The following is a 111,812-nucleotide window of genomic DNA, read 5'->3' as shown; positions in this document are numbered from 1 at the left end:
CCTGGTTCTTGTCGGGATTGCCCGTTCGCACAGCCACTCCGAGATCCTCTCAGCGTCACGGGGCGTAAGCAAGTCGCCGCAGCGGATTTCGTTGCAAAATGGGCGAATAGCTTCGGAATCCCTTGTCTAGATCAGTTCGGTTTGACAGTATCGCCCGCGACAGCAGTTCTCTAGGGGGTCCTATGAGTCCTCGTCACCAGCCAGTCATCGGGCGCCGGGCCGTTCTTCGCGGGATGTCGTTGTCCGCTCTCGGGCTGGCCGGCGGCGGCCTGCTGACCGGGTGCGGTATCCCCGCCGCGAAGCAGGAGGCCGGCAGTTGCGTCAGCACCGACCTGTCGGCCGAGCAGAAGACGCTGCTCTTCTCGAACTGGCCGGGCTACATCGACGAGGACGAGGAGAACAGCGACGCGGTGCCGCCTACGCTGGCCGCGTTCCAGGACGAGACCGGGATCGAGGTCACCTACACCGCCGACGTCAACGACAACGCGGAGTTCTACGGCAAGGTCCGCGACCAGCTCGGCACCTGCCAGCCGTGCGGCCGGGACCTGTTCGCGCTGACCGACTGGATGGCGGCCCGGATGATCGGGCTGGGCTGGATCCAGAAACTCGACCACACGAAGATCCCGAACGTCGACGCCAACCTGCTGAAGCAGCTGAAGGCGCCGAGCTGGGACCCGAACCGGGACTACAGCGCGCCCTGGCAGAGCGGACTGACCGGGATCGCCTACAACTCCAAGGTCACCAGCGCCGTGGGCAGCTTCACCGACCTGCTCAACCGCGAGGATCTCAAGGGCCGGATCACCATGCTGTCCGAGATGCCCGACACCATGGGAGTCATGCTGCGCCTGGTCGGCGCGGACCCGGGCAAGTTCAACGACGCGGAGTGGAGCAAGGCGCTCGAGCTGCTCCAGGACAAGGTCGCGTCCGGGCAGATCCGGCGCTTCACCGGCAACGACTACGTGCAGGATCTGAACGCCGGCAACATCGCCGCCTGTGAGGCATGGTCCGGCGACGTCATCGCGATGCAGGCCGACAACCCCGACATCAAGTTCGTCGTCCCCGAAGAGGGCATGAATCTGTGGTCGGACAACCTGATGGTGCCGAACAAGGCCGATCACAAGGCGAACGCCGAGGCACTGATGAACTACTACTACGACCCCGAGGTCGCGGCCACCCTGGCGGCCTGGGTCAACTACATCTGCCCGGTCGAGGGCGCGCAGCAGGCGATGGAGGCGATCGACCCGGAGCTGGTCGAGGACCCGCTGATCTTCCCCGACCAGGCGATGCTGGCCAAGACATTCGCCTTCATGCCACTCGACACGTCCCAGGCGAAGCTCTACGAAACCGACTTCAACCTCGCGATCGGGGGCTGACACATGGCCACACCGGATACCACCCCACCGCCCCGGTCGGACGACCTCGTCCTCAGCGGCATCAGCAAGCAGTACGGCGGCCAGCAGGCGGTGCACCAACTGGACCTGACCGTGCCGGCCGGCAGCTTCTTCGCGCTGCTCGGCCCGTCGGGCTGCGGTAAGACCACCACGCTGCGGATGGTCGCCGGGCTGGAGGAACCGAGCACCGGAACCGTCCGGCTGGGCGAGCAGGACATCACCGGACTGCGCCCGTACAAACGGCCGGTCAACACGGTGTTCCAGAACTACGCGCTGTTCCCGCACCTGAACATCTTCGAGAACGTCGCCTTCGGGCTGCGCCGCCGTGGGGTGAAGGACTTCAAGCCGAAGGTCGACGAGATGCTCGACCTGGTCGAGCTCGGTGCCTTCGGCAAGCGTCGGCCGACGCAGCTGTCCGGTGGCCAGCAGCAGCGGGTCGCGCTGGCCCGGGCGCTGATCAACCGGCCGCAGGTGCTGCTGCTGGACGAACCGCTCGGCGCGCTCGACCTGAAGCTGCGCCGGCAGATGCAGATCGAGCTGAAGCGGATCCAGACCGAGGTCGGCATCACCTTCGTCCATGTCACGCACGACCAGGAAGAGGCCATGACGATGGCCGACACCATCGCGGTGATGAACGGCGGCCTGATCGAACAACTGGGAACGCCGGCGGAGTTGTACGACCTGCCCGCCACCACCTTCGTAGCGAACTTCCTCGGCCAGTCCAACCTGATCCGCGCGACGATCATCGGCCAGAACGACGAGAACCTCGTGCTCGACGTCCACGGCCGCAAGGTGACCGTGCCGCTGCCACGGTGCCGGGTGACCGAGGGGGAGGTCTGGATGGGGATCAGGCCGGAGAAGGTGTTCCTGGCCCCGGGCGGTACGGAGCAGAGCAACGGCTTGAACCAGCTCCGCGGTGCGGTCGTGACCGACGTCAGTTACGTCGGCGTCAGCACGCAGTACCTGGCCAAACTGCCGTGGGACCAGGAGCTGACGATCTTCGAGCAGAACACCGGTGCCCGGAACACGTTCGCGGTCGGGGATCAGGTCGACCTGCACTGGCAGCCGTCGCACACCTTCGTGCTGGATGCGGCGCAGGACGCCCTCGCCGGGGTCGATGACGCGGGTGGTGCCGGGTGAGCGCGATCGGGCAGCTGGGATCGACCGTCCAGGCCCCGGGCCCGGCCGGGAAGCCCGAACGGTCGGGTCGACGGCGGACGGCGTACCTGTTGCTGCTTCCCGGCGGGCTCTTCCTGCTCCTGTTCTTCGTCGTACCGCTGGTGTCGCTGCTGGCCGCCAGCCTCTACGACCCGAACGGTTCGATCGAGACCGGGTTCGCGATGACCTGGCACTGGCAGAACTTCACCGACGCGATGGCGGACTACGCCCGTCCGTTCGGGCGGTCGCTCTGGTACGCGCTGCTCACCACCGCGTTCTGCCTGCTGCTCGGCTATCCGCTCGCCTACGCGATCGCGATCAAGGCCGGCCGGTGGCGGAACCTGATGCTGGCGCTGGTGATCGCGCCGTTCTTCACCAGCTTCCTGATCCGGACGCTGTCCTGGAAGCTGCTGCTCAGTGACAACGGCTGGGTGGTGGACTTCCTGCAGACCCTGCGCATCCTCGGCCCGGACGGGCGGTTGCTCGCCACCACGGCCGCGGTCGTCACCGGCCTGACCTACAACTTCCTGCCGTTCATGGTGCTGCCGCTCTACGCGAGTCTGGAGCGGATCGACCGCCGGTTGATCGAGGCCGGCGGGGACCTGTTCGCGGGGCCGTTCACCACCTTCCGCACCGTGACGCTGCCGCTGTCGATGCCGGGTGTGGTCGCGGGCACGCTGCTGACCTTCATTCCCGCGGCGGGTGACTACATCAACGCCCAGCTGCTCGGTACGCCGAAGCAGCGGATGATCGGCAACGACATCCAGCGCCTGTTCTCCGCCGGTGCCTATCCGACCGCCGCCGCGCTGTCGGTCACGCTGATGGCGGCGATCGTCGTCCTGGTGCTGTTCTACATCCGCCGGACCGGGACGGAGGACCTGGTATGACCAGAGTCGGTCGGTTCGTCGGACGGCACCTGATCATGGTGTTCGCGGTCCTCGTCCTGCTCTACCTGTTCGCGCCGATCTTCGTCGTGATGCTGATGTCCTTCAACGCGCCGAAGAGCAAGCTGTCCTACACGTTCGACGGTTTCACCTGGGACAACTGGCAGAACCCGTGCCAACCGCTGGGGCTGTGCGACGCGGTCAGCACCAGCCTGCGGATCGGCCTGCTGTCGACCGTCATCGCCACCGCCCTGGGCACCCTGATGGCGTTCGCGATGGTGCGGCACCGGTTCCGCGGCCGGTCCGCCACCAACCTCTTCATCTTCCTGCCGATGGCCTCACCGGAGATCGTGCTCGGCTCGTCCCTGCTCGCCCTGTTCGTGTCCAGCGGCTTCGGTGGTCAGCTCGGGTTCTGGACGATCCTGATCGCGCACGTGATGTTCTGCATGTCGTTCGTCGTCGTCACCGTGAAGGCCCGGCTGACCGGGATGGACTCCCGGCTGGAACAGGCCGCGATGGATCTGTACGCCGACGAGTGGCAGACGTTCTGGCGGATCACCTTCCCGCTGGTGTTCCCCGGCATCCTGGCCGCCGCGCTGCTCAGCTTCTCGCTGTCGTTCGACGACTTCATCATCACCAACCTGAACGCCGGGACCACGGTGACGTTCCCGATGTACGTCTGGGGTTCGGCGCAGCGCGACATCCCGCCGCAGATCAACGTCGTCGGTACGGCGATGTTCCTGCTCGCACTGATTCTCGTGGTCGGCGGCGAACTGACCCGGCGTCGAAGGACCCGATGAAACTGGCCGCGCTTGCGGACGCCGAACCCCGGGTGTTCTGGCTCGAGGACAAGGCGGCACCGGTTCCTGCGCCGGCGCTCCTCGGGCCGACCACGGCCGACCTGGTCGTGGTCGGCGGCGGGTACACCGGTCTGTGGACAGCACTGCGGGCGAAGGAGCGCTATCCGGAGCTCGACGTCGTACTGCTCGAGTCGGACACCTGTGGATCCGCGGCCAGCGGGCGCAACGGTGGCTTCTGCGACGCCAGCCTGACGCACGGGTACGGCAACGGCCTGGCCCGCTGGCCGGACGAGGTCGCTCAGCTCGAGCAGTTGGGCGCCGACAATCTCGACGCCATCGGTGACACCATCACCCGGTTCGGCATCGATTGCGATTGGCAACGAACCGGTGAGCTCACCGTTGCCACCGCACCGCACCACCTCGACGAACTGGCCGAAGAGGCTTCCGAGCGCCCCGCTGTCGCGCTCCTGGACCAGGAGGCGGCCCGCGCCGAGCTGAACTCACCGACCTACCTCGGTGCGCTCTCCGACCCGTACCGGACCGCGCTGGTCGAGCCGGCCCGCCTGGCCTGGGGACTACGCCGGGCTTGCCTGGCACTCGGCGTACGCATCCATGAACACAGCCGGGTGACCACGCTGCACAGCAAATCACTGCACACCGAAACTGGTTCCGTGCGCGCGGACCGGATCGCGCTGGCCACCAACGCCTTTCCTTCGCTGTTGCGGCGGTTGCGCCTGTACACCGTGCCCGTCTACGACCTGGTCCTGGTCACCGAACCCTTGTCGACCGCGCAACTGAAGAGCATCGGCTGGCGTCACCGCCAGGGCGTCGGCGACGCGTCGAACCTGTTCCACTACTACCGCCTCACCCGCGACGACCGGATCCTGTGGGGCGGCTACATGCCGCTGTACCACTTCGGCAGCCGCATCGACCCGGCGTTCGAGCAACGCAACTCGATCCACGCGATGCTCGCGCGCCACTTCTTCACCACGTTCCCCCAGTTGGACGGCCTGCACTTCACCCACCGCTGGGGCGGCGTGATCGACACCAGCACCAGGTTCTGCGCCTTCTTCGGCACAGCACACTCCGGCCACATCGGCTACGCCCTCGGCTACACCGGCCTAGGCGTCGGCGCCACCCGCTTCGGCGCCGACGTGATGCTCGACCTCCTGTACGCCGAGGACACCGAACGCACCCGCCTCCGCATGGTCCGCGAGCGCCCCCTGCCCTTCCCACCCGAGCCCCTCCGCGCAGCCGGCATCCACCTCACCCGCTGGTCCATGGCCCGAGCCGACACCCACAACGGCCACCGCGACCTCTGGCTACGAACCCTCGACCGGATGGGCCTGGGCTTCGACTTCTGAATGTGTGTTTCGACCCACGCGTGCTACGCGGGCACTCCTGCGTCGCACCCGCTCCGCGCGCTCCCGCCCACCCGATCTTCCTTACGGGCTTATCGCCCGTACCTGCGTGCTCCTTCGTCGCCCGCGATCGACTGCGAGGCCTGCGTCCGTCTGCAAGACGACTGTGCGTCACGCGGAAGCCCTGCGCCCACTCGGCATCGCCCGAGTTCTTCGAGCCGGATCCGCCTCACCCGCTGGTCCAGCCCAGGCACCTCTACGCAGGCCGCTTCTGCGTCGCGTCCGCGCGACGTCCTCAGCCGCCCGAGGAGCGTGTCCGCGCTGTGGTGCTCGCTGTGGGTCAGACCGCCAGCAGGTCGCCGCAGAAGGCGCGGATGGCGCGGTTGACCGTTTCGGGCTTCTCCCAGGGCATGAAGTGGCCGGCGCCCTTGACCCAGAACGGGCCGACTGCTTCGGGGAAGGCGAGTGCGCACCGCTGCTCGACGTGGTCGCCTATGGTCACCTGGTCGGCGCCGATCAGTACCAGGGCGCGCTGCTGGACCGGCCGGTCGAGCATTTCCGGGGCCGACAGGGGCCGGGTGCCCATGACGACCTCGTAGTCGGCGAAGGAGGCGCGCAGCCGGGCTGCGTCGCCGTACGGCTCGGTCAGGAAGGCCAAGTCCTCCTCGTCGAAGGCGTCGGGCGGACACCACATGCGATGCCCATAGAACTCACCGATGTAACGCCGCCGCTGCTCGGGCGTAGCCAGCTCGGCGACCAAGGCGTCGGCGTGGTGCCCCTGGCGGCGCTGGTAGTCGTAGACAGCGGGCTTGGGTCGGCTCGGCGGGATACCCGCCGCTGCGAACGCTTCGGCCAGGTCCGGCATGGAGTCGTCCAGGATGACCAGACGGTCCACCCGGTCGGGGTGGCGGTTGGCCATGTCGACGGCGATCATCGCGCCCAGATCGTGCCCGGCGACGACTGCGCGCTCCCAGCCGAGTTTGTCGAACAGGCCGGTCAGGTCGGTGTTGAACGCGTTGAGGTCGTAGAAGTCATCCGGCGCGAAATCGGAGTCGCCGTACCCGCGCAGGTCCGGCGCGACAACGTCGAACCCCGCCTCGGCCAGCGGTACGAGGTTGTGCGACCAGATGCGGCTCGTGCAGGGGAACCCGTGGATGAGCAGCAGCGGTACGCCACCGTTCCCACGACGCCGCACCGCCAGGCTGTGTCCCTCGCGGACTTCGATCCTCACAGGCGCAATGACTTCAGTGGGAAGAGCCATGCACCTGGTTTACACGATCACCCGGTCGCGGTTGCCTCGGTCTGGGCGCTGCCGGGCTACCGGTAGCCGCGCTTGAGTAGGTACTTGGCTCCTGCGTCGAAGCCCTCGGAGGTGAGCAGTTCGAAGCCGAAGGCGTCGGCGAGGCGGTTGGTGGTGTTGAAGGTGGCGCAGACCGCCAGTGCGTCCTTGACTTGCTGGGATGAGACGCCGGTGGCCAGCACGTCCCGCATGTCCTCGGCGCCGACCTTTCCCTCCCGGGTCAGCTTGCCGAGCATCCGCAGCGTTGCCCGCAGTGGCTCCTCGACGGGAGCCGACTCCAGGTCGGCCAGCACCGCGGCGACCCTTGGCCCGTCCTGGTACGACTGACGCGCGGTCGCGGTGTGCGCGCCGACGCAGAACGCGGACTCGTTCACCTTGGACACGTACGCCGCCATCAGCTCCCGATCGCCGATCGACCATTCGGACGGGCCGCGCATCGCCTCGTGGGTGAACTCCTTGGCACGGGCGCCGTAGAAGTCGGGCCGGTAGAAGACCAGCTTGGCCGCATCCGGCACCGGGTGCCCGGAGAACAACCGGATGACCGCGAAGAGCAGCTTGGTTCCGGGGCTGTAACCGTGATTGAGGATGTCAAGCCGCATGATCAGGCCTCCCCTTGCCCGGTCGCCTCGGCCAGGGCAGCCAGCCCGGCTTCATACAGCCGGTCGGACTGGCCGACCGCGGCGCACACCACCAGCTCGAAAACCTGGTCCTCGGTGCACCCCGCCGCCTTCGCCGCAGCCAAGTCCTCCGAGGTGACCTCCGCCGGCCTGTCGACGACCTTGCCGACCAGCGCATCCAACGGCGGAGAGAGCCCGTCGTTCCTGAAGGCACGCGCTCGCTGCTCCGCCGATGCCTTGCCTTCGCCGTTCAGGACCCGATCCACCAAGGCCCGCTGCGCTGCTCGCTTCTTGTCCTCATCCGCCACAGCACCCTCCGCCTCCTGTGCACTCCGGGGCCATCTGCCCTCATGCATATGACGATCGGCACCCCACCGAATACGACACACAGCCGAAAATCACCGATCAGTAGCACGGCCAGTCGGAGATCGCTGCAGCCGTTCCCAGCAGAATTGGTACCTCGTCAGGCAGACACTCGGTAGCCAGGGCCATCGCTGTGAGTCTGGCGTGCCCCTCGAACACCACCAGCGGGCGACCTGCGCCGCTGCGCACGCACATCATCGGTTCGCAGGTGAGCCCTGCCTGGAGGGATTCTGCGGCCGTGAGGAAATGTCCAGTGGGCATGCGGCCGAAGACCAGGCCGCCGCGGCGGATGAATCGGGCGGCGTCCGTCGGTCGCCGGGTTCCGGCGGTCAGCGCGGTCCAGTAGCTGTAGTCGATGTAGCGCACGCTCAGTAGTTCGGATGGCGACAGCAGCACGTGCTGCCAGCTGACGTTGTCGGGGAAGCCCTCGAACAGTTCGCGATTCTGACGGTAGCCCCGGAACTCGCCCAGTAGTTGACGTCGCTGCTCGTTCTCCTGTGGGTCAGACAGGTTCGCGTTGGTCAGAAGCGTCGTCGAGTGGCCGCTCCGTGCCAGCACGAGCGCGAGGGTCGACCCAAACCGCTCAGACGCCAGTTCGCCGACGAGAAAGCTCGCAACCATCTCAGCCTCTGAGGCCGCCCCGACGATCCGCATGCCCCCATCCTGCCGACCCACCCGGTCCGGCGCCCGGCCGCCGATGATGGGTGGGTCGACGGGTCACCTGCTGACACGAGCACTGCGGGATCGTCTGTGGACGCGTCTCCACGGACAACAGCCCCTGTGCGGACGGGCGCCGACGCGGGTGGTGGTCACGGGCGACGCAGGAGCACGCAGACCGGGCGATAGCCCGGCAACGCGGGCGGCAGCCCGCAGGGAGAGTCGGGTGGGTGGGAGCGCGCGGAGCGGGCGCGACGAAGGAGTGCCTGCGTAGCACGCGTGGGTTAGACCCCAGGACCTCTACAGCTTGGACTCGGCTTCGATCAGGACTGCGCGGATGATTTGTTCCATCTCGTCGAAGTGGGTCTGGTCGCAGATCAGGGGTGGGGAGAGCTGGATGACCGGGTCGCCGCGGTCGTCGGCTCGGCAGTAGAGGCCGGCGTCGAAGAGGGCCTTGGACAGGAAGCCGCGGAGGAGCCGCTCCGACTCCTCGTCGTCGAAGGTTTCCTTGGTCGCCTTGTCTTTGACCAGTTCGATCCCGTAGAAGTACCCCGCACCGCGGACGTCGCCGACCAAGGGCAGATCGAGTAGCTGTTCGAGCGTCGCCCGGAAATCCCCCTCCCGGCTCCGGACGTGCTCGGTGATGCCTTCGCTCTCGAAGATGTCCAGATTGGTCAGCGCGACCGCGGCGGATACGGGGTGGCCACCGAAGGTGTAGCCATGGGCGAACGTTGTATCGCCCTTCAGGAACGGCTCGTACAGCCGGTCGGTCGCGATCATCGCGCCGAGCGGTGCGTAGCCGGAGGTGATGCCTTTCGCGCAGGTGATGATGTCCGGTTGGTAGCCGTAGCGCTCGGACCCGAACATGTGCCCGAGCCGGCCGAACGCACAGATCACCTCGTCGCTGACGAGCAGTACGTCGTACTGGTCGCAGATCTCGCGGACGCGGTCGAAGTAGCCGGGTGGCGGCGGGAAGCACCCGCCTGCGTTCTGTACCGGTTCGAGGAAGACGGCGGCGACGGTGTCGGCGCCCTCGTTCTCGATCGCGACCGCGATCTGGTCGGCGGCCCAGCGGCCGAACGCGGCCGGGTCGTCGCCGTGGATCGGGGCCCGGTAGATATTGGTGTTCGGGACCCGGAACGTGCTCGGCACCAACGGCTCGAACGGTGCCTTCAGCTCCGGCAGCCCGGTGATGGACAGGGCGCCCTGGGTGGTGCCGTGGTAGGCGATCGCACGACTGATCACCTTGTGCTTACCGGGTTTGCCGGTGAGCTTGAAGTACTGCTTGGCGAGTTTCCAGGCGGACTCGACCGCCTCGCCCCCGCCGCTGGTGAAGAAGACCCGGTTGAGGTCGCCCGGTGCGTAGCCGGCGACGCGCTCGGCCAGCTCGATCGACTTGGGGTGCGCGTAGGACCAGAGCGGGAAGAAGGCCAGCTCCGCGGCCTGCTTGGCCGCCGCCTCGGCGAGCTCGGTGCGGCCGTGGCCGAGCTGGCTGACGAACAGGCCGGCCAGACCGTCCAGGTAGCGCTTGCCGTGCGCGTCGTAGATGTACACGCCGTCGCCGCGGACGATGACCGGGACCTCGGCCTGCTGGTAGCTCGACATCCTGGTGAAGTGCATCCACAGGTGGTCGCGCGCCGACTGCTGCAGGTGGGCGAAGTCGGTGGCGTCGAGCGTGTCGGACGGCATCGTGGTTCCTCCGTCTCAGGCGGGCCGTTGCTCGCCATCCTGCCTGCGAATATGCACACTGGCAAGTGATTTCGTGCCCAGGTAGCCGATATTCTATCGATACCATCAGTCCACGGCGAGATCTGATTCGGAATCCGTACAGCGGGAGGTCACGGGGTGGACACCCTGTTCGTCAACGGCTCGGTCTTCGACGGCCGTCGCCACCGGCCCGGTCTGGCGGTGGGCGTCCGGGCGGGCCGGATTGCCGCGGTCGCCGCGGACCCGAGCGAGCTCCGTGGTCCGCGGACCGAGGTGGTGGACCTGGCGGGTGGTCTGGTGCTGCCCGGCTTCGTGGACGCCCACATCCACCCGGTGCAGGGCGGCCTCGAACGGGCCCGCTGCGACCTTTCGCCGGCGTCGGGGCTGGCGGCGTACCAGGAGAAGATCGCGAGGTACGCCGGGGAGCACCCGGAGCTGCCGTGGATCCTCGGCGGCGGCTGGCACCAGCCCGACTTCCCCGGTGGCGCACCGGCGGCGGCCGACCTGGACACGGTGGTCGCCGACCGGCCGGTGTTCCTGGTGAACGCGGACCACCACGGAGCCTGGGTGAACTCGCGGGCCCTCGAGTTGGCCGGCGTCGACGCGCGGACGCCGGATCCGCCGGACGGACGGATCGAGCGTGGTCCGGACGGGGCGCCGACCGGGACCCTGCACGAAGGAGCGATGGATCTCGTCGGCCGGCTCGCCCCGCCGACGACCCAGGCCGAGTTGGTCGCCGCGCTGCTCGACGCGCAGGCGCACCTGCACTCGCTGGGCATCACCGGCTGGCAGGACGCCATCCTCGGCGACTACGCGAACATCGGCGACGCGACCCCGGCATACGTCGAACTCGCCCGGGACGGCCGGCTGACAGCGCGGGTGGTCGGGGCGCTGTGGTGGGAGCGCGACCGCGGCGCCGATCAGATCCCGGAGCTCGTCGTACGACGGGACGCTCTGAGCTACCCGCGGTTCCGGGCCGGCGCCGTGAAGATCATGCAGGACGGCGTCGCCGAGAACTTCACCGCCGGGATGCTCGAGCCCTATTTCGACGGCTGCGGTTGTCGCACCGCCAACGCGGGGATCTCGTTCGTGGACCCGGTCGCGCTGGGACGACATGTCACCCAACTCGACGCTGAGGGCTTCCAAATCCACGTGCATGCCATCGGAGACCGAGCAGTTCGAGAGGCGCTGGATGCGTTCGAGGCCGCGCTCAAAGAGAACGGCGACAGCGACCTGCGGCACCACATCGCGCATGTGCAGGTGATTCATCCCGACGACCTGGACCGGTTCGCCAAGCTCGGTGTCACCGCCAACCTGCAGGCGCTGTGGGCCGTGTACGAGCCGCAGATGGTCGACCTGACCATCCCGTTCCTCGGTCCGGAGCGCACGGGTTGGCAGTACCCGTTCGGGACGCTGGCCCGGTCGGGCGCGCGGCTCGCGGCCGGCTCGGACTGGCCGGTGTCGAGTCCGGACCCGCTGGCCGCCGTACATGTGGCGGTGAACCGCAAGGCGCCGGGCGATCGGGACGCCTTCCTGCCCGAGCAGGCGCTGGACCTGGCGACCGCGCTGGCGGCGTACACATCGGGGAGTGCGTGGCTGAACCACGAGGACGAGACCGGCCGGATCGAGGTCGGGGCGCTCGCGGATCTGGCCGTCCTCGACCGGGACCCGTTCACCGGACCGCCGGAAGAGATCGCACAGGCACGAGTCCGGGCCACCTATGTCGAAGGCGTACGCGTCTTCGGTGATCAATCGACGAGATAGGGACTGTCATGGCTGAGCTGAAGAACCTCGTGGACGGCAAATCGGTGGGCGCGCTCAGCGGAGCGTCGTACGACGTGATCGCGCCGGCGACCGGTGAGGTCTACACCAAGGCGCCGCTGTCCGGACCCGAGGACGTCGACCAGGCGATGACCGCGGCCGCGCGGGCGTTCGAGACCTGGCGCGACTCCACCCCGGCCGAGCGGCAGCTCGCGCTGCTGAAGATCGCGGACGCGATGGAACGGCGGGCCGACGAGTTCGTCGAGGTCGAGAGCCGCAACACCGGGAAGCCGCTGGCCCTCACCGCGAGCGACGAGGTGCCGCCGTGTGTAGACCAGTTGCGGTTCTTCGCCGGTGCGGCCCGGGTGCTGGAAGGGCGGTCGGCGGGCGAGTACCTGGCCGGCCACACGTCGTTCATCCGGCGCGAACCGATCGGCGTCGTCGGTCAGGTGACGCCGTGGAACTATCCGCTGATGATGGCGATCTGGAAGATCGCACCTGCACTCGCTGCAGGCAACACGGTGGTGCTCAAGCCGAGCGACACCACCCCGGCATCGACGGTGCTGCTCGCCGAACTGTGCAACGAGTTCCTGCCGCCGGGCGTGTTCAACGTCGTCTGCGGTGACCGGGACACCGGCCGTGCCCTCGTCGACCACGAGATCCCGCAGCTGGTCGCGATCACCGGATCGGTTCGGGCCGGCATGGAGGTGGCTTCGGCCGCGGCCCGGCAGCTGAAGCGCACCCACCTCGAGCTCGGCGGCAAGGCGCCCGTGGTGGTCTTCGACGACGCGGACCTGGAGAAGGCGGCGGAGGCGATCGCCGACGCGGGGTACTTCAACGCCGGCCAGGACTGCACCGCGGCCACCCGCGTGCTGGCCGGCCCGCGCATCCACGACGACTTCGTCGACGCGATCACCGAGCGGGCGCGTGACACCAAGACCGGGCTGCCCGACGATCCCGACGTCGCGTACGGCGCTCTGAACAACGCGGCTCAACTGGAGCGGGTCGGCGGCTTCGTCAACCGGCTGCCCGACCACGCGTCGTTGCGGACAGGTGGTACCGCGGTAGGTGACCACGGCTACTTCTACGCGCCGACCGTGGTCTCCGGGCTGCGCCAGGACGACGAGGCGATCCAGCAGGAGATCTTCGGACCGGTCATCACGGTGCAGCAGTTCACCGACGAGGACGAGGCGCTGCGCTGGGCCAACGGAGTCGAGTACGGCCTCGCCTCATCGGTCTTCACCCGTGACCACGGCCGGGCGATGCGGATGGCCCGCCGCCTCGACTTCGGCTGCGTCTGGATCAACACCCACATCCCGATCGTCGCGGAGATGCCTCACGGCGGGTTCAAACACTCCGGCCACGGCAAGGACCTGTCCATGTACGGCCTGGAGGACTACACCCGGATCAAGCACGTCATGTCGAACATCGAGGCGTAGGTGGTCTAGTCGAGCCGCTTTACGTGACGCGGCCGGAGCGCCAGAGTAGGCCCCGACAGCACGTCCCCGACTCCTCCTGGAATCACTTGCATGAGCAGCATCGCCATCGACGGTGGGCAGTCTGCCCTGAGGCTTCGAGTCGTGCCCGGCGGACGGGTCGGAACTGGGCCTGGCTATGTGCACGGTCCGAGCAGCTCGGAGCACCTGCTGGGGGCGATCCGCACCGCTGCCGCCGCGGCAGAGTTTGCTGAGCCTGCAGAAGTCGTCGCGCTCGGGCTGACCGGGTTCCCGCCGGTGCGGGAGGTCGCGGACGAGCTTGCTGCGCGGATCGCCGACGTACTGGACGCCGACGAGGTGCGGATGACCCAGGACATGGTGACTGCGCACGCGGGTGCACTGGCCGACGGCTACGGCGTGGTGGTTGCTGCTGGCACCGGACTGGTCTGCCTGGCCGTGGACCGCGACGGCTCCTGGCACAAGGTCGACGGGCACGGCTACCTGTTCGGGGACGCGGGCAGCGCGTTCGCGATCGGTCGCGCCGGGCTGGTCGCCGTACAGCGGGCTCGGGACGGGCGTGGTCCGGCGACGAAGCTTGCGGAGACCACTCTGGAGCCGGTGACGCTCTACAAGTCGGCGACGCTGGTGGACGACGTCGCACGGTTCGCCCCGGAGGTACTGCGCTGTGCCGCCGAAGGCGACCCGGTCGCGGCGGAGCTCGTCGTACGGGCCGCTCATGACATCGCCGAGACGATCGGTGCGGCCGTGGCGACGCTGGCGGGCCGGAGTGCTGTGCCGGTCGCGTGTGTAGGCGGCCTGTTCGCGGGAGCCGGCGAACAGCTACTGGATCCGGTCCGTGCAGCCGTGTCACCCCGGGCCCAGCTCGTCGCGGCGGCCGGCACCTCCCTAGACGGCGCTGAGCGCTTGGCAACCAGTCCGCCCGGGCCGTATGCCGACCTGATCGTCACCCATCGCCGATCGTGATGCTGCTGCCGGCCGGCAGCCTGGTGGTGTCCTGCCAGTCCATCCCGGGGGACCCGTTCGACTCCGCCGAGCTGATGGCTCTGATGGCGCGTGCCGCCGAGCTGGGCGGAGCGGCCGCGATCCGCGCAAACGGGCCCTCGCATGTCGCCGCGATCCGGGCAGTGACGGCCTTGCCGATCATCGGCATCAACAAACTGGGTGACCCGTCGGGTGTGTTCATCACCCCGACTTTCGAGTCGGCCGTCGACGTCGTCACGGCCGGCGCCGACCTGATCGCGCTGGACGGCACGCTCCGACCGCGCCCCGACGGTCAGCCGCTACGCCGTCAGATCGAGCGGATCCACCACGAGCTGGGTGTACCAATTCTGGCTGATGTCGATACTCTGGATGCGGGTCTCGCCGCCCGCGACGCCGGAGCCGACTACGTGGCGACCACCCTCTCGGGTTACACCGGGGGCGGTACGCCGACCGGACCGGACGTCGAACTGGTGCGCCGACTTGCCGCCGCGGTGGATTGCCCGATCGTCGCCGAGGGCAGGATCAGTGCACCCGCAGACGTTCGCGCGGTCTGCGACGCCGGTGCCCACGCCGTCGTCGTCGGCTCCGCGATCACCAATCCGACCCACATCACCACCCGGCTGGCGAGCGCGATGTCCCCGAATTGGTCTACTCGATCTCGCCCCTGACCGCTCGACACCGGGGGCACCCCCCTCGATTCCGCCGGCGCCGGCGGGCTATCTTGACTGGACCGGAAAGTTTTCACCGGCACGACCGCTGGAGCGTGTAAGTAAGTGAGCAAACTCCTCCTGGCCGCGACCTCTCTGGACGTCACGCCACCGCCCGGCTACCGGCTGGACGGCTATGCCGCCCGCACCGGCCCCGCGACCGGAACCGCGGATCCATTGCGCGCCACCCTGATCTGGCTCAGTACGGCGGACGACCCCGGCGTGCTCTGGCTGACCCTCGACGCGATCGCCGTGGGCAAGGACCTCGTCGCCGAGCTGTCCGCCGCGGCCGGGTGCGCAGCCGGCATCTCGCCCTCACGCGTCGTGGTGTCCGCGTCGCACACCCATTCCGGACCGGCCGGGTGGACCGGTGAGATCCACCCGGTGATCCCGGCCGAGCGCGAACCCGCTCTCTACGAGCCGCTGATCCGGGCGGTCGCCAACGCCTCGCTGCCTCGCCGGCCGGTCACGGCGTCCTGGCGTTCGATCGAGGTGATCGGCGTCGGCGCCAACCGGCACCGCAAGAACGGCCCGCACGACAACACGGCCGGGATCCTGGCGCTGCACTCGCTGGAGGGCTCGCTCGAGGCGGTGTTGTTCGACTTCGCCTGCCACCCGACGACGTACGGCCCGGAGAACCTGCAGTGGTCCGCCGACTGGCCGGGAGCAGCCCGGGCCGAGCTGGCACCTGCAGTGGTCGGGTATCTCCAGGGCGCAGCGGGTGACGTGAGTCCACGCTTCACTCGCCAGGGCCGTGGTGCCGCGGAGGTGGCCCGGCTGGGCGGTCTGCTCGCGGCCCGGGTCCGTGAGGCGCTGGCCGGCCCCGGACTGGAGCTACCACAGTCAGCACCGGCCATCCGTCGTACGACGATCAACCTCGCTGTCCGGGACATGCCCCCGGCCGAGGAGGCGGCGTCGACTGTTGCGGCGGCGGCGAGCGCGGTCCGCAGCGGTGTGGACGACCCGTCAGGCCGGATCGCGCAGACCCGGCTGGACGGGGCGCGAGGCCAGTCGCTGATGGCGAAGGCCGCGTTACCGGAGGCGCTGGAGCTGCCGATCAGCGTGGTGACCATGGGCGACGTGTGCTGGGTCAACCTGCCGGTCGAGCTGTTCGCACTGCACGGCGCCTGCCTGCAGGCCGACAGCACGCACCCGATCACCCGGGTGGTCGGCTACACGGACGGGTACTACGGCTACATCGTCGACCCGTCCGCCGCCGAGTCCGGCGCCTACGAAGCCCTCATCACCTTCTTCGACCAGCCCACCACCAACCGCCTCCTCACCGAAACCGCAGCCTTCATGAACAGCTAGAGCGCGAGTTCCGGCGCCAGCCTCTTGGCGGGCCAGACGCGTTGGTTGCGGGCGGCCAAGGTGGAAGCGGCCAAGGCGGCGAGGAACCAGGCGGCGAGGACCAGGAGGTCGCGGCCGAGTGATGCAACGGGTCCGCCGTACATGAGGTGACGTACGCCGTCGATCGCGTAGCTCATCGGGAGCGCGTGGTGGAAGAAGTACAGCGGCTCGGGGATCGTCTGCCACGGGAACGTGCCGCCCGCGCTGACCAGCTGGATCACCATCAGCACCAGCCCGAGGAACTTGCCGACAGCGCCGAACCACGCGGACAGCGCGTGCAGGATCGCGACGAAGGTGAACGACGTCAGGATCAGGAAGCCGACGGTCAGCCACGGGTGCGCCGCGTCGATGCCGAGCCCGAGTGTCACCGCGGTGAACACCAGCGTCGCCTGGACCGCCCCGAAGAGGGCCGGCGGCAGCCAACCGCCGAGAGCGACCCGGAACGGCGACTGCAGTGCGGCCAGCGCGCGTGGTGACAGCGGCCGGACCAGCAGGAACAGGACGTACGCCCCGATCCAGCAGGCCAGGCAGAGGAAGAACGGAGCCAGACCGGCGCCGTAGCTGTCGGCTGTCGCCTGCGAGACGTTCTGAAGCGTCACGGGTGCGCCGAGGGTTTCGGCGACGGCTTTGCGCTGGTCGGCGGACGGGTTGGGGATCTGCTTGACGCCGTTGGCCAGTCCGGTGTTCAGCTGGGTCGCACCGGTCTTCAGCTGGGTGACTCCGGTGGCCATGCTGTTCATGCCGGTGAGCAACTGACCCTGTCCGGTGACTGCCTGCTTCTCACCAGCGGCGAGTTGCTGTGCGCCCGTCTGCAGGCTTGCCAGGCCGGTCTTGAGCTGGCCGGCGCCGGTGTCCAGTTGGTGTGCGCCGCTTGCCGCCGTACTGATTCCGTTCGTCAGTGCTGGCGTCGCTTTGGCCAGTGCGGCGGCGCCGTTGGAGACTTTGCGGGCGCCGGTCGCGAGCTGGTTGAGCTGCTTGGACGTCGACTGGACCTTCGTGTTCGCACGTACGACGGGTGCCCGCAGCTTGGCCGTCTCGGTCAGCACCTGGTTGATCTGCGTCTGGGTGAATCCCTGCGCCTTGAGTCGGGTGGCCAGACCGGCGTCGAGGGTGCTCAGGTCCTTCACCAGCGTGCTGGACGCGGTCGCGACCTCGCGGCCCGCGGTCGCGACCTTCTCGTTGCCGTCAGCAACTTGATCGGCGCCGGCCGCCAGGGTCTTGGTCTGCCGGGGGAGCGTTGCCGTCTTCTGCTGGAGAGTGCTCAGACCGTTGTCCAGCTTGTTGGCGCCGGCGGCCAACTCACTGGCGCCTTGCGATGCTGTCGTGGCACCGGTCGCAAGCTTGGTCGCCCCGGCGGAGAGCTGCTTCTGCGCGGTGTTGAGCTGAGTCGCACCGGTCTGGAGCTTGGCCGCACCGCTCGCCGCAGTCGTTAGACCACTCTGGAGTTGCGCTGCGCCAGAGGCTGCCTGACTGACCTGCGTGTGGATCGTGCTGTAGCCGGCCAGCAACTTGCTTGCCGCGGTCTCGCTCACCTGTGACGCGACCGTCTTGGTGACCTGGGCGACGACCTGGTTGGCGATCGTGTGGGCGATGTAGTTGTTGGCGTCGTTGGTGAGCAGCTCGAGATTCGCCTGCCGGGGCGTGAACTCCGCGCTCGACGCGAGGTCCGCGGAGAAGGACTTCGGCAGCACCAGGGCGAACTCGTACTTGCCGTCCGACACACCGGCCGTCGCCTCCGACCGGTCGACCTGATGCCAGTCGAAGCTCTTCGACTTCACCAGCTCCTCAGCCACCTGCGGGCCGACGTCCAGCTTCTCGCCGGTGGAGAGCGTCGTACCCGCGTCTTCGACCACGACCGCGGTGGGGATCTTGTCGAGCCGGCCGTAGGGGTCGTGGTTCGCGTAGAGGTAGAGGCCGCCGTACAGCACCGGCACGAGTAGTAATGCGACCACAGCAAGCTTCGGCAACCGCCCTGCGGTCAACCGCCGCAGTTCACTCAATGCCATCCGAACCGCGGTCACGCCGACTGCTCCTCTACAAGTTCTGCTGCCTCGATGGGGGTGATGGGCTCGGCTGCGGCTACCTGCACTGGATCCGGTTGGTCCTTCGAACCCAACTGGGCGGCCGGTACGCCGAGCAGCCTTGCTGACGCGTCTGCGCAGGTGATGATCACGCCGTACCCGCGGGACGCCAGGTCGCGGCCGACGGCGTACCACTCGTGTGGATCTCCGCCGTGCCGGTCCGGCATCGTCAGGATGACCACCTTGACGTCAGACCTCGCCACTGTGAGCTCAGCGAGCAGTCGGGTGCGTGCAGCGACCGGCAGGTGCTCGAACCGCTTCCCGGCGTGCGCAGCCGCCTCATGCTTCTCCAGCCACTCCAGCACCGCCTTGCGACCAGCCTTGCGGCCGGCAATCGCCAGCTCCTCGCCGACGACGGCCTGAACCGGTAGAGCGTCGTCCGGCTCGGTGATCCCGGGTGTGTCGACCACTGCGACCTGCCGACGAAGCAGACCGGCGTCTGCCTTCCCGTCCAGCCGGATCTGACCGGTGTCAGGGCGGAGACGACCAGACAGCCCGAGTGACGCGGCCACGTGCCCAGGACCCGGATAGCCCGCCAGCAACACCAGTTGATGATCAGCGACCCGCACCGACGTCGAGTCGAGCATCTGCGCGTGAGGTCCGCGCACGCTGATCCCGGTGGCCTCGAGCTCCATTCCAGTTCCCTGTTCAATACGGTTGTGTATTCAATACAGAACTGTATCCTACTGCTATGGAACCGCCCAAACGCCGCCGCTCCAACACCCGGGCCCGCCTGCTCGAAGGCGCCCTCGACGTCTTCGCCGAGCGCGGGTTCCACGGCGCGTCGGTGGAGGACATCTGCGACCGCGCCGGGTTCACCCGCGGCGCGTTCTACTCCAACTTCGCCTCCAAGGACGAGCTGGTCATCGCACTGTTCCAGGCGACCACGGACCGCCTGATCGAGCAGATCAGCGAGCTCTTGCCGGAGTTGGCCGATCAACCGGTGACACTGCTCGACGCCGTCCTCGGGCTGCTCGACGAGGCCGCGCCGGACCAGCGGCGCTGGCATCTCGTCTCGACCGAGTTCACCCTGCACGCGCTGCGCAACCCGGAGGCGGCGCGGGCGCTCAACGAGCAGCGGGCCTTGTTTCGGGCCAGGCTGACGCAGTTGGTGGAGGAGATCGGTCAGACCGGCGGACTGACCTTCAGCGTCCCGCCCGAGCAGTTCGTCCGGGTGGTGATCGCCCTGCACGAGGGCGCGCGCTCACAGAGCCTGCTGGAGCCTCGGAAGGTCCCGGCCGGGTCGCTCGAGCACACCTTCCTGCCGATGGTGCTGTCGGCAGTGACCAGCTAGTCGACCGGCACGTTCACCGTGTGCAGGCCGGTCGAGCCGTTCGGGGCCGGCGGTGCGGACGCCTCGATCTGCGGGTTGCCCTTGGCGTCGAACGCCCGTACCTGCAGGACGTGATTGCCCCGCGGCGCCTGCCAGGTCCAGTGCCACTGCCGCCAGGTGTCGATCGACGCGTCCGCGGCCAGCGTTGCCTGTTGCCAAGGGCCACCATCGACGCGGACCTCGACCTTCGACACCCCGACGTGCTGGTCCCACGCGACCCCGGCCACGGTCACCGGACCCGCGGTCACCTTCTTGCCGAACGGTACGTCGATCCGCGACGACAACTTGATCGGCCCGAGCTCGGACCAGCCACGCGGCGTCCAGTACGCGTCGAACTGGTCGAACCGAGTCACCTCGATATCCGTCAGCCACTTGGTCGCCGACACATACCCGTACAGCCCTGGTACGACGATCCGCACCGGGAACCCGTGTTCGACCGGCAGCGGCTGACCGTTCATCGCGAACGCGAGCATCGACTGCCGATCGTCGAGCAGCGTGCTGAGCGGCGTACCGGCGGTGAACCCGTCCTTGGACGTCGACTTGATCGCATCCGCGTCCGTGGACGGACCGGCCTCGGTGAGGAGGTCCTTGAGCAGGACGCCGGACCAGAGTGCGTTGCCGATCAGGTCGCCGCCGACCTCGTTGCTGACACAGGTGAGGGTGACCCACTTGTGCATGACCTCACGCTTCAGCAGGTCGTCGTAGGTCAGCTCGAGTTCGCGATCGACCATGCCGTGGATGCGCAGCTTCCAGTCCGACGGCAGGATCTGCGGTACCGAGAGAGCGGTGTCGATGCGGTAGAAGTCGTCGTTCGGCGTCACCCACGGCGTCGCGCCGTCGGCCTGGACTCCGGCCGGCGGATCCAGCGTCGGGGGCTTCGGGAGGTCGAGCGCCGCGCGGGCGTCGGCGACGGCGGCGCGATTGCCGCCGGCGATCCGTCCCAGTGCGCCGACTGCGGCGGTACCGATGGCGACGCCGGCCGACAGTTGCAGGAAGCCCCGGCGGCTGGTGCCGTCGTCAGGGAAGTCAAGGAGCGGCTCGAGTCGCCGCGAGAACAGTCTGAGGATGAGCAAGGCCGTGATCCCGGCGACCGCCGACGGGAGGAAGCCCGTCTGGCCGCTGTCCGGCCTCGTCGCGGCCGCGGCAACTGCCAGTCCGGCCAGTACGACGGTGATCAGCGCGCCGGCCCAGTAGCGTCGTACCGCGAGAACGCCGCCGATTGCGGCGAGCACGAGCAGGACGATCAGGATGCCGACCCGCAGGGCGGTCTTGTCATTGGTGCCGAACCAGGCGATCGCCAGATCCTTCAGCCACGGCGGCACCCGGTCGATGAACGCGGAGCCGATCGCGACCACAGGCGTCTGCCGCGTCCCGAGTAGGCCGGCGACCACACTCCCGGCCGCCAACCCGGCCAACGCGGCCAGCACTCCGCCGACAGCGCCTCGCCACCACGTCGGATCCCGCCGGGTCTCATTTGAGCCGTTCTCAGCGCGACCGGTGCCGTCCCCGCCGCGGCCTGCTTCGTCAACAGCTTGGCGGCGGGTGGTTCCGGGGACCTGATCGGCTTGGTTCACCTCTCAACGATTACGCGGCGGGGCGCCCGACACCAGTCGAGCGCCCCATCCGTTAGTCGCGGGTAATGCGAAGTGTTCAGTTGTCGGATTGATTCAGATCCGGTCGGGCGTGATCGGCCCCAGGTTCGGCCGGCCGTTCGGCCAGCGGCGAGCGTTGTCGCGAACCCGGCGAAGCTTGCCGAGCACGACCTCCCGCTCGTCGGCCAGTTGGGACATCCACAGGCTGTCGATCTCCAGGAGGTGATCCGGCAGTGCTTCGCGCAGCCGCCGCTTCCCCTCCTCGGTGAGAACCGCGAACGAACCGCGGGCATCGTCGGGACAGGGCTCCCGGCGTACCAGACCGAGGTTTTCGGCGCGGTCGACCAGCCGGGTGATGCCGCCGGTGGTGACGGTCAACTCCCGGGCAAGGGACGTAAGACGCTGTTTCTCGCCGTGGCTGCGGGCCAGCCGCAGCAACAGTTCGAACATTGCCATTTGCAGACCACTGCGCTTGAGGGAATGACGCATCAGGTGATCGAGTTCGGCCGCTGCTTCACGCAGCAGGCCGTACGCGCTGATCACGTCGCTTTCCCAGGGTTCGGCGGCGCGAGTGGGTTCTGCATCGGCGAGCGCTAGGGGCGAGCAAAGCGAAGGCGCGATGGTCATGCGCGGACTCTATTAGCTGACTAGGTCACTTCGCTACACGGGGTGACCTTTCGGCTACAGATCGATCCTCAAACGCAAACATCCCGAGCGTAACCCGGCCCCGCTCCGGCGGCCGACCAGGGCCCTGTGGATAACTTCCGCGGCGATCGGGCGGTCTTTGCCAGCCTTGTGCCGTGAGGTTTTCGACCAACGGATCGGGGAGCGCATGAACGAGAACGAGGACCAGTCACCCTTCGGCCGCGGTTTCATCGCCGCGTGCATCGTCATCGGCGCAGTCCTGCTCTGCGGCGCCCTGCTCCTCATCACCGGCCTGACCTCGGACCCCTCCGATGCCTCCGCTGGTACGACGCAGGTCGCGAACACCAGTGAACCGGCCCAGACCACTTCGCCTGCTCGGCCAGCGATCCCGGCCGCAGAGTCCAGTCCGGTCGCCGGCCGCGCGTGCGCTCTCCCTGCGGGCGACCAGACCATCCCGACGAAGCCGCCGTCCGTCGACGGCTGGGAGGTCAGCCGCCGGGTCGTCGTACCTCGCTCAACCGCCAACGGCCCGGCCAAGACCGACCCGGACGGCTTCCGCCACTGCTTCGCCCAGTCCCCGAGCGGTGCCGTCTTCGCCGCCTACAGCGCAGTCGCAGCCCTGGCCGACCAGCGCCAAGCCATCCCCACCGTCCAGAAGCTCATGCTGCCCGGCCCCAACACCGACGCGCTCATCCGCGAGCTACGCAAGGACGAGCCGTCGACCGACTCTGCGGTCACCCAACTGGCCGGGTACCGCGTCCTCGACGCCGGCCAGGACCGAGCCACGATCATGCTCGCGCTCCCGGTCGAGTCGGCGTACATGAGCATCACCCTCACCCTCGTCTGGCACCACGACGACTGGCAGCTCCAACCACCCCCGCCGGGTCAGCCCGTAGGCAGCCCCTTCGCCCAGCACCGCAACCTCAACGACTTCGTAGCTTGGAGTGGTGTCTGATGTGTTTACCGACGGATGTGGCCTGCCACGTCACCAACGGCTTCGATGCTGTCGCCACGAACGCCCTCAAGGAAGTCAGCGCGAGCATCGGTCAGGCGGCGATGGAGGGCATCAACGCCATCGCGACGTTCTGGATCGAGGAGCCCAGCCCGACGCTGGTGACCGACGCGGGTGGCTCCGGTCGGCAGAACAGCGAGATGGTCGATTTCCTGCAGGGCAACGTCCTGTGGATCTCCGGGGTCGTCTTCACCATCGCCGTGCTGATCGCGGGGATGCGGCTCGCGTGGGAGCAGCGCGCCCAACCACTGCAGGATCTGCTGAAGGCGGTGCTGGTGTTCGTCGCCGCGAGCGCGGCTGGTACGGCGACCATGCAGCTGCTGGTCGAGTGGTCTGACGAGCTCTCGCTGCACATCGTCCGATCGGCGCATCCCGACGACAAGACCTTGTCCAGCGCGCTCGGTGAGCTGGTGATGCAAGGCAGTCTGGGGATGGCGTCCGGCAACCACGTGGCGAGTCTCATCATGATGTTCGCCGGGGTGGCGGTGATCATGGCGGCGCTGATCCAGGTCGTGCTGATGGTGATCCGTTCGGCGATGCTGATTCTGCTGGCCGGGACGTTCCCACTCGCCGCCGCGGCGACCAACACCGAGATGGGCAAGGCCTGGTTCAAGAAGTACTGCGGCTGGGCGCTGGGATTCATCGCGTACAAGCCGGCCGCCGCCCTCATCTACGCGGCCGCGATCAAGATGAACGAGCTGGGTGTCGGGCAGTCCAGCAACAGCTTCGTGCAGACCACGACCGGTCTGATGATGCTGTTCCTCGCGATCTTCGCGTTGCCGGCGCTGCTTCGGTTCATGGTTCCGGTGACCGCCTCGGTCGCCGGTGGCAGTTCGGGGATGGGGAGTTCGGTCGCTGACCCGGGCGGGATGGCGACCGGCGCGATCAACATCGGCCGCTCGTCCCTCGGTCTCGGATCCCGCGGTTCGTCGGGTGGAGGCGGGGGTGCGTCAGGCGGGGGCGGTGCGTCGGGTGCCATCGGAGTCGGAGCTGCCGCCAGCGCGGGGCTCGTCGCCGCGGGAGCAGCCGTCAACGGAGCCCGAAAGGTCGCAGGTGGGGTGGCCGGTGCCGCGGCGCATTCAGCCGGCGAATCCGGAGGTGGCTCGATCACCCCGACCACGAAGTTCGGGCCGATGGCCCGTGGCGGTTCGCGCTCACGTCCGCCGAGATCTCAATCCACCTCCAGCTCGGCCGCCCAGGAACGCATCCCCGAGCCAGCCGGGCCCAGCGGCAGCCGATAGTCAGCAGGTCCTGCCGTCAGTCGCCCACCTGACGGTCGGCCGCGGTGAAAAGCGTTGTCGGTGGGGTGGGACAGGATGACAGCATGACGGCTATGGGGCTGGAGCGGATCGCACTGATTTCGGACGTTCATGGGAACCTGACCGCACTCGAGGCGGTGCTGGCGGATATCGAGAGGCGTGGGATCGAGCGGATCTTCAACCTGGGCGACTACGTCGGGAAGGGTCCGCGCGGTCAGGCGGCGGTGGATCGGTGCCGGGAGTTGTGTGAGGTCAACATCCTCGGCAACTGGGACGACTTCCTGCCGGACCCGGATCGCGAGCACGACTCCGAAGCGCTGCGCTGGTGGAAGAAGGAACTGCGCGAGGACCAGTGGACCTGGCTGCGCAACCTCCCGTTCTGCCACGACTTCCTGTTCAGCGGCCGGCAGATCCGCCTGTTCCACGCGTCGTCGACGAGCGTGCACCGGCGGGTGCGGTTCGACCACGACGAGGCCGAGTACGTCGAGCTGTTCGCGAACACCGAGGCCACCGGCGACGGCCCGATCCCCAACGTCGTTGGCTACGCCGACACCCACGACCCGTTCTACGAGGTCGATCTCGGCCGCACCCTGTTCAACATCGGCTCGGTCGGCAACAGCCTGGACGACCCGACCCCGGTCTACGTGATCCTCGAAGGCGTCCCGGACTCACCCGACCCGGCGCCGTTCTCGATCCAGTTCGTCCGCATCCCGTACGACGCCCAGGCCGAGCTCGAGATCGCCCGCGAACTCGGCATGCCCGAACTCGACGGCTACGAAGCCGAGATCATCCACGGCCTCTACCGGGGCAACCACTACGCCAACGAACCCCACACCTACCACCGCAGGTCCTGAACCGGCACGCAAACCTTTGCGACGCCGGTGTGAACACCCGCCATTCGCCCGAAGGGGCCGCAGGCAACTATCCCCAGGTTATCCACAGCTGTGGATTCTCGCCGGGCGTGCTCGTCATTGGATGCCTAGAGCAACGATCAGCTGGGAAACTGGTGGTGTCAGTCGACCAGGAGGGCTTCGGAGCCGACGGGTTTGTAGCCGGCCGCCAGGAAGGTGCGGAAGGACGCGGCGTTACCAGGCGTGACCTGGGCCCAGATGTGCGCATCCGGCGGGATCAGTGCGCGGGCGGCTCGGGCGAGGCGACGGCCGTGGCCCTTGCCCCGGGAGTCGTCGGGTACCTCGATCGCGCACTCGATGCGATCCGCCAACCCCCGTCCCGTCAGCACCAGGCCGCCGTACTCGTCGACGTACACCCGGACGTCGTCGCGATACCGCCACGCCCGTTCGACGCGTGGGTGGTCGTGGTCGGTGAGTTCGGTGAGACCGGCGGTTGCCGCGGCGCGTTCGCCTGGATCGGTCAGGGCCGGCGCGAGCAGCATCGCGTCGAGCGCGTTCACCCGTCGGCCGGTGACTTCCTCGAGCGCCGAGAGGAACGGCGGGTTCGTTGGGGCGGAGAGGTCGCCAGGCGGGACCCGCTCGGCGACCCAGGCCGGGTCGACATCCGCGGCGATCACGATGTGCCCGGTGAACGACACCACGCAGACCTCGCGCGGGGATGGTGCAGGTACGACGGTGATGCCGAGGTCCGGGGCGGGGAAGACCCCGCGTTCGATCCCGCGCAGAATGTCAGCCAAAGTTGTCATCACGAGCCATTGTGGAGGAGACCCCTGCGCAGGCTCGATCACGGACGCGACGGAGGCGACATACATGCGGAAGCCGCAGCTGGTGAGGACCGACGGGCTGCCCGAGCGGGTGACGATCTACGAGGTCGGTCCGCGCGACGGGTTGCAGAACGAGTCGGCGATCGTGGACGTCGCGGTCAAGGCGGAGTTCATCCACCGGCTGGTCGATACCGGGTTGACGACGGTCGAGACGACGAGTTTCGTGCACCCGAAGTGGGTGCCGCAGCTCGCCGACGCTGCCGAACTGCTGGCTGCGCTCGACCTTCCGGACGCCGTTCGCGCGCCTGTTCTGGTCCCGAACGAGCGCGGTCTCGATCGCGCTCTGGCCGCCGATGTCCGTGAGATCGCGATTTTCGCGAGTGCGACCGAGACGTTCGCCGCGAAGAACCTGAACTCGACGCTCGACGAGCAGTTCGCGATGTTCACGCCGACGGTCCAGCGGGCGCTGGGCGAAGGGCTGACCGTGCGCGGGTATGTCTCGATGTGTTACGGCGACCCTTGGGAGGGCGACGTACCGATCGATCAGGTGGTCAAGGTCGGTGCGCGCCTGGTCGACCTCGGCTGCCACGAGCTCTCTCTCGGCGACACGATCGGGGTGGCGACGCCGGGGCAGGTGACCGCGTTGATCGGGGCTTTCGGCGCGGCCGGAGTGGGTGTGAACAAGCTGGCTGTGCACTTCCACGACACCTACGGTCAGGCGCTCGCCAACACGCTGACCGCCCTCCGCGAAGGTGTCACCACCGTCGACAGCTCAGCCGGCGGTCTGGGCGGCTGCCCGTACGCCGAGAGCGCCACCGGAAACCTCGCCACCGAAGACCTCGTCTGGCAACTCGACGGTCTGGGCATCCAGACCGGCGTGGACCTCGAGAAGCTGGTCGCCACGAGCGTCTGGATGGCAGACCAACTAGGCAAGCCGTCCGCGAGCCGCGTAGTCCAAGCCGTAGCCGGCTGACTCGGCGCCTGGCTGACCCCAACGTCCGGCTGGCCAGTCGGGGCGCATCGGCCCCCCGGCTGAGCGTCGTACCCGAGGTGAACTGTCGGCAGTGGTGGGGTTGGTCCGCTACCGTCGGAGGACTGGGCCGGGGGTGCGATGAGCGTTGACGTGGTGTTCTGGGGCGTAGTCCTGGCGCGGTTCGCGCTGCCGCTGCTCATCCCGCGGTACCCGCTGCCCGCGATCGTGTGCTGCCTGGTGCTCGACGGTGTCGACCAGACGATCTTCCAGGCGTTCGGGTTCGACCCGCCGTTCTACCAGAGCTACGACAAGGCGATGGACGTGTTCTACCTGTCGGTGGCCTACCTGGCGAGCCTGCGCAACTGGACCAGCCAGGCGGCGGTCGGCATCAGCCGGTTCCTGTTCTTCTTCCGGCAGGTCGGTGTGGTGGCGTTCGAGCTGTCCGGCGCCCGGTTCCTGCTGCTGTTGTTCCCGAACACGTTCGAGTACTTCTTCATCGCCTACGAGGCGATCCGGTCCCGGTGGAACCCGGCGCGCTTCGGGTTCGCGTTCTGGGCGTTCCTCGCGGGCGCGATCTGGGTCGTCGTCAAACTGCCACAGGAGTACTGGATCCACATCGCCCAACTGGACGTCACCGACCTGATCGCGGACACGAGCTGGTTCGGTCCGTTGCTGGCGGTCGCCGTACTCGGGCTGATCGTGGTCGTGCTGTTCGTCGTCCGCCCGCGGTTGCCGCAGCCGGACTGGACCTGGAAGCTCAGCGCCGACCCGCTGCCGACCGCCATCGACGAGGCGCATGAGCGGGCGGCGTTCCAGGCCGCGCACCGCAAGGTCTTCGACCTGGCGGCGGTGGAGAAGATCTTCCTGATCGGGCTGATCAGCGTGATCTACGGCAACGTGCTGCCGGGGGTCCGGGCGAGCAGTCTGCAGATCTTCGTCAGCATCGCCTTCTTCGCGGTCATCAACTCCGCGATCGGGCTCTGGTCGGCCCGGCGCGGCCGGTCCTGGGACTCGGCGGCCATCTCGTTCGCCGTCGTGTTCGCGACCAACATCGTGCTCGTCACCGTCGCCGACCTGCTGTTGCGCCGCGGCGACCTGGCGCTGGTCGACACGCTGTTCTTCGTCTTCCTGTTCAGCATCCTGACGATGCTCTACGACCGCTACCGCCCCATCCACGACTACCGCGCCACCCATACGCCGAAGGGAGCGGACGCATGACCGACCTGATCGTCCTCGGATTCCCGAACCGCGACCGGGCGGAAGAGGCACTCCGCCGTACCACCGAGCTCGAAGCCCAAGGCGCCCTCGAACTCGGTGGCGCCGCGGTCGCCTACCGGCGCGACGACGGCGAGATCGAACTCGTCCAGCCGCTCCGACTGACCGCCGCCGGAGCTGTCGCCGGTGCGGCCAGCGGCGGCCTGATCGGGCTGATGCTGCTCATCCCGTTGCTCTCGGCCGCGGTCGGCGCGGCCGCGGGCGCCGTCGGCGGCAAGGTCTCGGCCGGCATCCTCAACGCCAAGTTCGTCCGCGACCTCAGAGACACCCTGACCCCCGGCCATGCGGCACTCCTGCTGGTGATCAGAACCGTGGTCGACGGCGACAAGGCCGTAGATCAACTGAAGTCCCTGACGCCCCAGATCCTTCGGACCACCTGGACCGACGAACAGGAGCGCCGCCTCATCGCCGCCCTCACCGACCCACCAACCTCGTGACGCCAGCCCACCTGCCCGCGGTGGTCAGATGCCGGCTGGGTCGAGGGTCCGGCGAGTGAGCGGCAGGCGCTCTCGGGTCTCCTGGTTGGCCGGCGTTTCGACGAACAGGAGGAGGTCGGGGTGGGCGGCGACGGCCAGTTCGGTGACGGTGAAGTGGAGGTCGCCGGCGATCGGGTGGCGGATGTGCCGCGGGCGTGGCGTGCAGGCGGCGACCTCGTGGCGGGACCAGAGGTGGCTGAACTCGGGGCTCAGCTTCCGCAGTCGCTCGAGGTCGGTCTCCCAGTCGGGGTCGCCGAGGTGTTCGCCGTACGCCGATCGCAGCCTGGCGACCAGATACGGCACTTCCTCGTCGTAGTTGAGTAGCTGCTGCCGGGCGCGTGGCTCGGTGATCAGGCACCAGAGCAGGTTCTTGTGGATACAGGGCAGCGTGTGCCAGTCGTGGAAGAGGTCGCTGAAGGCCTGGTTCGGCTGGACGATGTCGAACCGGGTGTTCGTGATCACCGCGGGCAGCGGGTCGAGTGCGGTGAGGATCTCGGTGAAGACGACCTCGTTCGCACAGGCGCTCGCGCGGGGTGGGCGCGCCGGGGTCGCCTCGGCCAGCCGGTACAGGTGTTCGCGCTCGATCGAGCTGAGCCGCAGCGTGGTCGCGACGGCGTCGAGAACCTGGCCACTGACGTTGATCGGCCGGCCCTGCTCGAGCCAGGTGTACCAAGTGACGCCGACACCCGCGAGCTGGGCGAGCTCCTCGCGGCGCAGTCCCGGCGTACGACGTCGCCCGCCCGCCGGCAGGCCGACTTCCTCGGGGGACACCCGGGCGCGCCGCGCCTTCAGGAACTCCCCGAGCTCAGCCCGGCGATCAGTCACGAACCCATCCTGACGGCCGCCACCGACAGTTTCCGACGCTCAGCGGGACTCAGCTGGACCAGCCGGGGTGCGCCAGGTGGTCAGGCAGAACGGACGGCCGGCCGGGTCGAGGAAGACGCGGAACACGGAAGGCTCCGGCTGTACGGCGGTTGGCGTCGCGCCGGCCGCGATGACGCGAGCCTGCTCGCCGTCGAGATCGGCCGTGCTGAAGTCGAGGTGACACTGCTGCGGGACCCGGGGATCCGGCCAGGTCGGCGCGCGATAGTTGAGATCTCGCTGGAAACCGATGCTGAAGCTGTCGAACCGCAGTTCCACGAAGCTCTCGTGGACGACGGCCAACTCGCCACCCGCGACGCGCTGGTAGAACTCCGCCAGCTTCAGCGGCTCCGGACAGTCAAGCGTCGGCCCCCAGAACGGCGCTACCACGTCGTTGTCACCACCCATGCCGAGGTGCGCGTCGTACTGCGCTCACGGCTCGATGGGGCGGCGGATGCGACGGACGAGGCTCTTGTCGGCGTATTCACCGATCCGGTACGTCACCCAGCCATCAACCCCGGCGCCGACCGCACCGCCGAGGAGTGGGATGCGACGGGTGACGGTGAGGGCCATCCGCTTGCCGCTGATCCGCGCGATCAACTCGCCGACCACCTCGCCGGAGACCTGGCGGTCCAGCTCCGGGTCGAAGACCGGTGCGGTCGCGATCGCGAGCGGGGACGTCGGCAGGCTCGACTTCTTCAGCCGGTCGGTGACGCCGTCCTCGCCGAGCATGCAGGTGATCACCGCGGTGCGGACGCGCGGGTCGCCCAGGTCGTACCCGCGCAGGTGCGCGATCGCGGCGACCATCCGGGCCTGGACGATGGCGAGGCCGGTCAGGTTCGCGGGCAGTGCGACCGGGAGCGTGACGAGTCCGCCGATGCTGGTGACGAAGCCCTGGACGCCGGCCAGCCGGATGTGCTGGTCGATCACCGCGTCGATCGCCAGCTGGGCGTCACCCGACGACTTGGCCAGCTTCGCCTCGGCGACCTGCTCGGCGCCGGGGAACCGCTGGTATCCGTCGATCGCGACCTCGAGAACCTGACGCAACACACCCGCCGCGGCCTGCGGGGCGAATCGCTGTGCGGCGGGCGCGAGACTGCTCGCGACGAACCTGGCTACTCCGGCCACGGTGCTCCTTCCCGCCCTCCCCCGCGTCGGAGCTGGGCGTGCTTCAACTCTACGTGGCCCCACGAACCCCGCCACTCGGGAGAAACCCCTGGTGTCCCCGGACCTGGTCGGGGTGGGCCGTCGTGCTGGGTGAGGAGGCGTGGTCCAGGATGGTGGTGTGCCTGTTGAGCCAGCTGCTTCTGTGTGGGACTTTCCGCCGGTGGCGGTTGCCGGGGCGAGTGACATCGTCGCGGGCGGGGCGGATCTCCAGCCGGGGACCGTGCTGGCGGCGTACCGGCGTGGGCTCTTCCCGATGCCCGACCACCGCGGTTCGCTGCTCTGGTGGTCACCGGTCGACCGCGGGGTGATCGAGGTGGCCGGCTACCGTCCGTCGCGGTCGATGCGGCGGGCACGGAACAAGTTCGAGATCCGGGTGAACACCGCCTTCGACCAGGTCATCCGCGCCTGCGCCGACCCGCGGCGCCCCGGCTCCTGGATCGACCGGGGCATCATCGCGTCGTACACCGAACTCCATCGGCTCGGCTGGGTGCACTCCGTCGAGGCGTGGGACGGTGACGAACTCGCGGGCGGTCTGTACGGCGTCGCGATCGGCGGACTGTTCGCCGGCGAGTCGATGTTCCACCACAAGACGGATGGCTCGAAAGCAGCCGTCGCCGGGCTGATCGAGCAACTGGACGATGACTACGCCGCCGAGCGCGTCCTGGACATCCAATGGGTCACCGACCACCTGGCCACCCTCGGCGCCGTCTCCATCCCGCGCGACACCTACGTCCACCGCGTGGAACACGCCGTGACCCTCCCGCTCCCCAAGGCCTTTACCTGAGGCCTATGTAGGCGGCCATTTGCTGGCTGGCCTCAGCGAAGAAGTCGTCGGCCGGATCCATCGTGCCGACCAGTTGGCCGAAGAGCTCGAAGCTGATCATCCCGAAGAGTTGCGTCCACACGATCGCGACCCGCAGCAGCACCTTCCGCGGTACCCCCGGCGCCAGTTCGGCCAGCACGTCCACCTGCTCGGCCAGTCGGCCGGTGGGCTCAGGAGCGTTGTCCAGCGACGCGAGCGACCCCTCGGCCTGTGCGCGACTGACGATCCCCAGCATGAGAATCGGCACCCGGCTGGCGGGTTGCACCGTCGTCTGCGGCGCCTTGTATCCGGTGACCGGCGACCCGTAGATCAGCGCGTACTCGTGCGGATGCGCCCGCGCCCACTCGCGGACGGCGCGACACACAGCCAGCCAGATGTCCGCCGGATGCGCGTCGTCCTTCGCGGCCGCTGCCGACTCCGCGGCCGCGCCGAGAGCGTCGTACGCGTCGATGATCAGCGCGGTCAGCAGGTCGTCCCGGCTCGGGAAGTACCGGTACAGCGCCGAGGACACCATGCCCAGCTCCCGGGAGATCGCGCGGAGCGACAGCCGCTCGGCTCCCTCGATCGCGAGCTGCCGCCGGGCGGCGACCTTGATCTCGTCGGTCAGCTCGGCCCGGGCTCTCTCTCGTGCGGTGCGTCCGGCGTTCATGACAGCAGTCTGCCATAAAACCGAGAGCAGTGCTCTTGACAGTGAGCACCGCTTCCGTGTTCACTGATCACAACAGAGAGCACCGCTCTCGCAATCGACGAAGGGTACGACGATGCCGGAGTACAAGCAGACCTACGACAACAAGCGCGTGATCACCGCCGGCGACGGCAGCATGCGGGTCTTCAACCGGATCGTGGCCCGCCTGACCAAGCTCGGGATCAGCCTGATGGGCAGCCGCGTCCTCTCCGTCCGGGGCCGCAAGAGCGGCGACTGGCGCAGCACCCCGGTCAACCTCCTGGTCCTCGACGGCCAGCGCTACCTGGTCGCCCCGCGCGGCCACACCCAGTGGGTCCGCAATCTCCGCGCGAACCCCGAGGGCCGCCTCCAACTCGGCCGCACCGTCGAGACCTTCCGCGCCGAAGAGGTCGCCGACCCCGACAAGACCGACGTCCTCCGCCTCTACCTGAAGAAGTGGTCCTGGGAAGTAGGCGCCTTCTTCAGCGGCGACGTCACCAAGAACTCCCCGGAGGAAACCCTCCACCACATCGCCCCCGGCGTCCCGGTCTTCAAAATCCACGCGGCCTGACGGCCTGAAGCCGGGAAGTCACCCGGTTGTGGGGGGTTGGCTGCGATTATGGCGGGATGATCACCCCGGAACAGCTGCACGCGGCGCCCAAGGTTCTTCTGCACGACCATCTGGATGGTGGGTTGCGGCCGGGGACGGTGGTGGAGCTGGCCCGGGAGATCGGGCACAAGCTGCCGCGGACTGATGCCGGTGAGTTGGGCGCGTGGTTCGTCGAGTCGGCGGACTCGGGGTCGCTGGAGCGGTATCTGGAGACGTTCGATCACACGGTGGCGGTGATGCAGAACGCTGAGGCGATCAAGCGGGTGGCCAGTGAATGCGTGCAGGATCTGGCCGCGGACGGGGTGGTGTACGCGGAGGTGCGGTACGCGCCCGAGCAGCACCTGACCGCCGGGTTGACGCTGGAGCAGGTGGTGGACGCGGTGGGCGAGGGGTTCGAGCACGGGATGGCGACCGCCGAGCGCCCGATCGTCGCCCGGCAGTTGCTGACCGCGATGCGGCACAAGGCGCGGTCGATGGAGATCGCGGAGCTCGCGGTGGCGTACCGCGATGCCGGGGTGGTCGGGTTCGACATCGCCGGCGCGGAGGCGGGGTATCCGCCCACCCGGCACCTGGACGCGTTCGAGTATCTGCAGCGGGAGAACGCCCACTTCACCATCCACGCCGGCGAGGCGTTCGGTCTGCCGTCGATCTGGCAGGCGATCCAGTGGTGCGGCGCGGACCGGCTCGGGCACGGCGTCCGGATCATCGACGACATCACGTACGACGAAGCCGGCGAGAAGGCCGAGCTCGGCCGGCTGGCGGCATACGTGCGGGACGGGCGGATTCCGCTGGAGATGTGCCCGAGCTCCAACCTGCAAACGGGCGCGGCTTCGTCGATCGCGGAGCACCCGATCGGCCTGCTTGCCAAGCTCCGGTTCCGGGTCACGGTGAACACCGACAACCGGTTGATGAGCGGTACGTCGATGAGCCGCGAACTGGCCCTGCTCGCCGAGGCGTTCGGCTACACCCTGGCCGACCTCCGCTGGTTCGCCATCAACGCGATGAAGTCCGCTTTCCTCCCCTTCGACGAACGTCTGGCCCTCATCGACAACACCATCAAGCCCTGGTACGCCGAGGCGCTGGCGAAGTAGAGCGGGCCCGCCGCAGGGCAGGCCCGCCGAGATCAGACGGAGCGTTGGTAGGTGCGGAAGGCCCGGGTGGAGAGCCAGGCTACGACGAGGGTGAAGGCCAGTAGTTGGAGGGAATGGCGGCCTACCGAGGACCAGTCCGGGGTGGCGGAGAGGGCCTGGCGGGCGGCGATGGCGGCCCAGTCGACGGGGTTGAAACGAGCCGCGACGTTGACCCAGTGGGGGGCGACCGCGGGGTCGATCATGATCGAGGACATGAACGTCAGCGGGAGCGACACGAACTGCGAGATGCCGATCAGCGCCTCCTGCTGGCGGGTCAGCAAGGCCACCGCGTTCGACAGGGAGCCGAAGGCCGTACCGACCAGCATGGAGGCCGCGATCGTGACGGCGTAGCCCGCGACGCCGCCGTCGTACCGGGCGCCCGCGGCCATGCCGATCGCGAACACCAGCAGCGTTTGGATCAGCGTGGTCGTCGCGTTGCTGATCAGTTGCCCGGCCATCAGCCCGCCGCGGCTGACCGGTGACGCGAGCATGCGGTCCATCACACCGCGTTCCATGTCCGCGATGAACGTCGTACCGCTCCAGCCGCTGGTCATCAGCGCGGTCATCATCACGATGCCGGGCGTGAGGAAGGCGATGTACGACGAGTCGCTGTAGCCCGGGATGTTCACCACACCCTGGAACAACTGCCCGAACAGCAGCAGCCAGATCGCCGGCTGGATCAACGTGAACGCGATCAATGCAGGCTGCCGGTACTGCGCGCGCAGCCAGCGTCCCGTGATGAATCGAGTGTGCCCGACGAACCCGGTACGACGCGGGGCCACAGCCAAGGTGGACATCACGCCGCCTCCCCTACAACAGAAGCTTCACGGAACGACCGGCCCGTGTACCGCAGATACACATCATCCAGCGACGGCCGCGAGACAGTCACCGCGGTGACCGGAATCGCCTTGTCCTCAAGGGTTCCCAGTACGGCGGGAACCGCGGTCGCACCGTGGTCCACCCGAGCCCGCAACGTGTTGCCCTCGACAACGATCTCCCCGACACCAGGCAGGGCACTCAGCAACCCCCGCACGTTTCCATCGGTGTCCGGCGAGACCAGTTCGACGTGGACCGAGTCGCCGCGCAGCTCGGCCTTCAGCGTCTCCGGGGTGCCCTCGGCAACGATCTTGCCGTGGTCGACGATGGCCAGCTGATCGGCCAGCCGATCAGCCTCCTCCAGGTAATGCGTGGTGAGCAGCACGGTCAGACCCTCGTGACCGGACAGCCGGCCGACCTCGTTCCACAGATCTGCCCGCGCCTCCGGATCCAGGCCGGTGGTCGGCTCGTCGAGGAACAACACCTGCGGCCGGTGGACCAGACCGAGGGCGACGTCGAGCTTGCGCTGCATCCCGCCGGAGTACGTCTTGACCTGGCGGCCGCCCGCATCGGTCAGATCGAATCGGTCGAGCAGTTCGGCGGCACGCCGTACTGCTTCCGAGTGGCTCAGGCCGTAGATCCGGCCGCTCAGGACGAGGTTCTCGACGCCGGTGGCTTGCGGGTCGGAGCTGGACTTCTGCGGTACGTAGCCGATCGCCCGTCGTACTTGGTCCTGCGACCGGTTGACGTCGTACCCGGCCACCCGGGCCGTGCCGGAGTCGGCGCGGGAGAGGGTGGTGAGGATCTTGACGGTGGTGGACTTGCCGGCGCCGTTCGGGCCGAGCAGACCCAGTACGACACCCTCCGGGACGCTGACGGTGAGACCGTCGAGCGCGCGCAGAGGTGGCTTCTTGCGACCGGCCGGGTACGTCTTGACCAGGTCGACCGCTTCGAGGGCAGGCGTAGCCATGATGTGGTGACTCCCTTGTGGTGACGGGAGCCGGTCCGCTGCTGGCTATCCTGTGGTTGCGCCTTGGGTGCCAGGTCTTCGGACCGACTCGAGGAACTGCGGCCCTTGACCCCTGGTGTTGCCGCACCGCGGGTCGAGGGCCGTCTACTAGGTGGCTTCCGGTGGCATCGCCCGCAGCCAGGTGAAGTCGGTGCCGAAGTACTTGACCGGGTCCTTCAGTTGGTCGGCCGGGCTGATGCCTTCCTCCAGGTAGTTCTTCCAGGCCGTCCGCCAGAACGCCGAGCCGTCCAGTGCGTCGGTCCGGATCTCCTCGGCGAGCTGGTGGATGTACGTCGACTCGGCCTTGAGCAGCGCCAGCCGGAACTCCGACTCGACCCAGAAGATGCGCGGGAACTCCATCGACGCCATGTGGTCGTGCATCGCGGTGACCTGCTCGATCTCCGCGTCGACCGCCTTGAGCCGCTGCTCCAGGAGCTCCGCCACCCGGTCGGGCGGGAGACCCGGCAGGTAGGCGAGACCGGCCTCGAGCGGGTGGAACTCGCGAGTCGGGGTGCCGATCAGCTCGGTCAGCCAGTCGGAGAACTCCTGCTGGCCGGTGTCGGTGATCTGGTAGACCGTGCGCTCGGGGCGGTTGCCCTCGCGGATGGTCTCGCGGGCCTCGATGAAGCCGTTCTTCTCCAGCGCCGCGACGACCGAGTAGAGCGAGCCGTAGTTGAGCTTGATGCTGTGGTCCTTGCCGCGGGCTCTGAGGATGGTCGAGATCTCGTACGGGTGCATCGGGCGCTCGCCCAGGCTCCCCAGCACCGCGAACGCGAGCGGGTTGCCGACCTTCCGTCGCGCCATCACACCCTCCTCGATCTCAAGTACTCGAAATCGAGTATTAGTTCATGGGTATCCGATGTCAAGTATTCAGCCAGGCGAACGCGCGGAACCCCAGCCGCTGCACCGGCCGTACGCGGGTGGCAGTCAGCACGCGGTACACCGGCTGTTCGACGTACTTCGTCAACAGCCAAGCCAGCGCGATCACCCCGGCCACCGCTCCGGCGATCTGCTCGACCCGACCGGCCCCCAGAGTCATCAGGTGGTACGAGATCAAGTACCCGACCTCCTGGTTGAGGAGGTAAATGCCGAAGGAGATCCGTGCCAGGAACTGGATCGGCCGGCGGATCGGTGCGAACAGCTGCCAGTCCGGGCCCCGGGCAGCCAGGGCGACGAATACCAGCAGGACCCCGATGCCCAACGACGACGGCAGGTCAGCGGTGTGCGCGTGCTGGGCGAAGACGGTCGCGGCGAGCAGCGAGCCCAGGTGCAGGACGCCGATCCGGTGCTGTGACCAGAGCCAGATCGCGATGCCGATCGCGAACAGTTGCAGTCGATGCAGTCCGAGGCCGTTCCACGCCTGCTGAACCCAGAACGGGCTGGCCAGGATCCGGTCATGCCACTGCACCACCACGGGTGCCACGGTCATGATCCACAGCAGTCCGGTGATCCATCGGCCGGAGCCGACGCCACGCGGCCAGAGCAGGGCAGCAGCGGCGAAGGCCATCAGCTGCAGCGGCAGTGTCCAGTAGGAGCCGTCGATGAGGCGCACGGTCGGGTCGAACGCGCTGGCCAGCGTCAGGTTGCCCCAGAGGTCGTGCTGGGTAGGCAGGTTCCAGTTGTCCGGCCCGAAGGCGATCAGAAGCGTGTAGGTGACCACCACAGCGGCCAGGTACGGCGGGAGCACCCGGCAGACCCGCTGCCACAACCACTGTGACGTGGATCCCCTCTTCCGGATCGTCACGCAGATGAAGTACGCGCTGATCACCAGCAGGACGCTGGCGCCGACCTGGAGCGGGAACCTACCCAGTGGTGAGCCGAGCTCGGGGTGGAGCACAGGGCCCTGGTACGTCGTATGGCAGAAAACCACTGCGAGGACTGCGAGGACGCGGACGACGTCCCAGCTCAGACGGCGTGAGGTGCTGGCCCGGGTCGGGACAGGCGTTGCCACAGTCGCTCCATCATCTCTCGGCTCGCCGATCTTCTTCGGCCGTTACCCCCCTGTGACACCCCGAAGGATCCTAGGGGGACCTGACGGGGGCACCGCAAATCGTGTGCAGTGCGTCACGCTGCTCGCGTGCGCCGTCAGGCAGATTTCGCGCGGAGGGCGTCAGACAGGTGCGCGGCGAAAGATCAGAGGGTGTGAATCCTCAGCAGCGGTGGCCCAGAACTGCAGCACGTCGTCGGCATCGGCTGCGACGGCGTTGCGGTAGTCGACCATCAGCTGGCGGTCTGGAAGGTACGGCGATAGTCCTGTGGTGGCACGCCCACCACCCTACGGAAGTGGTGCCGCAGCAACGCCGCCGTCCCGAATCCTGACTCGGCGGCGATCTGCTCGATCCCCATCCGGGTCTGCTCGAGCAGCGTCCGCGCCCGCAGAACCCGTTGGGTGGTGACCCATTTCAGCGGTGTCGTCCCGGTCTCCGCGACGAACCGTCGGGCGAACGTCCGCTCCGACATCTGCGCCCGCCGGGCCAGTGCCGGCACGGTGTGGTCGATGGTCAGATTGTCGACCATCCAGTCGAGCACCGGCTGCAGGCTCTCACTCGACGACTCCGGCACCGGCACCTCGACGTACTGCCGCTGACCGCCGTCGCGCTGGGGCGGGACCACCATCCGGCGCGCGATCCGCGTCGCGACCGCGCTGCCGAGCTCACGCCGGACCAGGTGCAGGGCCGCGTCGATCCCGGCCGCGGTGCCGGCGCTGGTGATGATGTTGCCGTCGTCGACGAACAGGACGTCCGCGTCCAGTTTCGCGGTCGGGAACGTCTCGTTGAACAGCTTCACGTAGCGCCAGTGCGTCGTACACGCCCGGCCGTCGAGCAGCCCGGCCGCACCGAGCACGAACGCGCCCGAGCAGACCGTCAGCAGGATCGCGCCGCGCGCCTCGGCCCGGCGCAGTGCGTCGAGGATGCGCTCGTCGTACTCGTCCCGCCAGGTGGTCGCCGGGATCCCGATCAGGTCGGCGTCCTCGAGCTCTTCCAGCCCGTACGGCGCGATGACCTGGGAGTGACTGCTGGTCTGCAGCGCCTCACCCGGGCGGGTCGAACACACCTTGAAGTCGAACGCGGGCACACCGTCATCGGTCCGGTCGATGCCGAACACCTCCGCCAGCACCCCGAACTCGAACAGGGCGACGTCCTCCATCAGGACGACAGCGATCTTCTGCAGCATGCCAACCAGTATGGCAGTAATTTGTGGATGTATGTCAATAGTGCCAATGGTGGCGGGATCTAGTAGGTAGCACAATTGGTGCCATGACCGGAATCATTGTTCTCGCAGTACTCGCACTGGCCGTCATCGCGGCTCTGGAACTCAGCAACAGGCGTCACTCGACCGGTCTCACCGCCGGCCCGAACGGCTCCTGGGTAACCGCTGACCGCGACGTGGCCCGGACCAAGCTCGACCTCCTCGCCCTCGGTGGCGCAGCCGAGCCCTTCAACCACAAGCCCGCAGCGACCGCAGGCACCGTGCACACCATTCGCCGGGCCCGCATCCTGACCCAGCACGGCCGGCACGCGGCCTGAGCAGTACTACGAGAAGACCGCCGGACTCCCCCGGCGGTCTTCGTTTGTCTCAGACCCTGCGCTGCCAAGTGGGAGCGGTCGCATTGGTGACGGCCCGCAGTACGCCTTCCACCGGCCCGTACCCGTACCGGCTCATCCACAGGTGACTGAGCACAACCTGTCCGGCGAAGATCGCAACCGCTATCCCCATCGTCTCCAGCGGCGACACCTGACCGACCAGACCCAGCCCGATGCCAGTGAAGATCAACATGGTCGCGACCGACTGGCCCAGATAGTTGGACAGCGCCATCTGCCCGGCCGGCGCGAGCACCCGGCGCACGTCCTGGCCTTTGACCGAGTGCATCACCCGCAGCAGCGTCGCGACGTACGCCGCCGTCAGGAAGGGCGCGGTCAGCACGCTCGCCAGTACGGCGCCCGTGTCGCCATTGCCGCCGCCCGACGCGTAGATCATCCCGCCGGTGATACCGGCGACGAACCCGACCAGCTGGATCAGCCGCAAGACGGCTTCCTTGCCGGTGATGTTCGCGAGCAGCCGACGCCGACCGGCGACCAGCCCGAGCAGGAAGGCAGCGAGCGTGGTCGGGCCCTGCACAGTCAGCAGGGACAGGCCGTACAGCGGCAGAGCCTTGACGTGCTCGCCGATGATGTCGCCGAACGAGCCGCCGAGGTTCGCAGTGGTCTCGTGGGCCGCGGCGACAGCGCCGGCCGGGTCGAGGAACGCCGACGTGTCCATGAAGAGTGCGGTCGAGCCCATCGAGACGAAGAGGTAGGCGTAGATCGAGCCGACGACGATCAGCGCCGTCCGGTCCTTCACCCGCCGCATCGCCAGCAGGACCAGGCCGATCAGCGCGTAGACGCTGAGGATGTCTCCGGTGATCAGGAAGATCGCATGCAGGCCGCCGATCACGAACAGACCGCCCAGCCGTCGCAGCATCCGCGGCTTGAACCCGGTGCCCGCCCGCTGCGCAGCCTCGATCTGCAACTGGAAGCTGTAGCCGAACAGGAACGAGAACAGCAGGTAGAACTTCATGTCGACGAAGGTCGCCGACACCCAGTGCACCGCCTGGTCGAGCCACGACTGGTACGCCGGATCGTCGGCCAGGTGGATCGGGAAACCCGAGGCGACGAAGGTGATGTTCACGACCAAGATGCCCAGCAGGGCGAATCCACGCAGCGCATCGATGTCCTGGATGCGGGTCCGGCTCAGAACCTGGCTCATGATCTCCAGCACACCAGCGGGCCGCACCCGGCACAGTCGTCCTGACCCTCCCGCCCGGGGTGGACTTTTCTCTACCTCGGCGGAACCTCCGCGCTCGCGGCGTCGTCGTACCCGGCACTGTGCCTGAAAGGGCTTACCCAACAAAGGAGTGTGTGGATGGAGCGGAGGACCTTCCTTCGGGGGCTGGCTGCGGCGGCGGTTGCGGGACCGGCGGTGACGGTGCTCGGGTCGCAGCAGGCGGAGGCGGCCGCTGCGGCCAACTACTACGTCGCGACCACCGAACAGACCAAGAACAAGATCCTCGTCTTCCCCAAGAACAAGGCGTTCTCGGATGCCAACGTGCACTGGAGTTTCAGTCCCGGCGGCGGTGGGTGGTCGAACCTGTCGGACGTGAAGATCCGGGAGACCGCGGCGCAGGGCTGGATCGCGCTGATGGTCGCGTCCGGCGGGAAGGCCGGCATCGTCGACATCGACAGCGAGAAGCACACCGAGCAGAACGACCTGGCCTGGCAGGCGACGCCGGGTGGCAACCCGCACGCGATCGAGCGGGTGCCTGGGAACGGCTCGGTGATCGTGGCGAGCTCGGACGGCAAGCTCACGCTGTACGCGCCGAGCAGTGTCGGCAACCTCGGCAGTCTGGCCAAGGTGCAGACGGTCGACTACCCCGGCGCGCACGGGGTGCTGTGGGACCCGACGTACGAACTGCTCTGGGTGGTCGGGAAGAACCGGTTCAGCCATTACGCGATGATGGGCAGCAAGCGAAGCACGCGGCTGAAGTACGGCCGTCACTTCAGCCTGGGCAGCGGGAACCTCGGTCACGACCTGCAGCCGGACTACACGAACAAGCAGAAGATGTTGATGACGGCAACCAAGGGTGTGTACGAGCTGCTCACCGACGGCGGGACGTTCCGGAGCCGGAAGATCTCGTCGGAGACGCGGGTGAAGTCGTACGTGAAGCACTCGTCCGGTGAGGTCGTCTCGATCCGCGGTGACGGCACCGACCCACGCGACTGGGCGAACAAGACGGTCCGCTTCTCTGCCTCACCGGACCGGACCCGGTCGGGTGCGCAGTTCTACAAGGCCCGGATCTGGACGCCGGCCTTCCAGTAATTCGGCGGCGTGGTCGCGGCCGGGTGTGACATCGTCTGGCCGTGACCGACTACCGGGAAGTGAATCGGGCCAACTGGGACGAGCGGGTGCCGGCGCATGTCGCGTCACCCAGCTACCACGTGGCCGAGTTCGAGGACCCGCAGTACCTCAGTGAGGTGGTCCGGTTCGACCGGCCGCGGCTGGGCGACATCTCCGGGCTGCGCGTGGTGCACCTGCAGTGCCACATCGGCACCGACACGGTGTCCCTCGCGCGGCTCGGCGCCCGGATGAGCGGGCTCGACTTCTCCGCGCCGGCGATCGATCAGGCGCGGTCGCTCGCGGACCGGCTCGGGTTGCCGGTGGACTTTCACGTCGCCGACGCGTACGACGCGATCGAGGTGCTCGGCGCGGCGTCGTACGACCTGGTCTACACCGGGATCGGCGCGATCTGCTGGCTGCCGGACATCGAGCGGTGGGCGCAGACCGTCGCGGGGCTGCTCAAGCCCGGCGGACGGCTGTTCATCCGCGAGGGACACCCGATGCTGTGGGCGCTGGACTCCGCGCCGGAGCATCCGGTGGTGAAGTACCCGTACTTCGAGACGCCCGAGCCGATCATCTGGGACGAGGGCGGCACGTACGTCGAGACCGACGTCGAGTTCACCACCACCGTCACGCACGAGTGGAACCACGGTCTGGGCGAGATCATCACCGCGCTTCAGCAGGCAGGGATGGTGTTCGACTCCCTCGTCGAGCACGACAGCGCGCCGTGGAACGCCCTGCCCGGCCTGATGGCCGTGGACGAGGCCGGCGAATGGCGCTTGACCCACCACCCGCGCCGGCTCGCCGCGACGTACACCCTGCAGGCGCACAGACCCGCCTGAAGGCACACTTCCGGCCCGGCTGTGCAAGGCGACCAGCCGGGCCGAAGTCCAGTGCGTGCCTAGTGCGCGCCGCCGCGGCGCTGCTGCACCTTCTGGAACGCGTCCTTGAGCTTGCGCTGGTTCTCAGGCTTGCTGAGCTCCCGCTGCGCGATCTGCGCCAGCTTGGCGACGACCGCACCCTTGACCAACGTCTTCACAAACCCCATCAGGGCCTCCCTACTCTCTTGCCCTCAGACGCTACCGCGCCGAACCAACAAACACCTGCGGGTTCACCCCACCACTTCCCTGTTCCCACCCTTAGCCCGTTCCAGGCAGGAAAAGTGTCCCCGGGGTAGGGCACACTGGGACGGTGCCTGAGTTGCCGGAGGTCGAGTCGCTGGCGGGGTTCCTGCGGGAGCGTGCCGTTGGGCGGGCGTTCGTGCGTGCCGACATCACCGCGATCAGTGCGCTGAAGACCTACGATCCGCCGATCTCGTCGCTGGTCGGGTTGCTCATCGACGACGTGCAGCGGCACGGGAAGTTCCTCGACCTCTCCGCGCAGGGCGTGCACCTGGTGATCCACCTGGCCCGGGCGGGCTGGCTGCGGTGGAAGGACGAGCAGTCGACCGCGCTGGTGCGGCCGGGCAAGGGTCCGATCGCGTTGCGCACGGTGCTGGACGACGGCTCCGGATTCGACCTCACCGAGGCCGGCACACAGAAGAAGCTCGCGGTGTACGTCGTCCGCGATCCGGCCGAGGTGCCGGGGATCGCGCGACTCGGCCCCGACCCGTTCACGCTGTCGCTGGACGACTTCAGCGCCATCCTGAAGCGCGAGGGCCGGGTCCAGCTCAAGGGCGTCTTGCGCAACCAGTCGGTCATCGCCGGCATCGGCAACGCGTACTCCGACGAGATCCTGCACGTGGCGAAGATGAGCCCGTTCAAACCGGCGTCGAACCTGTCCGACGACGAGCTGAAGGTCCTGTACGACGCCATGCGCGAAACCCTCCAGGACGCCGTCGACCGGTCCGCCGGCCTCGCCGTACAGGATCTGAAGTCGGAGAAGAAGTCCGGCCTCCGCGTCCACGGCCGCAAGGGTCAGAAGTGCCCGATCTGCGGCGACATCGTCCGCGAGGTCAGCTTCCACGACTCGTCCCTGCAGTACTGCGCCACCTGCCAGACCGGCGGCAAGCCGCTCGCCGACCGCCGCCTGTCCAAGCTGCTCAAGTAGTCAACCCGTCGCGGGCAGCCGGATGGTGTACGGCGACGAGGCCGAGCGCCGGCCGGCGTCGAGCCGGACCCGGAGCTCGTGCCGGCCGGACGGTCCGAGGATCGGCACCGGCCAGGCGACCGAAGCGCCGGGCTCGAGGCCCTCGAAGGTCCACTGGCAGCCCGATCCATCGGGCAACTTGAGGCCGGCCTCGCCGTGCGCGGTCGCCCGGCCGAAGTTGGTCACCACCACGGACAGTTCGCCATCGCCGGTCGGGTGGATCGACGCCAGCACCGTCCCGACCGGCGCGACCAGGATGCGTCGTATGGCGGTCGCCTCGACGCGCAGCGGGACCACCAGGCCGGCCGGCATCGGGAACGGGCCGATCGTCCGGCACGCATCGCCGGCGACCGACGACTGGTTGGCCAGGAAGACGCGTGGCCTGCTGTCGGCGAACACGCGAATCGCGACATCCGCGGAGCGGCGGGCGACCAGGTAGGACGTCGTACCGGTCGGGGTGAGGTCCCAGACGCCGTCGGCGTTGGCCGTGACCGTGTCCGGCGGGACGATGCGCAGCTTGCCCTCCAAGGCGACCCGGACGACCGGGGCTTCGCCGGTATCTGGCAGCCGGACGATCAGGTCGTCGCCGTCGAGTCGCCAGGTGAGCGCGCGGCCGGTGTGGTCCTCGACCACGTGCAGGGGTGTCGTCGCCAGGCCGGGCAGCCGGACCTCGTGATCGGCCGGCCGGCGAGTGATCCGGAGCAGCAGCAGTTCGGAGGTCCGCAGGATCGCCTCACCCCAGGGTTGCGGCCCGAACTCCCCGGGGATGCCCTGAATCAGTGCCATCGCGCCGCCTCCTCCGAAGAAGGTTCCGCAATCGCGTGGTCACGTGTCAACGCGCGATCCACGCTTCGGGCAACCGCATTCCTGCCGTCCTGGAGCACACCGATGACCAGACGCCTGAGATGATCAGGAGCATGTTCCAGAACCAGGAGATTCCCTCGGTCGTGGTGGCCGAGTTGGACGACGCCCTGCTCGCCGAGGCGTTCGTATTGGATGTGCGGGAGCCGGACGAATGGGACCGCGGGCACATCGAGGGCGCGAACCACATTCCGCTCGGAGAACTGCAGGAGCGGGTCGGCGAGGTGCCGCTGGACCAGAAGGTGCTGTGCGTCTGCGCGGTCGGCGGCCGGTCCGGGATGGCGACCCAGTTCCTGAACCAGCTGGGCCGTGAGGCGATCAACCTCGACGGCGGCATGCACGCCTGGCAGACCTCCGGCCGCCCGGTCAGCACCGTCTGAGTTAGGAGCAGTAGGGAAGAAAACCTTCCGGTCAGCCTCTGGAGACGTTACTTTGTCACCGGTCGGTTGACCGGCGTACACCTGTGCCTCATGTGGCGGTAGAGCGCACCGCGTCGGATGGCCGCGTCCGTCCACGTTGGGGAGGCTCCTGTGTCGCTCTTCCGTCCCTTGACCGCAGCGATCGGTGTGGGCGGCCTGCTGGCCGGTGCCGTCGTCGGTCCGGCCAGTGCGCAAACCCCGGCAGGCGGCATCCCGGATGCCGCCATCGCCGGCGACGGTGTGCTCACCACTCGCGACGACAGCCCGGTCGCGCCGGGCGTGAACTACACCTCGTTCGAGCGCCTCGACCCGAAGGGCTGGCTCCGCGGTGACATCCTCGCCGCCGACCTGGACAAGCGCGGCGTGACGGTCGACTACGTCAACACCGGCAAGGTCTCCGGCGGTACGCCGCTCAGCCAGCAGTTGGCCCGGAAGGGCGCGATCGCCGGTGTCAACGGCGACTTCTTCGACATCAACGACACCACCGCACCACTGGGCGTCGGGATCGAGGCCGGCGGCCGGCTGATCAACGCGCCGGCGGCCGGGCACAACGACACCGCGGTGATCGGCAAGGACGGCCTCGGCCGGATCGCCGAGCTGTTCCTCCAGGGCAGCGCGACCGACGACGACGCGACCAAGCTCGAGCTGACCAATCTCAACTCGCCGACCGTCAACTCCGGCGGTATCGGCCTCTACACACCGGAGTGGGGCGACGCGGCCCGCACCAGGACCGTCGACGGCCTACCGACCGTCCGCGAAGTGATCCTTCGCGACGGTGTGGTCGTCTCGTCGGCCGCCACTCCGGGCACCATCCCGCTGGCCGCGAACGAGCAGGCGCTGATCGGCCGCGAGGCCGGTGCCACCGCGCTCGACGCCTTCGAGGTCGGCGACAAGATCGAGGTGCAGTACGGCGTGCGCCCCGACGCGGCCGATGTCGCAGTCGGGATCAGCGGCAACTACCAGCTCGCCAAGGACGGCCAGGTCCCCGCCGACGTCCCGGACGCCGACCTGGCGCCGCGGACCGCGATCGGCTTCGACGCCGACGGCAGCCGGATGCTGCTGCTCACCGTCGACGGCCGCGCGACCGGTTCCCGCGGGCTGTCGCTGAAGGAGATGGGCCAGTTGATGATCGGCCTCGGAGCCGACGACGCGCTCAACCTGGACGGCGGCGGCTCGTCGACGATGCTGGCCCGCTCGCCCGGCGAGGCGGCGCCGCAGGTCGTGAACGACCCGTCCGACGGCGGCGAGCGGGTGATCCCGAACGGTCTCGGTCTGCTGCCGGTCAAGGGTTCCGGGAAGCTCACCGGTTTCCGCGTCGAGGCCGTCGGCACAGCTGACGCGGACGCGGATGCGGACGTCTCCCGCAGCTCCCGGGTCCTCACCGGCCTCAGCCGCGTCCTGGCCGCGACCGGCCACGACGAGACCTACGCTCCCGCGACAGGTACGCCGTACTGGTTCGCCGGCAGCAATGTCCGGGTCGACCAGAAGGGTGCGGTGACCGGACGGCGGGCCGGCGATGCGATCGTCACGGCAGCCCGCGCCAACGCGAACGGCAGGTTCCCGATGACCGTCCTCGGTACGCCGACCCGGCTGGCACCGTCGACCCGGCAGGTCTCGTTGTCCGACGCCTCGTCCAAGGGCTCCTTCGAGATCAACGGGTACGACGCCGACGGCTTCTCCACCTGGATCGAGCCGCGCGACATCAAGCTCTCGTACGACCCGGCACTGGTCACTGTGGTTGCGCGTGGCAACGGATACGAGGTGAATGCCCTCAGCAACGATGCGGTGTCGACCGTGATCACCGCCACGGTGGGCGACCTGACCACGCAGCTCAGTGTCACGTCAGGTCTGAGCAGCACGGTGATCGACGAGGTCGATGACCTGACCCGCTGGGCGGCGAACGCCGTACCGGCCGGCGCGGCGACGGCGTCGCGGTCGGCCGCCGAGGGGCACGACGGCGGGCAGGCGATCGCGCTCGACTACTCGTTGACCGGCTCGACGGCGACGCGAGCGGCGTACCTCTCGGTGACGCCGCAGCTGACGCTGCCCGGGCAGCCGCAGAAGCTGGGTGCGTGGGTCTACGGCGACGGCAAGGGGGCGTGGTTGCGGGCGAACGCCTACACCGCGGCCGGCGGGTCGCCGCAGACGCTGAACATCGCGGCGTCGGTGGACTGGACGGGGTGGAAGTACGTCGAGGCGGACATCCCGCCGGGGCTGGCGATGCCGCTGCGGTTCTGGCGGATCTACGTCGTCGAGACGGTGCCGACGCGGCAGTACTCGGGCCGGATCATCGTCGACGACCTGACCCTGCGCGGTGCGCCGCCGGTGGACATGGCGCCGCCGGCGAAGGTGGTCGACCCGATGGTGGTCACCGACGGGACCGTGACGACCAGCGGCCGGTGGCGGTTCGCGGTGATGTCGGACGCGCAGTTCACCGCCGACGACCCGAACTCCGACTTCGTCAAGCAGGCCCGGCGGACGATCCGCGAGGCGCTCGCGCAGAACCCGGACTTCCTGGTGATCAACGGCGACTTCGTCGACCGCGGTTTCGCGAATGACATCGCGCTGGCCAAGCAGATCATCGACGAGGAGGTCGCGGGCAAGGTGCCGGTGCACTACGTGCCGGGCAACCACGAGAGCTACGGACCGGGCGACCTGTCCGAGTGGAGCAAGGTGTTCGGGCCGCCGACCAGCACGTTCGACCACAAGGGGACGCGGTTCATCCTGCGTGACTCGTCGCTCGGGTCGCTGCGGGCCGGCGGGTTCGCGCAGATCCTCGACCTGCGCGCGCAGCTCGACGACGCCGCGGCGAACACCTCGATCCGCAACGTGGTGGTGATGGCGCACCACCCGATCGACGACCCGTCGCCGACGGCCAACTCGCAGCTCGGCGACCGCAAGGAGGCCCGGATGGTCGTCGACTGGCTGGCCGGCTTCCGGGCATCGACCGGCAAGGGCGCCGCGTACACGGCGGCGCACGCCGGGACGTTCGCCGCGTCCCGGACGGACGGCGTACTGCTGCCGCTGACCGGCAACTCCGGCAAGGGCCCGTCGTCCGCGCCGGACGACGGTGGGTTCACCGGCTGGGCGTTGGTCGGCGTCGAATCCCAGGCGCGTGAGGCCGCAGCCGCTGAGCGGACGTGGTCGGCGCCCGAGCGGTCCTGGCTCCAGGTGGAGTTCCGCCCGCACGTGGATTCGCTCGAGCTCACTGCTCCGGCGACGCTGCGTCGGGGTGAGACGGGTCCGGCGGGTACGACCGTCGTACAGGAGAGTCGGCGCGTGCCTGTGGCGTTCCCGGTGTCGGCTGACTGGTGGGGCTCGCGACAGCTGCACATCGGTCCGGCGCGGACCGCGCCGTTCTGGGCAGTGGCGTCGTACGACCCGGCAACCGGTCAGGTGACCGGACTGCGTCCCGGTACGGCCCAGCTGGGCGTCACCGTCAACGGCATCTCCAAGAGCAGCACCATCACAGTCGGTTGGTAGCGTGACCGACGTGATGGTGCCGGAGCGGTTGGTGGCTGGGGATCGGGTGGCAGTAGTGGCACCGTCGGGTCCAGTGCGGGGGGAGCGACTTGAGGTTGGGATCGAGCACCTTCGGCAGTGGGGTCTCGAGGTCGAGGTGCTGCCGTCGGTGCTGGCCGGTCACGAGCGGCTGAGCTATCTGGCGGCGGACGACAAGGCTCGGGCTGAGGATCTGCGGAACGGTTGGCTGGACTCGAGTTTCGTGGCGGTGTTCTGTGCGCGCGGCGGGTACGGCGTGCAGCGGATGCTCGAGTACGTCGACTTCGACGAGCTGGTGGCTGTGCCGAAGTGGTTCATCGGGTTCAGTGACATCACTGCACTGCACGAGCCGCTGAACGCGCGTGGGTTGGTCACCGTCCACGGGCCGATGGCTGCCGCTGTTGAGCAGTTGGGTGCTTCAGTTGGCCGGCAACGCCTGTACGACCTGCTGTTCGAGCCAACAGGCATCACCGACCTGCTTGCACCCGCGGGCGGCCGCACACTGGTCGGCGGAGTCGCGGAAGGACCACTCCGGGGTGGCAACCTGGCGTTGCTCGCGTCAAGCATCGGTACGCCGACCTACGCGCCGCCGACCGGGATCGTGGTGCTGGAGGACGTCAGCGAGGATGCGTACCGGGTCGACCGGCTGCTGACCCAACTGCTGCGGTCCGGGTGGTTCGCCGGCGTCACCGGACTGGTGATCGGCGACTTCAGCGGGGCGGACGACTCCGGGTTGGTGAGTGCGGTCGTGCGCGATCGGCTCGAGCCACTCGGTCTGCCGATGGTGGAGGGTGCCGCGATCGGGCATGAGGACGTGAACCTCGCCGTACCGCTGGGGCTGCCTGCCCGGCTGGACGCGACCGCAGCAACCCTCACGCCACTCTTCAGCTGAGGTGCTCGCGTAGGAAGGCCAAGGCCTGTGGGTACGCGTCGAGCTTGTTCGTCAGCTTCGCGAGGCCGTGTCCCTCGTCCGCGTAGACCAGCAGCTGGCACGGTACGCCGCGCTTGGTCAGAGCCTCGGTGATCTGCTCTGCCTCGGACAGCGGCACGCGTGGGTCGTTGGCGCCGTGGATGACCAGCAGCGGTGCCCGCATGTGGTCGACCCGGCTCAACGGACTCGCCGACTCCAGGAACTCGCGGTCCGTCGCGAGGTACCCGTACTCCCGCTCCCGCGTTGCCCGCCGGTAGTCCGAGGTGTTCTCCAGGAACGTCACCAGCGACGCGATACCCACGATGTCCACGCCGGCCGCCCACAACGACGGCTGGAAGGCCAACCCGGCCAGCACCATGTAGCCGCCGTACGAGCCACCCCACAGAGCAGCCCGCGACGGATCGCACCCGATCGTCGGCAGCCACGCGTGGATCGCGGCCAAGTCCTTCACCGAGTCCAGCCGCAGCTCCCGGTCGTCCAGCGAGTACCAGCGCTTCCCGTACGCCGCTGAGCCCCGAACATTCGGTACGACGACGGTGTGTCCATCCGCGGCGAGTGCAGAGACCACCGGGTACCAGCCGCGCATGGCCGCACCCTCAGGGCCGCCGTGGACATGGACGACGGTGGATCCGAGGTCGGGGCCGGTCGGCCGGTAGACGAAGACCGGCACCTGCTCACCGTCGAACGACGGCACGCGGTGGCTCTCCGGGTGTATCAACTCGGCAGGCACCTCAGGCATCCCGGGCGGTCGCATCGCAACGACGTCACCGGTCGCCAGCGTGTAGCGGTAGACAGTGGGAGGCTCGATCGGCGAGTGGTACGTGAGCAGGGCGAACGCGCCATCGGAAGACCAGATCGGGTCCGGCACCATCACGGCCTGTGCCGCACAGCCGAGCGGAGGCAGGTCGATCGGTGCGACCAGCGCGCCGTCCTCCAGTTTGTGCAACGCCAGCGGGACCAGCCCGTCGTCGATCACCGCGACCAAGAGGTGCTCCGCGTCAGGGCAGACCCAGCCGACCAGATCGTGCTCGTCGTCCACCAGCAGGTCTGACCAGGTCCCCTCGGCCACGTCGTACTGCCGCAACGCGATCCGGTCCCGGTCCGCGTTGCTCGCCACGACGAACCCGGACGAGCCCGGCAGCCACGACACCGCCTTCTGGTCGTTGTGAGCGTCGTACGGCGTGAGCTCGGTGACGGACCGGGTGGTCGTGTCGACGAGCACCAGCTGGATCGAGTTGGCCGGGGCGCTGGCCAGTGACAGGACGACCCACTTGCCGTCCCGCGACGGGTTGACCGCCATCGGCCAGCCACCGCCGTCGTACAGGACGGACTCGGCGCCGGTGGACAGGTCGTGGGCGACCAGGTCGAAGTCGACCCCGTTGCGGCGGTTGGTGGTGAACAGCACGCGGTCGGCCTTCGCCTCGACCAGGTTGTGCTTGGAGGCAGGGTCGTGGACGAGTGGTGTGAGCGTCGGGTCGTCCAGGTCGAGGATGGACAGCTGGCCGCGTTCGTCGCCGCCGCTGTCGTGTTCGACGACCACCCGACGGCTACCGGGGACGAAGAGTGCGTTGCGGCAGTTCTCGCCCAGATCGGTGAGTGCTCGCCAGGTGCCGTCGGGGGCCACCTCGTTGACCTGGCGGGTGCCGGTCCCGTCGTACAGGACCAGGAGGCGGCCCTCTTCGTTCACGTCGAGGGCGAGAGTCGTGGGCAGCGAGAGCAAGGTCGTCAGCAGCACGTCCTCATCCTCACACGCTTGGTTGGGTGGGGCAGCCCGGAGTGCGGGCCGCCCCACCAGTCAGCGGTCGCCGTGCCAGGAGTGCCAGAGCGCCGCATAGGCACCCTGGGCGTCGACCAGCTCGTCGTGGCCGCCCAGCTCGACGATCTTGCCGTCCTCCACCACCGCGATCACGTCCGCGTCGTGGGCGGTGTGCAGGCGGTGGGCGATCGAGACCACGGTCCTGCCCTCCAGCACACCGGCCAGCGACCTCTCCAGGTGCCGGGCGGCGCGCGGGTCCATCAACGAGGTCGCCTCGTCCAGGACCAGCGTGTGCGGGTCCGCCAGCACCAACCGGGCCAGTGCGACCTGCTGTGCCTGCGCAGGAGTCAGTGAGATCCCACCGGAGCCCACCTCGGTGTCCAGTCCGTTGTCGAAGCCGGCGACCCACGCGTGAGCGTCGACCGCACGCAGTGCGGTCCACAGCTCGGCGTCGGACGCCTCCGGCCTGGCCAGCCGCAGGTTGTCGCGGACGCTGCCCACGAACACGTGGTGCTCCTGGTTGACCAGGGCAACGTGGCTCCGGACCTGCTCGGCCGACATCCTGTCGAGGGCCGCACCACCCAAGGTGATGTCACCGACCCGGGGCGAGTAGATACCGGCCAGCAACCGGCCCAGTGTCGATTTCCCTGCTCCAGAAGGGCCTACGAGCGCGACCCGGGCACCCGGCTGCACAGTCAGCGTGACGCCGTGCAGCACGTCGCGGCCTTCCAGATAGCCGAACCGCACCTCGTCGGCCAGCACCGTCCGGCCTTCCGGCTCGGCCTGGTCGCCCGCCGCTTCCGCCTCGACCTCACGGACTCCGACCAGCCGCGCCAGTGACACCTGCGCCACCTGGAGCTCGTCGTACCAGCGGATCATCATGTTCACCGGCTCGACCAGCATCTGGATGTACAGCGCACCCGTGGTGAGTGCACCGACGGTGAGCCAGCCCTGGATGGCGAAGCCGCCACCGATCACCAGCACCGCCGCCAGCGCGACCGTGTGGGTCATGTTGATCACCGGGAACAGAACCATCCGCAGGTAGAGCGTGTACCGCTCCCAGCCGACCCACTGGCCGATCCGGATGTCGCCCAGCTTGATCCGGCGATCGCCGAGCCGGTGCGACTCCACGGTCCGGCCGGCGTCGACGGTCTCGGCCAGCGCCGAGGCCACCGCGGCGTACCCGGCGGCTTCCGACCGGTACGCCGAGGGCGCCCGGCGGAAGTACCAGCGACCGCCGATGATCAGGATCGGTGCCGCGATCACCACGGCCACCGCCAGCTCCGGCGCGGTGACGATCAGCGCGCCGATCAGCAGCGACGCCCAGATGATCGCGATGGTCAGCTGCGGTACGGCGTCCCGCATCGCGTGCGAGAGCCGGTCGACGTCGGTGGTGATCCGGGACAGCAGGTCACCCGTGCCGGCCCGCTCCAGCACACCCGGCGGCAGCCCGACCGCCCGGACCAGGAAGTCCTCGCGAAGGTCCGCGAGCATCTCCTCACCCAGCACGGCGCCACGCAGCCGCGTGAGCCGGACGAAGACGGTCTGCACCAGCAGCGCGCAGACGAACCCGAGGACGACGTACGGCAGGTCGACATCGCGCTCTCCCTGCGAGAGCTTCTCCACCACATTGCCGAGCAGCCAGGGCCCGACCATGCCGCTCAGCGCCGCCACCGCGTTCACCAGCGTCAGCCAGCCGAACGCGCGGCGGTGCCGGCGGAACAGTTCCTTCAGATAGGCACGCACGGTCGCGCTACCTGCTACCGGCAGCCGGGCCACTTCTTGCGGGGCGGCCGGGTCGTACTCAGGGCTCCTGGACGAGCGGAGCGAGTGCAGCTTTAGGAACCTCACGCCGTCTCCTCGAGACTTGACTCTTCTTCACGGGTGACCACCGCGCGGTAGCGCGGGTTGGTGTGCACCAGCTCGTGGTGGGTGCCGACGGCATCGACCCGGCCGTCCGGCACGAACACCACCCGCTCCGCGCGGTCCAGCATCAGCGGGCTGGAGGTGAACACCACAGTGGTCCGACCGGACCGCAGCAGCCGGAGGCCGTCCGCGATCCGCGCCTCGGTGTGCGCGTCGACCGCACTGGTCGGCTCGTCCAGCACCAGCACCGGCGGGTCGACGTACAGCGAACGGGCCAGTGCCACTCGCTGCCGCTGCCCACCGGACAGGGACCGGCCGCGCTCGGTCAGTACGGCCTGCATCGGGTCCGACTCACCTGCCGGCAGGGTCTGGCGCAGTACGTCGAGAATGTCCGCGCACTGCGCTGCGTCGAGCGCTGTCTCCGGAGAGACCGCGCCACTCGACGGCACGTCGAACAGCTCCCGCACAGTCCCGGACAGCAGCACCGGGTCCTTGTCCTGCACCAGTACGACGGTCCGCGCGGACTCCAACGGGATGTCGTCCAGTCCGACGCCGTCGAGGAGCACCGAGGCCTGGTCGTCCTCGGCAGCGGGGCTGTGGCCACCCAGCCGGTCGGCCAGCCGGCCGCCCGCGTCCGGGTCACCGGAGACGACCGCGGTGAAGCTCCCGGCCGGCACGTGCAGGCCGGAGACCGGGTCGAGCAGGTCACCGTCGGGCAGCTGGGCCGCCGCGGTGCCCATGGTCTCGTCGGTCCGCTTGAGCGACAGCACTCGGGCAGCCCGGCGCGCCGACACCTTGGAGAAGATGAACGCGCTCGCCGTCTCCTCGAACGTGTGCAGCGGCACCAGCATGAACGTGATAAACCCGTACGTCGTGACGAGCTCGCCGACCGAGATCCGGTTGGACATCACCATCCCGACACCCAGCCACACGATGATGACCAGGAACAGCCCGAACAGCAGCACCTGAAGGGCCGCGATCAGCGACCACATCCGGGCACTGCGGACCGCGCTGGCGCGGTACTCCTGCGAGGCCGAGCGGTAGCGGTCCAGGAACAGCTGCTCACCGCCGATGCCACGCAGCACGCGCAGACCGGCGACGGTGTCGGCGGCCAGCTCGGTGGCGCGGCCGCCCTTGGCCCGCTGCGCGTCCGCGCGACGCTCCGCGGGACCCATCAGCGGCACGATCGAGAACGCCAGCACCGGTACGGCGACGGCGACCACCAGACCGAGCTGCGGTTCGTAGAGGAGCAGCCCGATCACCACGGCGAAGCAGGTCAGCAGCGCGGCCGCGAACCGGCCGAGCACCTCGACGAACCAGCCGATCTTCTCCACGTCGCCGCTGCTCACGGCGACCACCTCACCGGCGGCGATCCGCCGGGTCAGCAGCGAGCCGAGCTCCGCGGCCTTGCGGAACAGCAGTTGCTGCAGACGCGACGCCGTACAGATCCAGTTGGTCACCACGGCTTTGTGGAAGAACGAGTCGGCGCCGGCCTTGGCCGCGCCGAAGGCGAGCAGCAGGCCGCCCGCAAGGAAGAGCTTGGGCCAGGACAGGTCGATCACGGCCTGGACGGCCAGACCGACGGCGACCGGAGCGGCGGCGATCCCGCCGAAGTAGAGGAGACCCCAGAAGAGCGCGATCGCCTGACCGCGCAACTGCTGGTGCTCCAGCCAGAGAATGAGTCGGAGACCGGACCGGGTGTCCGGCACACCCGGGTCGGCGAACGGAATGAGGCGCAGCGACATGACGTCTCACAAAGAGGCATAGAGGGGTTGAACGAAGGCACCTGACCAGGCGTATGGATCAAGCCTAGGTGGGGCCACCGACAGTCCGCCAACCGTTTTCCCCCGGTGGACCGAAGGCGCCGAGCCGCCGGTTGTACAGTCTTCAAGTACCAACGATCGAGGGGAGCCGGGTGGAGGATCTGACGCGCAGGCGACGGCTGCTGATCCTCGTCATCTGCTGCTTCAGCCTGTTCATCGTCGGGCTGGACTCCACCATCGTGAACCTGGCGCTGCCGGCCATCCGGGCCGAACTGGACGCCGACGTCTCCAAGCTGCAGTGGACCATCGACGCCTACACGCTGGTGCTGGCCAGCCTGTTGATGGTGTCCGGCTCGACCGCGGACCGGATCGGGCGGCGGCGGACGTTCCAGGCCGGGCTGGTGGTGTTCGGGATCGGGTCGCTGCTGTGCGGGTTCGCGCCCACCGTCGATCTGCTGATCGTGTTCCGGATGCTGCAGGCCGTCGGCGGGTCGATGCTCAACCCGGTCGCGATGTCGATCATCACCAACACCTTCACCGATCCACGCGAGCGGGCGCAGGCGATCGGGGTCTGGGGTGGTGTGGTCGGGCTCAGCCTGGCCGTCGGGCCGGTGGTCGGCGGGGCGCTGGTCGACACGGTGGGCTGGCGGTTCATCTTCTGGATCAACGTGCCGGTCGCGCTGGCCGCCGTACTGCTGACTGCTCTGTTCGTGCCCGAGTCGCGGGCCGCGGTGCCGCGGCGGATCGACCCGGTCGGTCAGGTGCTCGTCGTACTGCTGCTCGGTGGGGTGACGTACGGGATCATCGAGGGGCAGTCGGCCGGGTGGATGTCGCCGCTCATCATCGGGTGTTTCGTGCTGGCCATGGTCTCGCTGGTGAGTCTCGTGCGCTACGAGCGGCGGCGGGAGGAGCCGTTGCTGGACCCGCGGTTCTTCCGGAGTGCGCCGTTCTCGGGAGCGACGCTGATCGCGGTCGCGGGGTTCTCGGCGCTGTCCGGGTTCCTGTTCCTCAATTCTCTGTACCTGCAGTCGGTGCGCGGGTTCTCGGCGTTGCATGCCGGGTTGCTGACGTTGCCGATGGCGGCGATGACGGTGGTGTTCGCGCCGCTGTCCGGGTGGCTCGTCGGGCATCGCGGACCGCGACTGCCGCTGGTGGTTGCCGGGAGCATGCTCACCGTGTCCGGGCTGGTGCTGTCGCGGCTCTCGCTGGACACTCCGACGCTCGTACTGCTGGCCGGCTACCTCGTCTTCGGGCTCGGATTCGGCATGCTGAACGCGCCGATCACCAACGCCGCGGTGTCCGGGATGCCGCTGTCCCAGGCCGGGGTCGCGGCCGCGATCGCCTCGACCAGCCGCCAGGTCGGCGCATCCCTCGGCGTCGCCATCGCCGGGACCGTGCTGACGGCGCGGCTGGTCGGTCCGCTGGAGACCGGGTTCGTCGATGCGGCCCAGTTGTGCTGGTACATCATCGCCGGCTGTGGATTGCTCGTACTGATCCTCGGCCTGATCACGACCGGCCCGTGGGCACGCCGTACCGCGGCCGCTGTCGCCGAGGATCTCGTCAGGGCTCGGTGATACCGGCCCGGCCGAGGGCTTTGAGGCGGCCGCGGAGGATCTTCTGCCGACGCTCCTCGTCGGGGAACAGATCGATGTACGACGAACCCCTCGCCGCGAGCAGGTCGTCGTCGAGGCGTCGTACCGTCCCGGCCGGGAAGCGGTGGGTCATCGCGGCCTGGACGGCGGAGCTGTCGATACCGGCGAGCAGGTCGGTGAGTTGCTCCTCGGTAGTCACGCCGAGCCGCGCGAGCACGCTGAGGATCCAGGCGTAGTGGTTCGTCTTCGCGTGCGGGGCGTCCGGGTAGCGCCGGGTCAGGTACGTCGTCAGCGTCGCGGTGGTGAGGTCACGCGGGGTCTTGTCCGGCTCGGCCGCGGCGAGTTCGCGGTACAGCCGGTCGATCTCGGTGAACTCGTTGTCGGCCAGCTCCATCAACGCCGCCGCGAGCAGGAACCGCCGGTCGAACTCGGGTTTGCGCTCCGGCGGGATGTCCAGCTTGTACCGGATGTCGTGCTCGAACTCGGCCCACGCGTGCTGCACCGCGGTCCGGACCTGGATCTCCATGGTCAGGTTCTTCAGTACGGCGTACTCCGGCAGCTCCCGGCGATGCTCGTTCAGCCGGACCAGGTAGTGCTTGCTCGCGTACCCGAACACGCCCTGCGCCCGGGTGTGCGCACCCATGTCGGTGTGCTCGACGATCTCGAACTCCTCCTCGATCACCTCGCAGACCCGGTCCACCGCCTCGACCAGGAAGGTGATCACCCGGGCCGCGACCAGGTCGGTGATCTGGTTCAGCGGATCGTCGTACTTCGGCCGGCCAGGAATGTCCGGATGCGGCTTCGACGCCTTCGCCAGGAACGACTCCGGATCCTTCGCCCGGGCCGTCGCGGTCAGGTAGTTGATGCCTTCTTCCTCGCCGATCAACTCATTGATCAGCGCCTCCAGCTTCCGCGCACCCCCGACGTACTGCTGATGCACGCGCTCGTACAGCGTGCCCGCCTGCACCGCCCACTCCCCGACCATGGCCGCACCATAGTGCTCCGCGGGTGCCGGAGGTGTCTCGACAGGTCTAGCAAAATCTAGCAGTTTTACTAGAAAGCCGTAGAGAATGGTTGCAGGTTGTGGCAGTTGAATCGGCAGGGAGTTTGTCGGATCGGCGTGACATACTCCGCCGACTGTCACTCTGAGATCCGTGGGGGGATCTGTGTCGTTCCGTCCTGCCGCTGTCGTGCGCCTCGGCGTACCTGCTGCCCTGGTCGCCGCGACCCTGGTCGCCGTCACCGGCTCGTCCGGCCAGGCGGCACAGCCGCAGCCGAAGCCGAAGCAACTTCCGTTCTCCAGCGGGCAGACCGTTGCCTACGATCCGCACTCCGTCCTGGTGAAGTTCCGGCCGAAGGCGAGTGCCGCGGCCCGGAAGCAAGCACTCAGCAAGAGCGCGTCGAAGGCCCGGGCGTCCGTCGCGGCGGATGTCGTCGCGGTCACCGGGACGGTGCCCGCACCCCAGCTGCTGAAGAAACTGAAGGCCGACCCGAGCGTCGAGCTCGCGTCGCTGAACTACCTCCGCAAGGCCACCGCGACGCCGAACGACGAGTTCTACGCCGCAGGCTTCCAGCACTACCTGCCGACCGTCCGGATGCCGCAGGCGTGGGATGTCAGCAAGAGCGCCGGCGCCCAGACGGTCGCCGTACTGGACACCGGCATCGACGCCGGTCACCCGGATCTGGCCGGCCGGACCGTGACCGGCTACAACGCCGTCAACCCGGCGACCGGCCCGGTCGACGACAACTACCACGGCACCTTCGTGTCCGGCATCATCGCGGCCAACACGAACAACACCGAGGGCATCGCCGGGGTCGCCTGGAGCGCGAAGGTCATGCCGGTCAAGGTGCTCGACGAGTTCGGCACCGGCACCGACGAAGACATCATCGAAGGCCTCAACTGGGCCGTCTCGCACGGTGCACGGGTCGTCAACATGTCCTTCGGCGGGACGATGGAGAGCCTCGTACTGCGTGACGCGGTGGCGAATGCGGTGGCCAAGGGTGTCGTGGTGGTCGCCGCTGCCGGCAACACCGGAGACGACGTACCGCAGTACCCGGCCGCCTACCCCGACGTGCTCTCCGTCGGCGCGACCAACGACAACGCCGCGATCACCGGCTTCAGCTCACGCGGCGACTGGCTCGACCTCGCCGCTCCCGGCTACGACATCGTCAGCACGGTGCCGAGGGACCTCGATCCCGAGTTCCCGTACGGGCAGGCCAGCGGCACGTCGTTCTCGGCCCCGATCGTCGCCGGGGTGGCCGCCCTGGTGCGGAACAAGTACCCGGCCCTCACCCCGGCCGAGGTGATGGCCCGACTCGAGACAACCGCTCGGGACGCGGGTCCGCGCGGCCGCGATCCGTACTACGGCGCGGGCATCCTGGACGCCTACGCGGCACTGGGTGGCCCGTGGGCGGCCGACTTCACTCCCGCGTTGCCGGACGGCAACGACTTCCCGGCCCGGGCCCAGGTCCTGGCCGGTGGCTCCGCCTCCGCCTCGATCGGCGCCGAGGGCGACAGCGACTGGTTCAAGATCGACTCCGCGGCCGCGCGCAATGCCACGGTCAAGGTCACCGGCCCGCTGTTCGACTCCGTCCAGTTCGCCCAGAACTTCGGCCCGGTGCTGTCGGTCTACGACCAGGACTTCCGCCTGCTCGGGCACGTCCAGACGCCCCGCCCGGACGAGGACGAAGACGGATTCGAGATCCCCGCCGCCCTCACGGCCACCACGAACGCCAGCCTCAGCGCCGGTGTCACCTACATCAAGGTCCGGAACTCCAACGGCTCCCGCGACAGCCGTCCGTACTCGCTGACCGTCACCGACTCGGACACCGGGGGTCCGGGGCCGACCGACCCGTCCTTCATCGTCCGGGACGCTTCGGTGCCCGACTTCACCGCGCAGGTGCCGGTGGACACCTATCCGTCCGTCACCCTCTCCCGCGACGCGGCGCCGGCCAGCATCAACACCACCACGGTCCGGCTGCTGAACGGGAAGACCGGCGCCGGCGTTTCCATCGCGCCGGGGTACGACGCGGCGGCGCGGAAGATCGTCATCACACCGTCCAGTCCGCTGCTCGACAAGACGCCGTACCGGATCGTCATCGACGGTGTGCAGGAAGCCGGCCCGGCCATCCTCGGCGGCTACACGTCGACCTTCGAGACCGCCGATCTGACGCCCCAGGCGGTGACCTCGTTCGACGCGAGCGGTCTCTATCTGGCGGCGAACCTGTCCTGGAAGATTCCGCCGACGACCGATCTGGACTACGTGGTCGTCCGGCGCAATGTCGGCAGCAAGGCGCCGACATTCACCACCGGCACCCTGGTCTACGCGGGTACGGCGTCCGCGGTGAAGAACACCGGGCTGGCGCAGGGTACGACGTACACGTTCGCGGCCTGGGTGGTGGACCGCAGCGGCAAGCTCAGCCCGGTCGCGACGACGCAGTTGCTCGGGATGAAGTCGGGGATCGCGACGACGTCGACGCTGATCAACTACGGCGGGTCGATCACGATCAAGGGCAGCACGCTGCGGATCGACAACAAGGTGTACGCCGGGCTGCCGGTGAACGTGTACGTGCGGCCGAAGAACGTGTCGACGTTCAAGTTGCTGGCGGCGTTGAAGACGTCGTCGACCGGGACGCTGTCGATCGTCCACAAGCCGTTGGTGTCGTCGGTGTACATGCTGACGTTCCCTGGCAACGCCGACCTGATGGGGACGCGGACCGCGGACATCACCGTGAACGTGGCGCCGACGGTCTCGTCGGTGCTGTCGCCGATCGCGATCCGGCTCGGCGGCATCACCAAGCTGTCCGGGTACGTCGCTCCGGCGCACTACGCCAAGCCGGTCTACCTGCAGCTGTACTCGAACAAGACCTGGAAGTCGATCGTGTCGGTCAAGCTGAGTACCTCGGGTGCGTACGCGTTCGGCATCAAGCCGGCGACGCGGGGCAGCTTCGCCTACCGGGTCCTGTTCACCGCGGACGCCGATCACGCGCAGGCGGTCTCGCCGTACCGGATCGTGACGGTCAGCTGACCTGTTCCAGCTGAACCACCGCGCCCGGCCGGGCTTCCGGCCGGGGCGCGACACGGTCTGGGGCTCGCTAGCGAAATCTAAGGAAAACGCTAGACGGGCTCATACAGTGGCAGCATGGATCCGATCCGGAATCCCTATGCGCCCGGCGCCGGTCAGCGGCCGCCTGAGCTGGCCGGACGCGACACCGAGGTGCGGCAGTTCGAGGTGGTGCTCGAGCGGGTCGCGGCAGGCAGGCCGGAGCGAAGTCTGGTGCTGAGCGGGCTCCGGGGTGTGGGTAAGACGGTGTTGCTGAACACCTTGCGGAGCCAGGCGATCAAGCGCGCCTGGGGCACCGGGAAGATCGAGGCCCGGCCGGACCAGAGCATCCGGCTGCCGATCGCGCAGGCGATGCACACCGCGATGCGCGAACTCGGGCACCGGCACCGCGACGACGAGCGGGTCGACCAGTTCAGCGCCGTACTGAAGGCGTTCGCGCTGCGGACCGCGGCGAACGACCGCAAGGGCATCCGCTGGCACCCGCCGGTCGACGTGGCCGCGGCGAAGGGCCGGGCCGACTCCGGTGATCTCGAGATGGACCTGATCGAGCTGTTCACCGACGCGGCCGACCTGGCCGGCGACCTGTCCGTCGGGGTCGGGCTGTTCATCGACGAGATGCAGGACATCAGCGCCGACGACCTCTCCGCGCTGTGCGCCGCCTGCCACGAGATCTCCCAGCAGAGCGCACCGCTGGTCGTCGTCGGAGCCGGTCTGCCGCATCTGCCCGCCGTACTGTCCGCCAGCAAGTCATACTCCGAGCGACTCTTCCGCTACATCCGCGTCGACCGCCTCGCCCGCGAAGCGTGCGACCGCGCGCTGATGGTCCCCGCCGAGAGCGAGGGAGTCCGGTACGACGACGAGGCCCTCGACGAGCTGTACGCGCAGACCGACGGCTACCCGTACTTCGTCCAGGCCTTCGCCCACTCGACCTGGGACCACGCCCCGGCCTCCCCGATCACCATCAAGGACGTCGCCGTCGCCGCCCCCGAAGCATCCGCCGAACTCACCGTCGGCTTCTTCGGCTCCCGCTACGAACGCGCGACACCCGCCGAACGCGAGTACATGCGCGCCATGGCCGAACTCGGCATCGGCGTCGACGACGGCTCCGTCCCCACCGCCGAGGTCGCCAGCACCCTCAACCGCAAACCCCAATCCCTCTCCCCAGCCCGCGACGGCCTGATCAAGAAGGGCCTGGTCTTCTCCGCCGAACGCGGCACCGTAGCCTTCACCGTCCCCCACTTCGGCAAGTTCCTCCGCACCCGCACCGCGTAAGCCCACGCGCGGCGTCCGGCTCCTGCGATCGCGATCTCCATCGATACGTGGAAGGATCGCCGTTATGGCTGCCGAGTCCTCAGCCGACGACCGGGCCGCCGTCGTACGCACTGCCCTGGACTACTTCGAGGGATGGTTCGACGGCGACGCCGCACGCATCGAGAGCGCGCTGCACCCCGAGCTGGCCAAGCGGTCGCTCGGCCAGGATTCCTCCGACCCCGAACAGCTGGCAACGCTCACGGCACCGCAGATGATCGAGGCCACGGCACGCGGCGAGGGCCGGCGCGAAGACCCGGGCGACCGTCGCATCGAGGTCGAGGTCGAGCACCTGTACGGCACGATCGCGAACGCGACCGTCCGCTCGGCCGTCTACGTCGAGTACCTCCAGCTCGTGCACACACGCCACGGCTGGAAGATCGTGAATGCCTTGTGGGCCTACACGACGCCCAGCCAGGACCAATAGCCAGCTCGACCAGCGCTACGCCAGAGCAGGACGCGGCTGGAGCATCAGCATGACGCGTCCCACTCCATGCTGTGAGGTGTCGTGTGCCACCTGACGCCTGACGATTCCGTGCCAGCCGATGCACAGCATCTCCGCCTAGGAGACTGAGAGGTGGCGGCGCGCAGGCCCGGATCTACCGAGTCTGCCGGTTCTCAGATGAAGCGCCACGGATCATGCTCGACCCCGCCGCGGACAACACCGACGTCATCGCGCTCCCTGCGCACGAAGGGCCCGGCAAGCTGACCGCCGCTACCAACTGGGTCCCGCTCGAGAGCCCGGCCGGCGGCGCGTACTTCGGCAAACTCGACGTGGCCTGAACGACACTCGATCCGTCAGCGGTCGGGTGGCGTGCACGAGGTACGCCGGGCAAGCGGCTCGCGGTCCACCGCGCGGTCGCACGCGAAAATCCGGTGACGTCGATGGTCATCCTCGCAATAATCGCCGACGTGGATGAGGTCCAGGTCGTCGTTGCCCATAGCGAGCGCGCGACTCTGCGGGTCGGTGACGTGTTCCTGAAGGTCGACGCTGATCAGTCCAACATCGACGTCGAGGTCGAGGCGATGGCTTTGGCGCCGATCCCGACTCCGGAGGTCCTGTGGCGGAAGCCGCCGGTACTCGCGCTCGCCGCCGTCCCAGGGACCGCACTCGGTCGCCTCGGCGAGCCGTCGACCGCGTCGTCGGCGGCGTGGGCCGCGGCGGGTGCCGCCGTACGGATGCTGCACGACGCACCGCTGCCACCGTGGTCCGGTGGGAACGTCGACGAGATCGCAGCGCACCTCGACGCCGAATGCGAGTGGCTCATCAAGAGCGGCACCCTTCCCGCCGACTTGGTCACCCGCAACCGCCAGGTTGCCGAGGCCGCGCTCCGGCCGTGGACACCGGTGTTCACGCACGGGGACCTGCAGATCACCCACGTCTTCGTCGACGGTGACAAGGTCACCGGCGTGATCGACTGGTCCGAGGCGAGCCAGGGCGACGCGATGTTCGACCTTGCCATCCTGACGCTCGGACATGAGGAGCGCCTCGACGACCTCCTCGCCGGCTACGGCACCGACGTCGACCTCGACGTGATCCGCGGATGGTGGTCGTTGCGAAGCCTTGGAGCGTCCCGCTGGCTGGTCGAGCACGGCTTCGACCCATCCTCCCCAGGCTGCGAGTTCGACGTACTGAGATCCCGCATGTAAGACATCCGGTCATGGGGCAATGAAACAAGCAGCCGATATGCGCGTGCTGTTGAGGGAGCTGGGAGACCTTTCGCTACGAAGCCGACGTCGGGCGCTACCGGCTACTTCGTGCGGCGATTGCGTGCAGGCCGTCGACGAGTGGGACGGTCGGGCGGCCGATCAGTCTGCCCAGGTCGCCGGTCGCGTCCGCGGACACGCCTGCCGAGACGTCGGCGTCGAGTTGGACGAGGAAGCTGATGGTTTCCTCGTCGAGCCCGGTGGAGCGCAGCGCTTCGGCGTGCTCGGCCGAGGACATGTCCTGGTAGATGACGTGCTTGCCACTGACCTGTGCGATGGCCGCGGCCAGATCCGGGTAGCTCCAGGCGGTGTCACCGGCCAGTTCGTAGGCCACGTTGTCGTGGCCCTCGGTGCTGAGCACGACCGCGGCCGCTTCGGCGTAGTCGAGGTGATCGGCGCTGGCGACCCGGCCGTCGTGGACGCTGCCGATCAGCACCCCTGTCGTGGGTGCCGACGTCAGGTACGGCACGTAGTTCTCGTGGTACGAGTTCATTCGCAGCATCGTGTAGGTCAGGCCGGACTCACGGATCAGCTGCTCGGTGGCCTTGTGCTCGGTGACGATGAACGTCGGACTGGTGTCCGCGTGCGGCGCACTGGTGTAGACGAGCCGCGAGACGCCGGCTTGTGATGCGGCGCGGATCACGTTCTCGTGCTGGATCATCCGCTTGCCGAACTCGTTGCCGGAGATCAGCAGCGCGATGTCGATCCCCACGAGCGCGGCGTCTACTGCCTCGCGGTCGTCGTGGTCGGCGATCCGGACCTGTACGGACTTCTCCGCCAGCGCGGCCGCCTTGGCGGGATCTCTGGCGATCGCCACGACGCGCTCGGCCGGAACCCGGGCGAGCAACTGATCGATCACCAAGGTACCGAGCGTGCCGGTCGCGCCGGTGACGGCGATGAGGTCGGACATGACGAGTTCCTCCCGGAGTGTGCGTGGCAGGCGACGACCGCAGCAATTTTCGTTCGTACTACGAACCATATTAGTTCGTAGTACGAACCGCAACCCTTCGGGTGAAGATCCCGATATCAGGCTTGACGTTCGTCCAGTTCCATGAACACCACCGGGACCTCGTTGTCCACGACGACGCGGCCCAGCAGGCCGGCGAGCGTCTCACGCTCCGCCGCACTGAGACCGTCCGGCAGGCGGTCGATCCGCCGGCACGTCTCGGCGTAGAACTCTTCCGCGACGTCCTCTCCGCGCGGGGTGAGCGCGACCCGGACGGCCCTGGTGTCCCGCGGATCCGGCTCGCGCCGGACCAGGCCGTTGCGCACGGTCCGGTCGACGAGTCCGGTCATGCTCGACTTCGCCAGCCCGAGCATCGCGCCCAGTTCGCCCATTCCGTACGGCTGTGCCATCAGTACGCAGAGCAGTTGCCCCTGCTGCGGGGTCAGGCCACGCTCGCGACTCGCCTCGGCATACACCGCATTCACCAAGAATGCCGACCGGACAAGCCCAGCCACCACGCCGATACGCCCGTCATCATTCTTCGCCACCCGGCCAAGATACCAGCGGCGCCACCAACAGTTCGTGACACGAATCATCCCGGGCGGCGTGGATCAGCCGGCCCGCACCTGCCGGCGCCTTGGGATCGTTTGTGCGGGAGGGCATGAAGGTGGCTTTCGGGAGGGAGGACTGGGTGGGTAGGGTGAATCGTCATGACCACCGGGCGGACTGGCCAGCGCGCGGATGCGGCTGCCCAGAAGCGACGCGGTGGGCGGCACAGCCGGAAGAAGTCGCACAAGGTGCAGTGGTTCTCGGTGACCGCGCTGGCGGTGCTGGGGACAGTGATGGTGGCGCATCCGGACGCGACCAACCGGCGGAGTCTGGCGGCCGAAGTGGTGGCCGGGGTTGCCGCGTCGGCGACCGAGGCGCCGTTCACGACGCCGACACCGAAGCCGGTGGCGACGCCGACGCAGAAGTTCACCACGCCGTTGCGCCCGGCACCGACGCTGACCCGGCCGCCGAAGGGCTCGAAGCCGAACTACTCGGTCTCCACCGGCAAGCTCGCCGTCGTCCCGGGGCTCAACAAGGCCACCGGCATCCGCGACAAGCTGACCTACCGGGTCGAGATCGAGCAGGGCCTGTCGGTCAACGGCGACGCGGTCGCGGCGGCCATTCACAAGACACTGACCGACGCGCGCGGCTGGCAGGCGATCCACCCGGTCAACTTCGAGCGGACCGACAAGGTCGACGCCGACCTGCGCATCATCCTGGCCACGCCGACGCTGACCGACAAGCTGTGCCTGCCGCTCGACACCGGCGGTGAGGTCTCCTGCCGGGTCGAGGACCGCGTCGTGCTGAACGCGAAGCGCTGGATGTACGCGGTCCCGGCGTACTCGGGGAACGTCGCCCTCTACCGCAGCTACCTGGTCAACCACGAGGTCGGGCACGCACTCGGCCACGGCCACTCCACCTGCACCAAGGCGAAGACCCCCGCGCCGGTGATGATGCAGCAGACCAAGGGCCTCGGCGGCTGCCTCCCGAACGCCTGGCCGACGATCAAGGCGACCTGAGCGAAGCCCTCGTTCGTGAGAAGCTGAGTCCGAGGGGAGGGAGCAGCGATGTCGTCACAGGATTTCCCGACGTACGGCCGCGACGAGCAACCGGAGCAGCCGACCGAGGAGCAGCACTACGCCCCGCCTGCTCCGTACGGCGGCAGCTCCTACGGCTCCACGCCGCACGGCCAGCCCCATCCGGGCGGCTACGCCCAGCCCCAGCCCTACGGCACCCCACCGGGCCAGTACGGCGCGCCACCTCAAGCCCCGCCGCACGGACCACCTCAAGGACCACCCGGCGCGTACACCCAGCCGCCCAACTACCGTCCCGGCGCCCCGTACGGCACCGCCGCTCACCCGCAGCAACACGAGCTCCCGCAGTACGGTCGGGAACAACCCGTCGCACCGCGTGACCCCCGCGCGGCCCGCGTCGTACTGATCGCCGCGATCATCGCCGCCGTCTACGGCCTGCTGGTGCTCTCGGTCCAGCGGGTCGCCCTGCGCGAGATCTCCCAGGCACCCGGTTCGGCGCTGAACCACCCGCTCCGCACGGATGTCATCGACACGATCGGCCAGTTGCTGCTGCTCCTGGTCGGTGCGGCCGCGATCGCGATGTGGGCGCGCGACGTACTGGCCCGTCGCAAGGTCGGGCGTGAGCTCGACCCGATCGAGGTCGGCGGCCTGTTGCTGGTCGGGGTGGCGTTGGTGCCGATCGTGATCTGGGCGGTGATGGTCCTGTCGACCGGCATGGGCGCCATCGACGACTCGATCGATCGACTGCCCACGGCGTACGGCTGGGGCGGGATCGGCCTGCTGATCCTCTCCGTCGGCTTCTTCCTCGGGTACCGCGAGCTGAAGCCGCCCGTCGGCAACCCGGTCGTCCAGGCCGCGCCGGCCCGCGCGCCCTGGGAGTGAGCATTCCGATCGTCCTGGTCCCGGGCCTCGGCCTCGGGCCGCGCTCGTACGCGCCCACGGTCGAACACCTCACCACGCCGTACCGGATCGTCACGTTGCCCGGGTACGGCGAACCCGCCGAGCCCGGCGACGACCTCCGTCCACAAGCTCTGGGTACGGCGGTCGCGGACAAGATCCGGGAGCGGTCGGTCCTGGTCGGGCACTCGGCCGGCTGCCAGATCGTCGTGGAGACCGCGGTCGCCTACCCCGAACTCGTCCACGCGCTCGTCCTCATCGCCCCGACCGGAGATGTCCGCGCGTCGAGCTGGCTGGACCTCGCGGCCCGCTGGGTGGGCTCGGCCGTCCCGGAGTCCCCGCGTCTGATCCCGGCCCTCGCCCCGCAATACGCGCGGACCACGTTCTCCACGATCGCCCGGGCGGCGGAAGCGGCCAGACACCACGATCTGGCTGGGATCATCAGCCGGGTGCGGGCGCCGGTGGTGATCGTGCGTTGCCGGCACGACCACCTGTCGCCGGCCGAATGGATGGACCGGCTGGCCGAGCTCACTCACGGTGAGGCGCGGACCCTAGCGACCGGCTCCCATATGCCGGTGCTGACCAACGGTCCCGAGGTCGCCGCGCTCATCCAGCGGGCAGTGGCTGCGCCGGGTCCGGCCTGAAGCGCTATCGTTGACGCAGTAACAAACCTCTGCGGGAGCTCGCACCACGCGCGGGCTGAGAGGGCGACGCCGGGTCGCCGACCGCCTGAACCTGACCGGGTAATGCCGGCGTAGGGAGCGGGTCCAACCATGACCAATACCGCTGTTCGTCCTGCCGACCACACCGAGGCGCCGCTCGTCCTCACCACGGATGCGCCGCGCACTCTCGGCTTCCTCGACCAGTTCACCCTCTGGGGGAACCTCGGTATCTCACTGTTCGGCCCGGTCACCGGTGCGCTGGTCGCGGCGTACACGGGTTCGCTGGCACAAGGCCTGCTCGCGGTCGTGGTCGGCTGCGGGATCGGTGCGCTGGTGCTCGGCGGCGCGGCCGTGTTCGGTTCGCACACCGGAGCGCCGGCGATGGCGTGTCTGCGCGGACTGTTCGGCCGGCGCGGCTCGATGGCGCCGACGGTCCTGAACATCGCGCAGAACGTCGGCTGGGCGACGATGGAGATCATCGTCATCTCCTCGGCCGCGGTCGCGGTGACGAGTGAGCGGTGGCGCTGGCTGTTCGTCGTACTGGCCGGTGTGCTCGCGACGGCGATGGCGGTCCGGCCGCTCGGCAGTGTGAAACTGCTGCGGAAGTTCATGGTCTGGCTGGTGCTGATCGCGTCGGTCTATCTGTTCGTGCAGGTGCTCAGCAAGCCGGTGCAGGACCTGCCGCAGGACAGCGTCTTCGGCTTCTGGCCGGCCGTCGACCTGGCCGCCGCGGGCGTCGTGTCGTTCGCGCCGCTGGCCGCCGACTACACCCGGCACTCGCGCACCAACAAGGCCGCCTTCGCCGGATCGGCCCTCGGCTACGGCATCGCGGCGATCGCGTACTACGCACTCGGTGTGTTCGCGGTCGCGACGCTGCAGACCAACAGCACGGACGTGATCACCGCACTCGTCACGTTGCCGGCCGGCGCGATCGCACTGTTCGTGCTGCTGGTGGACGAGGTCGACGAGGCGTACGCGAACGTGTACTCGACCACGATGGCCGCGCACAACCTGATCGGTCATGTCGACCGGCGCTGGATCTCGATCGCCATCGGCGTGATCGCCACCGGTCTCGCGCTGGTGGTTGACCTGGGCAACTACACCCAGTTCCTCTACCTGATCGGCTCGGTCTTCGTCCCGCTGTTCGCGGTCGCGATCGCCGACTTCTTCGTGGTCAGCAAGATGAACTGGGACGTCTCCGGTACGGCGCGCTTCCGCTGGCAACCGGCCGTCGCCTGGCTGATCGGTTTCGTCGCCTACCAGCTGGTCAACCCGGGCACGGTGTCGGGCTGGTCCCCGTTCTGGCTCGACCTCCAGCAGCGCATCTTCGGCCACCAGCCCGTCCCCGGCTGGCTCGGCGCGACGTACACGTCCATCATCGTCTCGATGCTGGCCGCGATAATCCTCGGCCGGATCGGTCGCCGACCGCTGGACAACTGACCCGGAGTAACCGGGATACTTGCGCAATGCTGAACTCCGCACTGCGCAGCCGGGCCGAGTACGCGGAACTCGGGGCCGATGGGCTGGCCGCGCGTACCACGCCCGAGCGGGACGCGGCGATCGTGAAGGCCGTCGAGGAGCTCCTGGGCGGCCGTGAGTCGGTGCTCGACCTCTGCTGCGGGTACGGCCGGGTGGCGCTGCCGCTGCGCCGGGCCGGGAAGGTCGTGCGCGCGCTGGACATCTCGCCGAACCTGATCGAGGCCGGTAAGGCGAAGGCGGACGAGGAGGAGCTGTCGATCGACTGGGCGATCGGCTCGATGACCGACCTGCCGTACAAGTGGGACTCGTTCGACGCGGTGATCTGCCTGTGGACCGCGTTCCACGAACTGTTCGCCGAGGACGAGCAGATCTCCACGATCTGCGAGATCTCCCGGGTGCTGAAGCCGGGCGGCGTGGCGATCATCGAGGGCCCGGTCTGGGGCCCGGCGACGGCGGCCGAGATCGCCAACGGCATGCGCCAGGGGCCGGAGCACCGGATCGTCACGACTGAGCAGTTCGGCACCAGCAGCGTGCACTTCATCCACGACGAGATCAGCTACGGCCGGCTCTGCGCGGCCGCCGGCATCGAGGACTACAAGGTCTACAAGCGCGAGTGGGGCGGCCGCCGTCGCCTCATCCTGGAGATCCACGCACCCGCGGCAAGCTAGCCCTTCGGGGTGAGAAACCTTTGCAGTACGGCGGCCAAACCGTCAGGGTCGGCCAACATCGGCAGGTGACCGGTCTGGAGGGACTGGATCGAGGTGGCGCCCAGGGTCGCGGCGTAGGTGGCTTGCAGAGCGGGCGGCAGCTCCTTGTCGTTGGTGGTCTGGACGTAACCGCGCAGCGCCGGGAACTGGCGATCGCCGACCGGGTCGCGGTAGAGCTGCTGCGACTCGGGGCTGAACTCCTTCACGATCCGCGCCGCCTGCTCGTCGTCCAGGTCGCTGGCCAGGCCGGACCGGATCGCCTTGGCCGGCGGACGGGTGCCGGCGAGTCGCATGATCGCGCTGACGATGAGCTTGTTGGGAAACGGCAGGGCGCCGACGAACGACTGCCCCGGCGCGGGGATCGAGGCCGCGACACCGAGGAATCCCTGGACCCGATCCGGTGCTTCGGCAACGAGCTGACTGCCGATCACGCCGCCGATCGAGTGCGCCACCACGATGAACCGCTCCGGAGCCTCGGCGAGCACCTTGCCGGCGTAGTCGCGCAGCGATCCGGTGCCCGGGTACGCCGCGACAGAGGTCGCCTGGCCGGCCGGGAGTGCGGCGCGGACGTCGTCCCAGATCCAGGCCGGCAGCCCGGCTCCGCTGAGGAACAGCAATGGTGAAGTCATCGGCCCAACCTACCGGAATCTCGGGTCGATCCCTGACGGGTCAGATTCTTGACCTGAAAGCATTTCCGGAAAATCCCCACCGGCCCGGATCCCTTGCAGGCAAGGGGAAACAAGAAGCAGATCCCCACTCCACACTGGGGATCTGCTCCTTTGTCTGTTCAGTGTAAAACCATTCTCGCGGCGGCGGGAAAACTCAGCTTTTCGATTCAAGATTCAGCAGGAATCGCTTCGCTTCCAGCCCGCCGGCGTACCCGGTGAGCGCTCCGCTCGAGCCGATCACCCGGTGGCACGGCAACACCACGCAGACCGGGTTCGCGCCGAGCGCCGTACCGACGGCCCGGGCCGCCTTGGGCTTGTGGATCTCCCCGGCCAGTCGCCCGTACGTCGTCGTACGGCCATAGCTCGTGTGGGCCGGGAGGTCGGTCAGGACGAGTCGCTGGAACGGGGTGGCCAGGGCGAGATCCACGTCCAGTTCGAACTCGTGCCGTCGACCGGCAAGGTACTCGTCCAGTTGCCGTCGTACGTCGTCCAGCGCCCGGGGCTGGCGTAGTACGCGCGGGGACACGGCCTTGGCGAGGCGGTTGGTGATGCTCTCCTCGTCGCCGAACGAGCTGGCCACGACGCGGCCGTTCGCGACCGCGAGCAGCAGGGTGCCGATCGGGGTGTCGTGCAGGGTGTAGGCGACGTCGGCGGTCGGGAAGACCGGTGGCTTGAGGTCTGGTGCGGTGAGCCGGGCCAGCCGGCTCTCGAGGTCATTCATAGGTGTACTCCGAGTTTGGTGCGCAAGGCCGCGAGCGCGTCGCTGACAAGTCGTCGCGACGCGGCAGGCGTGGTGTCCAGAGCGGCGGCCACACCGTGGTGGTCGAGGTCGCCGACGTATTTGAGCGTGATGGCGAAGCGTTGGCGTTCAGGTAGCTCGTTGACGGCTTGCCAGAGATCCGGGTCCGGCCAGTTGGCGGCGTCGGGGCCGTCGACCGCGATCGGTGGAGCTTCGTCGAGCGGGCTCTGTGGTCTGCGGGCCCGATGTACGTCGGTCGCGCATCGGGCTGTGATAGTCAGGAGCCAGCTGCGGAGGTTCTTCGCCGAGGTGAGGTTGGGGTAGGCGGCGAAGGCCTTCTCCCAGGCGCGCTGGGCCACGTCGTCGCCGTCCACCGGCCCGGCCAGCGCCCGCGCCAGCCGCGCCACGTCCCGCCAGTGCGCGTCGACGAGCGCCTGGAAGGGCGGCAGCAAGACCTTCTCCGGAGCCATCACGTCAGTAGAACGCACGCACGCCCAGCTGTGTGAGGGCAACCCGGCGGCGTGTCGTTCCAGCCAGCGGTCATTTTCGGACGGGTGTCCCAGATTCCGAGATTGTCTAGTTATTGAGTCGACATTGATGAGAGAGTCGTTGACATGACGACGACCTTGCTCACCCGCCGTCGCGTCATCGATCTCCTGCGGACGGCGAGCGCCACCTGTCGGTGACGGCTGCGCCGCTTCGCGTTGCCCCGGCGGACTTCCGCCGTACGAGGCCTGTCTGAGACCGCCTCCACACCCCCGCCCGGTTGTGGCGCTGCCTGCTGCCCACCTCCGGTCGTCCCTGCCCCCGTTCCGAGGGAGAGACATGTCAGTCCATGCGATCAACCCGTCCGATCGTCCGTCCCTTTCCGTCGTTCCAGACCGCCTGGAAGTCGTTCCCGACCGGCTGGAGGAGCGGACCGTCGACGCCGACGTCTACCGGTCCGTCTTCCGTCGCCACGCCGCCGGTGTCGTGGTGATCACGGCGGACGCCGGCCACGGCCCGGCCGGGTTCACCGCCACCTCACTGGTCTCGGTCAGCCTGCTGCCGCCACTGGTCTCGTTCGCGATCGCCACCAGCGCGTCCAGCTGGCCGACCGTCAGTAAGGTCGACAGCCTGGTGATCAACTTCCTGTCCGCCGACCAGCAGGGCATCGCCGGCCGGTTCGCCACCAGTGGCATCGACCGGTTCGCCGAACCGACCCTCTGGTCGAGGCTGCGCACCGGTGAGCCGGTCCTCGACGAGGCGCCGAGCTTCCTGCGCGCCCAGGTCGAGCACCGCTTCGCCGTCGGCGACCACTATCTGGTCGTCGCCCGCCTCACCACCCACTCCGAGCGACGTGAGCACGAGCCGTTGCTGTACCACGACGGCCGCTACGCCACCGCCACTCCGAACCCGAAAGCACAACATGTCTAGGACCCGCACGTACGCCGTAATCGCCGCAGCACTCGCCACCGTCGCCCTGGTGGCCGGCTGTGGCGGCGACGCAGAGGCCGGCGGCAGCGGCGCCGCCAAGCTCGCTCTCGACGCCCCGCTGCCCACCACCGTTCCGGACGGCGTGAAGATCGTCGTCGGCGATCCCACCACGCAGAAGGCGCTGGAGCTGTCCGGCCAGATCGACAAGGTGTCGAAGTTCGTCCAGTTCGCCAACCTCAGCGGCGGCCCGCAGACCACCGAGGCGTTCCGGGCCAAGGCACTCGACGTCGGCTCGGTCGCGGAGATCCCGCCGATCCACGCGACCTGGACCGGCCTGCACGTGAAGATCGTCGCCTCCAAGTTCCGGCAGGACGCGCTGAACCACCCGATCTACGAGCTCGGCATCGCGCCGGGTACGACGGTCAAGACGCTGGCGGACCTGCGCGGCAAGAAGATCGCCTACAGCCCGGGGCAGGCGCAGGGCGCGCTGATCCTCAAGGTGCTGAAGAAGGCCGGGCTGACCAAGGAGGACGTCAAGCTGGTCGAGCTGCCCAGCACCGGTGACGTCTACTCGCAGGCGCTGGCCGGCAAGCAGGTCGAGGTCGCGCCGATCGGCGGCGTCCAGATCAAGCGGTACCTGACGAAGTACGGCAAGGACGGCGCCAGCACGATCGACCACGGTCTGCGCGACGACGCGGGTCACCTCTACGTGGCGACCGAGTCGCTCGAGGACTCGGGTAAGGCCGCCGCGATCCGTGCGTACGTCGCCGCCTGGGGTGTCGCCCAGGAGTGGATCGACAAGCACCCCAAGGAATGGATCGCGGGGTACTACGTGAAGGACCAGGGCCTCACCGAGGCGGACGGTCAGTGGCTGGTCGAGAACGCCGGTCACCCGGACATCAGCGCCGACTGGAGTGACGCGATCCAGCGTCAGCAGGAGACGATCGAGTTGCTCGCCAAGGAGACCGGTAACCCGGTGATCCAGGCGAAGGACCTCTACGACCTGCGCTTCCAGACCGTCGCATCCGACGCGATCAAGGGAGCCGCCAAATGAGCGCCACCACTCTGCCCGGCCTGCGCACCCAGCAGGCCGCCGGGAGGCCAGTCGTCCGACGTCGCCGGCTCGGACCGGGCAAGCCGATCAAGTTCGGCGCCGTACTCGGACCTGTGCTGCTGCTGGTGATCTGGAGCATCGGGTCGGCCACCGGCTGGCTCGACCCGCGGGTGCTGTCGGCGCCCTGGACCGTGGTCACCACGGCCGGCGACCTGATCGCCGACGGCCGGCTGCAGTCGAACCTGTGGACCTCCACCCAGCGGGCCTTCATCGGACTCGGACTCGGCATCGTGCTGGGCGTCGTGCTCGCGCTGATCTCCGGTCTGTCCCGGATCGGCGAGGCGGTCCTGGACGGGCCGATCCAGATCAAGCGGGCGATCCCGTCCCTCGCGCTGCTGCCGCTGCTGATCCTGTGGCTCGGCATCGGTGAGTCGATGAAGATCGTCACCATCCTGCTCGGGGTGTTCGTACCGATCTACATCCACACCCACAACGGCCTGCGCACCATCGACGCGCGGTACGTCGAGCTGGCCCAGACCGTCGGGCTGTCGCAGTGGGACTTCATCCGCCGGGTGGTCCTGCCGGGTGCACTGCCCGGATTCCTGCTCGGCCTGCGGTTCGCCGTCACCGGCGCCTGGCTCTCGCTGGTCGTCGTCGAGCAGATCAACTCCACCAGCGGTATCGGCTACATGATGGAACTGGCCCGGACCTACGGGCAGACCGACATCATCATCGTCGGCCTGGTCCTGTACGGCGTACTGGGCCTGCTCTCCGACGGCGCCGTCCGCCTGATTCAGAGGAGGGCCCTCTCATGGCGCCGCACGTTGGACTCCTGACTGTGCTTTTGGCCGGGCCTTCGGCGCCGGCAGGGTCATGGGGCCTTGGCTCCCGGCCTTCCCCCGTCACTCCAGTCGCTTCGCTCCCTCCGCTCCTCAGTCCAGGCCGGGAGGCCCCATGACCGCGCTCATGACCGCAGCCGTTCAGGTTCGTGACCTGGTACGGCGGTACGACGACCGCGCTGTGCTGGACGGGGTCGACCTGGACATCGCGCCCGGCGAGTTCGTGGCGCTGCTCGGGAAGAGTGGCTCGGGCAAGAGCACGTTGTTGCGGGCGCTGGCCGGGCTGGACTCCGGTGTCGACGGGTCCGGGGAACTCGTCGTACCGGCCAATGTGTCCGTCGTCTTCCAGGACTCCCGGTTGTTGCCATGGGCAAAGGTGCTGGACAACGTGGTACTGGGGCTGGGCGGTGCTGGCGAGCGCGGCCGGCAGAGTCTCGAGGAGGTCGGGCTCGCCGGGCGGGAGAACGCCTGGCCGAACGAGTTGTCCGGCGGCGAGCAGCAGCGGGTTGCGCTGGCGCGGTCGCTGGTGCGGGAGCCGGAACTGTTGCTCGCGGACGAGCCGTTCGGGGCGCTGGATGCGCTGACCCGGTTGAAGATGCACGTGTTGCTGCGGAAGCTGTGCGCCGCGCATCAACCCGCCGTACTGCTGGTGACGCATGACGTGGACGAGGCGATCGTGCTGGCCGACCGGGTGATCGTGCTCGACGAAGGAAAGCTGGTCGCGGAGGAGCGGATCGAGTTGGCGGCGCCGCGGAGCCCGGCCGATCCGGGCTTCTCCGCGGTTCGTTCGCGGTTGCTGGATGCATTGGGGGTTTCGTTGTGAGTAGGCACTTGCACCTGAACGCGTTTCTGATGAGCACCGGGCACCACGAGGCGTCGTGGCGGCTGCCGGAGAGCAATCCGTTCGCGAACACGTCGGTCGAGCACTATCAGGAGCTGGCGCGGATCGCCGAGCGGGGCAAGCTCGACTCGATCTTCTTCGCGGACTCACCGGTGTTGTTCGGGGACGTGGGCCGTCGGCCGGCCGGTTCGCTGGAGCCGACCGTGCTGCTGACCGCGATCGCGGCCGCGACGTCGCGGATCGGGCTGATCGCGACCGCGTCGACGACGTACAACGATCCGTTCAACCTGGCTCGACGGTTCGCCAGTGTCGACCATGTGAGCGGCGGCCGCGCCGGGTGGAACGTGGTGACCACGGCCGGTCCGGAGGCGGCGAGGAACTTCAACCTGGCGGACCAGCCGGCCCATGCCGAGCGGTACGACCGGGCCGCGGAGTTCCTCGAGGTCGCGTACAAGCTGTGGGACTCGTGGCAGGACGACGCTCCGATCGCCGACAAAGAGTCGGGCGTGTGGGCTTTGAATGACCGGGTTGCGCCGATCGATCACGTCGGACGGCACTTCCAGGTCCGCGGACCGCTGAACCTGCCACGGTCGCCGCAGGGCCATCCGCTGATCGTGCAGGCCGGCTCGTCGGAGGACGGGAAGGGCCTGGCTGCTCGGTACGCCGAGGCGGTCTTCACGGCACAGCAGACGCTGGAGGACGCGCAGGCGTTCTACAAGGACCTGAAAGCGCGGACGGCAGCGCTCGGGCGTGATCCGTCGACGATCAAGATCCTGCCGGGGATCGTGCCCGTGATCGGCGGGACGGTCGAGGAGGCGCTGCGGTTGGAGCGTCAACTGGATGACCTGATCCGGCCCGAGTACGCGCGGCTGCAGCTGGCTCGCACGTTGCGGGTCGCACCGGAGGATCTGCCGTTCGATCAGCAGTTGCCGGCCGACCTGCCGGACGAGGATGAGATCGAAGGTGCGAAGAGCCGCTACACGCTGATCGTGACCCTGGCACGACGGGAGAAGCTGACCGTGCGCGAGCTGATCGGCCGGCTTGGTGGCGGCCGCGGGCACCGAACCTTCAGCGGTACGCCGGAACAGGTCGCGGACGCGATCCAGGAGTGGTTCGACGCTGACGCGGCTGACGGGTTCAACATCATGCCCGCCGTCCTGCCGTCGGGGCTGACCGCGTTCGTGGACCAGGTGGTGCCGATCCTGCAGCAGCGTGGGCTGTTCCGGACCGAGTACACCGGGACGACGTTGCGGGACCACTACGGGCTGGCTCGCCCGGCCGGTCGCCGTACCTCTGTGGTGTCGGAGGCCACGGCCTGAGTTGCTGTGCGCCGGGCCCCTGTCGGGTGGCGGGGCCCGGCGCTCAGTTGACTCGAACGACCAGCTTTCCGACCGCGGCGCCGTCCTGCATGATGCGGTGCGCCTCGCCGATCTGCTCCATCCTGAAGACCCGATCGATCCGGATCGGGAGCTTGCCGTTGGCAACCAGATCGACGTACCGCTGGAACGCCTCCGCGGGCAGGTCGCTGCTCTCCCCGCCGTACGCCGTCAGCCGGACACCGTTGGGCAGGTAGCCGATCGGGTAGAAATCCGGGATCGTCCAGTTGTCGCTGAGCATCCCGGTGAAACAAACGGTGCCGTGGATCGCCGTCGCCTTGAGGGTGTCCGGCAGCACATTCGTCCCGATGAGTTCGAGGGCCGCATTCACACCGGCCGGCAGGATTTCCCGGACCTTTGCCGCGACGTTGCCGTCGTCAACGATCGGGTAATCGACGCCGAGATCCTCGAGAACCTTTGTTCGCTGGGGATTCCGGGTCGTCGAGAACACGGTCAGACCGTGTTCCTTCGCGATCGCCGCCGCGGCGACCCCGACGGACGACGTTCCGCCGCGGATGAGCAGCGTCTGCCCCGGCTCGATCGCCAGGCCGGTGTGCAGCGACCCGTGTGCCGTCTGCAGCATCTCCGGCAACGCGCCGAGCGTGGCCCAGTCGAGGTCGGTCCTGACCGGGATCACCGATGACGCCGGTACGACGGTGTACTCGGCGTACCCACCGTCGTACTCCCGCCCCATCCCGCCCATCATCGCGACCACCTGCTGCCCGACCTCGAACTCCCCACCGGGCGCGAGGTCCACCGTCCCCGTCGCCTCGATCCCCGGAATCACCGGAAACCGAGCATTGGTCGCCAGCCCTGCCCGCAGGTGATACTCCGACCGATTCAGCCCGAAAGCCTCCACCTTCACCCGCACCCACCCCGCCGGCGGCTCCGGCACAGCCACCCGCCGCACCCGCATCCCCTCCGGCTCGACCGCCCCCTCCAGAACCACCGCCCGCATCTCCATGACCCAATCCTCACCCGCCACCCCAACCACGCCTTACCAACTCGCCCACTCCCACCACCCCGCCCACGCGGGTTCACCCTCGCCGGCCCCTGGCGCCCCTGGATCCGCGCCAGCTCCCCAGCCCGTCCCGGCCTAGTCCAGAGCTGGTAAGTAATCGTTTTCCGGTGGTCGGCGTGGCTGCGTGACTTGGTGACTTGCGTGCGTGACAGAGTTGTCCTCATGGGGAAACGCCCAAGCGTGGTGGCCCATCGCGGCGCTAGCGACGTCAGTCCCGAGCACACGCTGGCGGCGTACCGCCGAGCGGTCGATGCGGGGGCGGACGGTCTCGAATGCGACGTACGGCTCACCTCAGACGGACATCTGGTCTGCGTACACGACCGCCGGATCGAGCGCACCTCCAACGGTCGTGGCGTGTTGTCCACGATGAGTCTGGAGGAGCTCGAGTCGTTCGACTGGGGCTCCTGGAAGAACCCGTGGGCGGAGCTCGACGACGAGGCTGAGCTGCCGAGCCCCGACATGCGAAAAGTCCTCACCCTCGACGAACTCCTGTCGACGGTCCGCGACGCCGGCCGCCCGGTCGAGCTCGCGATCGAGACGAAGCACCCGACCCGGTACGCCGGTCTCGTCGAACGCCGCCTGATCGAGGCCCTGGACCGCTACGGCTGGGCGCACCCGAAGATCGGCACCGAGTCGCCCGCCCGGGTGATGAGCTTCTCCTGGCTGTCGCTTCGCCGCATGCGCGTGCTGGCGCCCGGTCTGCGGACCGTCCTGCTGATGGACCGCGTACCGCTCCGCTTCCGCGACGGCTCACTCCCCACCGGCGTCTCGTACGCCGGCCCGAGCCTGGAGATCGTCACCGCCCACCCCGAGTACGTCGACCGCGCGCACAAGCACGGTCACCAGGTCCACGTCTGGACCGTGAACGCCGACGCCGACGTCCGCCACTGCCGCGACATCGGCGTCGACGCCATCATCAGCGACCGCCCCGAAGCCGCCCTCAAAACCCTCGCCGAGCCCCCTTCCCCACCCCTCCCCTCCTTCACCTTCCCCCCGAAACGCCAGCCGCGCCGCCAGCAGTAACCACCCATCCTTGCCACTCAGAGTGAGCGCTTGGCGGCTCTCAGCTGCGTGTGGGGTGGGTCACGGAGGGTGGTGTGGATACGTAGTGATGTGAATGCGGGCCGTTATTGCAACGTTCAATTCTGTCGTTTTCGTCTCGGTTTCTTGGCTAAACGTGTGATCTTCAGCGGTGGTATGTAACGGAATGCAATCTGGTGTTTTCCCAGGCTGGAACGTGGGCAGATGTGCTTATGGCTGTTCCAATGAATGAGGAGACCCTGCTTGTCCTCTGCGACCCTGCCTGCCGACGTGAGCGTTGTGGACGTCGTACTGCCGCATGAAGTGTCCGCGGTAGCGGATGCCCGTCGCCGTCTAGCCGCCTACCTCAAGCGTTTCCGGGCCACCGAAACCGCCCGTGACGACGCCCAGCTCGTCCTCTCCGAACTGCTCTCGAACGCGATCCGCTACGCACCCCCGCTGCCCGCCGGCGAGGTCCGCGCGGCCTGGTGGATCGACAAGGCCGGCATCCACGTCGAGGTCACCGACGGTCGCGGCGACACCGAGCCGCAACGCATCAACGACGCCCACCCCGAATCCATCGGCGGCCGCGGTCTGGCCATCGTGGACGTCCTCACCTCCACGTGGGGCGTTCGCACCGCCCCGACCCACCGCACCGTTCACGCCATCATCCCCAACTGACCCCTGCCGGAGGTCCGGGAGGGGTTGGCGGGTTGGCTGTTGGGGGTGAGGGGCTGCAAGACTGCGCGTATGGGAAAGAAGTCGCGGCAGCGCGCGAAGAACACGACGACCGTCACGCTGGATCCGGCCGACCTGGTTGATGTCGGGCCGCGGGAGCCTTGCCCCTGTGGATCGGGTAAGCGGTTCAAGCAGTGCCATGGGCGGGAGAAGGCCCAGGCGGCGGACGCGTTCGTCGTGCGGCCGTTCGAGGGGTTGCCGTCGGAGTGTGACCTGATCGCGTTCCGCGAGATCGTTCCGTCGGGTACGGCGGAGGTCGTGCTGACCGGCGAGAACGCGGGCAAGGTGGTCAATCTGGTCACCCTGCTGCCGATGGCGATGCCGGGTCTGGTGCGCGACGACGAGACGATCTGGATCGGCCTGCAGACGCACGCATCGTCGGGCGACCCGAGCCGTGACCTCGGGCACGCGATCACCGCGGCGCTGAACACCGAACCGGGCAACCCGATCCAGCTGGGTGACCTGCTGAAGGACGGCCCGCGGCTGCAGGACCTGATCGACACCTCGAAGCCGATCGAGGTGAAGGTGCACGAAGGCTTCGACTTCTGGGTCAGCGAGAACGTCGAGGACCCGACCGGTGAGGTCGCCGCGGGTCTGGAGCGGGCGAACGCGGCTGCGGCCCCGACTGTGCGGTTGGAGTCGGTGGACGCGGCGTACTGGACACAGATCGGCGACCGGCGGTACCTGCGCTGGGTCATGCCGCACAGCGAGGACACCCTGCTGGAGGCGCTGGCGCGTCTGCACGCGGCCGGCTCGTCCGCGCTGACGGAGGGCAGCCGGTTGATCGGCTCCTTCCGCGCCCTAGGCGTACTCGCGCCGGTCTGGGAGCTCCCCGCGGACGTCGAGGCAGCAGACGTGGAGAAGCCGGCCGCTGACTTCGCGGTCGCCCTCGAGAAGGCGCTCGCGACCGAGGCGCCCCTCACCACGGAAGAACGCGCCGCCCGGGCGGGCCTCGCCAGCCGCCAGCTCACCATCCGCTAGACAAGCACCACCGAACACCCGGTGCTTGCTCGTCCGCAGAACCGCACCAACCACCTGGCCAGACGCGCGGCAACGCGTGAGCCGGCGAATGATGGGGAAGCGCCAACTGGCCTGTTCGTCATGCGCGCCGCGACCCCCATGGGCTGGCGAGTGCCATGGCGCGGGGGCGCGAGGTGGGCGGGTGCGCCGAGTCCCGTGTGCGGCGTGGCTCTCACGAGCAGGGTGCCCTGGCGCGGAGGGACTCGGCGGCCCGCGGAGATGGCGGTGGCGCGGTGGCTGGCATGTCTGCTGCCGGCGCGGATGCCGGGCTGCTGCGGCGCGAGGTTGGCGTGTCTACCGCCGGCGCGATGCCGGGGTGCCGCGGGTTGCTGGTGGTGGGGTGGTTAGGGGCGATGGGCAACCGTTGTGGTCTAGGCCGATCGGGGGCCTTGGGCAAGGGTTGGGCTCGGGAGGCTGGGGTGCCTGCGACCGAGGGGGAGAAACGTGGACGGCCCAAGTCCTGCTGACGGGGGAGCAACAGGGCCTGGGCCTAGGCATGAAGAGTACTCAGATTGGTGGTCCGCCACAAGCCCCGATTTCACAGCGCGTGTCGCTGGGCTTACTACGCCACTCACGGGACCGCTCAGGCACGCTCAGACCACCCCGAGTGGAGCACGGAGAACCGGGCAGGACATGCAGCGCGGCCCGCCGCGGCCGGAGCCCAGCTCGGAACCGGAGATGCGGATGACCTCGATCCCCGACTCCTCCAGGCGCGCGTTCGTCTCCACGGTGCGCTCGTACGCGATGCACACCCGCGGTGCCAGCGCGAGGGTGTTGTTGCCGTCGTCCCATTGTTCGCGTTCGGCCGTGACGGGGTCTAGACCAGTGTCGATCCGCCGGAGTGTGTCGATACCGAGCGCTTTCGCCGCCGCCACCAGGAACGGCTCCGGCTCGGCGACATGCAGCTGGTCGCCGTCCGTGGTGACCGCGTGCGCGCGCATCTCCTCGGCCATGTTCGGATACATCAGGACGGCATCGACGTCGACCATCGTGCAGACGGTGTCGAGGTGCATCGTCGCCCGCTGCTGTGCGATCGGCACCGCGAGAACGGTGTGCGCCAGGTCCTTCTCGAACACCCGCCGGGCCAGCCGCTCGACGCCCGCAGGCGTCGTCCGCTCGCCGACACCGACAGCCAGTACGCCGGGGCCGAGCGCGAGAACGTCACCGCCTTCGACGTGCTCGAGCTGGTGGCCGTACGCCTTGTCCGCGCCGGCGAACCGTGGATGGAAGGTGTAGATCAGGTCGGTCAGCTGGGTCTCGCGGACCCGGGCCGGCATCGCGAGCGAGGTAACGGCGACCGAGTCCCGGATCCACACGCTCGAGTCGCGGGTGAACAGCAGGTTCGGCAGCGGGTCGATCAGGAAGTCCTCGTGCGCCAGCAGCGACGTGACCAGGCCGCCGGCCCGGACTTCGTCGTTCCGTACGCCGGCCATGAGTGCCTCGGCCAGCTGCGCCGGATCGAGGTCGCTCAGTGACGCGTTGAGGTACTCGCGCAGCGTGTCGCCGAGCCGGAGGTCCTCGGTCGCGCCGGTGACGGCTACCGAATGGGCCTCGGGATGAGCCAGCGCCTCGGTGAGCAGCTCACCGAGGTACAGCACCTCGACGTCGCGGTCGCGCAACGCCTGGGCGAACGCATCGTGCTCCTCCTGTGCCCGGCCGACCCACGGGATCCCGTCGAAGAGCAGTTTGTCGTTGTTCCGCGGGGTGAGCCGACGGAGCTCGTTGCCGGGGCGGTGCAGCATCACCGTCCGCAGCGGTCCGACCTCGCTGTCGACGCCGTACGCCTTGTCGACTCCCTGAGTCTCGGTCATCCGCCTGTCCCTTCTCCGGTCGTCCCAACCACGCTACGGCAGCCACGCCCTGCGCGCTGGATGCCGCACCAATCTGTCTGATTGTCCGACAATATTCCTCCACCTCCAACCCCCTGCGGATGAGAGACGGCACACGTCGTACGCCGCCGGGCCGTCCGGCGGTCGCGCGGTCGAGTGGCGTTTGCCGAGGGCCGGTGTGGGTCGGCCAGGTGGTGGCGGATATCGGCCAGGTGGCAGATGTTCGGGAGGCCGGGCGGGCACAGGATTTCTGGTGTGAGGACGCCGAGAGGGTGTCCGGGACCGGAGGTACTGAGATGACACGCAAGGTGACCGCCAACATCACGCTCTCGCTGGACGGGCGGGTGAACGGGGTCGGTGGCGACTTCGATATGGGCTGGATCGTGCCGCACGCGATCACCGAGACGTCCCGGGATCACATGATCCGGGTGACGGAGCCGGCGACCACGATCCTGCTCGGGCGGAAGAACTACGAAGGGTTCGGCGGGTTCTGGCCGGCGGTGGCCGAGGACGAGAACGCGGCGCCGCAGGACCGGGCGGCCGCGAAGTGGATGAACGAGACCGAGAAGGTCGTGCTCTCGTCGACGCTGACCGAGGCTCCCTGGCAGAACAGCAGGATCGTGGACGCCGAGGCCGCCGACGTGGTCAAGCAGTTGCGGGGCGAGGAAGGCGGCGACATCGTCGTGCTGGCCAGCTCCAGCGTGATCAAGGCGCTGCTGGCCGCGGACGAGATCGACCGGCTGAGCATCACGCTCGCGCCGGAGCTGGTCGGGGGCGGCGCCCGGCTCTTCGAGGACGGCCTGCCCGCGACCTCCTGGCAGCTGGCCGACTCGACGCCGACGGAGTCCGGCGCCATCTGTCTGCTCTTCGACCGCGTCCGCTCGTGAGCGCGGTGCACCCGTACTCGCGATGACTGTGTGTGCTTGTGAAGTGCTCATGGAGTCCTCCGCTCGGCTGGTTGATCGGTCTCGCCAGAGAAGATGCCGTGATCCGGGCGGAGGGCTCCCGGGTTTTCCACAGGTCGTTCGAAAGAACGAGATATCCACAGCGGCCGGGAACTGACGAGGTCGATCGGCTGCGGAGCAACTAGGCTGCGGTGCTGTGTCCGGTCATGACCTGCCTTCCGAGCCGTTCGAGCGAGCCGTCGCCTGTGTGATCCCGGCGAAGGACGAAGCGGAGCGGATCGCGGCCACGGTGGACGCGGTGCACAAGATCATCGGGGTGGACCTGGTCGTGGTCGTGGACGACGGCTCGGCGGACGGTACGGCGGAGGCCGCCGAGCGCGCCGGGGCGGTCGTCGTACGGCACGCGCGGAACCGGGGGAAGGCAGCGGCGATGGAGACCGGAGCGGCGGCGGTCGCGGAGCGGGACGGCGCCCGCGCGCGGCACCTGCTCTTCCTCGACGCCGACCTGACCGACTCCGCGACCGCGGCGGCGCCGCTGATCGAGCCGGTGCAGAGCGGCCAGGCGGACATGACCATCGGCACGCTGCCGATGCAGGTGCGTGCGGACGGTTCCAAGGCGGGCGGCCACGGATTCGTCGTCCGGCTCGCGCGGGCGGGGATCGAGGAGGCGACCGGCTGGGCGCCGGAGCAGCCGCTGTCCGGTCAGCGCTGCCTGACCCGGGTCGCGTTCGACGCCGCCGTACCGCTGGCCGCCGGCTTCGGTGTCGAGACCGCGCTGAGCATCGACCTCGGCCGCAAGGGTTTCCGCATCCTCGAGGTGCCGATCGAGGTGAAGCATCGGGCCACCGGCACGGACCTGCGCGGCCAACTGCACCGCGGCCGTCAGTACCTGCACGTCCGCCGCGCCCTCGCCGCGCGGAGCGCCCTGCCGGCCGGTAGCGGTCCGTCGCTGCGCAGTCTGATCCCGCGGAAGCCGGCGCAATGAGCACGGGGAACTCCGGCGACACCCCTGCCGCGAGCGTAGACCCTCAGACGACGAGCACCGAGAGCACGGACGTCACCGCCGACCCGCGCCTCGCGGAGCGGTACGGTCGCCGCGCGGTCGCGCTGTACCTCGCCTGCACGGCGCTCATCGTCGCCGCCGGCCTGCTCGGCCCGTCGGTGGTCGTGCTGACGCTGACGAACCGGCACGCGTGGCTTCCGTCGTACTGGTTCGACAGCAAGCCGAACGACTGGCTCGTCACGGTGATGATCTACGTCGCCATCCTGCTCGGCGGGTACGGCGTCTTCCTCGCGACCAAGGCGCTCAAACACGGCTGGGCGCCGCGGGTCGAGCGTTTGATTGCCCTAGGCATCGGTACGACGGCGGCCATCACCCTGGTCCCGCCGATGGCCTCCGGCGACGTCCTGATCTACGCGGCGTACGGCCGGATCATGTCGCTCGGCGGCGACCCGTACACGACCGCCCCGGCAGACACGATCCGGCTCGGGTACGACCCCGTGATCGCGGCGACCGAGCGGCCGTGGCAGGGCGCGAAGAGTGTGTACGGACCGATCGCCACCTGGATCCAGTGGATCTCGTCGCTGATCGGCGGCGACTCGATGCAGTTGACCGTGTGGATGCTGCAGTTGTCCGTCGCGATCAGCATCGTCGTCACCGGGCTGCTGCTGCTCAAGCTGGTCGGGCCGAACCTGCCGAACCGCCGGCGCGTGGTGATGCTCGGCATGGCCAACCCGCTGATCCTGTGGACGGTCCTGGCCGGCGCGCACAACGACGCGATCGCGGTGATGTTCGCGGTGATGGCGCTGGTGCTGTTCCGGAAGCATGTGTTTTGGGCAGGCATCCTGATCGGTGTCGCGGGCTGTACGAAGCTGTCGATCGGCCTGGTCGGTGTGGCGATGCTGTGGGCGCTGCACACGGATCGGCGGAAGGCTGCGATCTTCTGCGGCGGTGGCGCGCTGGCCATGGGCGGTCTGTATGCCTTCGTCGGCCTGCAGGCATTCCAGCAGGCGCGGTCGCAGACCTCGTTCATCTCCACCGGTACTCCGCACAAGGTCTTGCTGAGCTTCTTCGACCTGTTCCTGCCGGGGCCGTTGGTCCGGACGTTCCTGGCGATCATCGCGTGGCTCGGGCTCGTGGTCGTCGCGATCCTGCTGTCCCAGGTGTTCCCGAAGTCGCTGGTGCCGCAGACGCATCCGGACGACCCGACACCGGCCGCGATCCGCTACACCGCGATCTACGCGATCGCCTGGATCCTGACCGCGATGTACTCACTGCCCTGGTACGACCTGATCGCCTGGGTCGCGCTGGCCGCGGTGGCGGCGTCGAAGGTGGACGGGCTGATGGTGGTCCGGACGACCATGCTGGCGATCGCTTACGTGCCCGGGCGAGATCCGAACGCTCGACAAGTGGCGGCGAGTCTGTCGGACTCGCTGGAGTGGTTCAGCGCGCGGCTGCGCGACACGATCTGTCCGGCGATCGAGCTCACGGTGCTGATCCTGCTGATCGTCTGGGCCCGCCGCAGCGGTGCTCAGTGGTGGCCGTACGACTGGCCGCGCCGCAGGCAGAAGGCCGTTCCGGAGAACGCCGAAGCCCACTAGTCTCGCCGGGTGAAGAAACTGGTGGGGGCGGGCGCCTTCGTACGCCGCGAGCCGAACGACTACGTGGAGCAGTTCCGGAACGAGTCGATGACAGTGGGGACCTACTCGATCCCGGCCGGCGGGGTGGACGACCAGCTGCCGCATCACGAGGACGAGATCTATGTCGTCACGACCGGCCGGGCGACGCTGGTGACACCCAGCGGATCCGAGCCGGTCGGGCCGGGCGACGTCCTGTTCGTCCCGGCCGAGGAGGAGCATCGGTTTACCGACATCACCGAGGATCTGGCGCTGCTGGTGTTCTTCGCTCCTCCCTACACCGGCCGGCGTTAGCGCCAGAGGGGTTCCGCCGCCGCGACGGCTCGGGCGAGGACGACCTTCACCGGTTGCTTCAGCTCGGCCGCGGCCGCCACGACGTCGTCGTACTCGGGCTGCACGTTGACGACCTGACCGTCGTACCGGGCGATCTTGATGCTGATCCGCTGGCCGTCGACCTCGACACTGGTGAACTCGCGGTCGGCGGCGTGCTTGCTGATCGGGAACTCGCGCAGGCCGATCGCCGTGGTCTCGGTCAGGATCACGCGGCGGACCGCGTCCGCGTTCACGCTGCTGACCAGGACCGAGAGGGTGTGCGCTGGGCGGCCCTTCTTCATCAGGATCGGGGTCAGCCAGGCGTCGGCCGCGCCGGCCTCGAGCAGGCGGGCGAGGGTCTGCGGCCAAAGGCGTGGGTCGAGGTCGTCGACGTTGGTCTCGTAGACGAGCTCGGTCGCCGGGCGGTCGGTGGTCTCACCGACGACCACGCGGACGAGGTTCGGCACCTCGACCGGGTCGCGGCCGCCGGCGCCGACGCCGGTCCGGGTGATCCGCATCGGCGGGATCATGCCGAACCCGTCGGCCAGCGTGGCGAGCAGCGCGGCACCTGTCGGTGTCGTCATTTCGTACGGCGCGGTGCCGCCGACTACCGGGGCTTCGGCCTCGGAGAGCAGGTGGAGTACGGCGGGGCCGGGGATCGGGATGCCGCCGTGCTGACCGCGCACCTGGCGACCACCACCGAGTGCGATCGTCGACACCACGACTCGGTCGAGCTCGAGTGAGACTGAAGCTGCTGCGACGCCGACGATGTCCGCGATCGCATCCAGCGCCCCGACCTCGTGAAAGTGCACCGCATCCGGCTCGACCCCGTGCGCCGAAGCCTCAGCCCGAGCCAGCCGCGCAAACGTGTCCAGAGCCCGGGTCCGCACGGCCTCGGGCAGGTCGGCCCGCTCGAGCAGCTCCCGAACATCAGCCCAGGCCCGGGTAGGCCCGTGGCTGTGCCCGTGCCCAGCAGCCTGCTCGGAGCTCCGCTCCTCGCTGATGGTGGAGGGGGCGGCCTGCTCCTCGCCATGCCCGTGCCCATGACCGTGCCCGTGGCCGGTGTCGGGGAGGTTTTCGGGGTGGGGCGCGCCGTCGACCCTCACCGTGGCTTTGGTGGCGGCTATTTGGTGGCGGGCGGTGCGGGTGATTGTGACGGACAGCGATGGGTCTACGGCGGCTACGGCCGCGTTGATGGCCGGGAGGTCGGCGCCGGCGTCCAGGAAGGCGCCCAGGAGCATGTCGCCGGAGGCGCCGGCGGAGCAGTCGATCCAGGCGATCCTCACTGGTTCTCCTTGGTTTCGCGAGGTGCCGAGCGCCGGGCCACCCGGGCCGCGAACACGCCGGCCCCGAAGCCGTTGTCGATGTTCACCACAGTCACACCCGGCGCGCACGAGTTGAGCATCCCGAGCAGCGCCGCGACCCCGCCGAACGAAGCGCCGTACCCAACCGACGTCGGTACGGCGACCAGCGGTACGCCGACCAGTCCGCCGATCACGCTCGGGAGCGCACCCTCCATACCCGCGACGACGATCAGGCAGTCCGCCGCGTCCAGGCGCTCACGCACCCCCATCACCCGGTGCAGCCCCGCGACACCCACGTCGTTGACCACATCCACCTCGGCGCCGAACACCCGAGCAGTGGTCGCTGCCTCGGCTGCCACGGGGGCGTCCGACGTACCGGCGGCTACGACTGCGACTGTCCCCCGCAGTACGGGTGGCTCACCGAGGACCGCCGTACGGCCGACTGGATCGACCACTGCGGTCGGCAGAGCGGCGGCAACGGCCTCCTGCGCCTCCACTGTCAGGCGAGTGGCCAGTACGGCGTGGGACGGGTGGGTGGCGTGCAGGGTGCTCAGCAACTCGACCACCTGGGCGGGGGTCTTGCCGGCGCCGTACACCACCTCGGCATCGCCGGTGCGCTCCAGCCGATCGGTGTCGAGCCGGGCGTATCCGAGGTCGTGGACGCCCGGCTGGGGACCTGGGTCAGGCAAATGTGTCACGTCGTGAATCTACGTTGCGCCTGACACCAGCACGTCGTGTGGTCCACTGAGAAGCACCACCCGGGTACTCTCCGCGATCGCCTGAATACTCAAGTATGACAAGAGATGCTTTAGGCTTCCGTGCGTGTCTTCGACGTTAGCCGGTGCATTCGGGATCGCCGCTCTGTTCGTGGCGGTCCTCGCCCTGGTGTTCGCCATCCAGGCGCTGCGCGGGCAGTCCGGTGCCGCCAAATCGGCCAAGCTGCCCGCGACGCCCACCCCCGAGCCGGAGCCCCTGGGGGACCAGCCGGGAGCCAAGCCGGGCACGGTCCGATCCGAGCTGCGGAAGCTGGGCAAGGAGATCGAGGTGACCCGCGGGGAGCTGCGCGAGACGCTGCAGCACCTGGCGGTGGTCCGGTACGACGCTTTCGGTGACACCGGCGGAAAGTTGTCCTGGTCGATGGCACTGCTGGACGACAACGGCGACGGGGTCGTGCTGACGTCGATCAACAGCCGGGCAGACGCGCGCACGTACGCCAAGGAGGTCCGGGCGTTCGCGAGCGAGGCCAAGCTGTCGCCCGAGGAGGAAGAGGCGATCGACACCCTCCGCAAGGAAGCCGGCCCGACCGTCGAAAGCTGAACCCCCAACAGCGCCAAGCCAGCAGCGCCAAGCCAACCACCGTCCAGCCAAGCAGCGCCCAGCCAAGCAGCGGCCGGCCAAGAACGTCAGCGGCGCTTGGGCACCCGAGCCACCAGCGCCCCGGCCTCGATCTCGGCCGTCAGTGAGCGCCCCGGCCCGATCGGGTCCCCGTCGAGTTGCCGCTGGACGTCGACCTCCGCGGTGATCTCCACCTTCCGCCCGGTGAACCGCTCCAGGTACATGTCGGCGCGGTTCGTCCGCGTCATCAGCCGCCAGACGACGATCGGCCACTGCGTCACCCGCCGGGGCGCGATCACGACCACGTCGAGTAGGCCGTCGTCCGGGCGGGCGTCCGGGAGCAGCGGGATGTTCGCCTGCAACATGCCCACGTTGCCGACCACGACGGTTCGCACCCGGCGCTCGATCGGCTCCTCCTCGTCGAGCGTGATCCGGACCCGCACCGACGGGTGGTTGATGTTCTTCGCCGCCGACACCAGGTACGCCGTCCAGCCGATCTGGCGCTTCAGGTGCGGCGGGGCGTCGGAGATGATCGCCGCGTCCAGCCCGAGCCCGGCCATCACCGCGAACCGGTCGGTGTCCAGCTCGTCACCGTGCACCTTGACCATGTCGATCCGCCGGTCCCGGCCCTCCAGGATCCGCTCGAGTGCGTCGTCCAGGTCGAGCGGGATGTGCAGGTTCCGGGCCAGCAGGTTGCCGGTGCCCGCCGGGATGACCCCGACCGGGATCCCGGTGTGCGCCAAAGCCGCGCAGACCACCCGGACCGTGCCGTCGCCGCCCGCCACCAGCACCAGGTCCGACTCGTTCTCGATCGCCCGCTTGGCCATCGCGTTCCCGGCGTCGTCCTCGCGCGTCTCCAGCCAGAGCGGGTCGTCGAACCCCCGGACCGCCAGCGACCGGGTCACCTTCCGGCGGAACGCCACCCCGTCGCCGACCTTGATCGGGTTCACGATCACGGCCGCCCGGGGCGGGATCGTCGTACCGTCGTCATTCGTCGGGGTACGACGACGCCGTCGCCGCAGCCCCGGTCGCAGCCCGAACCCGATCGACGTGGCGGTGAGGATGGCCAGGCCGAGCGCCCAGCCGCCGAGCACGTCGGACACGTAGTGCACGTTCAGCGCGATCCGGTCGGCCGACGCGATCCAGACCACCGCGATCGTCGGCAGCATCACCAGGAGCCGAAACCGGCGCCGCCACCCCCGGACCGACGGCAGGACGACGCCCAGCGCGCCGGCCATCACGAACGCGGCGGTGGCATGGCTGGAGACGAAGGACCAGCCGTCGTTCTCGACCAGCATCTGGGCCGGCCGGGGCCGGTCGAAGATGTGCTTGACCGCGGCGACCAGGCCCAGCTCCGCGCCGGCCGTGACCACGAGCCAGACCGTCAGCAGCCGGGCCCGCCGGTGCCAGAGGTACACCGCGACGATCACGATCACCGCCCGCATCGCCCAGGGCAGGAACACGTCGCCGGTCACCTGCCAGAAATCCACCATGTTCGGGCGGGTGGTGCCGTACGACGCGGCCCGGGCGGAGACGGACTCGTCCCAGCGCTCCAGCGGGGCCCAGTGGTTGGCGACGAGCAGGGTGATCACGATGAACGGCAGCGCACCCAGCACGACCGTGAGCGCACGGCCGACCGAACTGGGTGGATGGTGGTTCATGACCCGCTCGATTCCCCCTCAAACATCGGCTGGAGCAGTTGCCTCATCAAGGGACGTTCGGCACGTCTAGCGGCGCCCTAGACGCCCGCTGGACCACCGCTAGACGCACCAACATCCCTCGATGAGGCAAGCCCATCATCCCGAATAGACTTCGCCCCTTCTGACACGCCCCGATACCCTCATCGTGTGATTGACGCGAAACTGCTCCGTGAGAACCCCGATGTCGTGCGCGCGGCCCTGACCAAGCGCGGTGAGAGTGCGGACCTGGTCGACCAGATCCTGGTCGCAGACAGTGAGCGTCGATCGTCCATCTCCGCCTTCGAGGCGCTGCGGGCCGAGCAGAAGGGTCTCGGCAAGCAGGTCGCCCAGGCCAAGGGCGACGAGCGGGCCGCGCTGCTGGAGCGGACCAAGGCGCTGGCCGCCGAGGTGAAGGCCACCGAGGCCGCCGCGAACGAGGCCGGGAACCGCTTCGACGAGCTCGCCCGCGCGCTCCCGAACCTGGTGTCCGACGACGCCCCGGTCGGCGGCGAGGACGACTACGTCGTGGTCGAGGAGGTCGGCAAGCCCCGCGACTTCGCCGCCGAGGGCTTCGAGCCGCGCGACCACCTCGAGCTGGGCGAGCTGCTCGGCGCGATCGACATGGAACGCGGCGCGAAGATCTCCGGCTCGCGGTTCTACTTCCTCAAGGGCGCCGGCATGCTGCTGCAGCTCGGCATGCTCCAGCTGGCCATCCAGCAGGCGGTCGAGGCCGGCTTCACCCCGATGATCACGCCGACGCTGGTCAAGCCCGAGGTGATGGGCGGCACCGGGTACCTGTCGGCGCACGACGACGTCTACCGGCTCGACGACCCCGAGCTGTACCTGACCGGCACGTCCGAGGTCGCGCTGGCCGGCTACCACATGGACGAGATCCTGGATCTGTCCGACGGTCCGCTGCGGTACGCCGGCTGGTCGTCGTGCTACCGCAAGGAAGCCGGGTCGCACGGGAAGGACACCCGCGGGATCATCCGCGTCCACCAGTTCGACAAGGTCGAGATGTTCTCCTACTGCACCCTCGAGGAAGCTGCCGCGGAGCATCAGCGGCTGCTGAACTGGGAGAAGGAGATGCTCGACAAGATGGAGCTGAGCTACCGGGTGATCGACACCGCGACCGGTGACCTCGGCATCTCGGCGTACCGGAAGTTCGACTGCGAGGCGTGGGTGCCGACGCAGGGCCGGTACCGCGAGGTGACCTCGACGTCGAACTGCACCGACTTCCAGGCCCGCCGGCTGAACATCCGGCACCGCGACGCCGACGGCAAGACCCAGCCGGTCGCGACGCTGAACGGGACGCTGGCCACCACCCGCTGGATCGTCGCCATCCTGGAGACGCACCAGTTGGCCGACGGCTCGGTCCGGGTGCCGACCGCACTGCGTCCGTACGTCGGCGGTCGTGAGGTCCTCGAACCGGTTGGCAAATGACGGACACGCCGCGGCCGACGGCCGTTGCCCTGGACATCGATGGCACCCTGCTCGACCACGACGATCAGCTGTCGCCGGCGGTGATCGACGCGGTCCGGCGGACCGCTGCCGAAGTACCGGTGATCCTGGCCACCGGCCGCGGCTGGCAGACCACCCGGCCGGTGGTCGAGCGACTCGGTCTGGCCGCCGGCGCATTGGTTGTCTGTAGCAACGGTGCGCGGACGCTCCGGTTCCCGGCCGGCGAGGTGGTCGACGAGCGGACCTTCGACCCGACGACGGTGATCGCGTCGGTGCGCCAGCACGCGCCGAACGCCCGGATGGCGGTCGAGGAGTACGACGGCAGCTACCTGGTCACCGCGCCGTTCCCGGACGGCGACCTCGGGGCCGACGCGCAGATCCGGGTGGTCGGTCCCGACGAACTGGCGCCGGAACCCGTGACCCGGTTGATCATCCGGGACCCGGAGCAGTCGGAGGCGGACTTCGTCCACCTGGCGGAACGCCTCGGCCTGCACGGGGTCAGCTACTTCGTCGGCTGGACCGCGTGGCTGGACATCGCCCCCGAGGGTGTGGACAAGTCGACCGGGCTGAAGGTCGCGCTCGCGCAGTACGACCTGGACCGCTCCGGCCTGGTCGCACTCGGGGACGGACGCAACGACATCGAGATGCTGACGTACGCCGGTCTCGGGATCGCGATGGGGTCGGCGCCGGACGAGGTGAAGGCGGCCGCCGACGAGGTGACCAAGTCGGTCCAGGACGACGGCGTCGCCGCTGTCCTCAATCGCTGGTTCTGACCCACCCGTCCAGTCGAACCCATGGCGACGGTGCTGCCAACACCTTTCGAGCAGTATCGAAAGACTTGACAGCAAGAGCTTGCCGAAAGCAACCGAAAGGCCCGGAACTCCTGCGTTCGCAGGGGTTCCGGGCCTTCGCGTTCAGAGTCCGATAGTCCGCTGGCGGGCCGAGTATCGGATCAGGCGACGCGGCTGCCACCGGTCCGGCGTGGCTGGCGCTGCTGGTCGACGACCGTGTCGAAGGCGTCGAGCACGGCGCTGACCTGCGGCCGCGGCCGCGGGGTCTTGACGGCCGGGCTCTGACCGCGGCGCGCCCGGCGCAGGTGACGCTTCACCGTCGACAGCGAGCATCCGAGCCGCATGGCCAGCGACTCGAGGCTGTCGTTCGGGTACTGCGTCCGCAGCCGCAGCACCTCTTCGTGGCTGACCGGCCGGCGGGTCCCACGGGCCCCGGCGAGCTGGTCGAAGTCGTCGGCCTGCACCTCGACGTCGAGCAGGTTGCGCATCGAACGCCGTTGTGCGGCAGTGGTTCCGGCGACGAAACCGCTGACATCGTGCTCGGCAACCGCGCTGTACAGGCAGTCGGTGAACAGCGGACACGAGGCACACAAGGCCTTCGCCTCCCGCACGAGCTGTTCGTACCGCTCGCGGGTCCGCCGGGTGGCGGAGGCGGGCGGCGGCTCTTCCATCAGGCGGTGCTGGAAAATGTCCGACCGGGCGATGCAGCCGGTCAGTGCCCCTTCCGTGCTGGAAGATGTGTCGACAGCGGCTCGGGAACTGCTGCCCCCTGATCCCGCTAGATTGGCGCTGTTGACGGTCATCGTGGCTCCCCAAGTATCAGGACCCGTGTGAACGAACGACGAATGACGTTCGGCCATGCGGATCCACTAGCTGATGGATCGACGAACTGTTGCCGACCCACCGTTGTCGCCCCGGCGTGGGACGCACCGATCCATAACTGTTGACGCCGCTGCTGTGGTTTTGGTTGCAGCCAACTCCACAACAGTTCTTCGACGTTTGTATGTGCTTCCAGGGTGGGGCTGCATCAGTCGCGCTGATCCAGAACAGGCTTACGACGCGGCCGAATCGCCCCCGGTTCCCCGCCAGACCACCGCATGAAATCACGCGTAAACCGTGCTGCGCAGGGGAACTTGCTGCCTTTGCAGCATCCTGCCGTAACGGTCTGGTGACGTTGTTCAAGGCTCAATCAGATTGGTCAGAAAGGTCTCAATCCGGGCCCGGATCGCTTGCGCCGGATGGCCGGGAGGGGTAATGAGCATTCCTCAGAAGTCCGGATACGGTGGTGCGGTGACGGCACCCGACAACCTCCGCCCACCCCGTCTGATCGCCACCGATCTTGACGGAACCTTAGTACGCCGCGACGGAACCATCTCGGCGCGGACCCGATCAGCTGTGCTCGCGTCCCAACATGCCGGAAGTGTTTTCGTGATGGTCACCGCCCGGCCACCTCGCTGGCTGCACGACCTGGCCGACCTGGTCGGCGAACACGGTGTCGCAATCGTTGCCAACGGCGCCATTTTGTACGACGTCGTACGGCGGCAGGCGATCCGGACCCGGCTGATCGACCCGGCGGTCGCCCTCGAGGTGGCCCAGGCGATCCGGGCCGAGATTCCCGACGTGGAGTTCGCGATCGAGCGATCCGACCGCTACGGACAGGAGCCGCAGTACGTGAACCGCTGGCCGAAGCCCGACGACACGTTGGTCGCCGGTATCGAGGTGCTGCTGTCCGAGCCGGCCGCGAAGCTGCTCGTCCGTCATCCCAGCTGGCATTCCGACGAGTTGCTGGCCCGCATCAACCCGGTGGTCGCCGGTCGGGTCACCGCGAGCCACAGCGGCGGGACGAGCCTGGTGGAGATCTCGGCGAGCGGTGTGTCGAAGGCGGCGATGCTGGCCGATTTCGCCGCTACGCAAGGGATTTCGGCGACGGAGTCGATCGCTTTCGGTGACTCGATCAACGATCTGCCGATGCTCGCCTGGGCCGGTACGTCGTACGGGGTGGCCAACGCGCACGCCGAGGTGCTGGCGATGGTCGACACCATCTGCCCGTCAAACGACGAGGACGGCGTCGCCGCCGTCCTCGAAGAGTTGTTTCAGCCTTTGAATTAAGGGCTTACAGATACAACCCGCCGCTGCCGGGGCCGTCGGTGTTGGTGGCCTGCGGCGCGCCCGGGAAGCCGGGCACCTCTTCGCCGTGGATCTGCTGGCCGCCGGGCAGTGCGCGACGCATCTGCTCGAGCTGCTGGCGGGCCGCCATCTGCTGGGCGAACAACGCCGTCTGGATGCCGTGGAACAGGCCTTCCAGCCAGCCCACCAGCTGCGCCTGCGCGATCCGCAGCTCGGCCTCGGTCGGCACGCTGTCGTCGGTGAAGTCGAGGCTGAGCCGTTCCAGCTCCTCGACCAGCTCCGGTGCGAGGCCGCTCTCGAGCTCCTTGATGGAGGCCTCGTGGATCGACTTCAGCCGCTGCCGCGACGCTTCGTCGAGCGGGGCCGACTTCACCTCCTCGAGCAGGTTGCGGATCATGTTCGCGACCCGCATCACCTTGGCCGGCTGCTCGACGAGCTCGGTCACCGAGCGCGGCTCCTCCTGCTCGTCGTCGGCGTCGGAGCGTGGCGGCCCCTCGACGGCCATGCCGTCCGGCCCGACGATCAGCACCTTGCCGTCTTCGGTCCGCGCCCCGGCCATCGGCATCTCCTGGCCCTCGCTGCTGCTCTCGCTCATCTGCCCATCCTAGGCCGGGTCCCGGCTGCCACGGCCTGTGGGCTGTGAGTGATTACGACGAGCGAGCGCGATGGCGGCGGACGGCGTCGCGGTTGGCGCAGGCGGGGCTGCAGTACCGCTGCCGGCCGGTCCGGGACAGGTCGGCGTACACGTTGTCGCAACCGTCCGTCGCGCAGCGGCCGAGCCGGGTGATGCCACGGCCCGCGAGGTGCAACGCCGTACCCGTGCTGATCAGCGTCGCGACCAGTCGCCCGACCGGGACCTTGTCCGGCCGGTAGTGCACATGCCAGCCGTCGCCCGCGTGGTTGGTCAGCCGCGGATGCTCGGTGTACTTCGCCAGCATCGCGTTGACCAGGTCGACCCGCGTCTGCTCGTCCTTCGCGTCGACCACTGCGAGCCACTCGTCCAGCGCAACCCGTACGGCGGCGAGGTCGGCGTCGGTGACATTGCGCTCGCGGACCAGCCGGCTTTCGACGCCGCTCTCCTCACAGCGCTCGGCCAACTCCGCAGGCGAGTTGGCCGGCCGCATGACGAGGTTGACGGCCAACAGAACCGCGTCGGCGCCGTAAGGGTTGAGATGCATAATGGCATTACATCACGATGGATCCATGACAGCCAGACTCGAAGCCCACCGCCACCGTTGGACGGTGGCGTCCTCCCATCAGGTCAGTGAAGGCCTGGTCGTCTACCAGCGGTGTGCCTGCGGTCAGTGGAGAGTCACCAGCACACCGCCGTACCCGGTTGCCTACCCCGAACAAGCCCGCGTCGCCAGCTAGTCGATCCGGCTCACCATGGGCAGTCGCGACCGCGTCATCAACCAGGCGAGGAGCCCGGCGAACAGCGGTACGACGATCACGATGCCGCCGATCTCCAGCCAAGGCACCACGAAATGCGGTGATCCGAAGGCCGCGTGCGCTGTATAGCCGTAGAGAGCACCGACACCCACGCCCAGTACGCAACCGAGCTGCCCGAGCACCCACGCCTGCGCGGCCGCTAGGTTCCGCCGCCGGCGTGGTTGCGCACCGATCGCCGCGAGCGTCGCCAGGTCGGCCCGGCCCTCCGCCGCGGACAACGACACCGAGATCGCCACCCCGAGCAGCGTGACCACGGTCGCCGCCGCGAGGATCCCGATCAGGAACAGACGCGCGGGGCTCTGGTATCCCTGCTCGACGGTCACCAGGTCGTCGTGCCCGAGCAGTCGATTCGCGGCGGCCAGCGCCTCGTCGGACGGCGTACGGCTCAGCTCGTACTCGACCTGGAGCGTGTCCACCGTGCCCAGCTTGGCCGCTGCCTGCGGGCTGATGAGCGCGCTGTCCCGCAGCAGTTGAATCGCCGGTATGCCGCCTGCGTAGACCGCTGGGTGACGGTCGATCCGCTTGCCGCCGGTCGAGGTGTCGCTGATCAGTTCAACGCTGTCTTTGGTGGTCAGGTCCGCCTTGGGCAGCACGATCTGGCCGGCCCGCAGCTCCGTGGCCGCGCCCTCGAGGCCGGCGAACTTCCCGACGTATGCCGGATCGACCACGAGCAGATTGAAGCCGCCTTCTCCGTTGGTCGTCTCGGGTGCTCGGGCGAAGATGGACGGGACGTACCCGTACTCGCCGATCGGCTTCACCCCGGGCGCCGTGATGTTGCCGATGCGGTAGGTGTTCTGGACCGGCAGTAAGGATGCGACGCGCTGCTCCGTTGCGGCCGAGTACGGCACCGAGCCGGTACCGAACGGCAGGATCGCGTTGCCCGATCGACCTGCCGGTATGTACTCCTTCGCCTCCGCGGCGATCGCGTTCGATGCTGCGAAGGCGACCGCGGCCGTGCCGGCGACGGCCATCATGATCGCCGCGGTGGCCGGTCCGGTGCGGTGCCGGTGCCGGGCGGCGTCGCGCAACGCCAGCCGACCGCTCAGTGGCAGGCGTCCGGCGAGGCCGGACAGCTGTCCGACCAGGCTGGGCAGCAACCAGACGAGCCCCGCGATCACTGCGGTGATCCCCAGCAGAACAAGGGCGATCGGCCCGGTCGGTGTCACGGTGGCCTGATAGCCGGCCTCGTCCGGCACCGTGCGCCTCGCCTCGGCGAGCGCCGACGCCAGCATCGTGCTGCCGGCCAGGACCAGGGCGACACCCGCGATCACCATCACCACAGCGGTTTTGCGGACCTTCGCCTTGCCGATGGTCGCCGCGAACCGGCCGGCCAGCGCGGCGAGCGGAGCCTGCCGGCCGGCACTCACCGCGGGAACGACCGCCGCCGCCAGACCGGCGAGCACACCGAGCAGCGCGATCACGATCACGCTGACCCACGGGATCTGCCAGGACAGGAACAGTTGCGAGTTCATCCGCTCCCACAGCGGCTTCCCGGCGATCAGTACGACGGCTGCCAGCAGCAGACCGGTCGTCACCCCGACCACACCGGCGAACAACCCTTGCAGCAGGACGATCCGGCGTACGTCGCGCGCCGTACCGCCTGTCGCCATCACCAGACCGAGTTCGCGCGTCTGCCGGCGAGCTCCGACCGCGAACGCCGTACCGGCGAGCAGCACGATCTCCAGCATGCCGAAACTGATCGCGAGCGCCATCGCGGCGTACGGGGCGATGTCGCCCGATCCGCTGCTGTACATGTCCGGCGGCGGGTTCACGATATTTGCCCGTGGCAACAAGAACAGGCCGTGGTTGCGCAGCGGTCCGGCGAGTGTGGTCGCGTCGACCGAGTCGGGCAGGTCGACCAGGTACCGGACGGAAGCGGTCGGATCGACGGCCACCAGCGATGTGCCGGTAGGCGCGAGAATGGTCCTTGCCCACGGCTGGTTCGCCGGACGGACAACACCGACGACCGCGTACGACGTCCCGTCCGCACTGCGCACCGTCGCACCGGTGAGGTCACTGATGCCGAGGTACTTCGCGAGCGCCGGTGAGATCGCCACCTCCGATCGCGACGTGGGGTAGCGACCCTCGTCGAGCCGGATCGTGTCCTTGGCGAGCGGACTCTGCGCGTCACCCGTCAGCACGCTGACCGTGCTGGTCGTCGACGGTCCCTGGATGTCTGTCGTACCGGCGTCGACGATCATTCTCGCCACCGTGCTACCCGCCGGCAGCAACGTGCGCGGATCGAACGTCGCCGGGACCCGGACCGGCTTCTCGGCACCCTCCGCGGGCGCCGGCTCGCCCGATCCCAGCACATGCGGCATGTCCATCGGTGCGAACCTGCCGTACTGCGAGACGTCCACGCGCGCGTCCGCCTGACCGATGCTCAACCTGGCCAGCGTCTCCCCGGTCGGACTGCTCGTCTTCAGCACCACGCCCATCCAGGTCGCAGCCAGAACCGGCAGACCGATCAGTGCCGCGACCAGGAAGGTGCGGCCGAGTGATCGTCTGGTCGTGCGGCGGGCGATCCGAAGGGGTGGTCCCCAGCCGCCCATCAGTGGCTCTCCTGCAGCAGGGCATCGGCGTCGGGGAGCGGGCCGGACTGGCCTACCAGCACACCATCGCGCAGGTAGACGACGCGGTCGGCCCAGGCTGCGTGCCGGGCGTCGTGGGTGACGAGGACTCCGGCGATGCCGTGCTGGTCGCAGCGGTCGCGGAGGAGTTGGAGGACCGCTTCGCCGGTGTCGGAGTCCAGAGCACCGGTGGGTTCGTCGGCCAGGAGCAGGCGGCGTTCGCCGACGATCGCGCGGGCGATGGCGACTCGTTGCCGTTGGCCACCGGACATGTCTTCGGGGAATCGGTCGGCGAGTTCACCGATGGCCACCTCCGTGAGGGCTGCTTCGGCGTACTTGCGGGCGGTCCGGGTCCGGGTGCCGTCGAGTTCGAGCGGAAGTGCGACGTTCTCGGCCGCGGTCAGGGCGGGAATCAGGTTGAAGTCCTGGAAGACATAGCCGATCCGGCGCCGCCGCAGCGCGGCGACCGCGTTGCGGCTCAGCGTGGTGAGGTCGTTGCCGTCGACAAGCACCTGACCCGCGGTGGGCTGGTCGAGTCCGCCGGCGCAGGTGAGCAGCGTGGACTTGCCGGAACCGGACGGACCCATCACCGCGACGAGTTCGCCCGCCTCGACGGACAGGTCGACATTGCGGAGGGCGTGGACCGCCTGCTCGCCCTGTCCGTGGGTCCTGGTCAGATTGCGGAGGTCGAGGATCGTGCTCATCGCTGGGCCCCCAGGTGATCTTCGTGCGGCTCGGGTACGGCGGCCGGTGTCGTCCCGGTCGGCGTCGTATCGGTGGATGCTTTGGCGCGGTGGCGTAACAGCATCGCTTCGCAGTGGTCGAGCCAGCGGATCTCCGCCTCGGCGGCGAAGATCATCGATTCGAGCACGAGCTGCCAGGAGATGTCCGCGTCACGACTGGTGCGCTTGAGCTTGGTCAGCTCCTGCAGGGACTGCATGGTCGACATCCGCTGGCGCTGGACGACGGCACTCACGTCCACTCCCGGTACGGCGAGAGCCAGCGCGAGCTTGATCGCCAACTCGTCGCGAGGCCGCGATTCGCGGGTCACCGGGGTGTCGAACCAGTTCGCCAGCTCGGCCTGGCCGGCCTCGGTGATCTCGTACATCGACCGGCCGTCGCCCTCGGTGGACGCGGCCCGGACCAGTCCGTCGCGCTCGAGGCGGGTGAGCGTGGTGTAGACCTGCCCGATGTTCAGCGGCCAGGTCGCACCGGTCGCCGCCTCGAACTCACCCCGCAGTTGGTAGCCGTACTTCGGCTCCTTGCGGAGCAGGGCCAGCAATCCGTGCTTGATCGACATGGATACTGAGTATGCATACTGAGTATGCTCGAGTCAACGGTTGCCGTCGACCAGGCGACGGACGAGGCGCTCGGTGGTCTTCTCGATGTCGTACGGGCGGCCGGTGCCAGGGGTGAGGTGGTCGAGGACGAGGCCGTCGATGGCGAAGTGGAGGAGGCGGATCTCCTCGGCGCCGCCGGGCAGGCCGGCGTTGGAGTTGAAGGCGACGTCGGCGTCGAAGCCCTGCCGCAGGGTGCGGGACAGGATCTCGTGCAGGCCGGGTCGGCGGGCCGCTTCGAGGCGCAGTTCCAGCAGGGCGAGCGACAGCTCGGGCCGGCCGAGCAGTCGCTCGACGATGTAGTGGACGTAGTCGACCATGAGGTCGATCGTCGGTTCGCGCTTGGACAGTGGCTCCAGGACGGCCTCGTCCGGGGCGAGTCGCTCGAAGATCCGCTCGCCGAGGGCGCCGAGCAGCGCGTCCCGAGTGCGGAAGTAGTTGGACGCCGTACCGGCCGGGAGTCCCGCCGCCGCGTCGACGGCTCGGTGGGTCAGGCCGCGGGCGCCGGCTTCCGCGAGGACGGCCAGGCCTGCGTCGGCGAGTTGGGTACGGCGTTCCGGGTTCCTGGGCATGTTGACAAGGCTAGCAGAGATCCACTACAACTGTCGTACACAACAACGACAGCTGTAGTAGTCAGGAGAACGTATGCAACCCGCCGCATTCGGCGCCACCGTGGTCACCGACCGACCGGCGGACGTCGCCGCCTTCTACCAGCAGCACTTCGATCTGCAGCTCACCCTCGACCTCGGCTGGTTCCTGACCTTGCGTCGCGGTGAGGCGGACTGGGAGATCGCCATCTGTCAGCGCGGCCACGAGACGGTTCCGGCCGCGGTGAACCAGCTGACCGAGAGCACGAACGTGTTCGGTTTCGTCGTCGAGGACGCGGACAAGGTCGCGCAGTCCCTGATCGAGGCGGGCGTGACGCTCGAGTCAGAGGTGGTCACCGAGGTGTTCGGCCAGCGTCACTTCTTCGTCCGCGACCCGGAGGGCACCTGGCTGGACGTCATCCAGCTGGTGGCCCCGGATCCGGACTGGCTGGCCGCCAACTTCCCGGCGACGTGAGCTGCCTTCCGCCCTGAGATGGTCCTGCCGCCCTCAGACGGTGAGCAGGACCTTGCCGATCTGGGCGGACTGCTCGAGGGTGTCGTGCGCCTGGGCGACCTGGTCGAGGGGGAAGGTGGTGTGCACGATCGGGCGCACCTTCTTCTCCGCGATCAGCGGCCAGACGTGGCCGACGACCTCGCTGAGGATGTGGCCCTTCTCCGCCACGGAACGGACACGGAGAAGGGCTCCGGTGATCGAGCCGCGACGGCTCATCAGCCGGCTGATGTCGAGCTCGCCCTTGGTGCCGCCCTGCAGGCCGATCACCACGAGGCGTCCGTCGTACCCGAGGGTCTTCACGTTGTCGGACAGGTACTTCGCGCCGATGATGTCGAGGATGACGTCCGCGCCGGCGCCGCCGGTCGCCTCCTTCACCACTGACGCCCACTCGGCTTCCTTGTAGTTGATCGCGACGTCGGCGCCGAGCCGGGTGCAGAACTCCATCTTGTCCGTGCTGCCGACAGTGGTCAGCACCCGCGCGCCATGCGCGACCGCGAGCTGGATCGCCATCGTCCCGATCCCCGACGCGCCGCCGTGGACGAGCAGGGTCTCGCCCTCCTTGAGGTGCGCGGTCATGAAGACGTTCGCCCACACCGTGGCGACCACCTCAGGTAGCGCCGCGGCGCTGATCAGGTCGAGCCCGTCGGGGACAGGCATCACCTGCGGCGCCGGTACGACGACCTTCTCGGCGTACCCGCCGCCCGCGAGCAGGGCGCAGCACTCGTCACCGACGGACCAGCCCTCGACCTCGGCGCCGACCGCGGAGATGGTCCCGGACACCTCGAGCCCGAGCGTCCCCGGCGCGCCCGGCGGTGGCGGATAGAGACCCTTCCGCTGGAGCAGGTCGGGCCGGTTCACCCCGGCCGCGACCACGTCGATGACGACCTCGTCGACGGCCGGTGTCGGATCCTCGATCTCGCCGATCCGGAGAACTTCGATTCCGCCGGCACCCTCACATACGACAGCTCGCATGCTGCACACGGTACCCGTTACGTTCGGACGATCTCGGCCATGTCTCGGGCGATGCCGTCGAGGTGAACGGTGGTGCCTATCGAAGCGAACCAGTCCCATAGTTCAAGCGAGTGGTAGAGCCGGTAGAGAGTGGTCCGTTCCCGCCAGTCCGGTGGCAGGTCGCCGTACCCCTCCTGGAGGCCGGCAAGCTTCTGTTCGTCGCCGTGGATGGAGTAGGACTGCGTCTTGGCGAGGTCCATCAGCGGGTCGGCGGCGATCGCGTTCTCGACGTCGATGAAGCCGGTGACGCGCCCGATCGCCGGCTCCACCAGCACGTTGCCCTCGTGGAAATCGTTGTGACACAGGACCGGCGTCGTGGCGTTGTCGAGGAGTACGGCGTGCGTCTCGACGTACTCGCGAATGCCTTTGTGTAGTGCGGGATCGCCGTTCAGGTCCTCGAATTCCTTGAGTTTCTTGGCGAACTGGCGACGCATGTACCGCGGGTTGTCCGGCAACGGGTCGAGGATCTCGTCGGTGAGATAGCCGTACGCCGGCTGCTCGATGCGATGGATCGCGGCGAGGAGTTGTCCGAGTTGTCGGTACGTCGCCCGCCAGTCGGACGGATCGGTCTCGGACAGTGGTACGCCGTCCAGTTTCGTCAGGATGGTGAAGCTGTCGCCGACATGAATGACTCTGGGGACCGCGCCGACCAGTTGTGCTTCGAGCAGGCCGTAGACGTGGACTTCCTTGGCTTGTTTCCAGGCCCACTCGGGTGTGTAGACCTTGACGATCAGCGGTTCGGCGGCGGTACGTCGTACCTCGAAGACCGTGCTGAGCTGGCCGCCGGTACGCCGTACGACTTCGGCGATCTCGCTGCCGGGGCAGGCCTGGGCAACCATCGCCTCGATGTCCACGACTTCACCGTAGGAGTGGTGTCCACCGGTTATTCAGTCGTCGAGGTCGGCCCAGGTGTCCACGTCATGGCCGGCCCGAGTCGGCGCGGACCAGATCAGGTCCAGGCCGACCAGGGAGCGTCGTACCGACTTGTCTCGGGGGTCGCCGACCTGCTGGATGGCTTCGGTGAGTTTGGTCCGACGGTAGGCCGTGGCGAGGTGTTGTTCGTGGCCTTCCGTGTCGCGTAGGCCGTGGCCGTCGTGGTCGCCGAGCCCGTTGATCAGGTTGGTGATGTCGCCCTTGGTCAGCCAGGGGAGGTCGCAGCTGAGCACCACGACGACGGGAGTGGTGCCGTGGGCGAGTCCGGCCGCGATTCCCGCCATCGGGCCGCCGGACGGTGGGGCCTCGACGGTCCAGTCGACCGGGCGGCACGTGGTCCGGACCGGGCCGACCACCACGGTCGACTTGGCGTCTTCCGTTGCCGTCAGCACCCGGTCGAGCATGGTGACGCCCTCGAGCACCAACATGGCCTTGTCCACCCCGCCGAACCGGGTCGACCCACCCCCGGCCAGCACCAACGCGTCGTACTCCACGCTGACAGTGTGCCAACCGCTCGTACGTCGCGTGGCGGGGCCCGGGGTGGCGGGAATGCGGCACCATGGAAGCGTGAAGATCGCCGTGGTGCAGACCGCCAGCAGCTACGACAAGGCCGCCAACCGCGAACTGGTGACCCGGGTCGTCGCTGACGCTGCTCGGGAACGGCCGGACCTCGTCGTCCTGCCGGAAGCGATCATGTCCGACTTCGCGGTCGAGGGCGGCTCGGTGGCGGAGGCCGCGGAGGCGCTGGACGGGGAGTTCGTCGCCACGCTGCGCAAGAGCGCGGTGGAGCACGGGGTCGCGATCGTGGCGGGGATGTTCGAACGCAGCTGCGACCAGCACCGTCCGTACAACACGTTGCTGGCGGTCGGCGCGAACGGCTCGCTGCTGGGTGCTTACCGGAAGATCCATCTGTACGACGCCTTCGGGTACAAGGAGTCCGATCAGCTGACGGCCGGCGATGTCGCGCCGGTGGTTGTTTCGGTGGGCGGGCTGTCCTTCGGGCTGATGACTTGCTACGACCTGCGCTTTCCGGAACTGTCCCGGGCGCTTGTTGACGCCGGTGCCCAGGCCCTCGTCGTACCGGCGGCCTGGGTGCGCGGCCCGCTGAAAGAGCACCACTGGACGACCCTGCTGACCGCGCGTGCCGTCGAGAACACCTGCTATGTGGTTTCGGCCGCCCAGAACGGCAAGAAGTACTGCGGCCTCAGCCAGGTCATCGACCCCCAAGGTGTCGCCATCGCATCCGCCGGTGAAGCCGACGGCCAGGCCTTCGCGGAGCTGTCCGCGGACCGGGTGGCCGACGTACGGCATCGAAACCCGTCCCTGAAGAACCGCCGGTACAGAGTCACCCCGCTGTAGTGCGCGGACTCACAGACCACTTCGGGATCGGGAGCGGTTAGCCTCCTGGGGTGGCCGATGCGTTTGATCTGGAGCATCACGGTGATCTCGAGGTGGGGGGTGGGCTGGTCGATCTGGCGGTCAACGTCCGGGTCGGCACTCCGCCGGCCTGGTTGGTCGACGAGATCACGGGCAGTCTGAGCGACCTGGCGTCGTACCCACGGCAGGACGCGGCAGTGGCGGCCGTCGCCGCGCGGCACCGGGTGACGCCGGACCGGGTGCTGCTGACGGCTGGGGCCGCGGAGGCGTTCGTGTTGATCGCGCGCGCGTTCCGGCCTCGGCATGCGGTCGTGGTGCATCCACAGTTCACTGAGCCCGAGGCGGCGCTGCGGTCGGCCGGGCATCTGGTGGACCGGGTGATCCTGCGGCCTGAGGACGGCTTCGTGCTCGATCCGCGCGCCGTACCGGCCGACGCGGACCTGGTCGTCATCGGCAACCCGACCAATCCCACCTCCGTGCTGCACCGCGCCGACGATCTCCGCGAACTGGCGCGGCCCGACCGGATCCTGGTCGTCGACGAGGCGTTCATGGACGCCGTACCGGGCGAACCGGAATCCCTCGCCGGCGCCTCGATCCCGGGGCTGGTCGTGATCCGCAGCCTGACCAAGACCTGGGGTCTGGCCGGCCTGCGGGTCGGGTACGTACTCGCCGCGCCGGGACTGATCGAGCAGTTGGCGGCGGTTCAGCCGCATTGGCCGGTGTCCACTCCTGCGCTGGCCGCGGCAATTGCCTGCAGCAACGAGCATGCCGTCGCCGAGGCGGCCCAGGCTGCTCTCGACATCGAGCGCCAGCGTGCCTATCTGTTGGACGCTCTGGACGGTCCGGTCGGGCCGCGGGTGACGACGTACGGCGTGCCGCGCGCGCCGTTCGTGCTGGTGCAGGTCGAGGGCGCCGACGTACTGCGAGAGGCCTTGCGGGAACGGGGATTTGCCGTTCGCCGGGGTGACACGTTTCCAGGTCTCGGGCCCGACTGGTTGCGGATCGCCGTCCGTCCGGAAGAGATCACCGAGGCCTTCGTGAAGGTGTGGCGCGATCTCCGCGGTTGAACCGAGTCGTCGCTGTAACTCTGGCGGGGTTTAGTCCGTCCTCCATTTGCGCACAGGATGGTCGCAGAGTGCCCGCTCGATGTCCGGCACTCGCGGCCATTTGCGAAGGGAGCAGCGAACATGAGTCTCAACAACGACGACATGACGACCTCGTCCGACGGTGACGAGGGTCTGGCGGACGGTGGCGCGACCGCGGGTGCGACGGATGGCGGTGCCGACGGCGGCGCCGGCGAGTACGGAGGCTCAGCCGGCGAGGGACCTGCGGACGGCGGTGCCAGCCAGGGTGCTACCGATGGTGGTGCGGACGGCGGGGCCGGTGGGTATGGCTCGGGTGGTGAGGGACCTGCGGATGGCGGGGCGACGCCGGGTGGCACGGATGGTGGTGCCGACGGCGGCGCGGGCGGTGGTGAGGGTCCCGCGGACGGCGGCGCGTCGCCTGGTGTCAGCGACGGTGGCGCCGACGGAGGTGCCGATGGTGGTGCTGGGGGCGGTTCCGAAGGTCCTGCTGACGGTGGCGCCGACGAGAACGCGACCGACGGCGGGGCAGACGGTGGCGCCGACAGTGGGGCCAGCGGGAGCTCCGGAAGTTGGTGAGGACGGTGCCGGAGGCCGGGCCGCTGCCGGACGAGCGCCCGGCTCTCCGGCGCTGTGTAGCGGGTGATCTGGACGAGTTCGCGCGTTCCTACTGGGGCGCGCGGGCTCTGCTGTCGCGCGGCCCCGACCTGCCGGCGCCGTACGACGACCTGTTCAGCTTGGAGGCCGCGGACGAGCTGCTGTCCCGCCGCGGCCTCCGTACGCCGTTCCTGCGCATCGCGAAGAACGGTGCGGTTGTCGGCGACGGGCAGTTCACCGGCTCGGGCGGTGTGGGTGCGGAGATCGCGGACCAGGTGCGCGACGACAAGGTGGCAGCGCTCTTCGCCAGCGGGCACACCGTCGTACTGCAGGCGCTGCACCGCACCTGGCCGGCGCTGGTCGACTTCGGCGCGCAGCTGTCGGTGGACGCGGGTCACCCGGTGCAGATCAACGCGTACATCACTCCTGCCGAGTCACAGGGGTTCTCTGCGCACTACGACGTCCATGACGTGTTCGTACTACAGGTCGCCGGTGAGAAGCACTGGACTGTGCACGAGCCGGTGCACCTGGACCCGCTGCGCAACCAGCCGTGGACGGACCACTCGCAGGCCGTAGCGGCGGCTGCGCGTGACCAGGCTCCGGTGATCGACGAGGTACTGCGGCCGGGTGACGCGCTGTACGTGCCACGGGGTTTCCTGCACTCGGCGAAGGCGCTGGGTGGGGTGAGTGCGCACCTGACTGTCGGACTGCACACGATGACGCGCTATCTGCTCGTGCAGGAGCTTGCTGCGCTTGCTGCGGACCAGGCCGCGTTGCGTGCTGCGTTGCCGCTTGGTTTCGATGCTGGCGACCCTGCGCAGGTCAGTGAGGTCTTGCCGGAGGTGGTGGACCTCTTCGTGAAGAAGATCCAGTTCGCGACATCTGACGAGTTGGCTGCGCGCCTGCGCCGTCGTACTTGGTCCAGCACTCGTCCCGCCCCGCTGGCACCGTTGGCCCACGCCGCTTCGATCGCGTCCTTGGCAGTCGGTACGACGGTGCGCCTGCGGGCCGGCCTTCGGTGCCGCGTCGTACCGGGGGATCCTGTGGTTCTGCAGCTTCCCGATCGCACGATCACGCTGCCCGCGATGACGGCGGATGCCGTCCAAGCGGTCTGCTCCGGTGCCGACCACAAGGTCGGTGACCTTCCGGGGCTCGACGAGGCAGATCAGCTGGTCTTGGTCCGGCGGCTGCTCACTGAGGCAGTCCTGGTGACGACCACCTCGTAAGCCGTGGATTGGTTGCAGCGGGCAACAGTAGAGTTGCGGTGTGAGGCGGGCGGACGGTGTGGCTGAGAGGTACCGGGCGGAGACTGGCTGTGCCGCATTGGCCGACTGGCGCGGCGACAGCTTGGTCGCCACCGCCCCACCTGCCGAACGCTGGCTGCTGATCGAATCCCGAAACCCGTGGCCCCGCAACGCACTCACCGCCCTCAGCCACTCCGCTGGCGAGGTCGCGCGGCGGTGCGCCGAGCTTGGGTATCGGCCCGCGTTGATCCGTCGGTACGGGCGGATTGATCGTTCGGCGCCGCGGCGGTGGGGTCTGGTGGATTGCCGGCCTGGGCGTGAGTCGGTGCGGTGGGGTGTGTTGCCGTCAGACGAGCACTTGTTGGAGGTGCTCAGCGGGGCGGATCCGGGCGAGGTCAGTCACGAGCCGGTGTACTTGGTGTGCACGCACGGGCGGCACGACGCGTGTTGCGCCGTACGAGGGCGACCGGTGGCGGCGGCGTTGGCGGCTGCGTATCCCGAGCGCACGTGGGAGTGCAGTCACGTCGGCGGTGACCGGTTCGCCGCGAATGTCGTCGTACTGCCGCATGGGCTGTTCTACGGTCACGTCGCAGCACCTCGCGCCGTCGAGCTCGCCAAGCACTACGACGAAGGACTCGTCGTGCCTGACCTCCTCCGGGGATCGGGTGCCTTCGTCCCGCCGGTGCAGGCTGCGCAGCACTTCGCTCGCGCCGCAGGGCACTCACTCGTCGTCGATGACCTTGGCCCCAGAGCTCTCCGCCAACTGGCCGGCAACCACTGGCAGGTGGATCTCGCCTTGTCCGGCACCGGTCTGATCACCGTCGAAGTGTCGGCTCACCTCGACACGGTCGACGCCAAGCTGACCTGCGCCGGCACTGCGCCCGCCACGGTCCGCCGCTTCCAGTTCCACGGGATCACGTCCAGCTGACAGCGTCCGGGGCTCGGCGCTGCTGTTCGAGAAGGCCGAGCACCAAGGCCAGTGGCGCCCAGTCGCCTCGACCGCGCCTGGTGACGGCGTACGCGCGGAGCCTCGGCTCCGGGTCGCGCAACCGGCGTACCGAGATGCCCGGGGTCTTCGGATTGCCGGTCGGTAGCAGGGCGACGCCGAGACCGGCGAGGATCATCTCCCGCACGAGCGGGAGGCTGTCCGCGCGGTGCGTCACGCGTGGTTCGAAGCCGGCCAGCGAGGCGATGGTGCGTACGACCTGCTCGTCCCCGGCATGGCGGGAGTTCACGATCCAGTCGCTCTCGGCGAAGGCAGCGAGCACCTCGGCTGACGTGCCGGACGTACGGCGGGAGCGAGAAGGCACCCCCAGGCCCCAGGTTGCGTGCCACAGTCGGGCGACCTGAAGGACGGGGTCGAGGTTCGCGGGCGCCAGGTTGTAGTCGTAGCTCACCGCGAGATCGACCTGGCCGCGCTCGAGAAGATCCAGCGCTTCTGGCGGCTCCTGCTCCTGGATCTCCAGCCGTACGGCGGGATGCGCGGCGGCCAGCCGGTGGACGACCGGCAGCAGCGTGTCCCGGATGGCGGTGTGGAACGCGGCCACGCGGACCGTGCCGGTCGGATCGGCCGCCGGATCGAGGTCGGCGCGGGCCGCCTCGACCGCGGCGACGATGTCCACCGCGTGACCGGCCAGCCGCCGCCCGGCTGGGGTGAGCCGGACCCGTCGCCCGTCGGGCTCGAGCAGTGGGACGCCGACCTCGTGGGCGAGCGCGGCGATCTGCTGGGAAACGGTCGAGGTGGTCACCCCGAGCGTCTCCGCGACCGCTCGCATCGACCCGAGTCTCGACAGGGCGAGCAGGAGCTCGAGACGGCGTACGTCCATGGGCCTAATTGTTCAGCTTCCGCGAACGGTATGTCCATGATTCTCACGTGGACGTGAACGGATTGGCGAGCTTCACTGGACGGCATGAGCACCCGAGAGAGCCGTACCGGCGTGGCCTTCGCCGTTCTGGCGATGAGCTTCGTCCAACTCGGTCTCGCGGTGTCGGTCAGTCTGTTCGACCGACTGGGGCCCGAGGGTGCCGCGTGGCTGAGGTTGAGCTTCGCGGCGGTGATCGTGCTGGTTCTGTTCCGCCCCCGGGTCGGTGCCTTCGACCGCCGCTCCCTCGTCGCCGCCGTCGGCCTGGGTGTCGCAACGGGCGCGATGACCCTCCTCTTCATGGCGGCCGCAGCCCGCATCCCGCTGGGTGTCGCGAGCGCGCTAGAGTTCCTCGGACCACTAAGCGTCGCCGTCCTGCGAAACCGAGCCGGCGCTCGCGCTTCCCGCACCGACTCGCGGGGCAGCGTTAGCGATTCCCGCACGGATTCGTGGGGTGGCGCTGGCGATTCGCGCACCGGCTCGTGGGGTGGCGCTGGCGATTCGCGCACCGGCTCGTGGGGCGGCGCTGGCGATTCCCGCGCCGGCTCGCGGAGGTCTCGCTCGGCGCGGGGTCGAGCCGGGCTGGTGTGGCCCGCGCTGGCTCTCGTCGGCGTGATGTTGCTGACCCAGCCGTGGCGCTTCGTGAGTGGCTCGGCAGCAGTGGGTTCGCTGGATGTGCTGGGCGTGGTGTTCGCTCTCGCCGCCGCGGTGTGCTGGGCGTCGTACATCCTGCTCACCCAGCATGTCGGCGACAACGTGTCAGGACTTCAGGGCATGGGTGTGTCCATCCCGGTCGCAGCTCTGGTGGCGACCGCGGTGGCCGGACCGAGCACGATCCCGCTGATGACCTGGGAGCTCGTGGCGATCGGATTCGGCTTGGCGTTGCTGCTTCCGGTCATCCCGTTCACCCTCGAGTACCTGGCCCTCCGCCGCCTCGACGCAGGCGTCTTCGGCACCCTGATGAGCCTCGAACCAGCCCTCGCGCTCCTCGTCGGCTGGCTCCTCCTCCACCAGGCACCAGGCCTCCTCCCCGCCTTCGGCATTGCCTTCGTCGTCCTCGCCGGCATGGGCGCAGAACGCACCTCCGCGCCCCGCCACGCTCCACCCCCGCCGACAGACCAGCCCTCACGGACCGACCAGCCTTCACGGATCGACCAGCCTTCACGGACCGACCAGCCTTCACGGACCGACCAGCCTCCGCCAACAGAGCAGCCCTCGCCGACCGACCAGCGCCCGCCGACCGGACAGCCCTCGCGGACCGACCAGCGCCCGCTGACCGACCAGCCCTCGCCGACGGACCAGCTCTCGCCGACGGACCAGCCCTCACGGACCGACCAGCCCTCGCCGACCGGAGAGTCAGGCGTGCTCAGTCCGGGGTAGGTAGCTGACGGTCGTCCAGGTGGGCGCCGAAGAAGGTGGATTGGCGGGACATGATGTCGCGCATGGGCGTGCCGCGGGGCACGCCGTACACGGTGCCGGGGAAGTCCAGGTCGCGCTGGATCTGCCAGAGCTCCTCGTGCCGGTCGGGCGAGAAGAGCTCAGCCGGATCGCCGACCGCGATCCACCCGATCGGGAGGACCGCGCCAGGTTCCAGACGCGAGTTCACGTGCAGCACGCTGTTGATCCGCAGTTCCGCGCCCGCGCCGGCGACCGAACCGGGAAACAACGCGGCGCCCGTGGCGATGAAGACCTCGTCCTCGACCGTGGCGCCGTTCACGTGTGCATGGGGACCTACCAGGACCGCGTCGCCGAGCAGGGCGGGATGGTCGGCCCGGCCGCGCACCAGAGCGTTCTCCATCACCACACTGTTCGTACCGAGACGGACCTCGCCGTTCTCCGCCGTCAGCACGGCACCATGCAGGACTCTGCTGCCTTCAGCCAGTACGACGGCGCCGCAGAGCACTGCCGATGGCGCGACATAAGCGGATTCGGGCACGACCGGTCGTCGGCCGCGGTGTTCGAGCAGCATTCAGCGCTGTCCCTCCGTTGAGCATCACCTCGTCCTCGTCAGCTGTACAGGTTCGAGCGGCGGATCTCCACTGCCCGGGCCCTCACTACCCGGGCGGCGGTGCCCGGCGGCCGTCCACGTCGGAGGTGGGAGGTTCGGTCGCGCGGGCGATCCGGGTGTTGGAGAAACCGCGAATGTCATGTCGCAGGACATCGGTGACGGTTCTGCATCAGGACATCGGTGACATTCTGAGGGTTCTTGGTGGTGACACTTCCGCACTGAGGCTCGGG

Annotated in this window: 110 protein-coding genes and 1 riboswitch; of the genes, 62 read left to right on the top strand and 48 right to left on the bottom strand. The window is 68.7% G+C overall.

The window, feature by feature from the left end; translation table 11 throughout:
* The first annotated feature begins 182 nt into the window (after positions 1-182).
* Genes ACGFIF_RS40445 through ACGFIF_RS40425 form a run of 5 tightly spaced genes read left to right on the top strand, consistent with a single transcriptional unit; the run spans position 183 to position 5,597 of the window.
* Positions 183-1,373 carry a spermidine/putrescine ABC transporter substrate-binding protein gene (locus tag ACGFIF_RS40445; protein WP_393162479.1) on the top strand — a complete coding sequence of 397 codons (1,191 nt, stop codon included), beginning with the start codon at positions 183-185 and terminating at the stop codon, positions 1,371-1,373.
* Positions 1,374-1,376: 3 nt separating this feature from the next.
* Positions 1,377-2,531, top strand: coding sequence for an ABC transporter ATP-binding protein (locus tag ACGFIF_RS40440; RefSeq protein WP_393162476.1), 1,155 nt, complete (start codon positions 1,377-1,379; stop codon positions 2,529-2,531).
* Entirely contained in the window at positions 2,528-3,436 is a 909-nt protein-coding gene (locus ACGFIF_RS40435; protein ID WP_393162474.1) for an ABC transporter permease, read from the top strand. Before ACGFIF_RS40440 ends, ACGFIF_RS40435 begins: the two co-directional genes overlap by 4 nt.
* Complete coding sequence (locus tag ACGFIF_RS40430) at positions 3,433-4,233, top strand: ABC transporter permease (protein WP_393162472.1); 801 nt, start codon at positions 3,433-3,435, stop codon at positions 4,231-4,233. Before ACGFIF_RS40435 ends, ACGFIF_RS40430 begins: the two co-directional genes overlap by 4 nt.
* A complete protein-coding gene (locus ACGFIF_RS40425) occupies positions 4,230-5,597 on the top strand; it encodes an NAD(P)/FAD-dependent oxidoreductase (protein ID WP_393162470.1) in 1,368 nt (455 codons plus the stop codon). The genes ACGFIF_RS40430 and ACGFIF_RS40425 overlap by 4 nt, the downstream gene beginning before the upstream one ends.
* A gap of 337 nt (positions 5,598-5,934) precedes the next feature.
* Here ACGFIF_RS40425 and ACGFIF_RS40420 read toward each other — a convergent pair whose 3' ends face one another.
* From ACGFIF_RS40420 to ACGFIF_RS40400, 5 genes are all read right to left on the bottom strand, one after another.
* On the bottom strand, positions 5,935-6,825 hold the full coding sequence (locus ACGFIF_RS40420) for an alpha/beta fold hydrolase (RefSeq protein ID WP_393162468.1): 891 nt from the start codon (positions 6,823-6,825) through the stop codon (positions 5,935-5,937).
* Positions 6,826-6,911: 86 nt separating this feature from the next.
* On the bottom strand, positions 6,912-7,493 hold the full coding sequence (locus ACGFIF_RS40415) for a carboxymuconolactone decarboxylase family protein (protein WP_393162466.1): 582 nt from the start codon (positions 7,491-7,493) through the stop codon (positions 6,912-6,914).
* A 2-nt stretch (positions 7,494-7,495) separates the two neighbouring features.
* On the bottom strand, positions 7,496-7,819 hold the full coding sequence (locus ACGFIF_RS40410) for a hypothetical protein (RefSeq protein ID WP_393162464.1): 324 nt from the start codon (positions 7,817-7,819) through the stop codon (positions 7,496-7,498).
* 97 nt (positions 7,820-7,916) lie between these two features.
* Positions 7,917-8,528, bottom strand: coding sequence for a hypothetical protein (locus ACGFIF_RS40405; RefSeq protein ID WP_393162462.1), 612 nt, complete (start codon positions 8,526-8,528; stop codon positions 7,917-7,919).
* Positions 8,529-8,831: 303 nt separating this feature from the next.
* Positions 8,832-10,220 (bottom strand): aspartate aminotransferase family protein, encoded by a 1,389-nt coding sequence (locus ACGFIF_RS40400; RefSeq protein ID WP_393162460.1) that lies wholly within the window; start codon positions 10,218-10,220, stop codon positions 8,832-8,834.
* Positions 10,221-10,376: 156 nt separating this feature from the next.
* Between ACGFIF_RS40400 and ACGFIF_RS40395 the strand changes: the two genes are divergently transcribed.
* From ACGFIF_RS40395 to ACGFIF_RS40375, 5 genes are all read left to right on the top strand, one after another.
* On the top strand, positions 10,377-12,002 hold the full coding sequence (locus ACGFIF_RS40395) for an amidohydrolase (RefSeq protein ID WP_393162458.1): 1,626 nt from the start codon (positions 10,377-10,379) through the stop codon (positions 12,000-12,002).
* A gap of 8 nt (positions 12,003-12,010) precedes the next feature.
* On the top strand, positions 12,011-13,438 hold the full coding sequence (locus ACGFIF_RS40390) for a gamma-aminobutyraldehyde dehydrogenase (protein WP_393162456.1): 1,428 nt from the start codon (positions 12,011-12,013) through the stop codon (positions 13,436-13,438).
* Positions 13,439-13,528: 90 nt separating this feature from the next.
* On the top strand, positions 13,529-14,419 hold the full coding sequence (locus tag ACGFIF_RS40385; protein WP_393162454.1) for an N-acetylglucosamine kinase: 891 nt from the start codon (positions 13,529-13,531) through the stop codon (positions 14,417-14,419).
* A complete protein-coding gene (locus ACGFIF_RS40380) occupies positions 14,419-15,105 on the top strand; it encodes an N-acetylmannosamine-6-phosphate 2-epimerase (RefSeq protein ID WP_393162523.1) in 687 nt (228 codons plus the stop codon). The genes ACGFIF_RS40385 and ACGFIF_RS40380 overlap by 1 nt, the downstream gene beginning before the upstream one ends.
* 105 nt (positions 15,106-15,210) lie before the next feature.
* Complete coding sequence (locus ACGFIF_RS40375; protein WP_393162452.1) at positions 15,211-16,455, top strand: hypothetical protein; 1,245 nt, start codon at positions 15,211-15,213, stop codon at positions 16,453-16,455.
* Here ACGFIF_RS40375 and ACGFIF_RS40370 read toward each other — a convergent pair.
* Both ACGFIF_RS40370 and ACGFIF_RS40365 read right to left on the bottom strand, forming a co-directional pair.
* Positions 16,452-18,515: a YhgE/Pip family protein gene (locus tag ACGFIF_RS40370; protein WP_393162450.1), complete on the bottom strand. Its 2,064-nt coding sequence runs from the start codon at positions 18,513-18,515 to the stop codon at positions 16,452-16,454. The two genes, ACGFIF_RS40375 and ACGFIF_RS40370, sit on opposite strands and share 4 nt — an antisense overlap.
* Positions 18,512-19,210, bottom strand: a complete 699-nt coding sequence (locus ACGFIF_RS40365) for a hypothetical protein (protein ID WP_393162448.1) — start codon at positions 19,208-19,210, stop codon at positions 18,512-18,514. The genes ACGFIF_RS40370 and ACGFIF_RS40365 overlap by 4 nt, the downstream gene beginning before the upstream one ends.
* Positions 19,211-19,266: 56 nt before the next feature.
* On the opposite strand from ACGFIF_RS40365, the gene ACGFIF_RS40360 reads away from it, so the two are divergent.
* Entirely contained in the window at positions 19,267-19,869 is a 603-nt protein-coding gene (locus tag ACGFIF_RS40360) for a TetR/AcrR family transcriptional regulator (RefSeq protein ID WP_393162446.1), read from the top strand.
* Here ACGFIF_RS40360 and ACGFIF_RS40355 read toward each other — a convergent pair.
* Positions 19,866-21,482, bottom strand: a complete 1,617-nt coding sequence (locus ACGFIF_RS40355) for a molybdopterin-dependent oxidoreductase (RefSeq protein ID WP_393162444.1) — start codon at positions 21,480-21,482, stop codon at positions 19,866-19,868. The genes ACGFIF_RS40360 and ACGFIF_RS40355 overlap by 4 nt on opposite strands.
* Positions 21,483-21,575: 93 nt before the next feature.
* Positions 21,576-22,127, bottom strand: a complete 552-nt coding sequence (locus ACGFIF_RS40350) for a MarR family winged helix-turn-helix transcriptional regulator (protein WP_242001984.1) — start codon at positions 22,125-22,127, stop codon at positions 21,576-21,578.
* A 205-nt stretch (positions 22,128-22,332) separates the two neighbouring features.
* Between ACGFIF_RS40350 and ACGFIF_RS40345 the strand changes: the two genes are divergently transcribed.
* The 3 genes from ACGFIF_RS40345 (at position 22,333) to ACGFIF_RS40335 (ending at position 25,270) form a co-directional block, all read left to right on the top strand.
* A complete protein-coding gene (locus ACGFIF_RS40345; RefSeq protein WP_393162441.1) occupies positions 22,333-23,100 on the top strand; it encodes a hypothetical protein in 768 nt (255 codons plus the stop codon).
* A complete protein-coding gene (locus ACGFIF_RS40340; protein ID WP_393162439.1) occupies positions 23,100-24,398 on the top strand; it encodes a hypothetical protein in 1,299 nt (432 codons plus the stop codon). The genes ACGFIF_RS40345 and ACGFIF_RS40340 overlap by 1 nt, the downstream gene beginning before the upstream one ends.
* Before the next feature lie 83 nt (positions 24,399-24,481).
* Positions 24,482-25,270, top strand: a complete 789-nt coding sequence (locus tag ACGFIF_RS40335; RefSeq protein ID WP_393162437.1) for a metallophosphoesterase family protein — start codon at positions 24,482-24,484, stop codon at positions 25,268-25,270.
* Positions 25,271-25,428: 158 nt separating this feature from the next.
* Here the strand turns inward: ACGFIF_RS40335 and ACGFIF_RS40330 are convergent, their stop codons facing one another.
* Positions 25,429-26,073 (bottom strand): GNAT family N-acetyltransferase, encoded by a 645-nt coding sequence (locus tag ACGFIF_RS40330; RefSeq protein ID WP_393162435.1) that lies wholly within the window; start codon positions 26,071-26,073, stop codon positions 25,429-25,431.
* A 64-nt stretch (positions 26,074-26,137) separates the two neighbouring features.
* Between ACGFIF_RS40330 and ACGFIF_RS40325 the strand changes: the two genes are divergently transcribed.
* From ACGFIF_RS40325 to ACGFIF_RS40315, 3 genes are all read left to right on the top strand, one after another.
* A complete protein-coding gene (locus tag ACGFIF_RS40325; protein ID WP_393162433.1) occupies positions 26,138-27,064 on the top strand; it encodes a hydroxymethylglutaryl-CoA lyase in 927 nt (308 codons plus the stop codon).
* Between the two features lie 138 nt (positions 27,065-27,202).
* Positions 27,203-28,282 carry a hypothetical protein gene (locus ACGFIF_RS40320; protein WP_393162431.1) on the top strand — a complete coding sequence of 360 codons (1,080 nt, stop codon included), beginning with the start codon at positions 27,203-27,205 and terminating at the stop codon, positions 28,280-28,282.
* Positions 28,279-28,776 carry a DUF1269 domain-containing protein gene (locus tag ACGFIF_RS40315; protein ID WP_393162429.1) on the top strand — a complete coding sequence of 166 codons (498 nt, stop codon included), beginning with the start codon at positions 28,279-28,281 and terminating at the stop codon, positions 28,774-28,776. The genes ACGFIF_RS40320 and ACGFIF_RS40315 overlap by 4 nt, the downstream gene beginning before the upstream one ends.
* Positions 28,777-28,800: 24 nt before the next feature.
* Here the strand turns inward: ACGFIF_RS40315 and ACGFIF_RS40310 are convergent, their stop codons facing one another.
* Genes ACGFIF_RS40310 through ACGFIF_RS40300 form a run of 3 tightly spaced genes read right to left on the bottom strand, consistent with a single transcriptional unit; the run spans position 28,801 to position 30,804 of the window.
* The gene (locus tag ACGFIF_RS40310) at positions 28,801-29,640 is read right to left on the bottom strand and encodes a helix-turn-helix transcriptional regulator (RefSeq protein WP_393162427.1); all 840 of its coding nucleotides are present in this window, start codon (positions 29,638-29,640) and stop codon (positions 28,801-28,803) included.
* A gap of 39 nt (positions 29,641-29,679) precedes the next feature.
* Entirely contained in the window at positions 29,680-30,084 is a 405-nt protein-coding gene (locus ACGFIF_RS40305; RefSeq protein ID WP_393162425.1) for a VOC family protein, read from the bottom strand.
* 24 nt (positions 30,085-30,108) lie between these two features.
* Positions 30,109-30,804, bottom strand: a complete 696-nt coding sequence (locus tag ACGFIF_RS40300; protein WP_393162423.1) for an EcsC family protein — start codon at positions 30,802-30,804, stop codon at positions 30,109-30,111.
* A gap of 157 nt (positions 30,805-30,961) precedes the next feature.
* Between ACGFIF_RS40300 and aat the strand changes: the two genes are divergently transcribed.
* Complete coding sequence (gene aat, locus ACGFIF_RS40295) at positions 30,962-31,627, top strand: leucyl/phenylalanyl-tRNA--protein transferase (protein ID WP_393162421.1); 666 nt, start codon at positions 30,962-30,964, stop codon at positions 31,625-31,627.
* Here aat and ACGFIF_RS40290 read toward each other — a convergent pair.
* Positions 31,620-32,315 carry a TetR/AcrR family transcriptional regulator gene (locus ACGFIF_RS40290; protein WP_393162419.1) on the bottom strand — a complete coding sequence of 232 codons (696 nt, stop codon included), beginning with the start codon at positions 32,313-32,315 and terminating at the stop codon, positions 31,620-31,622. The two genes, aat and ACGFIF_RS40290, sit on opposite strands and share 8 nt — an antisense overlap.
* A gap of 112 nt (positions 32,316-32,427) precedes the next feature.
* Here ACGFIF_RS40290 and ACGFIF_RS40285 point away from each other — a divergent pair, with 112 nt between their 5' ends.
* Together ACGFIF_RS40285 and ACGFIF_RS40280 are read left to right on the top strand one after the other, a co-directional pair.
* Complete coding sequence (locus ACGFIF_RS40285) at positions 32,428-32,901, top strand: nitroreductase family deazaflavin-dependent oxidoreductase (RefSeq protein WP_393162417.1); 474 nt, start codon at positions 32,428-32,430, stop codon at positions 32,899-32,901.
* Positions 32,902-32,957: 56 nt separating this feature from the next.
* On the top strand, positions 32,958-34,031 hold the full coding sequence (locus tag ACGFIF_RS40280) for an adenosine deaminase (protein ID WP_393162415.1): 1,074 nt from the start codon (positions 32,958-32,960) through the stop codon (positions 34,029-34,031).
* 32 nt (positions 34,032-34,063) lie between these two features.
* Here the strand turns inward: ACGFIF_RS40280 and ACGFIF_RS40275 are convergent, their stop codons facing one another.
* The 5 genes from ACGFIF_RS40275 to ACGFIF_RS40255 all read right to left on the bottom strand — a co-directional run bounded on the left by ACGFIF_RS40275 (position 34,064) and on the right by ACGFIF_RS40255 (position 39,069).
* Positions 34,064-34,867 carry an ABC transporter permease gene (locus ACGFIF_RS40275; RefSeq protein ID WP_393162413.1) on the bottom strand — a complete coding sequence of 268 codons (804 nt, stop codon included), beginning with the start codon at positions 34,865-34,867 and terminating at the stop codon, positions 34,064-34,066.
* Entirely contained in the window at positions 34,867-35,856 is a 990-nt protein-coding gene (locus tag ACGFIF_RS40270) for an ATP-binding cassette domain-containing protein (RefSeq protein ID WP_393162410.1), read from the bottom strand. Before ACGFIF_RS40270 ends, ACGFIF_RS40275 begins: the two co-directional genes overlap by 1 nt.
* A gap of 147 nt (positions 35,857-36,003) precedes the next feature.
* Positions 36,004-36,699 carry a helix-turn-helix transcriptional regulator gene (locus ACGFIF_RS40265; RefSeq protein WP_393162408.1) on the bottom strand — a complete coding sequence of 232 codons (696 nt, stop codon included), beginning with the start codon at positions 36,697-36,699 and terminating at the stop codon, positions 36,004-36,006.
* A 58-nt stretch (positions 36,700-36,757) separates the two neighbouring features.
* Positions 36,758-37,846, bottom strand: a complete 1,089-nt coding sequence (locus tag ACGFIF_RS40260; RefSeq protein ID WP_393162406.1) for an acyltransferase family protein — start codon at positions 37,844-37,846, stop codon at positions 36,758-36,760.
* Between the two features lie 269 nt (positions 37,847-38,115).
* Complete coding sequence (locus tag ACGFIF_RS40255) at positions 38,116-39,069, bottom strand: GlxA family transcriptional regulator (RefSeq protein ID WP_393162404.1); 954 nt, start codon at positions 39,067-39,069, stop codon at positions 38,116-38,118.
* 83 nt (positions 39,070-39,152) lie between these two features.
* Between ACGFIF_RS40255 and ACGFIF_RS40250 the strand changes: the two genes are divergently transcribed.
* Positions 39,153-39,422 carry a hypothetical protein gene (locus tag ACGFIF_RS40250; protein WP_393162402.1) on the top strand — a complete coding sequence of 90 codons (270 nt, stop codon included), beginning with the start codon at positions 39,153-39,155 and terminating at the stop codon, positions 39,420-39,422.
* A 49-nt stretch (positions 39,423-39,471) separates the two neighbouring features.
* Here ACGFIF_RS40250 and ACGFIF_RS40245 read toward each other — a convergent pair whose 3' ends face one another.
* Entirely contained in the window at positions 39,472-40,641 is a 1,170-nt protein-coding gene (locus ACGFIF_RS40245) for a DUF418 domain-containing protein (RefSeq protein WP_393162400.1), read from the bottom strand.
* A 156-nt stretch (positions 40,642-40,797) separates the two neighbouring features.
* Between ACGFIF_RS40245 and ACGFIF_RS40240 the strand changes: the two genes are divergently transcribed.
* On the top strand, positions 40,798-41,751 hold the full coding sequence (locus ACGFIF_RS40240; protein ID WP_393162398.1) for a DUF6528 family protein: 954 nt from the start codon (positions 40,798-40,800) through the stop codon (positions 41,749-41,751).
* 41 nt (positions 41,752-41,792) lie between these two features.
* The gene (locus tag ACGFIF_RS40235) at positions 41,793-42,611 is read left to right on the top strand and encodes a class I SAM-dependent methyltransferase (RefSeq protein ID WP_393162396.1); all 819 of its coding nucleotides are present in this window, start codon (positions 41,793-41,795) and stop codon (positions 42,609-42,611) included.
* 59 nt (positions 42,612-42,670) lie between these two features.
* Here the strand turns inward: ACGFIF_RS40235 and ACGFIF_RS40230 are convergent, their stop codons facing one another.
* Positions 42,671-42,817, bottom strand: coding sequence for a hypothetical protein (locus tag ACGFIF_RS40230; RefSeq protein WP_393162394.1), 147 nt, complete (start codon positions 42,815-42,817; stop codon positions 42,671-42,673).
* Between the two features lie 143 nt (positions 42,818-42,960).
* On the opposite strand from ACGFIF_RS40230, the gene ACGFIF_RS40225 reads away from it, so the two are divergent.
* Positions 42,961-43,818, top strand: coding sequence for a DNA-formamidopyrimidine glycosylase family protein (locus ACGFIF_RS40225; RefSeq protein WP_393162392.1), 858 nt, complete (start codon positions 42,961-42,963; stop codon positions 43,816-43,818).
* Here ACGFIF_RS40225 and ACGFIF_RS40220 read toward each other — a convergent pair whose 3' ends face one another.
* Entirely contained in the window at positions 43,819-44,643 is an 825-nt protein-coding gene (locus ACGFIF_RS40220; RefSeq protein WP_393162390.1) for a hypothetical protein, read from the bottom strand.
* Between the two features lie 131 nt (positions 44,644-44,774).
* On the opposite strand from ACGFIF_RS40220, the gene ACGFIF_RS40215 reads away from it, so the two are divergent.
* From ACGFIF_RS40215 to ACGFIF_RS40205, 3 genes are all read left to right on the top strand, one after another.
* Positions 44,775-45,098: a rhodanese-like domain-containing protein gene (locus ACGFIF_RS40215; RefSeq protein ID WP_337010938.1), complete on the top strand. Its 324-nt coding sequence runs from the start codon at positions 44,775-44,777 to the stop codon at positions 45,096-45,098.
* Between the two features lie 150 nt (positions 45,099-45,248).
* On the top strand, positions 45,249-48,620 hold the full coding sequence (locus ACGFIF_RS40210; protein WP_393162387.1) for a phosphodiester glycosidase family protein: 3,372 nt from the start codon (positions 45,249-45,251) through the stop codon (positions 48,618-48,620).
* A 1-nt stretch (position 48,621) separates the two neighbouring features.
* Positions 48,622-49,530, top strand: coding sequence for an LD-carboxypeptidase (locus ACGFIF_RS40205; protein ID WP_393162385.1), 909 nt, complete (start codon positions 48,622-48,624; stop codon positions 49,528-49,530).
* On the opposite strand, the gene ACGFIF_RS40200 is transcribed toward ACGFIF_RS40205, so the two are convergent.
* The 3 genes from ACGFIF_RS40200 to ACGFIF_RS40190 are packed head-to-tail and all read right to left on the bottom strand — an operon-like array spanning position 49,523 to position 54,936.
* Positions 49,523-51,304: an alpha/beta fold hydrolase gene (locus ACGFIF_RS40200; RefSeq protein WP_393162383.1), complete on the bottom strand. Its 1,782-nt coding sequence runs from the start codon at positions 51,302-51,304 to the stop codon at positions 49,523-49,525. The two genes, ACGFIF_RS40205 and ACGFIF_RS40200, sit on opposite strands and share 8 nt — an antisense overlap.
* 60 nt (positions 51,305-51,364) lie before the next feature.
* Entirely contained in the window at positions 51,365-53,176 is a 1,812-nt protein-coding gene (locus ACGFIF_RS40195; protein WP_393162381.1) for an ABC transporter ATP-binding protein, read from the bottom strand.
* A complete protein-coding gene (locus ACGFIF_RS40190) occupies positions 53,173-54,936 on the bottom strand; it encodes an ABC transporter transmembrane domain-containing protein (protein ID WP_393162379.1) in 1,764 nt (587 codons plus the stop codon). Before ACGFIF_RS40190 ends, ACGFIF_RS40195 begins: the two co-directional genes overlap by 4 nt.
* 170 nt (positions 54,937-55,106) lie before the next feature.
* On the opposite strand from ACGFIF_RS40190, the gene ACGFIF_RS40185 reads away from it, so the two are divergent.
* Positions 55,107-56,528, top strand: a complete 1,422-nt coding sequence (locus ACGFIF_RS40185; RefSeq protein ID WP_393162377.1) for an MFS transporter — start codon at positions 55,107-55,109, stop codon at positions 56,526-56,528.
* Here ACGFIF_RS40185 and ACGFIF_RS40180 read toward each other — a convergent pair.
* Positions 56,515-57,531, bottom strand: coding sequence for a GTP pyrophosphokinase family protein (locus ACGFIF_RS40180; protein ID WP_393162375.1), 1,017 nt, complete (start codon positions 57,529-57,531; stop codon positions 56,515-56,517). The two genes, ACGFIF_RS40185 and ACGFIF_RS40180, sit on opposite strands and share 14 nt — an antisense overlap.
* Positions 57,532-57,700: 169 nt before the next feature.
* Here ACGFIF_RS40180 and ACGFIF_RS40175 point away from each other — a divergent pair, with 169 nt between their 5' ends.
* From ACGFIF_RS40175 to ACGFIF_RS40155, 5 genes are all read left to right on the top strand, one after another.
* On the top strand, positions 57,701-60,574 hold the full coding sequence (locus tag ACGFIF_RS40175; RefSeq protein ID WP_393162373.1) for a S8 family serine peptidase: 2,874 nt from the start codon (positions 57,701-57,703) through the stop codon (positions 60,572-60,574).
* 114 nt (positions 60,575-60,688) lie between these two features.
* A complete protein-coding gene (locus ACGFIF_RS40170) occupies positions 60,689-61,882 on the top strand; it encodes an ATP-binding protein (RefSeq protein WP_393162370.1) in 1,194 nt (397 codons plus the stop codon).
* 64 nt (positions 61,883-61,946) lie between these two features.
* Positions 61,947-62,345 (top strand): nuclear transport factor 2 family protein, encoded by a 399-nt coding sequence (locus ACGFIF_RS40165; RefSeq protein WP_393162368.1) that lies wholly within the window; start codon positions 61,947-61,949, stop codon positions 62,343-62,345.
* Between the two features lie 143 nt (positions 62,346-62,488).
* Entirely contained in the window at positions 62,489-62,701 is a 213-nt protein-coding gene (locus ACGFIF_RS40160) for a DUF4331 family protein (protein ID WP_393162521.1), read from the top strand.
* A 129-nt stretch (positions 62,702-62,830) separates the two neighbouring features.
* Entirely contained in the window at positions 62,831-63,568 is a 738-nt protein-coding gene (locus ACGFIF_RS40155) for a phosphotransferase family protein (RefSeq protein WP_393162366.1), read from the top strand.
* Positions 63,569-63,662: 94 nt separating this feature from the next.
* Here ACGFIF_RS40155 and ACGFIF_RS40150 read toward each other — a convergent pair whose 3' ends face one another.
* Together ACGFIF_RS40150 and ACGFIF_RS40145 are read right to left on the bottom strand one after the other, a co-directional pair.
* Positions 63,663-64,535: an SDR family oxidoreductase gene (locus ACGFIF_RS40150; protein ID WP_393162364.1), complete on the bottom strand. Its 873-nt coding sequence runs from the start codon at positions 64,533-64,535 to the stop codon at positions 63,663-63,665.
* Positions 64,536-64,651: 116 nt separating this feature from the next.
* On the bottom strand, positions 64,652-65,119 hold the full coding sequence (locus ACGFIF_RS40145) for a MarR family winged helix-turn-helix transcriptional regulator (protein WP_393162362.1): 468 nt from the start codon (positions 65,117-65,119) through the stop codon (positions 64,652-64,654).
* Positions 65,120-65,281: 162 nt separating this feature from the next.
* Between ACGFIF_RS40145 and ACGFIF_RS40140 the strand changes: the two genes are divergently transcribed.
* The 5 genes from ACGFIF_RS40140 to ACGFIF_RS40120 all read left to right on the top strand — a co-directional run bounded on the left by ACGFIF_RS40140 (position 65,282) and on the right by ACGFIF_RS40120 (position 69,860).
* Entirely contained in the window at positions 65,282-66,139 is an 858-nt protein-coding gene (locus tag ACGFIF_RS40140; RefSeq protein WP_393162360.1) for a DUF3152 domain-containing protein, read from the top strand.
* 48 nt (positions 66,140-66,187) lie between these two features.
* Complete coding sequence (locus ACGFIF_RS40135) at positions 66,188-67,036, top strand: hypothetical protein (protein ID WP_393162358.1); 849 nt, start codon at positions 66,188-66,190, stop codon at positions 67,034-67,036.
* Positions 67,033-67,695, top strand: coding sequence for an alpha/beta fold hydrolase (locus tag ACGFIF_RS40130; protein ID WP_393162356.1), 663 nt, complete (start codon positions 67,033-67,035; stop codon positions 67,693-67,695). Before ACGFIF_RS40135 ends, ACGFIF_RS40130 begins: the two co-directional genes overlap by 4 nt.
* A 21-nt stretch (positions 67,696-67,716) precedes the next feature.
* Positions 67,717-67,829: riboswitch (TPP riboswitch) on the top strand.
* On the top strand, positions 67,825-69,153 hold the full coding sequence (locus ACGFIF_RS40125) for a purine-cytosine permease family protein (protein WP_393162354.1): 1,329 nt from the start codon (positions 67,825-67,827) through the stop codon (positions 69,151-69,153). It overlaps the preceding riboswitch by 5 nt.
* A gap of 26 nt (positions 69,154-69,179) precedes the next feature.
* Complete coding sequence (locus ACGFIF_RS40120) at positions 69,180-69,860, top strand: class I SAM-dependent methyltransferase (RefSeq protein WP_393162352.1); 681 nt, start codon at positions 69,180-69,182, stop codon at positions 69,858-69,860.
* Here ACGFIF_RS40120 and ACGFIF_RS40115 read toward each other — a convergent pair.
* The 3 genes from ACGFIF_RS40115 to ACGFIF_RS40105 form a co-directional block, all read right to left on the bottom strand.
* On the bottom strand, positions 69,857-70,528 hold the full coding sequence (locus ACGFIF_RS40115) for an alpha/beta fold hydrolase (protein WP_393162350.1): 672 nt from the start codon (positions 70,526-70,528) through the stop codon (positions 69,857-69,859). The genes ACGFIF_RS40120 and ACGFIF_RS40115 overlap by 4 nt on opposite strands.
* A 193-nt stretch (positions 70,529-70,721) precedes the next feature.
* A complete protein-coding gene (locus ACGFIF_RS40110; RefSeq protein ID WP_393162348.1) occupies positions 70,722-71,288 on the bottom strand; it encodes a methylated-DNA--[protein]-cysteine S-methyltransferase in 567 nt (188 codons plus the stop codon).
* Positions 71,285-71,776, bottom strand: coding sequence for an RNA polymerase sigma factor (locus ACGFIF_RS40105; protein ID WP_393162346.1), 492 nt, complete (start codon positions 71,774-71,776; stop codon positions 71,285-71,287). Before ACGFIF_RS40105 ends, ACGFIF_RS40110 begins: the two co-directional genes overlap by 4 nt.
* Before the next feature lie 355 nt (positions 71,777-72,131).
* On the opposite strand from ACGFIF_RS40105, the gene ACGFIF_RS40100 reads away from it, so the two are divergent.
* From ACGFIF_RS40100 to ACGFIF_RS40080, 5 genes are all read left to right on the top strand, one after another.
* Positions 72,132-72,722 (top strand): flavin reductase family protein, encoded by a 591-nt coding sequence (locus tag ACGFIF_RS40100; RefSeq protein ID WP_393162344.1) that lies wholly within the window; start codon positions 72,132-72,134, stop codon positions 72,720-72,722.
* The gene (locus tag ACGFIF_RS40095; RefSeq protein WP_393162342.1) at positions 72,715-73,776 is read left to right on the top strand and encodes an ABC transporter substrate-binding protein; all 1,062 of its coding nucleotides are present in this window, start codon (positions 72,715-72,717) and stop codon (positions 73,774-73,776) included. The genes ACGFIF_RS40100 and ACGFIF_RS40095 overlap by 8 nt, the downstream gene beginning before the upstream one ends.
* On the top strand, positions 73,773-74,612 hold the full coding sequence (locus ACGFIF_RS40090) for an ABC transporter permease (RefSeq protein WP_393162340.1): 840 nt from the start codon (positions 73,773-73,775) through the stop codon (positions 74,610-74,612). The genes ACGFIF_RS40095 and ACGFIF_RS40090 overlap by 4 nt, the downstream gene beginning before the upstream one ends.
* A 118-nt stretch (positions 74,613-74,730) precedes the next feature.
* Positions 74,731-75,438 (top strand): ABC transporter ATP-binding protein, encoded by a 708-nt coding sequence (locus ACGFIF_RS40085; protein ID WP_393162338.1) that lies wholly within the window; start codon positions 74,731-74,733, stop codon positions 75,436-75,438.
* Positions 75,435-76,775: an LLM class flavin-dependent oxidoreductase gene (locus tag ACGFIF_RS40080; RefSeq protein WP_393162336.1), complete on the top strand. Its 1,341-nt coding sequence runs from the start codon at positions 75,435-75,437 to the stop codon at positions 76,773-76,775. The genes ACGFIF_RS40085 and ACGFIF_RS40080 overlap by 4 nt, the downstream gene beginning before the upstream one ends.
* 43 nt (positions 76,776-76,818) lie before the next feature.
* On the opposite strand, the gene ACGFIF_RS40075 is transcribed toward ACGFIF_RS40080, so the two are convergent.
* Positions 76,819-77,796 carry a zinc-binding dehydrogenase gene (locus ACGFIF_RS40075; protein WP_393162334.1) on the bottom strand — a complete coding sequence of 326 codons (978 nt, stop codon included), beginning with the start codon at positions 77,794-77,796 and terminating at the stop codon, positions 76,819-76,821.
* A 219-nt stretch (positions 77,797-78,015) separates the two neighbouring features.
* On the opposite strand from ACGFIF_RS40075, the gene ACGFIF_RS40070 reads away from it, so the two are divergent.
* The 3 genes from ACGFIF_RS40070 to ACGFIF_RS40060 all read left to right on the top strand — a co-directional run bounded on the left by ACGFIF_RS40070 (position 78,016) and on the right by ACGFIF_RS40060 (position 80,592).
* Positions 78,016-78,876 (top strand): glycerophosphodiester phosphodiesterase, encoded by an 861-nt coding sequence (locus tag ACGFIF_RS40070; RefSeq protein WP_393162332.1) that lies wholly within the window; start codon positions 78,016-78,018, stop codon positions 78,874-78,876.
* 261 nt (positions 78,877-79,137) lie between these two features.
* Positions 79,138-79,554: an ATP-binding protein gene (locus tag ACGFIF_RS40065; RefSeq protein WP_393162330.1), complete on the top strand. Its 417-nt coding sequence runs from the start codon at positions 79,138-79,140 to the stop codon at positions 79,552-79,554.
* Between the two features lie 69 nt (positions 79,555-79,623).
* The gene (locus ACGFIF_RS40060) at positions 79,624-80,592 is read left to right on the top strand and encodes a DUF5926 family protein (protein ID WP_393162327.1); all 969 of its coding nucleotides are present in this window, start codon (positions 79,624-79,626) and stop codon (positions 80,590-80,592) included.
* A gap of 632 nt (positions 80,593-81,224) precedes the next feature.
* On the opposite strand, the gene ACGFIF_RS40055 is transcribed toward ACGFIF_RS40060, so the two are convergent.
* The gene (locus ACGFIF_RS40055) at positions 81,225-82,442 is read right to left on the bottom strand and encodes an arginine deiminase (protein ID WP_393162325.1); all 1,218 of its coding nucleotides are present in this window, start codon (positions 82,440-82,442) and stop codon (positions 81,225-81,227) included.
* A 314-nt stretch (positions 82,443-82,756) separates the two neighbouring features.
* On the opposite strand from ACGFIF_RS40055, the gene ACGFIF_RS40050 reads away from it, so the two are divergent.
* The 4 genes from ACGFIF_RS40050 to ACGFIF_RS40035 all read left to right on the top strand — a co-directional run bounded on the left by ACGFIF_RS40050 (position 82,757) and on the right by ACGFIF_RS40035 (position 86,296).
* On the top strand, positions 82,757-83,347 hold the full coding sequence (locus ACGFIF_RS40050) for a dihydrofolate reductase family protein (protein WP_393162323.1): 591 nt from the start codon (positions 82,757-82,759) through the stop codon (positions 83,345-83,347).
* A gap of 214 nt (positions 83,348-83,561) precedes the next feature.
* Complete coding sequence (locus ACGFIF_RS40045) at positions 83,562-84,350, top strand: glycosyltransferase (protein WP_393162321.1); 789 nt, start codon at positions 83,562-83,564, stop codon at positions 84,348-84,350.
* Positions 84,347-85,966, top strand: a complete 1,620-nt coding sequence (locus ACGFIF_RS40040; RefSeq protein ID WP_393162319.1) for a DUF2029 domain-containing protein — start codon at positions 84,347-84,349, stop codon at positions 85,964-85,966. The genes ACGFIF_RS40045 and ACGFIF_RS40040 overlap by 4 nt, the downstream gene beginning before the upstream one ends.
* Positions 85,967-85,975: 9 nt before the next feature.
* On the top strand, positions 85,976-86,296 hold the full coding sequence (locus tag ACGFIF_RS40035; protein WP_393162317.1) for a cupin domain-containing protein: 321 nt from the start codon (positions 85,976-85,978) through the stop codon (positions 86,294-86,296).
* Here the strand turns inward: ACGFIF_RS40035 and larC are convergent.
* Entirely contained in the window at positions 86,293-87,600 is a 1,308-nt protein-coding gene (larC, locus tag ACGFIF_RS40030) for a nickel pincer cofactor biosynthesis protein LarC (protein ID WP_393162315.1), read from the bottom strand. The genes ACGFIF_RS40035 and larC overlap by 4 nt on opposite strands.
* Positions 87,597-88,316: a nickel pincer cofactor biosynthesis protein LarB gene (larB, locus tag ACGFIF_RS40025; protein ID WP_393162313.1), complete on the bottom strand. Its 720-nt coding sequence runs from the start codon at positions 88,314-88,316 to the stop codon at positions 87,597-87,599. The genes larC and larB overlap by 4 nt, the downstream gene beginning before the upstream one ends.
* Before the next feature lie 124 nt (positions 88,317-88,440).
* Between larB and ACGFIF_RS40020 the strand changes: the two genes are divergently transcribed.
* Positions 88,441-88,935: a DUF4446 family protein gene (locus tag ACGFIF_RS40020; RefSeq protein WP_393162310.1), complete on the top strand. Its 495-nt coding sequence runs from the start codon at positions 88,441-88,443 to the stop codon at positions 88,933-88,935.
* An 86-nt stretch (positions 88,936-89,021) separates the two neighbouring features.
* On the opposite strand, the gene ACGFIF_RS40015 is transcribed toward ACGFIF_RS40020, so the two are convergent.
* On the bottom strand, positions 89,022-90,614 hold the full coding sequence (locus ACGFIF_RS40015) for a diacylglycerol kinase family protein (RefSeq protein WP_393162308.1): 1,593 nt from the start codon (positions 90,612-90,614) through the stop codon (positions 89,022-89,024).
* Positions 90,615-90,800: 186 nt separating this feature from the next.
* Here ACGFIF_RS40015 and serS point away from each other — a divergent pair, with 186 nt between their 5' ends.
* Together serS and ACGFIF_RS40005 are read left to right on the top strand one after the other, a co-directional pair.
* Positions 90,801-92,075 (top strand): serine--tRNA ligase, encoded by a 1,275-nt coding sequence (serS, locus tag ACGFIF_RS40010; protein ID WP_393162306.1) that lies wholly within the window; start codon positions 90,801-90,803, stop codon positions 92,073-92,075.
* Positions 92,072-92,866 carry an HAD family hydrolase gene (locus ACGFIF_RS40005; RefSeq protein ID WP_393162304.1) on the top strand — a complete coding sequence of 265 codons (795 nt, stop codon included), beginning with the start codon at positions 92,072-92,074 and terminating at the stop codon, positions 92,864-92,866. The genes serS and ACGFIF_RS40005 overlap by 4 nt, the downstream gene beginning before the upstream one ends.
* A 179-nt stretch (positions 92,867-93,045) precedes the next feature.
* Here the strand turns inward: ACGFIF_RS40005 and ACGFIF_RS40000 are convergent, their stop codons facing one another.
* Positions 93,046-93,555, bottom strand: a complete 510-nt coding sequence (locus tag ACGFIF_RS40000) for a WhiB family transcriptional regulator (RefSeq protein WP_393162302.1) — start codon at positions 93,553-93,555, stop codon at positions 93,046-93,048.
* 583 nt (positions 93,556-94,138) lie between these two features.
* Here ACGFIF_RS40000 and ACGFIF_RS39995 point away from each other — a divergent pair.
* Positions 94,139-94,993, top strand: a complete 855-nt coding sequence (locus tag ACGFIF_RS39995) for an HAD family hydrolase (protein WP_393162300.1) — start codon at positions 94,139-94,141, stop codon at positions 94,991-94,993.
* A 4-nt stretch (positions 94,994-94,997) separates the two neighbouring features.
* Here the strand turns inward: ACGFIF_RS39995 and ACGFIF_RS39990 are convergent, their stop codons facing one another.
* On the bottom strand, positions 94,998-95,606 hold the full coding sequence (locus ACGFIF_RS39990) for a bacterial proteasome activator family protein (RefSeq protein WP_393162298.1): 609 nt from the start codon (positions 95,604-95,606) through the stop codon (positions 94,998-95,000).
* A 52-nt stretch (positions 95,607-95,658) separates the two neighbouring features.
* Positions 95,659-96,189, bottom strand: a complete 531-nt coding sequence (locus ACGFIF_RS39985; protein WP_393162296.1) for a CGNR zinc finger domain-containing protein — start codon at positions 96,187-96,189, stop codon at positions 95,659-95,661.
* Between the two features lie 25 nt (positions 96,190-96,214).
* Here ACGFIF_RS39985 and ACGFIF_RS39980 point away from each other — a divergent pair, with 25 nt between their 5' ends.
* Positions 96,215-96,382: a hypothetical protein gene (locus ACGFIF_RS39980; RefSeq protein WP_393162294.1), complete on the top strand. Its 168-nt coding sequence runs from the start codon at positions 96,215-96,217 to the stop codon at positions 96,380-96,382.
* Here ACGFIF_RS39980 and ACGFIF_RS39975 read toward each other — a convergent pair.
* From ACGFIF_RS39975 to ACGFIF_RS39960, 4 genes are read right to left on the bottom strand one after another with little or no spacing between them, the layout of a single operon-like run.
* Positions 96,379-99,012 carry an FtsX-like permease family protein gene (locus ACGFIF_RS39975; RefSeq protein WP_393162292.1) on the bottom strand — a complete coding sequence of 878 codons (2,634 nt, stop codon included), beginning with the start codon at positions 99,010-99,012 and terminating at the stop codon, positions 96,379-96,381. The genes ACGFIF_RS39980 and ACGFIF_RS39975 overlap by 4 nt on opposite strands.
* Positions 99,012-99,734, bottom strand: a complete 723-nt coding sequence (locus ACGFIF_RS39970) for an ABC transporter ATP-binding protein (protein ID WP_393162290.1) — start codon at positions 99,732-99,734, stop codon at positions 99,012-99,014. The genes ACGFIF_RS39975 and ACGFIF_RS39970 overlap by 1 nt, the downstream gene beginning before the upstream one ends.
* A complete protein-coding gene (locus ACGFIF_RS39965) occupies positions 99,731-100,330 on the bottom strand; it encodes a PadR family transcriptional regulator (protein ID WP_393162288.1) in 600 nt (199 codons plus the stop codon). The genes ACGFIF_RS39970 and ACGFIF_RS39965 overlap by 4 nt, the downstream gene beginning before the upstream one ends.
* A gap of 33 nt (positions 100,331-100,363) precedes the next feature.
* Complete coding sequence (locus ACGFIF_RS39960) at positions 100,364-100,939, bottom strand: TetR/AcrR family transcriptional regulator (RefSeq protein ID WP_393162286.1); 576 nt, start codon at positions 100,937-100,939, stop codon at positions 100,364-100,366.
* Between the two features lie 73 nt (positions 100,940-101,012).
* On the opposite strand from ACGFIF_RS39960, the gene ACGFIF_RS39955 reads away from it, so the two are divergent.
* A complete protein-coding gene (locus ACGFIF_RS39955; protein WP_393162284.1) occupies positions 101,013-101,429 on the top strand; it encodes a VOC family protein in 417 nt (138 codons plus the stop codon).
* Between the two features lie 33 nt (positions 101,430-101,462).
* On the opposite strand, the gene ACGFIF_RS39950 is transcribed toward ACGFIF_RS39955, so the two are convergent.
* Genes ACGFIF_RS39950 through ACGFIF_RS39940 form a run of 3 tightly spaced genes read right to left on the bottom strand, consistent with a single transcriptional unit; the run spans position 101,463 to position 103,906 of the window.
* Positions 101,463-102,440, bottom strand: coding sequence for an NAD(P)H-quinone oxidoreductase (locus ACGFIF_RS39950; protein WP_393162282.1), 978 nt, complete (start codon positions 102,438-102,440; stop codon positions 101,463-101,465).
* Between the two features lie 17 nt (positions 102,441-102,457).
* The gene (locus ACGFIF_RS39945; RefSeq protein ID WP_393162280.1) at positions 102,458-103,333 is read right to left on the bottom strand and encodes a phosphotransferase family protein; all 876 of its coding nucleotides are present in this window, start codon (positions 103,331-103,333) and stop codon (positions 102,458-102,460) included.
* A 33-nt stretch (positions 103,334-103,366) separates the two neighbouring features.
* On the bottom strand, positions 103,367-103,906 hold the full coding sequence (locus ACGFIF_RS39940; RefSeq protein WP_393162278.1) for a molybdenum cofactor guanylyltransferase: 540 nt from the start codon (positions 103,904-103,906) through the stop codon (positions 103,367-103,369).
* 73 nt (positions 103,907-103,979) lie between these two features.
* On the opposite strand from ACGFIF_RS39940, the gene ACGFIF_RS39935 reads away from it, so the two are divergent.
* From ACGFIF_RS39935 to ACGFIF_RS39915, 5 genes are all read left to right on the top strand, one after another.
* Entirely contained in the window at positions 103,980-104,771 is a 792-nt protein-coding gene (locus ACGFIF_RS39935) for a carbon-nitrogen hydrolase family protein (RefSeq protein WP_393162276.1), read from the top strand.
* Between the two features lie 50 nt (positions 104,772-104,821).
* Positions 104,822-105,856 (top strand): Rv2231c family pyridoxal phosphate-dependent protein CobC, encoded by a 1,035-nt coding sequence (cobC, locus tag ACGFIF_RS39930; protein ID WP_393162274.1) that lies wholly within the window; start codon positions 104,822-104,824, stop codon positions 105,854-105,856.
* A 120-nt stretch (positions 105,857-105,976) separates the two neighbouring features.
* On the top strand, positions 105,977-106,450 hold the full coding sequence (locus ACGFIF_RS39925; protein WP_393162272.1) for a BatC protein: 474 nt from the start codon (positions 105,977-105,979) through the stop codon (positions 106,448-106,450).
* The gene (locus ACGFIF_RS39920; RefSeq protein ID WP_393162270.1) at positions 106,447-107,694 is read left to right on the top strand and encodes a cupin domain-containing protein; all 1,248 of its coding nucleotides are present in this window, start codon (positions 106,447-106,449) and stop codon (positions 107,692-107,694) included. The genes ACGFIF_RS39925 and ACGFIF_RS39920 overlap by 4 nt, the downstream gene beginning before the upstream one ends.
* A gap of 40 nt (positions 107,695-107,734) precedes the next feature.
* Complete coding sequence (locus ACGFIF_RS39915) at positions 107,735-108,640, top strand: sucrase ferredoxin (protein WP_393162268.1); 906 nt, start codon at positions 107,735-107,737, stop codon at positions 108,638-108,640.
* On the opposite strand, the gene ACGFIF_RS39910 is transcribed toward ACGFIF_RS39915, so the two are convergent.
* Positions 108,627-109,538 (bottom strand): LysR family transcriptional regulator, encoded by a 912-nt coding sequence (locus ACGFIF_RS39910; protein WP_393162266.1) that lies wholly within the window; start codon positions 109,536-109,538, stop codon positions 108,627-108,629. The two genes, ACGFIF_RS39915 and ACGFIF_RS39910, sit on opposite strands and share 14 nt — an antisense overlap.
* Positions 109,539-109,622: 84 nt before the next feature.
* Here ACGFIF_RS39910 and ACGFIF_RS39905 point away from each other — a divergent pair, with 84 nt between their 5' ends.
* The gene (locus tag ACGFIF_RS39905) at positions 109,623-110,954 is read left to right on the top strand and encodes an EamA family transporter (RefSeq protein WP_393162264.1); all 1,332 of its coding nucleotides are present in this window, start codon (positions 109,623-109,625) and stop codon (positions 110,952-110,954) included.
* Here ACGFIF_RS39905 and ACGFIF_RS39900 read toward each other — a convergent pair.
* Positions 110,941-111,543: a gamma carbonic anhydrase family protein gene (locus ACGFIF_RS39900; protein WP_393162262.1), complete on the bottom strand. Its 603-nt coding sequence runs from the start codon at positions 111,541-111,543 to the stop codon at positions 110,941-110,943. The two genes, ACGFIF_RS39905 and ACGFIF_RS39900, sit on opposite strands and share 14 nt — an antisense overlap.
* Positions 111,544-111,812 lie beyond the last annotated feature (269 nt).

The organism is Kribbella sp. NPDC049174 (assembly GCF_043197365.1).
Lineage (GTDB): Bacteria > Actinomycetota > Actinomycetes > Propionibacteriales > Kribbellaceae > Kribbella.
The sequence above is the reverse complement of the archived record's forward strand: the minus strand, read 5'-3'. Positions and strand labels throughout refer to the sequence as shown.

Bases quoted from the DNA above. Each gene is read 5' to 3' on its own strand.
- ACGFIF_RS40170 (WP_393162370.1), top strand. From the start codon at position 60,689: ATGGATCCGATCCGGAATCCCTATGCGCCCGGCGCCGGTCAGCGGCCG.
- ACGFIF_RS40215 (WP_337010938.1), top strand. From the start codon at position 44,775: ATGTTCCAGAACCAGGAGATTCCCTCGGTCGTGGTGGCCGAGTTGGAC.
- ACGFIF_RS40280 (WP_393162415.1), top strand. From the start codon at position 32,958: ATGATCACCCCGGAACAGCTGCACGCGGCGCCCAAGGTTCTTCTGCAC.
- ACGFIF_RS40405 (WP_393162462.1), bottom strand. From the start codon at position 8,528: ATGCGGATCGTCGGGGCGGCCTCAGAGGCTGAGATGGTTGCGAGCTTT.
- ACGFIF_RS40220 (WP_393162390.1), bottom strand. From the start codon at position 44,643: ATGGCACTGATTCAGGGCATCCCCGGGGAGTTCGGGCCGCAACCCTGG.
- ACGFIF_RS40070 (WP_393162332.1), top strand. From the start codon at position 78,016: ATGGGGAAACGCCCAAGCGTGGTGGCCCATCGCGGCGCTAGCGACGTC.
- ACGFIF_RS40230 (WP_393162394.1), bottom strand. From the start codon at position 42,817: ATGGGGTTTGTGAAGACGTTGGTCAAGGGTGCGGTCGTCGCCAAGCTG.
- ACGFIF_RS40040 (WP_393162319.1), top strand. From the start codon at position 84,347: ATGAGCACGGGGAACTCCGGCGACACCCCTGCCGCGAGCGTAGACCCT.
- ACGFIF_RS40140 (WP_393162360.1), top strand. From the start codon at position 65,282: ATGACCACCGGGCGGACTGGCCAGCGCGCGGATGCGGCTGCCCAGAAG.
- ACGFIF_RS40380 (WP_393162523.1), top strand. From the start codon at position 14,419: ATGCTGCTGCCGGCCGGCAGCCTGGTGGTGTCCTGCCAGTCCATCCCG.
- ACGFIF_RS40440 (WP_393162476.1), top strand. From the start codon at position 1,377: ATGGCCACACCGGATACCACCCCACCGCCCCGGTCGGACGACCTCGTC.
- ACGFIF_RS39990 (WP_393162298.1), bottom strand. From the start codon at position 95,606: ATGAGCGAGAGCAGCAGCGAGGGCCAGGAGATGCCGATGGCCGGGGCG.
- ACGFIF_RS40275 (WP_393162413.1), bottom strand. From the start codon at position 34,867: ATGTCCACCTTGGCTGTGGCCCCGCGTCGTACCGGGTTCGTCGGGCAC.
- ACGFIF_RS40345 (WP_393162441.1), top strand. From the start codon at position 22,333: ATGAACGAGAACGAGGACCAGTCACCCTTCGGCCGCGGTTTCATCGCC.
- ACGFIF_RS40245 (WP_393162400.1), bottom strand. From the start codon at position 40,641: ATGAGCCAGGTTCTGAGCCGGACCCGCATCCAGGACATCGATGCGCTG.
- ACGFIF_RS40400 (WP_393162460.1), bottom strand. From the start codon at position 10,220: ATGCCGTCCGACACGCTCGACGCCACCGACTTCGCCCACCTGCAGCAG.
- ACGFIF_RS39955 (WP_393162284.1), top strand. From the start codon at position 101,013: ATGCAACCCGCCGCATTCGGCGCCACCGTGGTCACCGACCGACCGGCG.
- ACGFIF_RS40265 (WP_393162408.1), bottom strand. From the start codon at position 36,699: ATGGCGCGACGGAAGGTCGGCAACCCGCTCGCGTTCGCGGTGCTGGGG.
- ACGFIF_RS40290 (WP_393162419.1), bottom strand. From the start codon at position 32,315: ATGAACGCCGGACGCACCGCACGAGAGAGAGCCCGGGCCGAGCTGACC.
- ACGFIF_RS39965 (WP_393162288.1), bottom strand. From the start codon at position 100,330: ATGTCGATCAAGCACGGATTGCTGGCCCTGCTCCGCAAGGAGCCGAAG.
- ACGFIF_RS40060 (WP_393162327.1), top strand. From the start codon at position 79,624: ATGGGAAAGAAGTCGCGGCAGCGCGCGAAGAACACGACGACCGTCACG.
- ACGFIF_RS40110 (WP_393162348.1), bottom strand. From the start codon at position 71,288: ATGAATGACCTCGAGAGCCGGCTGGCCCGGCTCACCGCACCAGACCTC.
- ACGFIF_RS40335 (WP_393162437.1), top strand. From the start codon at position 24,482: ATGACGGCTATGGGGCTGGAGCGGATCGCACTGATTTCGGACGTTCAT.
- ACGFIF_RS39980 (WP_393162294.1), top strand. From the start codon at position 96,215: ATGACAGCCAGACTCGAAGCCCACCGCCACCGTTGGACGGTGGCGTCC.
- ACGFIF_RS40075 (WP_393162334.1), bottom strand. From the start codon at position 77,796: ATGGAGATGCGGGCGGTGGTTCTGGAGGGGGCGGTCGAGCCGGAGGGG.
- ACGFIF_RS40095 (WP_393162342.1), top strand. From the start codon at position 72,715: ATGTCTAGGACCCGCACGTACGCCGTAATCGCCGCAGCACTCGCCACC.
- ACGFIF_RS40165 (WP_393162368.1), top strand. From the start codon at position 61,947: ATGGCTGCCGAGTCCTCAGCCGACGACCGGGCCGCCGTCGTACGCACT.
- ACGFIF_RS39905 (WP_393162264.1), top strand. From the start codon at position 109,623: ATGAGCACCCGAGAGAGCCGTACCGGCGTGGCCTTCGCCGTTCTGGCG.
- ACGFIF_RS40115 (WP_393162350.1), bottom strand. From the start codon at position 70,528: ATGACTTCACCATTGCTGTTCCTCAGCGGAGCCGGGCTGCCGGCCTGG.
- ACGFIF_RS40270 (WP_393162410.1), bottom strand. From the start codon at position 35,856: ATGGCTACGCCTGCCCTCGAAGCGGTCGACCTGGTCAAGACGTACCCG.
- ACGFIF_RS40120 (WP_393162352.1), top strand. From the start codon at position 69,180: ATGCTGAACTCCGCACTGCGCAGCCGGGCCGAGTACGCGGAACTCGGG.
- ACGFIF_RS39910 (WP_393162266.1), bottom strand. From the start codon at position 109,538: ATGGACGTACGCCGTCTCGAGCTCCTGCTCGCCCTGTCGAGACTCGGG.
- ACGFIF_RS40015 (WP_393162308.1), bottom strand. From the start codon at position 90,614: ATGAACCACCATCCACCCAGTTCGGTCGGCCGTGCGCTCACGGTCGTG.
- ACGFIF_RS39970 (WP_393162290.1), bottom strand. From the start codon at position 99,734: ATGAGCACGATCCTCGACCTCCGCAATCTGACCAGGACCCACGGACAG.
- ACGFIF_RS39975 (WP_393162292.1), bottom strand. From the start codon at position 99,012: ATGGGCGGCTGGGGACCACCCCTTCGGATCGCCCGCCGCACGACCAGA.
- ACGFIF_RS40100 (WP_393162344.1), top strand. From the start codon at position 72,132: ATGTCAGTCCATGCGATCAACCCGTCCGATCGTCCGTCCCTTTCCGTC.
- ACGFIF_RS40285 (WP_393162417.1), top strand. From the start codon at position 32,428: ATGCCGGAGTACAAGCAGACCTACGACAACAAGCGCGTGATCACCGCC.
- ACGFIF_RS40240 (WP_393162398.1), top strand. From the start codon at position 40,798: ATGGAGCGGAGGACCTTCCTTCGGGGGCTGGCTGCGGCGGCGGTTGCG.
- ACGFIF_RS39960 (WP_393162286.1), bottom strand. From the start codon at position 100,939: ATGCCCAGGAACCCGGAACGCCGTACCCAACTCGCCGACGCAGGCCTG.
- ACGFIF_RS39985 (WP_393162296.1), bottom strand. From the start codon at position 96,189: ATGCATCTCAACCCTTACGGCGCCGACGCGGTTCTGTTGGCCGTCAAC.
- ACGFIF_RS40360 (WP_393162446.1), top strand. From the start codon at position 19,267: ATGGAACCGCCCAAACGCCGCCGCTCCAACACCCGGGCCCGCCTGCTC.
- ACGFIF_RS40325 (WP_393162433.1), top strand. From the start codon at position 26,138: ATGCGGAAGCCGCAGCTGGTGAGGACCGACGGGCTGCCCGAGCGGGTG.
- ACGFIF_RS40425 (WP_393162470.1), top strand. From the start codon at position 4,230: ATGAAACTGGCCGCGCTTGCGGACGCCGAACCCCGGGTGTTCTGGCTC.
- ACGFIF_RS40150 (WP_393162364.1), bottom strand. From the start codon at position 64,535: ATGTCCGACCTCATCGCCGTCACCGGCGCGACCGGCACGCTCGGTACC.
- ACGFIF_RS40385 (WP_393162454.1), top strand. From the start codon at position 13,529: ATGAGCAGCATCGCCATCGACGGTGGGCAGTCTGCCCTGAGGCTTCGA.
- ACGFIF_RS40005 (WP_393162304.1), top strand. From the start codon at position 92,072: ATGACGGACACGCCGCGGCCGACGGCCGTTGCCCTGGACATCGATGGC.
- ACGFIF_RS40320 (WP_393162431.1), top strand. From the start codon at position 27,203: ATGAGCGTTGACGTGGTGTTCTGGGGCGTAGTCCTGGCGCGGTTCGCG.
- ACGFIF_RS40390 (WP_393162456.1), top strand. From the start codon at position 12,011: ATGGCTGAGCTGAAGAACCTCGTGGACGGCAAATCGGTGGGCGCGCTC.
- ACGFIF_RS40125 (WP_393162354.1), top strand. From the start codon at position 67,825: ATGACCAATACCGCTGTTCGTCCTGCCGACCACACCGAGGCGCCGCTC.
- ACGFIF_RS40430 (WP_393162472.1), top strand. From the start codon at position 3,433: ATGACCAGAGTCGGTCGGTTCGTCGGACGGCACCTGATCATGGTGTTC.
- ACGFIF_RS39995 (WP_393162300.1), top strand. From the start codon at position 94,139: ATGAGCATTCCTCAGAAGTCCGGATACGGTGGTGCGGTGACGGCACCC.
- ACGFIF_RS40365 (WP_393162448.1), bottom strand. From the start codon at position 19,210: ATGGAGCTCGAGGCCACCGGGATCAGCGTGCGCGGACCTCACGCGCAG.
- ACGFIF_RS40340 (WP_393162439.1), top strand. From the start codon at position 23,100: ATGTGTTTACCGACGGATGTGGCCTGCCACGTCACCAACGGCTTCGAT.
- ACGFIF_RS40305 (WP_393162425.1), bottom strand. From the start codon at position 30,084: ATGGGTGGTGACAACGACGTGGTAGCGCCGTTCTGGGGGCCGACGCTT.
- ACGFIF_RS40190 (WP_393162379.1), bottom strand. From the start codon at position 54,936: ATGTCGCTGCGCCTCATTCCGTTCGCCGACCCGGGTGTGCCGGACACC.
- ACGFIF_RS40105 (WP_393162346.1), bottom strand. From the start codon at position 71,776: ATGGCTCCGGAGAAGGTCTTGCTGCCGCCCTTCCAGGCGCTCGTCGAC.
- ACGFIF_RS40135 (WP_393162358.1), top strand. From the start codon at position 66,188: ATGTCGTCACAGGATTTCCCGACGTACGGCCGCGACGAGCAACCGGAG.
- ACGFIF_RS40180 (WP_393162375.1), bottom strand. From the start codon at position 57,531: ATGGTCGGGGAGTGGGCGGTGCAGGCGGGCACGCTGTACGAGCGCGTG.
- ACGFIF_RS40090 (WP_393162340.1), top strand. From the start codon at position 73,773: ATGAGCGCCACCACTCTGCCCGGCCTGCGCACCCAGCAGGCCGCCGGG.
- ACGFIF_RS40250 (WP_393162402.1), top strand. From the start codon at position 39,153: ATGACCGGAATCATTGTTCTCGCAGTACTCGCACTGGCCGTCATCGCG.
- ACGFIF_RS40085 (WP_393162338.1), top strand. From the start codon at position 74,731: ATGACCGCGCTCATGACCGCAGCCGTTCAGGTTCGTGACCTGGTACGG.
- ACGFIF_RS40315 (WP_393162429.1), top strand. From the start codon at position 28,279: ATGACCGACCTGATCGTCCTCGGATTCCCGAACCGCGACCGGGCGGAA.
- ACGFIF_RS40255 (WP_393162404.1), bottom strand. From the start codon at position 39,069: ATGCTGCAGAAGATCGCTGTCGTCCTGATGGAGGACGTCGCCCTGTTC.
- ACGFIF_RS39950 (WP_393162282.1), bottom strand. From the start codon at position 102,440: ATGCGAGCTGTCGTATGTGAGGGTGCCGGCGGAATCGAAGTTCTCCGG.
- ACGFIF_RS40050 (WP_393162323.1), top strand. From the start codon at position 82,757: ATGACACGCAAGGTGACCGCCAACATCACGCTCTCGCTGGACGGGCGG.
- ACGFIF_RS40350 (WP_242001984.1), bottom strand. From the start codon at position 22,127: ATGACCATCGCGCCTTCGCTTTGCTCGCCCCTAGCGCTCGCCGATGCA.
- ACGFIF_RS40000 (WP_393162302.1), bottom strand. From the start codon at position 93,555: ATGGAAGAGCCGCCGCCCGCCTCCGCCACCCGGCGGACCCGCGAGCGG.
- ACGFIF_RS40415 (WP_393162466.1), bottom strand. From the start codon at position 7,493: ATGCGGCTTGACATCCTCAATCACGGTTACAGCCCCGGAACCAAGCTG.
- ACGFIF_RS40330 (WP_393162435.1), bottom strand. From the start codon at position 26,073: ATGACAACTTTGGCTGACATTCTGCGCGGGATCGAACGCGGGGTCTTC.
- ACGFIF_RS39900 (WP_393162262.1), bottom strand. From the start codon at position 111,543: ATGCTGCTCGAACACCGCGGCCGACGACCGGTCGTGCCCGAATCCGCT.
- ACGFIF_RS40055 (WP_393162325.1), bottom strand. From the start codon at position 82,442: ATGACCGAGACTCAGGGAGTCGACAAGGCGTACGGCGTCGACAGCGAG.
- ACGFIF_RS40445 (WP_393162479.1), top strand. From the start codon at position 183: ATGAGTCCTCGTCACCAGCCAGTCATCGGGCGCCGGGCCGTTCTTCGC.
- ACGFIF_RS39925 (WP_393162272.1), top strand. From the start codon at position 105,977: ATGAGTCTCAACAACGACGACATGACGACCTCGTCCGACGGTGACGAG.